Below are 115343 nucleotides of genomic sequence, written 5' to 3'. Positions count from 1 at the left end.
ACGCCACGATGAAACCGATGCTAAGCACCAGTACGATGGGGTCGCCGAGGGAAAACCGCGAAGTACCCTCGCTTGTATTGGCAGGGTGGTTCATTAAGAACACCTATGTTTAATGAGGGGGTGGGTAAGCAGAGCCTTGAGCTTAACTAAACCGTGCGTGAGTAGGCGTAACGCCTAAAAGCATCCGATTTTCGAAACAAAAAAAAGCGCCATTCAATGAATGGCGCGAGGACAGGAAACTGTGGGTAGTATATCTTTCCTATAGACCAAAGTCTAATGATGAGGGGTAAATTGCATAAAAATGGTGCGAAAAATAAGCGAGATGCACCATTATGAATAGATTAATGGCAGTCATAGCTACTTAAAATGTTGTGTAACTATTTGATAGTAAATGAAAAAAAGCGGCTGTGTTTAGGGGCGCGCGTTACCAGTGATAGAGCAGTGATGCGCTGGTGGTGCTGTCAGTGCGTTCGCTGGCATCTTCAGGCGGCTGCGAGTTGTGCTTGATTTCATGGGACAGGCGTAGCGAAAGTCGTGAATTTAGCCGAGCTGTTAGTGCGGTTAATGAACGCGCTGTAGTGTTCTGACGGGTATATTCCACCGACATTTCTTGAACGATATCCGCATAATCTGAGAAGCCAAATTGATAGTCGAGTGCTGTATAAGCAACTGCCAATTGCTCATTATCAGCGCCGCGTAATCGGTCATTACGATAGCCAGGGCCTGCTTCTAACGACAGTGAATGTTGTTCACCAGCCAGCAATTGCCGCCCATAACCACCAATGGCAGAAAGCTGCTGGTCGTAGCCAGCAAAGCGGTCTTTTTCCCAGCGGGCAAAGCCAAACAGATAGTGGGGCCCGCTAAAGTCAAAACGCTCTCTGCCTGCCACTAAATATTGCTCAGCGCTGGTTTCTCCGTTTTTACTCACATTGCGGACTTCACCGCGCAGCGAATGAGTGAAATCTCCCGTCAGCCAAGTCAGGCGTGTCTTTCCAATCAATGTTTGGCTATTGGTGTTGCCGGAAAGATGGGTAAAACCAAGTTCGGCATCGCCGCTGAACACCGGCGTATCATCTTGTGGCGGTGGTGGGGCGTAAAACGGATAAGCGGCGGCGGAAGTTGCCCACAGCGACAAGCTAGCTAATAAGACATTTCTTAATAAACTCAACACGTAACTCCTCCGTGAGTATCAGTCTTTGTGAGCGGCTGCGATGTTGCAGGATGAGAGTTCGTCATGCACGCTTTAAAAGCGGTGAGTATATCGATAAAAACAAAATCAGTGGCTGCTAAATAAGCAAATAGTCGAAAAAGCGCAACGGCTAACGCCGCTTGGCGCTGCATGCCATAATGACGCTGTCGCGCCTAGTGAGTTCCTTTATGACCGCCCCACGCCCACGTACGTTGGCCGAATTACAGCGCTGGCGCCGTACTCGTGCCAAACGCCGCTGGTACAAGCGAAGTTTTCGCCTGCAAGTCATGCTGCTGGTTGGCTTTCTGCTGGCGGGTATGTTGCTAGCGCAAGGCACCTACCTGAACCACCGTAAAGCAGAAATTATCACCCACCAAATGGGCGAGCGGGCATTGGCAGTGGCCAAGACCGTCGCGGGCATGCCGCAAATTGTTAATGCTTTCTCGACACCCGACCCGTCGCTGATTATCCAGCCGCTTGCTGAACGCGTTCGCCACGAGACCGGTGCCCGTTATGTGGTGGTGGGGAATGCCCAGTCGATACGTTACTCGCATCCCGTGCCGGAACGTATTGGCCAGCCAATGGTGGGCGGGGATAACGATCAGGCGTTGATTTACGGTCAGTCATACGTATCGGAAGCTACCGGAACGTTAGGCACCGCCATGCGCGGTAAAACGCCCATCTGGGATGAAGAGGGCAACATCATCGGGGTGGTTTCGGTGGGCTTCATGCTAGAACGAGTTGATATGGATGTCGCCCGTTATACCAGCTTGGGGTGGGCGCTGGTGGCGCTGATGATTTTGCTAGGGTTCGCCGGGGCCTATTGGCTGTCGCAGCATCTTAAAAAAATCATCCTTGGTTTAGAGCCTTATGAAATAGCCCGCTTGGCCATGGAAAAAGAGGCCATCCTGCAATCTATCCACGAAGGTATCCTGGCGGTTAATCGCGATGGTCAGATCACCTTAGTGAATCAGCAGGCACGCCGTTTTCTAGGGCTATCGGATGAGCAGGTTTTGCTAGGGCAGCCAATCCGTGAGGTGGTGCCCAACTCGCGCTTAAGCGAGGTGTTAAAGCACGGCGAGCAGGAGTTTGACCAGGAAATGTGGCTGGGCGACCATCCTGTGGTGGCCAACCGCGTGCCCATTTTGCACGAAGGTGAGATCGAAGGTGCCGTGGCGACATTTCGTAGTCGCCGCGAAATTATTGATCTTTCCCAGGCACTTACCCAGGCAAGCCGTGATGTGGATATGCTGCGTGCCCAGGCCCACGAGTTTTCCAACAAGCTTTACACCATTTCTGGTCTCCTGCAGCTGAACCGTGTTGATGAGGCGCTAGCGCTGATTCATCACGAAACCGAACGTGCCCAGGCGCAAATGAGCTTTTTAATGCGCCACGTAGCTGACGCAGTACTCAGCGGCATCTTGCTGGGTAAATTGACGCGAGCTCGGGAGTTGGGGGTTGCACTGGAAATTGATGAGCAGAGCTCGCTCTCTTGCCCTCTGACGGTCACTGGGCAAGAGGTCATGATGAGCGTTGTGGGCAACTTATTAGATAACGCCTGTCATGCGGCGCTTAATGGCCCAAACAGTGACACCCCGAAAGTTCGCCTGTTCTTTACGGATCTGGGCGAGCAGCTGTTGATTGAGGTAGAGGATAACGGCTCAGGTGTGCCCGGCGAGCATGCGGAATCGATCTTTCAAGATGGGTTTTCTACTAAAACCGGTAAACATCGTGGCATTGGGTTAGCACTGGTCGCGCGGTTGTGTCGTCAGCATGGCGGCGAGGTGACATTAGAAGAGAGCGAGTTAGGCGGCGCGTGCTTTATTGCCGTGCTGGATCGTTCGCTTTGCGACCAAGTCGCCACAACGCCTTAAATCATAATAACGACGCCAGGAAGAGGAAACGCTATGTCTGCGACGCAGTACGGTATTTTGGTCGTCGAAGACGATTTTCGCATTGCCGATATCCACAAGGCTTTTATTGAGCAGAGCGACGGCTTTTATGTGGTGGGGTTAGCACGTAACGGCAACGAGGCAAAAGCCCTGATGGCCCAGCATGCTGATGCTGTTCAACTCATCTTATTAGATGCTTACTTGCCTGATGTGGAGGGGCTGGAGCTGCTATGGGCCATTCGCCGCGACTATGTGCATGTGGATATCGTCATGGTGACAGCCGCCCGCGAAGTAGAAACCATCAGCGAAGCGTTGCGTGGTGGCGTCTTTGATTATCTGATTAAACCGATTGAAGCGACGCGTATGACGCAAATGTTGACACGTTTTCGCCGCGAGCGTGAGGCATTGGCGAATCGGGCTGAAATGAGTCAAGACGAGCTGGATCAGGTGCTCGCGCGCTTGCAACCAGGTGAGCCTTCGCGGCTAGCGGCACGCACGCTACCTAAAGGCATCGACCGCTTGACCCTGCGCTGTGTGGTGGAGTCGCTGGCAGCCGAGCATGATTCCCAAACGGCGATGCAGGTAGCGCAGGCAATGGGCGCAAGCCGTTCAACAGCGCGGCGTTATTTGGAGTTTTTAGTGGCTGAACAAGCGGTTAATGCAGAAATTGGCTATGGCGATGTGGGTCGCCCTGAGCGACGCTATCGGCTGCTTGAGTCTTCCTCAACATGGCTGGAATCACTGTAAACGAGCCGTTCTAACCGGCCGTGAACAAAATGAACAAAACGCACAAAAAGCACTTTTTGCCATTAATGGTCATAAGCTTGTCGCGAGGAGTAGCGGTCTTCTAATGTGAAGGGTGTAACCACACAAAGATACGTAGATAACAACCATCTATAACACAGCTAATATAACAACATAGCTAATGTGGAGAACGCCCATGACCATGCTTCCCCTAAAGCGCTTTGCCGTGCTTGCTTTACCGATGGCAGCCTTTGCCATGACAACGTCCGCCAGCGCCCAAGAGTGGACACCGAGCCGTTCGATTGAGTTTGTTGCACCGGCTAATCCTGGTGGCGGTTGGGATACGCTAGTGCGCACCATGTCCCGCGTTATTCAGCAAGAAGAGCTGGCCGACGAAAGCTTTGCAGCCATTAACGTGCCTGGCGGCGGCGGTGCCGTTGCCTGGGCTCAGGTAGCCCGTGATAACGGCAATCCGCATAAACTTTTCGCTACCAGTCCGCCGATGATTTTAGTCCCCCTGGCAGGCGCATCGCGTTACGACCACACCGACTTCACCCCGATTGCACGTATCAATACCGACTATTCGATTATTTTGGTGGCGGCAGATTCCGAGTACCAAAACCTGGATGATCTTTTTGCAGCGCTCAAAGAGAATCCTAGTTTAAGCGTGGGCGGTGGTAGTGCGCCGGGCTCGATGGATCACATCTCGGTTGCTGGCCTTGCTTCCGCGGCGGGTATGGAAGCCTCCTCGGTCAACTACATCCCCTTCTCAGGTGGTGGCGATGCCATGACTAACCTGATGGGTGGCCATATCGAGGCAGTCATTGGTGGTGCCGGTGAAGCGGTAGGTCAGCTGGGTGAAGGTAGCCAGCTACGCGCGCTGGGCGTTTCTTCCGAAGAGCGTCTGGGCGGTGGACTGGCCGATGTACCCACTTACCAAGAGCAGGGTTACGACTACACCTTCGATATTTGGCGTGGCGTAATGGGCGCGCCGGAAATGCCTGAAGAGGCGGTTGAGTACTACGAGACGCTCTTCGCCGAAATGCTCGAAACGGATGCATGGCGCGAAGCAAGCGACCAGCTGGGCTGGATTGATGCCTACCAGGATAGCGACGGCTTCGCGACCTTCCTGGATGAGCAGCAAGAGCAGTTCAGCAGCGTGTTGACCGACCTGGGGCTGATGCGCCAGTAAGCGCTCGTCCCAAAGGCTCCCCCGGTGGCAGCGTGCCACCGGGATCTTCCGTCTGATACCGCAAGGGTCTTGCTGTTCAGCAATGACGTCTTCGGAGAGCTTTCCCATGACTCGATTCAATACCAACCAATGGCTAGCGCTTGTGTTGGCGTTAGTGGCGGCTGCCTATCTGGCAATGGCCTGGCAAATCCCCAACTTTCCGCTGCCCCGCCCAGTGGATTCTGACCTATTTCCAAAAGTGTTAGGTGTGTCTCTGCTATTACTGTCGGCGTGCTTGTTTTTTGAGCGTCCAGGTCCTATTGCGGGTGCCGATCAGATTGATCAAGCCGAAACCCAGGGGCCGTTGTTGCTAACGCCTTGGGCACGGGTGATCGTCACCGCCATCGCCATTGCGGCCTACGCGTTCCTGCTCGTGCCGTTAGGCTTTGTGCTGGCTTCGACGCTGCTGTGTGTTGGCCTAACCGCTTACTACGGCTACCGCCGCCATGGGATCAATCTGGCAACATCGCTTGGGGTGGTGTTGGCGCTGTATTTGACCATGACGCGGGTAATGGATGTTTACCTACCCACTGGCGTGCTGCCGTTTTAACCAGGCCGCGCTTGCCCACTGTTAGCGGGTTTAAAAGAGAGACACTCCCATGGATGCCTTTAACAATCTAATGTACGGCTTTGGCATCGCGCTTGAGCCTATTAATATCGCTTACGTCTTTGCCGGCGTCTTTGCTGGCACCATTATCGGCATGTTGCCCGGCCTTGGGCCGATCAGCGCGTTGGCGCTGATGATCCCGATTACCTTCGCTATGGAGCCCTCTTCAGGGCTGATCTTGATGGCTGGGGTGTATTACGGCGCTATTTTTGGCGGCTCCACCTCGTCTATTTTGCTGAACGCCCCCGGCGTGGCGGGAACGGTTGCGACCTCTTTTGACGGCTATCCGATGGCCAAGCAAGGGTTGGCAGGTAAGGCGCTGGCGATTGCCGCTTACTCCTCCTTTGTTGGCGGTACCATCTCCGTTGTTTTCTTGATGTTGATTGCGCCGCTGCTCTCCAAAGTCGCGGTAAGTTTTGGCCCTGCTGAATACTTTGCGTTGATGGTGCTGGGCTTAACCGCGGTTGTGTCGTTATCCGATAAGTCGCTGGTTAAAGGCTTAATTGCCGCTGTTATTGGGGTGATGATCTCGATCATCGGGATTGATATGCAAACCGGCACCGAGCGCTTTACCTTTGGCTCTATCCACCTGCTCGACGGTATCGACTTTCTGGTCGTGGCGCTGGGTATCTTCGCGTTAGCCGAAGTGTTCTACATGTTGCTGCGCGGAGGTGGTGGTAAAGAAGCGCCGCGTAACGCGATCGGGTCGTTGAAATTGACCCGCAGTGAAGTCAAGCAGATAGCAGGCCCTGTTAGCCGCAGTTCAGTGTTGGGCTTCTTTACCGGCGTTCTGCCGGGCGCAGGCGCGACCATCGGTTCGTTTCTTGGCTATAGCATGGAAAAACGCATTGCCAAAGACGGCGATACGTTTGGTAAAGGCAACATCAAAGGCGTTGCTGCGCCAGAAGCGGCAAATAATGCGGCGTGTACCGGTTCGTTTGTACCGCTGTTAACCTTGGGTGTGCCGGGGTCTGGCACCACCGCCGTACTGCTTGGCGCACTGCTGGTGATGGGGGTTAATCCTGGTCCGATGATGCTTGAGCAGCGCCCGGATGTGTTCTGGGGCGTGGTCGCCAGTATGTACATCGGCAATATCTTCCTGCTGGTGCTTAACCTGCCGCTGATTCCGCTGATCGCCAAGATTCTGGATCTGCCCAAACCGTTGCTGCTATCACTGATTTTGATCTTCTGCATGATCGGTGTTTACGGTATGAGCTTCAGCGTGTTCGACTTATTGCTGCTGCTTGGTTTTGGCTTGGTTGGTTTGGGAATGCGCTTGTTCGGCTTCCCCGCCGCGCCGCTGATTCTGGCGCTCATTCTAGGCAACATCATGGAAGAGTCCATGCGTCGCGCGCTGCAGATCTCCGGTGGGGATTGGACGACCTTTATCGACAAGCCGATTTCGCTGTCGTTACTGGTCATCGCGGTGCTGTCGCTTGGTTTACCGCTGCTGAAAAAGCGCCGCACTAAGCGTTTGAATACTGCTGAATAGAACATAGGCATGCGTGTAAAGCGTCCTAGGATCTCCTAGGGCGCTTTTTTTTGTGCAAGAAATGGGCGGGACTCATAGGCGTATGCAACAGAAAGCGCACTATTGGTGCGAGGTGTCGTTGTGGTGCATAAACAGCGTGCATTTTTTGCATGTTGGCGCGCCACGATAGTGCGGCCGGTGAAGACGGGATAACTTTTTTTAAAACTAACCTTTTGATTTTAAGCTTTTTAGTGTTTCTTTTTGTAGTGTGGCGCAAACCTTGCAGAAGCTAGGAGCTAGTGGATGCACCAAGCCCCGTAATGACCGTTCCTACGTTACATAACGGGAGTCCTTGGCCGCGAAGCTCAAATAACGAGCCCCGTTATAAGGGGCGCAAGGAGGTTCAAGTGACCACATTGCAGCGCAAGACACACCCTCGTACCGTTGGCCGTTTCGCTACTGCCTTAATGACCGCCGCCGTTATGGGGGCCAGTACACAAGCCATGGCCCAGGATGACGATCCGATCAAGGTCGGTATCCTTCACTCACTTTCAGGCACCATGGCTATCAGTGAGACGGTTCTTAAAGACACCGTTGAGATGCTTATTGAGCAGCAAAACGACGCGGGTGGCTTGCTGGGTCGCCAACTTGAAGCGGTTGTTGTCGACCCTGCCTCTAACTGGCCGCTATTTGCCGAGCGTGCTAGAGAGCTATTGGCGCAAGAAGAGGTCGACGTGATCTTCGGCAACTGGACCTCCGTTTCCCGTAAGGCGGTACTGCCGGTAGTGGAAGAGCTTAACGGCCTGTTGTTCTACCCGGTGCAGTATGAAGGTGAAGAGTCCTCGGAAAACGTCTTTTATACCGGTGCCGCCCCCAATCAGCAGGCGATTCCTGCGGTTGAGTATCTGATTAATGAAGTCGGCATCGAGCGCTTTGCGCTGGTCGGTACCGACTACGTCTATCCGCGCACCACCAACCGTATCCTCGAAGCGTTCCTCAAAGATGAGCATGGCATCGCTGATGAAGACATCATGATCAACTACACACCGTTCGGCCATTCAGACTGGCAGAATATCGTGGCAGAAATACGCCGCTTTGGTGAAGAGGGTAAACCTACGGCGGTTATCTCGACGATTAACGGCGATGCCAATGTGCCGTTTTACACCGAACTCTCTAACCAAGGCATCGATGCTGCCGATATCCCGGTCATCGCCTTCTCTGTGGGTGAGCAAGAGCTCACCGGCATCGATACGGGGCCGTTAGTCGGCCACTTGGCGGCCTGGAACTACTTCATGAGTGTCGATACCGATGACAACTACGACTTTATCGACGCCTGGATCGACTATACCGGCGACGAAGAGGCCGTCACCAACGACCCCATGGAAGCGCACTACATTGGTTTTAACATGTGGGCCGAAGCGGTGCGTAAAGCAGGCACTACTGACGTGGATGCGGTAAAAGACGCGATTATCGGTGTCGCCGTGCCTAACCTTTCCGGCGGCTATGCGGCGATGATGCCCAACCATCACATCACCAAGCCGGTGCTGATTGGTGAAGTTCAAGACAATGGCCAGTTCGATATCGTCTGGCAAACGCCTTCTACCGTAGCGGGCGATGCATGGTCTGACTACTTGCCTGGCTCACGTGACTTGATTGCCGATTGGCGCAAGCCCATGGAGTGCGGCAACTTCAACGTGGTGAACGGCTCGTGTGGTGGCAGCACCGCAGCAGAAGAGGCCGAAGCGGCCCTCGCTGAGTAAGTAAAGCGATATATAGCAGGGAAATGACCGCTGTTAACGCTGTGGTGTAAGGACAGGTTGAAGCGAGGGTCTTTCGCCATGGCCGGAAAATGCTCCTGGCTATTCCGGCATTTCCGCCATCCATGGCGGTCAGATGGCGAAAGTAGCGCCCATGGATGGGTTCACAGCGCCCTCGCGGAAACTTGTTCTTGGCACCGTTATCTTCAGTTCCCCCCTTTTTGTTAACCAAAGGAAGAACCCCATGAGGCGTTTCTTTTCCTTAGGGTTGCTGTGTCTGCTGTTGTTAAGCGTCACAGTCACCGCCCAGGCACAAACAAGCGCCACCGTTGAGGCTGATGACGCAGCGGCGCTTGAGCTACTAAACGCGCTGGACGTGCGTTCCTATTCCGCCAAAGGCGAAGCGATCAACGCTATTTTGCAAAGCGATGATGAGCGTGCGCGTGATTGGCTGCAGTCCTTGTTGGATGGTCGCTTGCAGCGCACTGACGACGGTCGTTTTGTGGTGGTGCTCGATAATCAAGGTCGCGATTGGCCAGTTGCAGATGCGCTGACCAATGAACCGCTGGGGGAGATGTCCCGCCGCGACCTGGATCGTATTGGCATTAATAACAATTTACGCAACCAGCTACGCAGCGCTATTGCCGTAGTGGATTTGTATTCGCCAAACGTTGAGCGTCGGCGTACTTCAGCCAGCCGACTACTAGGCGAGGTCGATGAAGAGCTGGCCGAACCGCTCAGTGAACTGATCGCTGAGGAAGAAGATGCCGAGGTAGCGCGCAGGCTTACCCAGGCGCTGGCGATTTACCAAGTTGAAAGCGGCGAGCTTGAAGGCGTTGAAACGCTGCGAGGCAGTTTGCATCCACGTGTTCGAGTAGCGCTTAGTCGGGCAGCGAATAGCGATGACCCTATTATTGCCGATGCCGCCAATGAAGCGCTGAGCAGCATTGAGCAGAATCTCAAAATTAACCGTGGCCTGGAAACGCTCTACTTCGGGCTTTCGCTTGGCTCAGTACTGGTGTTGGCGGCGATTGGCCTAGCCATTACCTTTGGCGTGATGGGCGTTATCAATATGGCCCATGGTGAGCTAATCATGCTCGGCGCTTATACCACCTGGATGATGCAGCAACTTTTGCCCGGCCAACCGGGGCTGGCGCTAATTCTGTCGATCCCCGCGGGCTTTATGGTGGCCGCGCTGGTGGGCATTGCCATTGAGCGAGGCGTTATCCAGTTCCTGAAGGGCCGTCCGTTGGAAACGTTGCTGGCGACGTTCGGTATCAGCCTGATTTTACAACAGCTGGTGCGAACGGTGATTTCACCGCTAAACCGTACGGTCATAACGCCCGAATGGATGAGCGGTTCATTAGTGATTAACGATGCACTGTCGCTAACTCTTAACCGTATGTTTGTACTCGGTTTTGCACTGGTAGTGTTTGCCGCGCTGATGCTGATTATGCGCCGCACGCGGCTAGGGCTTGAAGTGCGTGCAGTGACCCAAAACCGCGCCATGGCACGCTCCATGGGTATCCGCGCCACGCGGGTCGATATTATGACCTTCGCATTAGGGTCTGGCGTCGCTGGTTTGGCAGGCGTTGCGTTATCACAACTGACCAACGTCGGCCCCAACCTGGGCCAGAACTACATTATTGATTCCTTTATGGTCGTCGTTTTCGGCGGCGTGGGAAATCTATGGGGCACTCTGGTGGCTGGGCTTTCCCTGGGCATTATCAACCAAGTGTTGGAACCCTGGGCGGGCGCCGTGCTGGCCAAGATTATTGTCCTGGTATTCATCATTCTGTTTATTCAAAAACGCCCGCGTGGACTCTTCCCGCAGAAGGGCCGGGCTGCGGAGGGCTAAGCGATGTCATCAACGATCTCATTAATGACGCAATCATCTTCACGCCAGTTTTGGCTAGCCCGCCCGTTTAGCGAACGGGCCACGCAGATTTTTCTTGGCGTGCTGTTTGCCGCCCTGCTGCTGGTTACGGTGCTCCATTTAGCGTTGCCCCAAGGCCACCCGCTGCACGTTAATGCTTATACCGTGAATCTGTTCGGTAAGTACTTAAGCTACGCGCTGCTGGCAGTGGCGGTGGACTTGGTATGGGGCTATTTGGGTATTCTGAGCCTGGGCCACGGGGCATTTTTTGCCATTGGCGGTTACGCCATGGGCATGTACCTGATGCGCCAAATCGGTGATCGCGGTACTTACGGCGACCCGGTACTGCCGGATTTTATGGTGTTTCTCAACTGGGACAGCCTGCCCTGGTACTGGCTCGGTTTTGATATGGCCTGGTTTGCGTTCGCCATGGTGCTGTTAGCCCCTGGGTTATTGGCACTGGTATTCGGCTTTTTAGCATTTCGCTCGCGGGTTACTGGGGTGTATCTGTCGATTATTACCCAGGCGCTGACCTTTGCCCTGATGCTGGCATTCTTCCGCAATGAAATGGGCTTTGGTGGCAACAACGGCTTAACTGATTTCCGTGAGCTGCTGGGCTACAACCTGCGCAGCAACGACACTCGCTTAGGGCTGTTTATTGCCACTGGTGTTGCGCTGGCGCTGGGCTACATCCTGTGTCGAGCGATTGTTACCAGCAAGCTAGGCCGAGTGTGCGTGGCAACCCGGGATGCCGAGGCCCGCACGCGGTTTATTGGCTATCGGGTCGAACGCTTCCAGCTGTTTGTATTCGTGGTTTCCGCCATGCTGGCAGGCTTGGCTGGCGCGCTTTATGTCCCTCAGGTAGGGATTATCAACCCCAGTGAGTTCTCACCGATTTTCTCGATTGAAATTGTGCTGTGGGTGGCTCTGGGTGGCCGCGCCACGCTTTATGGAGCAGTTATCGGGGCGATCTTAGTCAACTACGCCAAAACCATCTTCACCGGCGTGATGCCGGATGCATGGCTGTTTGCCCTGGGCGCGATGTTTGTCTTGGTCACGGTGTTGCTACCTAAAGGCGTGGCGGGATTATTGCTCCACCTAAAACGCCGCAAAAAATCCGCTACCTTGCCGAAGGAGGCTACCGCATGAGCTTGTTGCAATCGCTAACCACGCGGGATCGGGTATTTGATTTTATGGCTCCTCAGGCATCACCGGTAGATGTGCGTCATGGCCCGATTCTGTATATGGAAGATGTCACGGTGAGCTTCGATGGCTTCAAGGCTATCAATAACTTAAACCTGACTATTGATGACGGTGAACTGCGCTGCATTATCGGCCCCAACGGGGCCGGTAAAACCACCATGATGGACATCATTACTGGCAAAACGCGCCCCAACGCAGGCAGCGTGTGGTTTGGTAGCCGTCATAACCTGCTGCAAATGAATGAGCCGGATATCGCCAGCTTAGGGATTGGTCGTAAGTTCCAAAAGCCCACGGTATTTGAAGCGCTGAGCGTGTTTGAAAACCTGGAGTTGGCGATGGCCGCCGACAAGCGTATTTTCCCCACGCTGACTGCCCGCATGAGCGGTGAAATTAAAGACCGTATCAATGAGGTGCTTGAAACGATTGGCCTGACCGAGCTGCGTTACCAGCCAGCAGGGATTCTTTCCCACGGCCAAAAGCAGTGGCTGGAAATTGGCATGCTGCTAATGCAGCGCCCGCGTTTACTGCTGGTAGATGAACCCGTTGCCGGGATGACGGAACAGGAGATGGAGCGCACCGCTGAGCTGCTGACGGGCCTGGCGGGTAAGCAGTCGGTGGTTGTGGTCGAGCATGACATGGGCTTTGTACGCTCCATTGCCCGTAAAGTGACCGTATTGCACCAAGGCAGCGTGCTGGCGGAAGGCAGTATGGATCAAGTTTCAAGCGACCCTAACGTGGTTGAGGTGTATCTGGGTGCGGACGACGAGGAGGCTGCCTAATGCTGGCGATTGAAAAACTTAACCAGTTCTACGGGGAAAGCCACACCTTGTGGGATTTAGACCTCGACGTGCCTGAAGGCCAGTGCACTTGCGTGATGGGCCGCAACGGGGTGGGTAAAACCACCTTAATGAAAGCCATTATGGGCGAAGTGGCCGTAAAGAGCGGCCAACTGCGCTATCAGGGGGAGGGTAGCGACATTGAGCTGACCAAAAAAGCGGTGGAAGCGCGCTCTCGCTTGGGTATTGGCTTTGTCCCCCAGGGACGGCAGATTTTTCCGCTGCTCACCGTGGAAGAGAATCTACGCACCGGCTTGGCAGCGCGCAGTGATGGGCTGAAAAAAATCCCCGAGCGTATCTATGAACTGTTCCCTGTTTTAAAAGAGATGAAGCACCGCCGTGGCGGTGACTTATCCGGTGGGCAACAGCAGCAGCTCGCCATCGGTCGCGCGCTGGTAATAGAGCCCAAGCTGCTGATTTTGGATGAACCCGGGGAGGGCATTCAGCCCAATATTGTGGCGCAAATCGGCCAGGTGATTCGCCAGTTGATTAAAGAGGATGGCTTAACGGTACTGCTGGTTGAGCAGAAGCTACCTTTTGCCCGCAAATACGCCGACCGCTTTGTGATTATGGATCGTGGCCGTCCGGTGGCCAAAGGCGAGATCGCCGAGCTTTCTAACGAACTGATCAAGCAGCACCTGACCGTTTAAGTTATCCACACCTACGCCCGTTTGGCTGGCGCAGGTGGGGTGTGCATATTGACAAGCCTAGTTGTGAAAAAACAACGGGTGCCAGGACAAGCGCATCGCTTGTTTCAGCCATCTAGAAGTCTAAAGAGGCCGAAAACATAAAGGTGCGGGGGGCTCCTAGTGCAAGGCTTGAGAGTTGTGGCATGGCCCAGTACGCCTTATCGGTTACATTGTCGATAGTGGCGCGCAGCGTCAACGGGTAGCCGGAAAGGTGAGTAGTGTAGCGTGCACCAACGTCGTAAATGGTGTGTCCAGGAACCGACAAGGAATTGTCACTATTAATATACTGCTCTGACATTGCGGTGGCATTAGCGGTCAGTGTCAGCCCTGGTGCTGCGGATAGATCCCATTCAGCGCCTAGCTTGGCTTGAAGGTCGGGCACGCCAGTGGCCTGACTACCCTGGTTTTCATCGCTAGCGGCGCGGGTGACTTTAGGGTCTACATAGGCAATCCCACCCATTAAGCGGAGGTTGCTAAGCGGGCTGCCGAAGAAGTTCCACTCCGCTCCTCGGTTGCGCTGCTCACCGCCAAACGAGAAGATATTAGTTTCCAGGTCGGTGTAACTGCTGGGCCGCTTGATTTCATAAAGGCTAAGTGTGTGTGAGAAATCGCCTAGGTCAAACTTCACCCCAATCTCGTTTTGTTTGGTCTTATAAGGTTCAAATACCTCACCAGCATTGGCAGCACTCATAGGTGCCGTGGCCCCCTGACTGAGCCCCTCGATATAGTTGGCGTAGAGTGATACCTGGTCGGTTGCTCTGAAAAGTAGCGCTGCAGCGGGGGTGACCGCGCTTTCATCATAGCGGGAGATGCGTGCGCCGCTCGTCACGCTGTAGGCGTCGCTCACTACCTCTTGGCGTCGGGCGCCGAGGGTCAGTTGTAGGCGATCATCGGCAAATGAAATCGTGTCCGCCAGACCATAGCTGTTCAAGCGTAGCTCTGTATGCATGATATGTGGGGTGATAAATTCGGCAGCGGCGCCCCACTGCGGATCGTATAGATTAGTGACCCAGTCTGCACCGGGAACGGTTCTGCGCCCGTAGTCATGTTGCTCATGCTCGTAATGAGTGGCATTGACGCTAATGGCATGGCTGACGGCGCCGGTTTGGAAATGACCGCGAACCCCAACTTCCGCTGATGTTTTTTCGACATCGAAGGCGAGCTGACCAATGCTTGTACGATAGTTACCTTGATCATCAAGCACCAAGGATGACATGGCGCCATTGTAGGTGTAGTTCGTTTCGCTTCGACCCACTGATGCGTACCCCATGATTTCATCGGTAAAGTCGAATTCGCCACGCACGATGGCTCCCTTGTCGCGCGTGTTGGCAAAGGCCCAGTCAGGGTTGATCAGTGTATCGGAGTCGGGAGGTGTCGGTACTGCCAGGCCTGGCGTCAGGTTGACCCCTCGTGTTGGCCCATCGATGTGGTCGTCCGCACTGTACAAGTCAGCTGATAGGCGTGCTCGCTCACCGCGCCAGTCCAGTCCCAGAGCCCCCATTTGAACGCTTGGCTTCTGGTTATTCACAGCACCCTCGCCGTCGCGGTATACACCGTTAAAGCGAATGCCAAACTGCTGGTTGTCTCCCACACGTCGGCCAACATCAAGGTGTCCGCCAAACTGCGCGTCGGACATGTACGTGGTGGTGAAGCGCGTCAGCGGCTCATCGCCAGCTCGCTTAGGAACCAGATTAATGGCACCACCAACGGAACCACCTGGTGGCATCCCGTTGAGTAGCGCCGAAGGCCCTTTGAGCACTTCAATACGCTCGAACATCTCGGGGGACGTGCGGTAGTAGGGAGCCATCCCGGCAAGGCTATCAAATGTCGTATCAGTGGTGCTGGAATTGAATCCGCGGATCGAGTAATTCTCGCTCCAGGCACTGGTGACGCCGTTGCTGAATACGCTCGGATCGGTAGCCGCAATGACATCGGCAATATTTTGGGCTTGTTGATCCTGGATAAAGCGATCCGTATAGCTGATGGCATTGAACGGCGTTTCCATAAAGTCCCTGTTGCCCAGAAAACCGGCTCGATTGCTATAGGTCACCTGGCCACCTGCGTACGTATCGTTTACTGACGTTGCTTCACCGTGTACGGTGACCGGCGCCAAGGCCACGGCATTACGCGTCTCGCTCTGCTCGGTGGCCTCGGCAGTCTGTGCAAGTGCCTGTGAAGAAAGCAGCATAAGAGCGCTCGCACTCAGGGCTAACGGAAATGTGCTCCTGACGAGCAGTGGAGGGCTTAAACAGGCAGCGAGACGCAGTGGTGTTCTCGCCCATTCCAGTTGTGCTTTAGGGTGGTGAAGTAAGGCCATGTCGGTCTCCTTTTATATCAGACAGGCGGAGCTACGCCGCTCCAGTCGAGCCGTCGTTGGAACGCTCGATACAGCAGTCGGCTAAATCTTTTTTGAAGTACTTTGGTTGGTTAAGTCGCTAGTCGCGATACCCATCGATAATGTCATCCGCGATGATCTCTAGGGCGCTCACGCTGGCGGCGGTGACATACCAAGCTTCGGGGTCGACATAGATCACCCGGTTATTTCGCCAAGCGCTGGTTTGGCGTATCAGGGGATTTGCCATGCTACTGGCATCCATGGCGGGCCGGTGCTCCATTACGGCAGTACGATCCACGACATAAATGATGTCGGGGTCGGCCTGTTGAATGAATTCACTGGAGACAGGCTGGCCGTGCATGCTGGTATCGATGCCGGGAGCCGCAGGTTCAACGCCTAGCTCGGTGAAGATGAAACCGTAGCGCGACTGCACTCCGAAGGAGTTGAAAGCGCCATTGTTATGCAGCAGGATAAGTGCTCTCTCTGGTCGGCCCTGAGTAACACGCCTAACTTTCTCGACTGTATTGTCCAGCTCGGCCGTGCGTTGACGGGCCAGCGCCTCCTTGCCAAAGATCTCCCCAAGATCGATGAGATGGTCTTTGATAACGTCAATGTGGTTGCTCTGGCTGTTACGGTAATCCACGTCGAAGTGGAGCGTCGGCGCGATTTGAGTTAATTCGTGATAATGGTTGGCCTGTAACGATGTCATGAGAATTAGATCAGGGTTGGCTCGATGCACCCGCTCAAGGTTGGGGCGCACGATAGAGCCCAGATCTTCAACCGCCGGATTGTGTCGATACTCCTTGAGAAAATGGGGAATAAAGTCCTTCGGCATGCCCACCACTGGAACGTCCAACTGATCCAAAAAGTCGACTTCATTCATGTCGAGCGCTGCGACTCGATGTGGGCGGTGGTCGATCACAGTGCTTCCCAGCGCGTGCTGAATCGTTAGCGGTGTCATGGCCTCCTGTGTGGGCATGTCGTTGGCCTGATCGCACCCTTGCATCAATGCCATCGTAGCGAGAAGGAGAAGGTGTGCCAGGCGGCTACTGTTGAGATATCGCGTCATACCAGGTTTCCTGAGGGCTTGAAGTAATTGCATAGATAGCCGCGCTCGTCACGGGCGACGTCGAAGTTCAGTCCATAAAGCTCACTCAAGCGCTGCTCGGTGATGACGTCGGTGACGTTGCCATCGCAATGCACTGCCCCACCCTTCATGGCGACAATGTAATCGGAGTAGTTGGCGGCAAAGTTGATGTCATGGACGACCAGAATGACCGTTCGTCCATATTCGTCGCAGAGTCGGCGAAGGGCCTGCATGATCTGAACGGCATGCTTGATATCGAGGTTGTTCAGAGGCTCGTCGAGCAGCAGGTAATCGGTTTGCTGTGCAATGGTCATGGCCAGGAACGCCATCTGACGCTGGCCGCCGCTGAGCTCATTCAGATAAGCTCCGCGTAGAGCCGTCAGCGATAGAAACGACAGGGCATCATCGATCACTTGATGATCGTGCTGAGTGAGTGTGCCGTGGGTGTAAGGAAAGCGACCAAAGGCGACCAACTCCTCGACGGTCAGGCGCAAGTTGAATTCAGGCGTTTGTCTCAGCGTGGCCACCCGTTTGGCATACTCGCCGATGCGAATGTTCTCTACCGGGGAGCCGTCAAGCCGAATGACTCCTTGAGAAGGCTTTAGCAGTCTTGCGATCATCATCAGCAGGGTCGTTTTGCCTGCCCCGTTTGGGCCCACCAGTGACGTCAATTGACCCGTCGGGAAGCGGAGATTGATAGCCGATAGCACTGTGCGGCTAGCATAGGTTTTATGAAGGTCTTGAACCGTAATCATGCCGTGCCCCGCGTCCGCACCATCAGCGACAGGAAGTAAGCCCCACATACGAGGTTGACGAGAATGCTGACGGTGGTTTTGTAGTTAAAGAGATGTTCGACCAGCAGTTGGGCGAGGAGGAAAGTGGCGATGGCGATGGCGCATCCTAAAGGCAGTGTGACTCGATGCCGGTAGGTGCCTGCCAGCGCGTAGGCAGTATTGGCCACGAAAATGCCCATGAATGCCGTGGGGCCAAGCAGGCTAGTCGAGATGGCTACCAGCGCGGCAATCAAGAAAAGCTGGCGTTGTACGCGACGTCGATAGTCGATGCCGAGCGAGATGGCCTGCTCCCGGCCTAGCAACAGCACGTCGAGCACCGGAAGGGCCTTGTAGCCCACCAGACAGATCGTGACCACGATGGGGGTAGCGTAGAGCAGTTGTGCAGCGCTGGCTTTGCCGAAAGTGGCTTGGCTGTACCCCAGCAGAATGGAAAATTCGCCCGGGCTCATCTTGAGCTGAATGAACTGCGTAAGGGTGGTAATGACCATTGTCAGCACCAGTCCGACTAGCAGCAGGAAATAGACGTTGTCTCTACCATCGCGAAACAGCCAGCGATGCAGCACCCAGGAGTAGCCAAGCATCAGCAGCATAGAGAGTATGACGTTGCCGTGCTCGCCGAGTACCACCAGACTGCGGGTGCCCAGCATCAGCATCAACAGAGCCTGAAACAGCAGATAGATGGACTCGTAGCCCATGATGGCGGGCGTTAATATCCGGTTGCCGGTAAGACTTTGAAACGCAATGGACGACCAAGCGACGCAGATGCCGCCGATCACCATAGTGGCCAAGCGTTCCAGTCGTTTCGGAATGACATAGTCGAAGTCGAGTCCTGAGCGCACGAAGATAAAAGCGAGCGCTAGAACGATCACGGCTGCCCAAACGGTGTGGAGAGTCTTGGCTGTCATCGTTGTGCTCTCCCGATAATCAAGATCAGAAACAGCACTCCCCCGACGCAAGCCGTTGTTAAGCCGATGGGCACTTCAAAGGGGTAAATCAGCAGCCGACTCACAATGTCGCAGGCCAGCAGCAAGGTTGCCCCCGACAGTGCTACTACTGGCAGTGTGCGAGTCAGGTTATCGCCGTAGTAGAGCGCCACCAAATTGGGAATCACTAAGCCGACAAAGGGAATGGCGCCCACAGCGATGACCGTGACCGAGACCGTGATGGCCACCAGCATCAATCCTAGTATGGCGATGGCAAGATAATTCATGCCTAGGCTCACCGCCGCCGCCTCACCCATGCCCAGTACCGTGAAGCGATGGGCGTAGAGGTAGGTAAGCATCACGACCGGCAGAATGAGGTAGATGATTTCGTAATGGCCTTGCACGATCTTTGAAAAGTCGCCCAGTAACCAGCCCTGCATGCTTTGCAAGATGTTATGGCGGTAGGCGTAGAACTCGGTAAGGGCGCTTAGCATGCCGCCGTACATCAAACCGATGACGGGAATCAGCACGCTGTTGGTGAACTTGATGCGGCGAACGATAGTGATAAATACGACATTTGCAGCGAAGCAAAAGAGCAGCGCGGCAAGCATTCGTAATCCAGCGCCAGCTGCAGGCATTAGGGTTAGCGATACGAGAATGCCCAGTTTAGCTGCATCAAGCCCGCCCGAGGTGGCTGGCTCCACGAACTTGTTACGCACGATGTGCTGCAGAATCACGCCGCAAATCGACAGACCTACACCAGTCAAAATAACGGTGATGAGACGCGGCAGTCGGCTGGCTGTGAGCGTCAACCAGGCATCATCCGACAGAGTGATTAGTTGGTGCCAGCTCAACTGCTGCGCGCCTATCAGTAACGATACTCCGCAAAGCAATACAAACAGACAAGGCAGATACCCACGCATCAGGTGTCTTCTCTCCCTTCTGCATTCGGTGTAATGCGCCATGTTTTAGCGGCCTGGCGCTGGCCAAGAAAGGTGGCGTAATGCCCTTTGTGGACGAGTAGTTCAGCGGGTGTACCCTGCTCCACGACGCGACCGTTATCCAGTACGATGATCTGGTCGGCCATGGCCACGGTAGATAGCTGATGAGCGATCACTAATAGCGTACGTTGACCACGCAGCCGTGCCAGTGTCTGAGTAATGATGGCCTGGTGCTGTGGATCCAGTGCGGCCGTCGCTTCGTCTACCAGCAAGATGGGAGCATCTTTGATCAGTGCTCGAGCGATCGCGATGCGCTGACGTTCTCCACCGGAAAGGCGGACACCTGCTTCGCCCACCGGCGTGTTTAGCCCCTGGGGTAAGCGTTCGAGTATCTCTGTGACGCCCGCAAGATTTGCCGCTTCCATTAGCTCGGCATCGCTGGCTTCGGGGCGGCCAAAGCGTATGTTGTCGGCTATGCTGCCAGCAAACAGATGGCTCTCCTGGAGGATCTGGCTAACATAGCCTGCCAACTGAGCACTGGACATGTCGCGCACGTCGACACCGCCAATGAAAACGCGGCCCTGGTCGACATCGAAAAAACGTGCCACAAGGCGTGCGATAGTGGTCTTGCCCGAGCCCGATTCGCCGATCAATGCCGTCATGCTGCCGGGCTTGACCGACAGACTCACTCCGTTGAGCACATTGGGCGCATCTGCGGCATAGCGAAAATGTACTGCGTGAAGTTCGATAGAGGTATCACGCGGCGGCTGAGGCGTGGTTGTCTCGGGTAAGGGCGATGCGTCGAAAACAGTTTTTATTGTCTCCAACTGCCCTTTGGCGCTGCGTAGAACGTCGCTATGCTGGGCCACATCAAGCAACGGCTCGATAAACCGGCTGATCAGCAACAGCGCCACAATAACACTGGTGACGTCAGGTGCCTTCAGCGGCTCACCCAGCAGCGTATTGATCCACACCATGATGGTGATCAGCAGGGCAGCAAATACCGCCTGCACTGCCCATGTATTGAGTAGCGCCGATAAAGCCGAAAGGCAGGCTAGCCTTGTGCCGGAATGGTGCTGCTTCTCCAGTGCGTTCTCCAGAAAGCGCGTACTCTGGCCTTCGCCGCTGAAGGCGCGTAATACCGCCTGCGCATTGGCGAATTCGACTACCCGCTGGCTGGTTTCGGAGAAGTTCTGCTGGAAGGCCCGGTCGGCGTGACGGGTGAGCTTGGAAGTGAGCCATAACACGCTCACCAGTGGCGCTAATGCTATCAGTGCTGCGATACCGAGCGGCGTGTGCAGCGCTAACAGAGCGATTAGGATGACCAGTGGCACGACCAGGCCGGTGATCACCGGTGTGAAAACGTGGGCGGGAAGCTGGGCTACCGCCATTATACCTTGAGTCACTACATGGTTAAGACGCGCAGTATTGGTGCTGGTAAACCAGCCAACGGGCAGGCGAGCTACATGGCTGCCTAGACGGTGACGCCCAGACTGTAGGACGGCGACGCCCACACGAACGCCCGCCTTCTCTACATGTGATCGCACTAACCAGCACGCGAGAATACCCAGCAGCAGTATGGCCAACCATACACTGGCGTTGGACGAATCTCCGGACATCAAATAGGTGATGATGGGGATAAATGTCAGGATTGTGAGGCCGCTAAGCAAACCATAGCCAATAGCTAGCCCGAGATAACGACGTAAGAGCACGACGTTCTCGCCGAGCAGATGAGTCAGTATTTTCAGCACGTTGATACCTCTGATTCCAGCGTTGAGGTGGCGTTGCTCAAGGCCCAAAGGCGGGCATATAGGCCATGTTGAGTGAGAAGGTGATCGTGGTTGCCCTGCTCGACGATCATGCCGTCATCGAGTACCAGGATCTGATCGGCGTATCGGATCGTATCGAGTCGATGGGAGATGACGATCAGCGTGCGTCCGCGGGTTAGCCGAGCTAGCGCTTCCTGAATGACCAGTTCGCTACTCGCGTCGACTGCCGCCGTTGCCTCATCCAGCACCAGTAGAGGAGGATCAAGCAAAATGGCGCGGGCAATGCTCACACGCTGCTGTTCACCACCAGACAGTTGGGTGGCGTCGTCAACGACAGCGTCATAGCCACCGGGTAATGCGAGGATGCGCTCGTGAATATTCGCCGCGCGAGCCGCGTCCTCAATCTCTTGCTGGCTGGCGGAAGGACGGCCCAAGGCAATGTTGTCGCGGATGCTGGCATGGATAAGGCGGACGTCCTGCAGGACAAAACCGATATATTGGTAAAGTGTCGCCGTTGAGAGCTGGCGCAGATCCACACCGCCTAAGGTGATGCGCCCCTGGGTGGGATCAAAGAAGCGCAATAGCAGTCGTGCCAAAGTCGACTTGCCCGCTCCAGATGGCCCGACAATCGCAGTGACACTTCCTGCGGCAAAGGTGACGTCGAGATTCGAGAGCCCACGATGTCCGTTATCATAGGCGTAACTCACGTTGTCGAAACGAATTTCGTTGTTTGCTGGCAGTGGCTGCTGGTCAGAGAGAGGCGCTTGCAAGATAGGCGTTTCAAGTAGCGCCATGACGCGTTGCGCAGCGCCGGTTGCACTGCCCAGGTCGTGCAGCAGGGTATGCAGAAGCAGCAAAGGAGCACAGATCCCTGGCGCCACCAGAATGAACGGCACCAAGTCGACGGGAGTCGTCCAGCCGTTGACGACAGAAATTGTTCCGCACAGCAGAGTCAGTCCCAATATCGTCACCGGCGTTACCATCGCATGAACATGAGCCATGGAGGCGACCAACGGGCGGGTAAAGCGATCAAATGCATCGGCAAAGCTATTCACTGCGTCCTGATAACCGCGATAGGCCTGTCCGGTGGTGCCGAACGCTTTCACGTCGGGGATGCCGCTAATGAACTCATTGATGGCACTGTTCATGTGCTCAAGCCGTATCACGAATTCTCCCATGTTGGCTTTGCTGGATTGCATGAGCCGATGCAGAAACAGAAAGAAGCCGGGCAGGGGCAACAGGGTTATCACCGCGATTCGCCAATCCATCGCAAGCAGATAAATCACTGAGATCGACAGAGCCCCAAGCGCGCGCCCGACGGCGGTATAGAAGTGCGCGGTTAGGCTGTGCAGCGTCGCAATGTCATCCTGCATCGCTTGCTTGACCTGCCCGGAGGTTTGGCCGGTAAACCAGCCAAGCGGTGCCTGGGCCAAGCGGCTGAGCACGGCCTGACGTAGATGATGTGTCAGACGGTTATCCGCCAGATGCGCGATCAGCTCGCCGAGGAACATGCTTCCCATGCCGATGAAGACGCTGACGATACTGGCTGTTACCACCCACGCGATGTCGCGTTTGCTGCTCGCAGATAACTCCCAGGCTTGGTCTGAAGCGGTGGCGAGGATCTGCGCGATGTGCGCCATGCCGGCTAGCGGTATCATCGTGAAGATTGTGCCGATGCCCGCCAGGGTGGCGGCTATTAAGAGCCGTGTGCGGATGGGGGCCAGTATTCGGCTGATGGGACCTTGGCCAGTCGGCGTGGTTTGCGTGTTCATGAATCGTTGCTACTCGGTCATGGGGCGTTTAAGTGATTACTCTCAGAGCTATCAAGTCGAAAGAACCGGAATTGCCACTGGATATAAACGCGAATTAATCGCGTTTGTGAGATTAATTGAAAATTAGTTTAGCGTCTATAAACTAATTAAAATAGTTGCATGCTGATAAACTAATTGACCCTAGCGGAAGGGGCATGGCTTGATAAAGGACGCTATTAAAAGGAGTGTGTTATGGCAGCGCGACCAGCATCTAAAGTACGCGGGCGGCCACCCACCATTACGCGTGAGCGTATTGCGAATGCGGGTGTCGAGATTGGCCTACCCAATATCACCTTTGTGGGAGTAGCCGCCGCGTTGGGCGTTAGCCATATGGCGCTTTACAAGCACGTCGCTAATCTTAAAGCGCTGAAGGTGGTGGTAGCCGAAGAGATCTTTCGGCGCTGGAGAATTCCGCGTGCTCGTCGAGATGAGCCCGAAGAGCTGCAGGCGTATCTGTTCACTTTTGCTATGTCGATAGCTGAGTTTGTCAAAGTACACCCAGGGCTGACGCCCTACGTGATCCGTCGTCTGGCGGCGACCCAGCCGATGATTGAAAAAATCCATGAGCACCAAGCGCATATTGCCGAGGTCTATGAGATTTCCCAGTTACAAGCGCGTTGGCTTCTGGCGACGGTAGCCTTTCACTGCTTTGCCGTAGCGGACACGATTTACTCGGTGATGGGGCAGGAGCCTGTTGAGGCAATAGATCATGCCGTAGAAGAGGCCGAACTGGAGGCCGAACTGGAGCAAGGTATTCAGGCGCTCATTGCTGGAGCTATCGCCATGCTGGATGATCATCCGCAGGGGCAGGAGTGAATGATCTCCTGGCCTTCGCCAGCGTGAATCGTGGCCGTCCGGTGGCCAAAGGCGAGATCGCTGAGCTTTCCAACGAACTGATCAAACAGCATTTGACCGTTTAAGTTATCCACACCCGGTTCAAAGTCGTGGGTCGGGCTGGAAGGGCAGCGCCTTTGCCGTCGTGATGACTTGATCAAACAGGGGGTGCCCAGGGTTGAGCATGTAGTTGAACTCTCTTGGCACGACCACGCTAGGAATTGCCAGGGCTAAACTGTGGCCGGAGTCCAACCAGCCGTCGCCAAGCTCGGCAGTTTCTGCTGGCGCAGGCGCTTCCCGCCAGTTATCCGGGAGATCGGCTTCTCCAACACCCAGAATGCTATCGGTCGGTAGTGTCAGGCGCAGTAGCGCATAGGCATTGAGCAACTGATAGCTTTCCAGATGCACCATGATTTCAAGCAGCGCCAGCGACTCAGCGCTTGCCACATACACACAGGCCTTACCCGGGCTGTTCCAGCGCCCGCCATAAAGGCGTGCGCCTTCGCCATCGAAAGCGTTGTCCTGATACTTGCGCTTGATCAAGCGGTAAGCGTTGACCTCATTCACGTAGCAACCCCATGCTCCAGTCGCCCAATCAGGTTCAGCACCGTTTGATACTCGGCAGAGGTTGCGCTCATTTCGATGGGCCTGCGCCCGCCCAGGCCAGTATTGGGTTTGAGCAGCCAGGTGCGGGCACCCTCGACGTCGCCTTCAAACAGGTCTAGCGCCGCCTTGAAGAGTTCGGCAAAGCGATATAGCCGGTCGCTTTCCGCCATCTTAAAGCGCCCCGACTTAGCACGGCGGCTCAGCGTGGCCGGGGGAATATCGACGTAGCCTGCCAGCGCCTTCTGTTCGATACCTGACGCCTTAGCCAGTCTGGGGTAGACCCTATACTCAACGCCTTGATGCAAAAGCTCATGCAGCTTGCGGCCTCTGGCAGGCAGGCCGATCTGGTGCCAGAAACCTGATGCCAAGGCTTTGGGTGGCTGGTATTGAGTGAAGTGCATATCCATGGTATTTCTCATTTGATATTTCAATGAACTATCAAATGGTATACGCCTCGCCTGCCCAGACGTCAAGTGAGATGGAAGGCATCGCCTCTAATCTCTTTAGCGCAACGAACTTGGCGCTTCTGGTGTTTCGCGGGCGCGGCGGCGTTTCATGGTCTGGGTGATCACGCCGTAGCGGGGGCCAGCGAGGAAGGCGAGGATTAGGAAAACGCCGGTCATTATCGCCATCATGCCGCCAATGGAGACGTTGAAATACACGGCGAGGTAGTAGCCAGAAATGCTTGAAGCGATCGAAATTAGCGCACCGATGATAAACATCATCCATAGCCGATCGGTCAGCAAATAGGCGGCGGAAGCGGGCACAATGGCAAAGGCGATAAACAGTACTGCCCCCACGGCATCAAAGGCCGCTACGGCGGTTGAGCTAGTTAGCATTAGCAGCACATAGAAAAGAATCGAAGGCATAAAGCCGAACGTTTTGGCCAGCGCTGGATCGAAGGTGGCTAGTTTCAGCTCCTTATAAAAGAGCCCGATAAACGCGTAGTTGAGCAGTGTCATCACGCTCATCGATACCAGCGCCTTGGGGATGGGCAGACCGAAGATGTCGAGAGTATCCAACCAGACAAAGCCGATTTCACCGAGCAGCACAGTATGCGTGTCGATATGCACATCGTTGGCGTAGACATTGAGTAACAGCACACCGATGGAGAAGAGCGCGGGGAAAACCAGACCGATAGCGGCATCCTGCTTTACCCGCTTGGTGTTGGCCAGTGCCTCGGTAAGTAATACGGTTAATAGCCCGGTTAATGCGGCGCCTATTAGCTGTACAGGCCCACTCTGCTGTTTGGTCAGCAGCCAGACAATCACAATGCCAAATACAATTGAGTGACTAATCGCATCAGTGAGCATGCTATTGCCGCGCAGCACAAGGAAGGTACCCACCGCCGAGGAGGCAATGCCAACCATGGCACCTACCAGAATAATGGGCAGCGCCGTGTTGGTTAGTAATTCAGCAATCATGTCACGACCTCTTCGAAGGTGGCGACCACCTGTTTGGCTGCCTTTTCTCCCCGCGATGTTAGCGCCCATCCGGCGCCGCCGTCAGAGGAGCGTATAAGGTAGCCTTGGCGCTTAAGTTTACTCAGCACCATGCGCGCGCCAAATGTTGCGCGGTAGTGTCGGGAGGCGCTGGGATGCTTGTAAAGCGTGTAGAGTAACTGCTGCTTCTGCAGCGCTTCTTTTTGGCGGTAATGCTTGATGAAGCCCCACAGCAGGCCTCGGCCGGGAGCAAGCGCCAGCGAGATGATGACAATAGCCGTTGCGGTGAGAATCACCAGCGGGCCGGTCGCCAGACCACGGGATAGGGTACTAATGGTTGCCCCCGAGACCCCACTGACAATACCGATGCCAGCGGCAATAACCAGCATCCCCCCCAGATGACGGCTCCACTGCCGGGCCGCAGCGGCTGGCGCCACGATCATGGCGGCCATTAATATCACGCCAACCATTTGCAAGCCGACCACCACGGCGAGCGCCACCATAGCGGTAAGCGCGGCTTCGATGGCGTTGACGGGCATGCCGAGCGAGCGGGCGTACTGCCCATCAAAAGTGACCAGCTTGGCTTGTTTCCAGAAGATGGCGAGCAGCGTGAGTGTGAAGAGGGTGATGCTGCCCATTACCCACAGATCCGAGCGTAGCGTAGCAGCGGCCTGGCCGAACAGAAAGGCTTCTAGCCCCCCTTGGGAGGCGTTATTGGTACCCTGGATATAGGTCAGCAGCACGATGCCAATGGCAAAGAAAATGCTTAGGCAAATGCCGAGAGCGGCATCGGTTTTCAAGCGGCTTTTGCGGGTCAGCAGCAGCATCGTCAGCGCGGCTAACGAGCCAGTGGCCAGTGAGCCAATGATAACGCCGCCCATATCCCGACTGCCGGTGATGATAAAGCTTAAACACACGCCGGGCAGCGCCGCGTGGGAGATGGCGTCACCGAGCAAGCTCTGGCGGCGTAACACCGCAAAGCAGCCCAGTGGGCCGCTGATCAGACCCAGTAGCGAGGCACCAATCACCACGTTTTGAAAGGTGTAGTCAGAAAGAAGATCAAGCCACTGCATGGGTTATTTTACCTTCGAAGCAGTGAACATCAGGGCGTCGCTATCGTTCAGCAGGGCAATCTGGCCACCATACGCCTGACGTAGATAATCAATATTAAACACGTCGTCAGCCTTGCCGCTGGCAATCACACGGACGTTAAGCAGCAACAGCCAGTCGAAGTAATTACGTACGGTTTGCAGGTCATGGTGGACAACAATCAGCGTTTTACCCGCATCACGCAAACGGCGCAGAATGTCGATGATGGCTCGCTCGGTGGTGGCATCAACCCCGGCCATGGGCTCATCGAGAAAGTACACATCGGCCTGTTGCACCAGTGCGCGGGCCAGAAACACTCGCTGCTGTTGGCCGCCGGAAAGCTGACTGATCTGGCGGTCGGCGTAGGCGCTCATTCCCACCATCTCCAGGGCTTCCAGTGACTCGTTACGCTCTTTACGCCCTGGGCGCCGGAGCCAGCCCAGGCGACCGTAAAGCCCCATGGTGACCACATCCAGCGCGGTGGTCGGGAAGTCCCAGTCGACGCTGGAGCGCTGCGGCACATAGCCAACGCGCCTGCGCTGTGAGGCGTAGGGGCGGCCATGCACCATGACCTCGCCAGAAAGTGATGGTACAAGCTCCAGCAGGCTCTTGATCAGCGTGCTCTTACCCGCCCCGTTAGGGCCGACAATGCCTGCCATCACGCCGGTAGGAATCTCTAGGTTAATATCCCAGAGAACGGGCTGATTATGATAGCTGACGGTCAGGTTCTGAATGCTGAGCGCCGTGTCGGTTGTTGCGGGTGTCGCCATTGTTGCAGTGCCTTATTGAATGATTAGTGAGCGAGCTTCCACTCGGTAGCCCAATCGTTCATTGCTTCGGGAAGCGGTGCCAGGGTACCGCCAAGCGCTTCGACGATATGCTGGGTGTTGCGGTAGATCATGCCCATATAAGTGCCATCGACCGTGTCTGGGTCGCCCATGGCATCGGAGTAGAGTTCACCGCCAATTTCGACAACCTGGCCCCGCTGTTGGGCGGCATCAATAACGGCTTGAACCGTGCGCGGATTAATAGTGCTCTCGATGAAAAGGGCCGGAACCGCGCGATCCACCACAATATCTGTCATGTTGCGAATATCAGCAATACCCGTTTCCGTTTCTGTGCTAATGCCCTGTATGCCTTCCACGTCGATATCGTAGGCGCGGCCAAAGTAACCAAAGGCATCGTGAGCGGTGACCAGAATGCGTTGCTCATCGGGAATGCTGGCGATACTGTCTGTCACCCATTCGTGTAGGGCAAGCAGTTGAGTCTGATAGCGCTCGGTATTGGCATCAAACGTCGCGGCGCAGTCGGGGCGTGCTTCACTCAGCGCGGCATTGAGCGTGGGCAGTGTTTGTGCCCATAAAGAAACGTCCATCCACAGATGAGGATCAATGCCGTACACATCCTGTGAGGTAATCAATGATGCAGGGTCAATCGAGGCAGGGGCGACGGCAAGCGTAGGTGTGCGCTCGGAGAACCTTTCCAGTACGTCGCCTAGCTGACCTTCCAGCGAATAGCCCGAGTAGAAAATCTGTTCTGCGTTTCGCAGCGTTGCCACATCGCTAGCGCTTGCCTGATACAAATGAGGGTCTACGCCTGGGCCCATCATGGCTTCCACATTAACGCATTCGCCGCCTACTTCCTGCGCCACATCGGCGATCATACCAATCGTTGCCACCACGTTTAAGGGGGGGGTATCGGCAGTTGCCAGCGCACTTAAAGGCAGCGTTGTTAATAGGATCACTGCATGCTTTGTTGCCATTATTTAGCTCCAGACTCTACATGGGATAGAGGATGATTAAAGCAGCGTTGCTTCGTGCAAGTTTATTTCTTTTGGGAAAAAAGTATAGCCTTGGCTAAGTTTGTGGCGCAATTAACCCAATGTCAAGCGGATAAACGGCGTTGAAATGAGCTGAGAGGTGAGCTTGGATGATGGCGGGAATAAACATCAGGCGCATGGGAAAATGGTGCATTGGTGGAAAAGCACCATTTTCCCAGCTCCTCATTAATTAGCGCATAGAATTGATGATAAGGAACGATTTGTTGAGCAAGGCTTAGGCAGTTTGACTAGCTAAACGCCGTTCCTGTAAGCGTTGAACGACAAACCAGTCAACGATAAGCATAAAGATCAAGGAAGCGCCGACGAGCGGAAAAATAACTCCCCCGATCACCAGCATGACAGTCAGGCCACGAAACACCCGTTTATCGCTCGGTAGTGGTGGGACTCCCATCGCGCCCGAGGGGCGTCGTTTCCACCACATCACCGCCGCTGACACTGCCAGCAGAATAATGGCGAGGCAGACCGTCAAGAACAAGAGTTGATTGAATAATCCAAACTGCTGACCCATATGCACGTTAATACCAAATTCCAACCAGCGGCCCAAGGGTCCATAGTCGGCATAGCTCATGTCGATCAAGCGCTCGCCAGTGTACTGATCAAGGTGCACCACGCGCTGTTGGCTAAGGTCATTGGGATAGACCGAGCCGGTGTACACACCGGTTGCCGTAGTCGGCAGGCTGACAGCATAGCCATTATGTAATCCCAGTTCATTGAAAATGGCGACAGCACCGTCAAGGCCGATGCTCTCTGCCTGACCTGGCTGCTGTGAGGATTCTGGGAGTTGTGCCTGTTCGAGTGACCAATTGGTTGGGCTTTGTTCGTTTAAACGTGCCTCCGACATGGGCACTTCAACGCGCACCCCGGCGGGGTAGCCAAAATTGTTACCGTTGGCCCACTGGTTAACCTGCCCGCCCCATACGCCCGACCAGGGCATGCCCGTGATTGCCAGAAAGACGATAAAGGCGCCGACAAATAGCCCGGTAACCGCATGCAAATCGCGCCAGAATACCCGGCTTTTCGGCTTGCCACGTACGCTAACCACGCCGCCTGCGCCTTTACGCCGTGGCCACCACAGGTAGATGCCGGTGAGCACCAGTAGAATTGACCAGCCGCCAGCTATTTCAATCAGTTTGCGCGCCGTCGGGCCAAAGTATTTCAAGCTGTGTAAATAGCGAACGGTCCACATCACGGTGCCACGGTCATCCAGTGCTCCCAGTACATTAGCCGTGTAAGGGTTAACGTAAACCGCTAATCGCTCGCCCTCCGCTGTGTTAATCGTGATCTCCGCGGAGCTATCCGGCGTCGCGGGGTCGGTGAATTTTACGGCGGTGCCGGGATGAGCCGTCAGCGCTGCACTTACCAGCGCAGAGGGAGGCAGCGTGGCCTCTTGAACGGCCACGCGCTCAACATCAGCGTGTATCAGCGCGTCCAGCTCGTCTTTGAATAAATACAGCCCGCCAGTGATCGCCAGACTAATCATAAACGGCAGCACCAAAAGGCCAGCGTAAAAATGCCAGCGCCAAACGGCGCGATAAAGATCGAAGGTTTTGCGTTTACCTTCTTGTGAGGAGGACGCGATCGTCATGTAGTGTCTCCAGACCACCAGGCAACGAGCCTGCTGGTTTAATGAGTCAGGGGAAACAGGTGCTCTACTGAGCACCTGAGTGAATCAGAAGCTGAAGTCGGCCCGTGCCCACACCATCCGGCCAGGCTCGTTAATACCGCGATCCAGATCAGCGGGGTAGCCAAAAGCGGCGTTACCGGCTAGGTTCAGGTGCTCGGTGTAAGTGGTGTCGAAAACGTTATCCACACCCACACTCAAGGTTAGGTGGTTGCTTGCGTGATACGCGCCATTAAGCGAGAACACCCCGAAACCTGAGGATGATTCCAGGTCTTGGCCGACGACATTGCCTTTTTCGAGCGCAGTGCGGTTTTGTGCCGCGACGCCACGCCATAGGCCGCCCACGGAGTAAGCGTCGCGTGCATAGGTCAAGCCAACATTAGCTTCCAGCGGTGGGATTTGAGGTAAGGCTTCATTGTCGTCGGCATTACGTCCCCAGGCATAGGCCAGGGAGGCATTGCCCACCCAGTTGTCGGTTATTTGATAGCTGGCACCCACTTCGGCACCTGCAATCTGGGCATCAATGTTATCGATTTGAGTAGTGCCCATGCCCGCTGTGTTGTAATCAAACAGAATAAAATCGTTTACATATCCTGCATATCCGGACACCCACGCGCTCAAGCGCTGGTCGTTGTACTGAGCACCGATATCCAACTGGGTGGTTTTTTCGGCTTGAACGCCATCGAAGGCATTCAAGCTGCCGGCCGGGCCTGCTTTGTTGGAACTTAGCTCCCAATAGTCAGGAAAGCGTTCCACATGCCCAACACCGGCATACCAAGTGATTGGTGCTGAGGCTAAATCTTGCTCGTAGCGGACAAAGGCACTGGGCAGAGTGTCACGGCGGGTAAGGCCTGCGGTAGCCGTATCCAGGCTCTCGTCACTGACGCGATAGCGGTCTACCCGGGCACCACCAATCAGGCGGTCACGTTCACCTATATACCGGGTGACCTCGCTGAAGGCGCCGAACTGGGTCTGCTCGTAATCGGGTTGCCAGCGCTCTCCATCCAGGTTGCGGTGTACCTGATGTTCAACGTCGACGCCAGCGATCCAGGTGGTGTTTTCCCACTCCCAGGTGGACGCAGCGCGCGCACTTCGAGTACGGCGATCAACCCGCATGGCCATGCCGTTACTCATATCCATGCCGCCGCCCATGTCCATGCCACCGCCCATGTCCATGCCGCTGCCCATATCCATGCCGCCACCCATGCTCATGCTGCCCGGTGAACGAAGGGTAAAGTTATCCATAATATGGTCGGCGTAGGCATAGTTGGCCTGCATTTCCAGACGTTTCCAGTGCTCGCCTAAATTCTCGCGCTGAAAACGTATGCCCACGGTTTCGCGCAGAAACTTACTGCCATCCATGCCCCGTCCGGCATAGCGCGCTTCACCGTCTCCTCGGCCAGCGGTGACTTCAAGCCAAGTGTCGTCGTCGGGTGTCCAGCCTATGGCCACGTCGCCGTTCCATTTATCCCACTGAGAGGGCACAGCGTTGCCGTCGCCATCTTTATAGTCGTTGGCCTCTGATTGGTTGCCAGTAATGCGCAGATAGCCCGCTTGATTACCCACTGCGGCATCAATGCGGCGATCAAAGCGACCATAGGTGCCCAGCATGACGCTGCCATCTACACGTACGCCCGCTTCATCGAACTCTTCTGGGCCGCGGTCAAAGCGCACCGTTGCCGCTGAGGCACCTGGCCCCCATAGCACCGACTGTGGCCCTTTGGTGACGGTGAGGCTATCGTAATTTTCAGGTGAGATATAAGACGTCGGCGCATCCATGCGCGCCGGGCAAGCGCCTAGCATTTGGCTGCCATTGGTCAGCACCCGTAGACGCGAGCCAAACATGCCACGGAAAACCGGGTCACCGTTGGTGCCGCCGTTACGAATGGCAGAGAACCCCGGAATGGTCTGAAGGTAGTCGGCACCGTCGCTGGCAGGGGCCGGTTGGCGCGGTATGCGTGGGTCAGTTTCCACCGTAAGTGGCGAGCTTAGCGGTACAGCGGTGACGACCATGGTGTTGAGCGCATGATGATGGTCGTGGTGAGCGGCAGGCGACTGTGCCCATGTGCTTTGAACAGCCACGCTCGATGCCGCGGCGATGCTTAATGTTAGTGCGTGTCGTTGAAAACGGTTTTTTAAACGGGCAGGCGTAACGACGCCATGCCCAGTAGCTAGATGCGACATGATGATCCCTTTTTTTGATGTAGACAGCCACTCGCCTGAAGCGAGCTTCAGGCTGAAAGGGCTGACGATGTGGCGTTATACACGTCGCAAAAAGGGCGGAGCTCGCGTTAGCGCGTGGGGGTAGTTATCACAGGAGCGCATCGCCTGTGTCGGTTGCGTCAGCAGTTGCCCATGCGTGATAAACGCTTGCTGGCTGATCGCGGGAAGAACGGTTGGTGTCGTTGGAAACTGTTGCCAGACGGCGCAGTAGCCACATTGGTGAAACCAGTTAAATATCGGCTCTACCGCTTCAGCATGGCCTGAAGAGTGGTGATGTTGACTTGCTTGCGGGGCCGCGTGCTGATGATGGTTTCCATTCTGGTGACTTGATGAATGGCTAGAGGAGTGGTCAGTGCCGTGGTTAGCGTGATGTTGCCCACCCGCTTGATACTGCGAAATTAGCGGCCCGCCCAGTAGGAGATGCATCGCCACAAACGCCATATAAAGCGCTATGCGATACCAAAGAGTCCCTACTGAACGTGATAAGTGCATTTGCTCGATACGCTATTTGGGCCGTGTTATGTTGTTTCATATAGAGTGCTTGGCAATTTTAGCTGAAATTTCCTTATGAAAATGTGAGGGCGGTGCGGTCAATTGACACGTAGGGGCTATTGGCGTCGGATAAAACGAGTGCTAAATCAATTCATAGCTCCGACGTTGTGTATTAGTAATGCAAGATCGATACACTGCGCACTAGCGCTGTCACCTGCTTACCTACAGCGAGTTTCATTTCATCTGAGGACTTGCGAGTTAAGCGTGATCTAAGGTGAATAGAACCAAGGCTCAACAGCAGCTCCACCGAGTGTGGGCTGGTGGGCAACGTTTCCATTTTTTTAATAGTAGCCGCGAGCTGATTACGGTAGCTGGTGTCCTTTGTCGGTGAGAGTGCCAAGGCAATATCCCGTGCAAAGATACGTACGCGCAAACGGCTGCCGACAGGCGCTGATATACCCGGTATTATTAATTGGTGACACTTATCAAGCGCAAGATGGGTTAGCTGGTATACATCGTCATGTTCGACAACTCGACCTTCGATAATCGAGGCGGCATCGAACCCTCCCAGCTCCTCGGTTAAATCAAAGCGCTGCAAAAGACCATGTAATGGATCGCTAGCAATAACGCGCCCCTCTTTCATCAGTACGAGATGATCAGCAATTGCCGAGATCTCTTCGGGGTCGTGGCTGACGTAAATCACCGGGATTTGAACCTGGCGAGTCAGTCGCGCAATGAAGCGCAACAGCTCTTGCTTACGTGGCCCATCCAATCCGGAGAGTGGCTCATCCATTAGCAGTAGCTGAGGATCGCTCAGTAGTGCCCTGCCTATGGCGACTCGGCGTGCTTCGCCGCCCGAAAGGGTACCCGGTATCCGCTCAAGTAAATGTCCGATGCCAAGCAATTCGACAATCTCATCGAAGCGGTGAGTTGCTCGTTTAGGCATGCCGTAGGTGAGGTTGCCTCGCACTCGGTAATGAGGAAAAAGACGCGCCTCCTGGAACACAACGCCAATGCGCCGTTGATGGGCGGGTACATTCTGGCGCTGTTGGGTGTCTAGTAGCACCTGGTCGCCGAGCTGCAGTTTGCCTACGTCGGGTGTGTCCAAGCCTGCAATAATGCGCAGTAGGCTGGTTTTGCCGCTTCCTGATATGCCAAAAATACCGGTCACACCGCTAGCGGGCAGCGTGAGCGATGCTTGCAGCTGGAAGTTGCCAAGGCGTTGTTCAACAGAGAGCGATAGCGATGAATGGGCAGAGGCGTCGGGAGACGTTGGGTTAGTAGGCATCACGTTCCTGTAAACGCTGTTGGGTGCGGCGCGCTAGCCATTCAGAGGCAATTAACGAGAGCAGGGCAATAATGATGGCGAGAAAACATAGCCTTGCCGCAGCGGCTTCCTGACCGGGTGTCTGAATTAGCGTATAGAGTGCTAGGGGTAAGGTGCGCGTTTCGCCAGGGATATTAGAGGCGAAAGTGATAGTGGCACCGAACTCGGAAAGCGCGCGAGCAAAAGCCAGCACGGTACCTGTTAGCAGGCCGGGGATCGCCAGCGGCAATGTGATGGTGGTGAATACCCGCCAGCGACTAGCGCCTAGCGTGCTGGCAGCCGCTTCGAGTTTGGGGTCAACGGCCTCAAGGGATAAACGCAGGGCCCTCACCAGTAATGGAAACGCCATTACGCCGCTAGCAACGGCTGCCCCTTGCCAAGTAAATGGCAATGATACGCCTAAGTTGCTGTAAAGCCATTGACCAAACACCCCTTGCCTGCCCAAGCCAATTAACAGTAGATACCCCACAACCACGGGCGGCAGAACCAGTGGCAAGTGTATCAAACCATTGACCAATGCTTTCCCGCGAAAATGATAGCGGGCTAGCCACCAAGCGACGGCAATGCCTGGGGGCAATATCCATGCAACCGCCGCTAAGCCGATCAGTAAGCTTAGGCGAATAGCCTCCCACTCCGCTGGAGAAAGCGTCACGGTGCACTGATGCTTGTGTCAAAGCCATGCTCGGCAAAGATAGCGAGGGCTTCTTCACTGGTTAACCACGCCTGTAGCGCCACGGCAGCAGCGTTTTGCTCTGCATCAATCAGGGCGATGGGGTACGTAATGGGGTCGTGGCTGGCGGCTGGGAATAACCCAAGTACCCTGACGGCCTTGCTGGCAAAAGCATCCGTTTGATACACCACACCGATGGGTGTTTCTTCACGCTCTACCAGCGCTAATGCAGCGCGCACATCATTGCCACGGGCTAGGCGCGGCGCTAGAGCTTCCCATTCGCCCAGTGTCTCCAGTGCTTGCTGGGTATAGATACCGGCCGGTACATGGTCTGGGTCTCCCACGGACAGTCGGTCGCGCTCGCCTAATAGCGTTTCAATAGCGATGCCTTCCCCTGGGGTGAACTGCATTGGCACGCTATCGCTGGCACTAACAAGCGCCAATCGATTTTGCAGTAAATCTCTACGTTGCTGCACATTGATATGCTGATCTTCAAGCCAATCCATCCACGTCACATTTGCGGAAAGAAATAGCTGCGCGGGACTGCCGCTGGCGATTTGTCGAGCAAGGGTAGACGACGAAGCATAAATCGCGGTCACATCAACGTCATTATGCGTTTCATAAACCGCAATGGCATCGTTTAGTGCATCGGTCAGCGACGCAGCGGCTGCAACGTGCACATTGTCGCTCGCGAGCGCTGATGCTGTCGGAAGGCTAAATAGAATAACGCTGGCAAGCAGGCGATTGTTCACACCGAAGTTAAGCATCGTTTTATTCCGCTATTTCCACATGGATATAGCGGAGATTAGCGAATACTCAGCGCGTGTTCAATGACAAATAACGCGTGGCTGGATGGCGATCAATCATTGTCGCGCTCGGCACCATCAGAAGGTGACAGAAGCGCTAGCAGTGCTTTGGCATCGTCAGGCGTTGCCATCACAAACTGCTTTTCCAGTGCTCGATAGTGGGTAAGTACTTGTTTACCCGTCTCGGTTAGGTGTGCTCCCCCCCGTGCATTTCCACCGGAACTTGTTACCACCAGCGGTGATAAAAAGTAGCCGTTCATAGTTTCGAGCAGTTGCCAGGCTTTTTTATAACTCATGTTCAGCGCGCGGCCCGCCGCGGAAATTGAGCCGGTTTGATCAATCATTTCCAACAGGTCAGCCTTGCCAGGGCCAATCACCACATCGTGGTTTAACGCTAAGCGCAGCTGGAAGGTAGGGGAAGGGTGATGGGTGCGTGTCATTGTTGAACTCTGCTGATGACTATGTGCGTATCAGTTTAGCAACGATATAGCCCCCAACGCTTACCATTTAGTGGTTAGCAAAGAAGAGTGCGCAGCTTAGCTTAACGAGGCTTGGGCCTTCTTCTAACGGCGTTGAAGGTTGCTCAGATTTGGTGCGCTTATCCGTTTTTGTGTTCTCTTTTGGTGCTTAAAGCCGTTGGTAGCTAACAATCTCAAAGCTTAAGTTATTGTGTCGACAAAGAAACGTGGTTTTTCACCATTTTGGCGCACTCCTTGCATTTCAAGTTGAAATATTGACCAACTGGAAGCGATAGCGCCATGACTCTGTGTGAACTTGCGACACCTGCCGCTAGCTCAGGCCATCGCTTTGATGGCGAGCGCCACTGGGCGGCATCGCTGGCGCTGCGTTTTGCTAACCGTGAGGGCACAACCCGATTGGTGCAGGCTCGTCACCAAGGGCCGCTACGAGTACAGCGGCCGTTTTACCCAGAAGGCAGCACGGAAGCTTGCCATGTGTACGTGCTGCATCCACCCGGTGGTTTAGTCAGTGGCGATGCCCTGACGATTCGCGCCCACATCGAGGGTGATGCTCATGCGCTGCTCACCACGCCTGCGGCTAACAAGCTTTATAAAGCTGACAGTCAGGGCGTTGCCTGGAACCAACAGACTGAGCTTAACGTGGAAGATGGCGGCATCCTTGAGTGGCTTCCTCAAGAAACGATCGCCTTTGATGGCTCCAAAGGCGCTCAGCGAACGCATATTGCGTTGCATGGCAGTGCCCGTTGCTTGGGCTGGGAAATCATGGCGCTGGGCCGCCCCGCCAGTGAACTTCCCTATGTAACAGGTCGCATTGAGCAGCACTTTCGTTTAACCCTAGATGGCAAGCCGCTGTGGCTTGAACGCCAACCGTTGGATCCTGCACATCCGCGTTTTAACGGGCGCTGGGGGCAGGGGGGCGCCACGGTGCAAGCCACGCTATGGGCGGTGGGCTTAGAAGATGCCGGTGTGGCGATTGATGAGCTACGCGAAGCGCTGCCGGACAACCCGCGTTGGGCGGTTACCGTTCGCCAGGGCGTGCTGTTATTACGTTATCTCGGAAACTCACGCAATGAAGCCTGGACGCTGTGTGAGCAGGCGTGGCATGTTCTGCGCCCGCACTGGATCGCGCGTGTCGCCCACACACCGCGCATTTGGTTAACCTAAACGTTGTGCAGCAGGTGCTAAATAAGTTATTTGTACTAATGCAAATGAAAACCTTTTGCATTAAAATGGTGGTCTGTGACCTGCACCGAGATGCACCATGCTGCTCAACGTCTTATCCTCTTCCTATTGGCTGCTGATCTTACGCATCCTGGCCGCGACGCTTGGCGGCTATATCGTTGCTGCACTGTTTTCGGTGGCAGCGCTTGGCTTACCGTTTGATACCATGATGTCTCTGCGTATCGGCATGATGGGAAGCTTTATTATTTGGGCGGGCGTGGCGATCTGGTCGTTTATCACGCCGAGTTTGATACGTCTTTGGGGAGCTATCGGTCTAGCCATTGGCGGCCTTCTAGTGGTGGCTAACTATGGCGTCCACTAAGCGCAGCGTGAGGCGTAATATGGCCCAGCTGCACACATGGTGCGGCTTGTTGGCTGCTTGGCTGCTATTTGCCGTTTTTCTGACGGGCACTCTGAGTTACTTCAAAGAGAGTATCTCGTTGTGGATGCAGCCCGAACTTCCGAGTGTCGCCACGAATGCTGAGTGGGACAATCGACGCCTAGCGGATTACTGGCAGCACTATCTTACTGAACATGCTTCCTCAGCGAGAAGCTGGCAGATCACCTTCCCTAATGAGCGCGAGGCGGTTTCGACAGCCGTCTGGTTTGGGCAGGATGGGAGAGAGCGATCGATACTTGACCCAACCACTCTGACGTTGGTTACCCCGCGAGAAACGCGTGGGGGGGATTTTTTCTATCGATTCCATTTCCAATTGCATCATCTGCCCGCCATCTATGGCCGCTGGATCATTGGTATCGCCACCATGATGATGTTCGTGGCAATCATTAGCGGCGTGATAACCCATAAAAAAATCCTGCGCGACTTTTTTGCTTTCCGGCCCCAAAAGGGCGCGCGCAGTTGGCTTGATGCGCACAATGCATTTTCGGTGTTAGCGCTACCTTTTCAGTTAATGATTACCTACACCGGCTTGATAACACTCATGTCGCTGTATATGCCTTGGGGAGTAGAGCGCGCGTTTCCCGATGCTGACGCGCGTCGCCAAGCGACCAGTGAGCTGCATGCCTTTCCACTCTCCGGCCCGGCTACGGGGCAGCCTGCAGCGTTATATGCCCTTAGCGAAATGGTCGGTGATGCTGAGGCGCATTGGCAGAAGCCAGTGCAGTCCTTAAGGGTTAGCCACCCAGGTGATGCAGGTGCGCGTGCCGTGGTTTGGCAAAGTACCCACGAGGCGTTATCCGCGCACCGCCCACAACGTATCTATGCGGCCAGTTCGGGCGCGTTGTTAGCAGAGACTCAGCCGCAACGCATTGATGAACAAGCACACGGCATTATGGTGGGGTTACATGCCGGCCGTTTTGCCGACTGGGGCATGCGCTGGACCTATTTTGCGTTAGGGGCTGCTGGGTGTGGCATGGTGGCAACCGGGCTACTGCTGTGGACGTCAAAGCGTAAGCATAAGAAGGGCGGCGTGGTGGGGATGTGGTGTGTCGAGCGGCTTAATATAGCCACGTTGGCCGGCATGCCGATTGCCGTATTGGCCTTTTTCGCCAGCAATCGACTTTTACCGGTGGCGCTTAGTGGGCGCGCCCAATGGGAAATCCATTTTTTCTTTGCCGCCTGGCTGCTGGCGCTGCTACACGCTGTTTTAAGACGCTCGACCTCGCAGGCGTGGCGGGAGCAGTTAACTCTGATCGTTATCTTGTTACTGTGCCTACCAATGCTGAATCTCTTGGCCCCTTCCTATCGTGTTCTAGGTGAGCTTGCCGCAGGTAATTGGCAGCGTGTTAGCGTTGACCTGATGTGCTTGGTCAGCGCGCTGATCATCGTCTGGCAAATGAAACGAGCTGCTAAAAAAGCGAGCACCCGTGTGCAGCCCATTCAGGTGGCGTCATGATGCTCACCACGACTCTGGCACTCTGTACGCTGGGTTTTGCATTAATTGCGCTGTCGGATAGCCGCCACCGACGCCGTTGTGGTCTTAAGCCTGCTCAACAAAAACCTTGGTTCTGGGCGGGCAGTGCGATACTCGGTTGGCCGCTTTGGTTGGCAATGGAAACCTGGAGCACAGGGCTGGCAATAACGCTATGGCTGGGCTGTCTAAGCATCTCGGCGGGAGTGGTATTTCTTGGTCTGGCGATGTTTGAGCGCTTTCGCCAGCAGCGGTAATTCCCCCCGCCGCTGGCGATTTAATAAATAAACCAAATAGATGCCGCCCAGCCCGGCTGTTAAAACCCCGACGGGTAACGCCCCAGAAGGCAATAAGTACTGAGCCGCTAAGTCTGCCGCTAATAGCAGCAGCGCTCCGACCACACCTGCCGCTAAGGGGAGCGGCCCAGGTTTTCGCCACAGGCGTAACGCCAACTGGGGGGCGGCAAGGGACACAAACGCAATCGGCCCTACCGTCGCGACCGCGCCACCTGCTAGAAAAGCCCCCATTAAGGCACTTAATAAGCGTGAGGCTGCCAGATTAACGCCGAGGCTTTTGGCGACGGGGTCGCCAAGCGCCATCAGACGCAGCCGGGGGGCTATCAGCACAATACCGGGCAGTAACAGCAAACACAGGCCAAGCATTGGCCAAAGATCGTGCCACTGGCGTCCTGCTACGCTACCGCTAAGCCAAATCATCGCGTCTCGCGCTTGCTCTTGGCCCAGCCAGGTCAAATTTAGCTGCACACCTGCTAGGGCTAAGGCATTGATAGCGATGCCAGCAATAATCATTGAAGAGGGGTGGCGAAAACCACGCCCAGAGCCGCTATAGACCGCCAGCGTGCCGATGATCGCACCTAGTGCGGCTCCTGTCGTGGTAGACATAATGCCCATCAACCAGCTGCTTGCCAGCAGTGCTCCCAGGCTAGCGCTGGTGGTAAGGCCGATAATATCGGGACTACCTAATGGGTTGCGGGTGATGCCTTGAAACAGGGCGCCCGATACACCCAGCGCAAAGCCAGCACACAGCGCGACGAATGCCCGTGGTAAGCGCAGCGTAAACGCCTGCCACTGTTCAAACGGTGTCGCATTACCTTGGATAAGGTGCCCAAGCGCTTCCTTGCTAAGCCCTTGGCTTCCCAGCATGAGAGAACCCAGTAATAGCCCTAAAGCGATGATGCTGGCCAACACGTAGGGGGCTAAAGCTCGGGATGGCAAAAGACAGGGTGACAACTGACGGGAGGCTGGCAGTAACGTATTAAAGCGTTTCATTATCACTCACACACCGCGCTGGTTAATGCGCACAGCGACTAACAGAAATGGCGCGCCTAGCAGCGCTGTCAGAATCCCTGTCATGATTTCAGAAGGGCTTAGCAAAAGGCGTGCGAGCAGGTCTGCAAGTATCATCATCAGGGGGCCCATCACTAGCGCGATGGCAAGTTGCCAATAAACGTAATGGCCGGCAATTTTTTTGGCCAATAACGGCACGGCTAAGCCCACGAAGGCGATAGGGCCTACCGTGGCGGTTGAAATCGCCGCTAGCAACGCGCTACCGCTAAGCACCGCCAGCCTTAAACAACCCGCATTCAGCCCCAGCGCTTTGGTCACGCCGTCACCCATTTGCAGGACGTGCAAAAAGCGCGGGAGGATAAACGACAGGCCTAGCCCGACCGCTATCCAGCCTAATAGCCGCTGGGCTTCACCTAGCGTATGCCCATTGATGGACCCAACGATCCAGAAGCGATAGTTGGCAAATAAGGCGGGGTGAGTAAGGGTGATGGCTTGTACGTAGGCAAATAGAACGGCGTTAAGCGCTGCCCCTAACAGCAGCAGATGTGATGGGTCATGCTGGCGATAAGCGCTCTGAACGCCGACTAAAACAGCCACGCAAAGCGCGCCAGGTAGCGCTAACCAAAAAGCGCCTGCAGGCAACGAACCAAGCACCAAACCAGCGGTGACGAGAGAGGCGGCTGCGCCTGCATTGATGCCCAGAAGCCCAGGCTCGGCAAGCGGGTTGCGAGTTAAATTTTGTAGCAGTGTACCGGCGACAGCAAGTGCCGCGCCGGTGGCGATGGCGAGCAGTGTGCGTGACAGGCGTGCTTCCACTAAGTCGTTGGCGTAGCTAGTGTCTAGCGCTTGAAGTGCCCGCCATACTTGATAAGGGGAGAGGTGTTCTGCTCCGACCGAGAGGTTGACCCAGCCAAACAGCAGTACCGCCCCCATTAGCCCAACCAGCCAGCGTGTTCGTTGCCGTAAAGAGGGAAATAGGCCGTTCTCCATACCCGCTCCAGCATTCATCGCTGTTCTGCTGCCTCGGCAAGGCGTGGCAAGAGCCGCTCGATCATCCATTGAGTCGCTAGTGGCGAACCGGCAGAACTAGCCACGATTAATGGCTGATCGGTTAGCGCCAGATAGCGGCCATGTGAAATGGCTGGCAAAGACGCAAAAAGCGGTAGCTCAGCGACTCTATCGCGCTGCTCTGCGCTGTGATACCAAGAGACCACTAAATCGACATCTTCGAGCATGGGCAGATGTTCAAACCCTAGGTAGTGGGCAAAGTGATTGCCGCTGGGTGATAAGCCTTCAACCGTTGGTGACAAGTGAAGCCCAAGGCCTGTCAGTGTGCCAACACGAGGGTCGTCTGCTAAGTACACAGAGACATTTCCGGAGGCTGGGTCGGGCCGCACATAGGCAAAAGTGGTGTCTGCAAGGCTTGGATAAGACTCGCCTGCAGTCCTCAGCGATGTGTCGAGATGACGTATTAAGGCAGCGCCTTGTTCCGGCACGCCAAGCGCTTGTGCAATACGTTCAATCTGCTCATCAACAGAAGTGAGGTAAGGGCGCTCTGGGTAAGCGACAATGGGCACCAGTGGCGACAACAGATCATAAATAGCGTCTGGAACACCACTGGAAGGCGCCAGAATGACATCCGGCTCCAGCGCGAGCAGTGCTTCAACATCCAGCTCGGGGTATTGGGTAATCGTCGTGGGGAGCGGCGCTGCTTGTGCTTCTAGAGCGTCTCGTACCCATGGCCAATAGCCGTCTTCATCGCCGCCCCACTCCGCACGGCTGACCCCGACCGGCACCACGCCAAGTGAAATGGCAATATCATCAGCACCAACGCCAAGGGTGACGACGCGCTGAGGTGGCTCGTCAATGGTGGCTGTTCCCAGTGGGCTTGGGATGGCAACGGGAAACAGAGAGGTATCAGCCACTGCCCCCGTCATGGGGGCAGCCGCAATTAACAGGGTGATGAATGAGCGTAACAGCATCAGCTTCTCACCAATCCCAGTTGATTGACATGACGGCACTACGCGGTTCGCCAAGCCAATACTGGCTGTAGAAACCAATTTGCTCGTAGTAGTCCTTGTCAAACACGTTGTTGATGTTCAGCTGCGCGCTTAATTGATCGTTGAAACGGTAGCGTGCCATCAGATCAGCAACGGCGTAAGCATCTTGCCCAACCTTAACCTGGCCATTGGGGCTAGATGTGTTCCGCCAAATATCGCTTTGCCAACGTGCCCCGCCGCCCAATGTTAAGCCACTCCATGCACCCGGCAGTTGGTAAGTGGTAAACAGTTTGACCTGTTGGCGCGGATGGGTCGTGTTGGTCCGCTCACCGTCGGAATTTTCTGCATTGGCTAGCGCGTAGCTGGCGCTCACATTCCAGCCAGAGGCCACTTCGCCAATCAATTCGACTTCAACGCCATTGACCTGATTACCATCAACGCTGCGGTGGGCGGACGTACCCGGCTGGCCAATCACATCAACGCCAGGAATAGCTTCGGCCACACCGTTTTGCTCTGTTCTAAACAGTGCAATACTGCTATCCAAGTGGCCGTTCAGAAGGGTTGCCTTAGCACCCAGCTCATAGCTGCGGCCCTGAATAGGATCAAGCAGAGAGCCATCCTCACGGCGGGCATTCTGAGACTGGAAAATCTCGGTATAACTCGCGTAAACAGAGGCGTAGTCATTAATATCGTAAATAATGCCCGCATAAGGCGTTATTTCGTTGCTGTATCGGTATTGCCGATCAGATCCATAATAAGTCTGATCCAATTCCCAGTCGCTCAGGCGTGCACCAAGAATAAGATTAAGCGGATCACTCAACGAAAAGCGCGACACCATAAAGCCGCCGCTTTGCGTTACCTGCATATTATCTGAGCTGTTGAATTGCCCCCACTGAGGCTTGGCCACCACACTGTCTCGCCAATTAAGGTAACTACCCGCGGAAGGCGGCGTGCCAACCGGGGTGGCCAGTTTTATCTCAAAGTCATCTTCGTTATGCATCCAGCCAAAGCCCAACTCGTGTTGGCGGCCAAATAAGCTGAAATCACCTTCGGCCGTCACGTTAACGGTTTGTTGAGTGCGGTTGCCGCGGTAATTTAAGAAGGAGCTGGACATACCAAGGCCTGTCTCCCTGTCTGGGAAACCGCCGCGATAAAGGTACTCTAGGCCATAGTTACCATCGTTATGGCTGACCGCGGCGCGTAACGTCCAGCCGTTATCCAGTTGGTGGCTAAGATCAGCGAACACGCGAGTGGTCTCGTTGTAAAACGTTGACCAGTCGGTGTTGTTAGATGCGCTGCGGTCAAAGTCCGTGCGGCTGCCGTCAGCATAAAAAGCCGGGACACTGGCCCCCGCGCCGAGCGTCTCGTTGTGCTGATATTCAACCCCTACGGTTAATTGAGTAGCGGGGGTAAGCTCGCTACTGATAACACCGTAAAGTGTCTCATGGTCATCTTCGAGATGAGAGATAAAGCTATCGTTTTGGCCTTTGGCCACGACAAAACGGGCCCCGGTCGTACCATCGCTGCTTAACGGTACAGACACATCCGCCGTGGCGCGGCGACGATCCCAGCGGCCGATGCCTGCGGAAACAGACGCAGCCGTTTCGGACAACGGGCGTTTGCGAATAAAGTTAACGCTTGCCGAAGGTTCGCCAGCGCCGGTCAATAAACCGGTTGCCCCGCGCACTACTTCAACACGGTCATAAATCGCCGCATCCCAGTCGGTATCGCCAAAATTCCAGAAACCGCTGAGCGGAATGCTGAGTCCGTCAAACTGCACGCTACGGATTGAAAAACCACGTGCGGCATAGCTAATCCGGTTACTGTCAGCTCGGCTTGGCGAAACGCCAGGCACTTGAGCTAAAACATCACCGCCTGACTGTGCCGCACGGTCGTCGATCTGCTGGCGAGTAATAACACTTGTTGATTGGGGCGTCTCGCGTGGTGTTAATGACAGCCCGACCGCACTGCGGCTAGCGGGCACTGTGTAGCGTTGAGTGCCTTCACTGCTGGTGCTGAGGCGCTCACCGGTCACTAGCAAATTGTCCAATGTTTCGTCAGGAGCTTCAGCAAAGGCAAGCAAAGGGTAGGCAAGAATAAGAGCAGTGCATGTTGATCGATATAACAATGGCATGGAGCGGTTTTCCAAAGTGGATGTTGCTAGTAGTTAATATTTCATAATGAGAATTATTCCATTTATGCTGGGCGGGCGGTTATGCCCGCCGCGCAATTGATTATGCGCAAACGTCAGCCGTATCGTTTTAGGAGCGTTTAAGGGAACTTTCCGTCAAAGCACCCGGCGAGATACCGTAGTTTTTCTTGAAGGCAGTAATAAAGTTGCTGGCATGACGGTAGCCGCTTAAATGTGCCGCTTGTTGAACGCTGTGGCCGCTCAGCAGCAGCTCACGCGCTAGCGCAAGCCGACGCTTGCGCAAATAGTCGATTGGCGCTAGGCCGTAAGCCAGCTTGAAATGCCGCATTAACGTACTTGGGCTCATAGCCGCGCGATCCGCTAAGCGTTGCAGCGTGTGGTCAAGCGACGGCTCTTCATCCAGCCAGCGGCGTATTAGCGCCAAGCGCTGTCGGTACAGTGCGCCACTGTCAGCCGTATATGGCGAACGGCCGTCCAGCCCCTGGGCGATGATTTGCAGTGCTAACCCTTGAAAGCGCATGCGCTGTGACTCAGCGCTACTGGAAGTACCGCATGCTTCATCGATGGTGAGCTGTAACCCAGGGCTGAGTTGCCAGACATGGAGGGATGACGATGAGATGTGAGCACCATACCAAGCCTGCATCGCTGGTGCGTCGAGCGACAGACATAGCGTGCGAAGCCGTTGATTAGCAGGATGAAAAGCGCTGAGCGTTAAACCTGTGTCCAGCCTTAGCCAGCAAGCTTCCCCGGCCGTTATCCAACGCTTTTGGCCATCAATATCAAAATGTGCGCAGCCCTCTAACATCACCACAATCAGCAGATCGGTATTGCCCTTAGAGAACGATTGATAAGGTCGCAGCACATCCAAATCGGAAATAAAAAGCTCCACCCCCGCCGCTAGGCTAACTTCCTCTACACGCCCTTGGGCGATCGATGTTTTCGGCGTGCAGGCAGCGTTGGAAGTGATGGGAAAGCAGTAATCGATACTGTATCGGCGTCCGTAGCCTAAAAAATGATCAACGGTATAGCGGGTGCTAATGGTCACGTGGTGTGTCTCAACCTGGTGTAGAAACAAAGGTTCAACAAACAGCCTTATTTAAAAGACGCGCACAAATAGTAATGTGTTTTATTATTATTTGATAGTTAATGCTAAGTGGAGCGTTTTAATTGCACTTCTTTGGTGCGAAAGAAGGGGCTGGCTAATTAGCATGGTGCAGTTTTGGTGCGAATAAGAGAAAGTCGATATTTTTCAAACCATTGAATAATAATAACTATTTTTTCTATTCACCATTTTGGTACGGCGGTTGCGCTGCATTGCTTCAAATAGGCGTGCTCGGTTTCGATAGTCTGGGAGTGTTGTTCCGAATCCTGCACCGTCGTTTCTGTTAAGCGCAGCCACTGATTGAGCCAATGGAGCCGCTATGGAACTGACCCCGCGAGACAAAGATAAGCTGCTGCTGTTTTCTGCCGCCCAGCTTGCCGAGCGTCGCAAAGCACGTGGCCTAAAGCTTAACTACCCCGAAGCCGTCGCGCTGATCAGCTTTGAAATTATCGAAGGTGCCCGTGACGGCAGAAGTGTCGCCGACTTAATGAGCTACGGCCGTGAAATCCTTAGCCGTGATGACGTCATGGATGGCGTAGCGGAAATGGTGGATGAGGTGCAGGTAGAAGCCACCTTTCCGGACGGCACCAAGCTCGTGACCGTACATACCCCCATTGTGTGAAGGGTGAATAGTGAGGTGTGAGGTGTGAGGAGTTGGTATGCCCCCATTTTTGTAGACACTTGGGCTTAACTGTTCGCAGCATAGGCGCTGGGAGTGAGACCTCCTAGCGCCATGTGCCTTCTCATTTTTGGATAGAACTCATCAATATAGTATCGGACCTCATCGCCCATATCGCTTCGTTCTATAGTGCCTAGCGGCTTTGTCCATTCCTTCTTGAGCAAGGCAAAAAAGCTTTCTGCACAGGCATTATCCCAACAATTTCCTCGGCGAGACATGCTTATTGTGACCTCACGGCCGTTAAGCCACGCCATCACCTCTTCGCTGCGATACTGTGTGCCTTGGTCAGAATGAAAAAGCAATTCCTTTCCGACCGGCTGAGAATGCTTCCAGGCTGACTCCAGCGCGTTTAACACCAGCTGTGAACTGTTGACTGCCCCCTGCGCATAACCAACGATTTGACGGGTACCAAGGTCCATGACCGCCACCAGATAGAGCCATCCTTCCTTACAGCGAATCTGGGTAATATCCGAGACCCAAACCTTGTTCGGCTCGCCAACTGAAAATCGCCGATTCAGTAAGTTAGGCAAAACGGGTAATGTCGACACAGCGCGCCGATACCCGGGTTTCAAGGCGGTACAGGAACGATAGCCTGCTTCTTGAAGGAGGCGTTGAACCTGATTCTTCCCGCAGCGGTACCCTTCATCTTGAGCTTCAATCCATAGCTTCCGATAACCGGGCACACTGTTCATTTTCTTGGCACGCTCTAGCAAAAAAGACGTGATGCTTTGATGGCGCTTTTGCATTTTTCCAGGACACCGTTGGCGACCTTTCCATCGGTAGTAACCTGAGCGAGAGACACCGAGTACTTCACAAGTTATTGAGAGCGGCCACCGCAACTGGCGATGGATCTCAATAAAAGCAAATTTTACTTGCCGTGCTTGATAAAGTACTCGTCCGCCTTTTTTAAAATTTCAGTCTCCAGCTGGGATCTTCTTAGCTGCTTTTTTAATCTCTTGATTTCATTTTCAAGCTCCTGAACGCTTTTTTCAGGGCCATCATTGGCAATTTTCTTGTCAGACGATGTGTGATCCATGGTCAACTCCTTGCGCCAACGACTTAATGTATTTGGATGTATACATAGTTTGGCAGCAAGCGTTGTCTGCGTCTGCGGTGAAGAGAGTGACGTTTGCACGGCTTCACGTTTAAACTCATCGGAATACCTGGGGCTACGCTTATATTTCATAACACCTTCTCTCTGAAAAAGGTGTCTACTTTTTCAGGGGCATTCCAAGTTCCCCCACCTTACGACTTACCTCTCCCACTCTCAGCACCGCGACGCAGGAGCAAGCAGATGATTCCCGGTGAGTATCAGTTAAAAGACGGTGATATTGAGCTATGCGTGGGCCGCGAGCGGATTAGCGTCGAAGTGGCCAATACCGGCGACCGCCCTATTCAGATCGGCTCTCACTACCACTTCGCTGAAGCCAACCCCGCGCTGGTATTTGATCGCAGCAAATCCCGTGGTTTTCGCTTAGACGTGGCAGCGGGCACCGCGATTCGCTTTGAGCCAGGCCAGACCCGCGAGGTTACGCTAATTCCCTTCGTTGGTAAGCGCGAAATTTACGGCTTCCGCGGCGATGTGATGGGTGCGCTCGATGGAGATAAACAATGAAACCGGTTAACACAATCAGCCGGCAAGCCTACGCCGATATGTATGGACCCACGGTAGGCGACCGCGTGCGCCTGGGCGATACCGAACTGTGGATCGAAGTGGAGCAAGACGCTACCCACTACGGCGATGAGGTGAAGTTCGGCGGTGGTAAGGTCATCCGCGACGGCATGGGGCAAAGCCAGCGTAACGACGCCACGGTGATGGATACGGTGATTACCAACGCGCTGATTTTAGACTGGTGGGGCATTGTTAAAGCCGATGTCGGCCTGCAAAACGGGCGCATTGCCGCGATTGGCAAGGCAGGCAACCCCGACACCCAGCCCGATGTAGATATAGTGATTGGCCCCGGCACTGAAATTATCTCAGGCGAAGGCAAGATTCTTACCACTGGAGGCATCGACGCGCATATTCACTTTATTTGCCCCCAACAGGTAGAAGAAGCGCTGATGAGCGGCGTGACCACCATGCTGGGCGGCGGCACCGGTCCGGCGACTGGCTCCAACGCCACCACTTGCACGCCTGGCGCGTGGCACATTGGCAAAATGCTGCAAGCGGTGGACGACCTGCCGATGAATATTGGCCTGTTAGGCAAAGGCAACGCCAGCTTGCCGGAAGCGTTGGAAGCGCAGCTGGAAGCCGGGGCCATGGGGCTTAAACTCCACGAAGACTGGGGCACCACGCCTGCGTCCATTGATAACTGCCTCAGTGTGGCAGAGAAGTATGATGTGCAGATCGCGATCCACACCGACACACTCAACGAATCCGGCTTTGTGGAAGACACCCTGGCGGCGTTTAAAGAGCGCGGCATTCACACCTATCACACCGAAGGGGCAGGCGGCGGTCACGCGCCGGATATCCTGACCGCCTGCTCAAAAGAGTATGTGCTGCCGTCTTCCACTAATCCGACGCGGCCTTATACGGTTAACACCATCGACGAACACCTGGATATGTTGATGGTTTGCCACCACTTGGACCCCAACATTCCTGAAGATGTGGCCTTTGCCGACTCACGTATTCGCCGTGAAACGATCGCCGCCGAAGATATTCTCCACGACTTGGGCGTGATCTCGATGATTGCCTCGGATTCCCAAGCCATGGGGCGAGTGGGCGAAGTGGTCTGCCGTACCTGGCAAACGGCTCATAAAATGAGAGTGCAGCGCGGTTTATTGCCCGAAGATGAAGCCCTGGGTGCGGATAACCTGCGCGCCAAGCGTTATATCGCCAAATACACCATTAACCCTGCGATTACCCATGGCATTGCCCATGAGGTGGGCTCCATCGAAGTTGGCAAACTGGCTGATTTAGTGCTCTGGAAGCCGGCATTTTTCGGCGTAAAACCCTCGCTGATTTTAAAAGGCGGCATGATTGCGGCGGCGCCCATGGGCGACCCCAATGCGTCTATTCCTACCCCTCAGCCGGTGCATTATCGCTTTATGTTTGGGGCGTTTGGAAAGGCCGCCAGCCAAACGCGGCTCAACTTCGTGAGCCAAGCGGCGATTGACGCAGGCATTAAAGAGCGTCTGGGCCTGCAGAGCACGCTTTCCGCCTGTAAAAACGTACGCGGCGTGCGCAAAAAAGATATGAAGCTCAACGACGCCTGCCCAGAGCTTACCGTTGACCCACAAACCTATGAAGTGCGCTGCGATGGCGAGCTACTCACCTGCGAGCCAGCGACCGAGCTACCACTGGCGCAGCGGTATCATTTGTTTTGATTGAGTTGTTATCCAGGGCGCCGGGGGTAGGCCGTAGAGAGGGTCTTTTGCCATGGCCGGAAAATGTTCCCTACATTTCCGGCATTTCCTCCATCCATGGAGGTCAGGTGGCAAAAGTAGCGTACAGGGAGGTATTCACAGCGCCCTCTCGTAGGCCTACCCCCGCCACAGCCGCATAGATAGCGAAAGGACGGTAGTCATGTTGAAACTGATAGAACGTTTAGGGCCGATAGACGAAAGCACCGCCAGCGACACGCTGACGCTGCCCTTTGAGCTGCGCATTCGCGGGCGCCTAAAAGCCCAAAGCGATAGCGGCCGCGAGCTGGGGCTGTTTCTAGACCGTGGCCCAGTGCTGCGCGATGGCGAAGGCTTAAAAGCTGAAAGTGGCGACGTGGTGCGCATACGTGCCGCCATCGAACCGGTGGTGACCGCGCGAGTAAGCACCGGCTTACCCCTGGCGCGGCTGGCGTACCACCTTGGCAACCGCCATGTACAGCTGGCGCTGGGCGAAGACGACAAGGGTGGCTGGGTGCGTTTCCCACCCGACCATGTGTTAGAAGAACTGGCGGAACTACTGGGGGCTGAGCTTGAGCACCACAACGCCACCTTCGATCCAGAACCAGGGGCCTATAACCAAGTAGGTGGCGGCGGGCACTCTCACGGACATTCTCACGGGCATTCTCACGGGCATTCTCATGGTCATGGGCACTCCCACGACCACGCTCATGACCACGACCATTCACACGCGCATGAGCATCATCATGCCCACTGAGCATGCCGCACCAGAAAGCCATGACTTAGCCCTGCTAGGGCTAATGCAGCTGGTCAGCCCAGCGCTACCCATCGGTGCCTTTGCGTTTTCCCAAGGGCTGGAAAGCGCCTTTGAGCTGGGCTGGGTAAGTGATGAACAAAGCCTTTCTGAGTGGCTTTCTGGCGTACTGGAAGATGGCCTAACCCGCTGTGAACTGCCGCTGATCGCGCGCTTTTACACCGCCCTTGAGCAGCATGACAGCGATGCAATCGCTCAGTGGGACGAGTGGTTGGCGGCCACCCGCGAAACCGCTGAATTAGCCGCTGAGGATAGCCGCTTGGGCGCTTCACTCAAACGTCTGCTGGGCAGCCTGGACTTATTACCCCGCCTGGATGAGCGAAGTGAAGGCTGTCTGCCGCCTTTATTACCTGCCCATGCAGGCTATGTGACGCTATTTAGCTACGCCGCTTTTATGCGCCGTGTGCCCCCGCGCCAAGCGCTATTAGGGTTTGGCTGGGCGTGGCTGGAAAACCAACTGGCAGTGGCCTGCAAAGCACTACCCCTGGGCCATACCGCCGCCCAGCGGGTGATTGAACAGCTGCGCGGGGAACTGGTGGCGGCCGTCGACCAAGCTCTGTTGCTAGAAGATGATGACCTTGGCCCGATACTGCCCGGCGTGGCGCTGGCCAGCGCTCTTCACGAAACACAATATTCACGCTTGTTTAGAAGTTAAATGCTTATGAGTAGGAGATAACAATGACGCACTGTTTACGTGTAGGTGTGGGTGGCCCGGTGGGTTCCGGCAAAACGGCACTGCTTAAGCAGCTTTGTTCGGCGCTACGGGATTACTACGATATCGCCGTCGTGACCAACGACATATATACCCGTGAAGACGCCGACTTTCTGCTCAAACACGATGCGCTGCCTGCCGACCGCATTCTGGGTGTGGAAACCGGCGGCTGCCCGCATACCGCCATTCGCGAAGATGCCTCGATGAACCTAGCGGCCATCGACGAGCTACATGCCCGTCACCCTAAACTAGAGCTGGTACTGGTGGAATCCGGTGGCGACAACCTCTCTGCAACGTTCAGCCCCGAGCTTTCCGATCTCACGCTGTACGTGATTGACGTTTCCGCAGGCGATAAGATCCCCCGTAAAGGCGGGCCAGGCATTACCAAGTCAGACCTGCTGATTATCAACAAAATCGATATTGCCGAGCAGGTTCATGCATCGCTTGAGGTGATGGAGCGGGATTCGAAGAAAATGCGCGGCGAGCGCCCCTTTGTGTTTACCAATCTTTACGACGGGGTAGGCCTTGAAGAGATCATCCGCTTTATTCTCGACAAAGGCATGCTGGATGAGCGTCGACCCCAGGCAGCAACGGCATAGCCGGTAGAAAAAGTTGCTGCAATAAAATAACAAGTACTCGCTAGCAGTGGCTTGCCAAGTGGCAAGCCACTATGTCGAGCGGGTTTGTCGCTCAGCCAATAACAACGCAGCGCGCCGTGCCAACGGTGACAGTTCATCATCCTCACGTTCCAGTGAGGCCACTAGGCGCTGTTTCATTGGTCTTGCCCAGAAGGTTTCCAGGTGTCGACAGATGGCTGTTGCCGCCGTTTCTTCGTCGTGGCCGCTGCGCAAGTTCACGGCGATTTGGTTAATCATGTGAATCAGGTTTTTATCGTTATGCGTCGACATTGAGTGTCTCCTCAGCCGTGGGCAATCGCCATTGTAATGGGGCGGTGGTAGATCAAGTGGCGACCAGGTCGCGCAAAGCCCGCCAGTAGTAGGCCTGACGCTTGGGCCTGTTCCACGGCCAGCGCGGTGGCCGCCGAGACAGCCACCAGTGCGCCGATGCCCGTGCTAGCGCACTTATGAACCATCTCGTAGCTGGCGCGGCTGGTGACTAGCGCGAACCCTTCTTCTAGAGGGGCTGCCTCGCGGGCGAGCGCGCCGATCAGTTTGTCCAGCGCGTTGTGGCGGCCGACATCCTCGCGTAGCCGTAGGATGCGACCCTGAGTATCGCACCAAGCGGCACCGTGGCTAGCGCCAGTGGCTGCTTGCAGTGGCTGCTGGGTGGCCAGCTCCTGCAGGGAGCGCTGAATGGCAGCATCGCTAAGCGACGGTGCCACGACCGAGGGGATCGGACGAATAGCCTGTTCCAGGGCTTCGGTGCCGCACAGACCGCAGCCGGTACGCCCTGTCAGGCTGCGCCGCCGCTGCTTGAGCTCAGCCATCCGTTGGCTGGCAATGGTGAGGTGAACGGTGAGGCCCTGAGGCGCTTCGTGGATATCGAGGTCATAGCACTCGGTGATATTGGCCAGGATACCTTCGGAAAGGCTAAAGCCGAGGGCAAAATCCTCAAGGTCGGCGGGGCTTGCCATCATCACCGCATGGGAGATGCCGTTGTAGACCAGTGCTACTGGCCTTTCTAAGGCCAGTAGATCCTCCTGGGTATCGGTGTACCAGCCGTTAGCGCCACGACGCACCTCCACCGGCTGGCGCGCTACCGCGTTGCGTGAATGGTGGGTGCTCATGGCGCCTCCTGATGAGCGTTGGCTAGGTGGTCACGCTGGATCAGGTCGAAAGTGTTAAAGCGCTGCTGCCAAGCGGAGGGTTGGCTGACTTTTTCCACCTGCACCGCTGTGACCTTATATTCCGGACAGTTGGTGGCCCAGTCCGAGTTATCCGTCGTGATGACGTTAGCGCCGCTGCCGGGGTGGTGGAAGGTGGTATACACCACCCCTGGCTGCATGCGCTCGCTGAGCCGTGCGCGTAGCACCGTCTGCCCCGAACGGCTGGTAATGCCCAGCCAGTCACCGTCGCGTACGCCGCGAAGCTCGGCATCAGAGGGATGCAGTTCCAACACGTCTTCATCGTGCCAGCGCTGGTTGTCGGTACGCCGGGTCTGGGCGCCCACGTTGTATTGGCTGAGAATCCGCCCGGTGGTGAGCAGTAGTGGGAAGCGGCGGTTAGCGCGCTCTTCAGTGGCTACGTACTCGGTAATCGCAAAGCGCCCCAGGCCAATGGGGAAGTCAACCTCGTGCATGGTCGGCATGCCCAGCGGGTACTCGGCGTTGCAGGGCCACTGCAGGCTGCCGCGCTCCTCCAGCTTGGCGTAGCTGACGCCCGCAAAGCTTGGCGTTAACTGGGCGATTTCGTCCATGATTTCGGACGGATGGGTGTAGTGCATCGGGTAGCCCAGCGCATTGGCCAGATCCTGAGTGATTTCCCAGTCTTCCTTGCCAGCCAGCGCAGGCATCACTTTGCGTACCCGGTTGATGCGCCGCTCGGCGTTGGTGAAGGTGCCGTTTTTTTCCAGAAAGCTTGAACCGGGCAGTAGTACGTGGGCGAACTTGGCCGTTTCGTTGAGGAAAATATCTTGCACGATCAGGCAGTCCAGCGAGCGTAGTGCCGCCTCAACATGCTGGGTGTTGGGATCGGATTGGGCGATGTCTTCGCCTTGCACGTAAAGCGCTTTAAAGGTGCCTTCGATGGCGGCGTCGAACATATTGGGAATGCGCAGTCCCGGCTCGTCGTCGAGCTTAACGCCCCACACGGACTCAAAGCGGCCGCGGGCGATGGGGTCGGCCACGTGCTGGTAGCCCGGCAGCTCGTGGGGGAAGGAGCCCATGTCGCAGGAGCCCTGCACATTGTTCTGGCCGCGCAACGGGTTCACGCCCACGCCCTCGCGGCCAATGTTACCGGTGGCCATCGCTAAGTTGGCAATGCCCATCACCATGGTGGAGCCCTGACTGTGCTCGGTCACCCCCAAGCCGTAGTAGATCGCGCCATTAGCTGCTTTAGCATAGGTGCGCGCCGCTTGGCGTACGGCCTCGGCGGGCACGCCGGTAATCGCTTCGGTGGCCTCCGGGGAGTGGCGTGGCTCACTGATAAAGGTGCGCCAGCTGTGATAGGCCTCGGTATCGCAGCGCTTGGCCACGAATGCCTGGTCTTCAAGACCTTCGGTGACCACCACGTGCCCCAACGCGTTGATCAGCGCCACATTAGTACCTGGGCGCAGCGGCAGATGTTGGGCCTCGCTCATGTGCGGGGTCTTTAAAAGGTCGATGCGGCGAGGGTCGGCGACGATCAGCTTCGCGCCTTGACGCAATCGTTTGCGCATCAGCGAACCAAACACTGGGTGGGCGTCGGTGGGGTTGGCGCCAATCACGATAATCGCATCGGCCTGCATGACTGAGTCAAAGGTCTGGGTGCCGGCGGATTCGCCCAGCGTGGTCTTCAAGCCGTAGCCAGTGGGCGAGTGGCAGACCCGCGCGCAGGTATCGGTGTTGTTGTTGCCGAACGCGGCGCGAATCAGCTTCTGCACCAGATAGGTCTCTTCGTTGGTACAGCGCGATGAGGTGATGCCGCCGATGCTCTCGCGGCCGTGCTCGGCCTGAATCGCTTTCAAACGGCTGGCGGCAAAGCCGATTGCCTCTTCCCAGCTGGCCTCGCGCCAGGGTTGGTCGATGCTATCGCGGATCATCGGTGTGGTCAGGCGATCCGGGTGGGTGGCGTAGCCAAAGGCGAAGCGGCCCTTGACACAAGAGTGACCATGGTTAGCGTCGCCGCCCTTGTAGGGCACCATGCGTACCAACTGGTCACCCTTCATTTGCGCTTCGAATGAGCAGCCCACACCGCAGTAAGCACACGTGGTCACGACGCTGTGCTCGGGAACACCGTGGTCGATGACGCTCTTTTCCATCAGCGTGGCTGTCGGGCAAGCCTGAACGCAGGCACCGCAGGAAACACAGTCTGAATCCATGAACGAATCCGCCTGTCCCGCTGACACCTTGGATTCAAATCCGCGGCCATCGATGGTCAGAGCAAAGGTGCCCTGAACCTCTTCGCAGGCGCGCACACAGCGCGAGCAAACGATGCATTTGCTAGGATCGAAACTGAAGTAAGGGTTGGTTTCGTCTTTGACGGCTTCAAGGTGGTTCTCGCCTTCGAACCCGTAGCGCACTTCGCGCAGCCCGACACTACCGGCCATATCCTGCAGTTCGCAGTCACCGTTGGCGGGACAGGTCAGGCAGTCCAGCGGGTGGTCCGAGATGTATAACTCCATCACATTACGCCGCAGCTTGGCCAGACGTTCGTTCTGGGTGGTCACCTTCATACCTTCAACCACCGGTGTGGTACAGGCCGCGGGCATGCCTCGCCGCCCCTCTACTTGTACCGCGCACAACCGGCAGGAGCCGAATGGCTCCAGGCTGTCAGTAGCGCAGAGCTTGGGGATATTAATATCCGCCAGGGCCGCGGCGCGTAGTACCGAGGTGCCCTCCGGCACGCTGATGGTCACGCCGTCGATATTGAGGCTCACCGAGGCAGCATCAGCAGCAAAGGCAGGGAAAGGCGTACCGAGGTCTTTGGTGACCTCAGCGCTGCTAGAGTGCTGACGGGGGTCGAAATGTTTGATCATGAGTTATCTCCGTTCGCCGCCCGCTGAAAATCATCAGGAAAATGCGCTAGGGCGCTTTGCACTGGAAAGGGCGTCATACCCCCCATGGCGCAGAGCGAGCCATCCACCATCGTTTCGCAGAGGTCATGGAGCAGGGCGAGGTTGGCCTCGCGGTTTTGGTTGGCGCGGATACGATCAATTACCTCCACGCCACGGGTTGAGCCAATACGGCAAGGTGTACATTTGCCGCAGGACTCCACCTTGCAGAATTCCATCGAGAAGCGCGCCTGTTCAGCCATGTCGACGCTTTCGTCAAACATCACTACGCCACCGTGGCCCAGTACGGCGCTGTCAGCAGCAAAGGCTTCGTAGTCCAGCGGTAAGTCCCACTGAGATTCCGGCAGGTAAGCGCCTAGCGGGCCACCCACTTGCACGGCGCGTAATGGTTTGCCGCTTAGCGTGCCACCACCGAACGTCTCCATCAGGGTGCGCAGGGTGGTGCCAAACGCCAGCTCTACCAGCCCGCCGTGCTTAACGTTGCCCGCCAGTTGCAGTGCCAGCGTGCCTCGTGAGCGCCCCATGCCATGGGTGGCGTAGGCCTCGGCGCCTTCGGCAAGAATGAAGGGTACGGCAGCCAGCGAGAGCACGTTGTTGACTACGGTGGGGCGGCCAAATAGCCCTTCAATGGCGGGCAGTGGTGGCTTGAAACGCACCAGGCCGCGCTTGCCCTCTAGGCTTTCGAGTAGGGAGGTCTCTTCACCGCAGATATACGCGCCAGCGCCCAGGCGTACTTCCAGGTGAAAGTCGCGGCCGCTACCCAGCAGGTTATCACCCAGATAACCGGCTTGTTCGGCGCGGGCAATCGCCTCGTCAAGAATCTCCTTGGCGAGCGGATATTCAGAACGCAGGTAGATATAGCCCTGGGTCGCCTCCACCGCGAGCCCGGCAATCGCCATGCCCTCGATCAGCATGTAAGGGTCGCACTCCATTACCAGCCGGTCGGCGAAGGTACCGGAATCGCCCTCGTCGGCATTGCAGACGATATATTTCTGATCGGCGGGGGTGTCGAGCACCGTTTGCCACTTGATACCGGTCGGGAAGGCGGCCCCGCCGCGCCCGCGCAGGCCGGAAGCTTTGACTTCCTCGACGATGTCCTGGGGCTCGCGCTGCAGCGCTGCCTCCAGGCCGCAAAAACCGCTGTGGGCGCGATAATCCTCAATCGACAGCGGGTCAGTAATACCGATACGCGCGAAGGTCAGGCGCTGTTGACCGGCGAGGTAGTCAATCTCCTCCGTGGGGCCCAGCGCCAGGGGATGGCTGACGTTACCCTCTAACAGGCCGCTGTCGAGCAGCGCCGAGACGTCGTTGACGGTGACGGGACCATAGGCGAACCGCCCAATAGGCGTCTCAACTTCCACCAGCGGCTCAAGCCAAGCAAGCCCGCGGGAGCCATTACGCACCAGGGAAATTGACTGGCCTCGGGCAGCTAGCTCTTTTTCCAATCGGTTGGCGACGGCATCAGCGCCCAGGGACAGTGCGGTGGTATCGCGAGGAACGAATATGCGGATGCTCATGCGATTATCTCCAGCGGCCGGGTTTGCAGCTCATCCAACAGTGCATCAAAGACCTCTGGGGTTACCCGCCCGCGCACGCCGTCGTCCACACGGATGGACGGCCCGCAGGCGCAGTTGCCCAGGCAGTACACCGCCTCAAGGGTGATTTCACGGTCGCTGGTCGTCTGATGGTAATCGACCCCTAGGCGCGTCTTAGCATGAGCTTCGAGCTGGCGTGCGCCCACCGCCTGGCAGGCCTCTGCGCGGCAGATCTGAACCACGTGGCGGCCTGGCGGCGCGGTGCGAAAGTGGTGATAGAAGCTGATGACACCGTGTACTTCGGCGCGGGTTTGATTGAGCGCTTCAGCGATGATGGGGACTGCTGCCTCGGGGATAAACCCGAAACGATCTTGGAGGGCGTGGAGGATCGGCAGTAGGGCGCCGGGCTTGTGCTTCAGGGCATCGACTTCGGCCTGAATAGCCTGTGGCGCCCACTCCTGGGAATGGTTCATGGTGCCTGCCTCGCGACTGCTTATTATGTTTTAAATATGCACTACTTTTCATATTTAAAAAGGCGTGCATCACGGTTAGGACAAAGCTAGCATCAAGTTATCAACTTAAAAATATGAAAAGTAGTGCCTATGAAAAGAATCAAGGTAACGCCCACCTGGTGCTTTAGCGATGACGATGGGCATCGGCTCGATACCAACCTTTTGCGCCTGCTGGGGGCAGTGCATCGTCATGGCAAGTTGACTCTTGCCGCCGAGGAAGCAGGGATCTCTTATCGTCACGCGTGGAATTTACTGCGCCAGGGTGGGGAGTTTTTTGGTGTCTCTCTTGTTGAACTTGAGCGTGGGCGCGGGGCGCGGTTATCGCCGCTGGGTGAGAAGCTGCTATGGGCCGAACAGCGCGCCACTGCTCGGTTGAGCCCACAACTTGATAGCCTGGGATCTGAGCTTAATCTTGCTATTCAACAGCATCAGGAAGGTATTCAACCCGTTCTGCGCCTGCATGCCAGCCACGGTTTTGCGATAGAGCTATTGCCACAGCATCTGGGGGAGCTCCAGCTTGATCTGCAGTACTGCAGCCCTTTGGAAGCGCTAGCAGCGCTTAACCGCAATAGCTGCGATCTGGCGGGCTGCCACCTGCCTCGGGGTAACGTGGGTGAGAAGGCGCGACGCAAATACCGTCGTCTGCTCAAGCCCCGCAATCATCGACTAATGGGGTTTATCGCACGTCAACAGGGATTAATGGTGGCGCCGGGTAACCCGCTGGGAATTGATGGCGTTGCCGCTCTGGCCAACAGGCCGGTACGGTTTATAAACCGTCAGGCATCGTCGGGTACCCGGGAGCTGTTAGACAACCTGCTGGCCGAAGCTGGTATTTCAGCAGCCAACGTGGATGGTTATGAGATTGAGGAGTATACCCACTCAGCGGTGGCGGCCTATGTCGCTGCGGGAATGGCGGATACCGGCTTTGGTGTAGCGGCTGCCGCGCAACGGTTTGGGCTTGATTTTGTGCCGTTAGCCACTGAGGACTACGTATTGGCCTGTCACTATCACTCCTTAAAGGAGCCAAAGTTCGATGACTTCTTGCGGGTGTTACGCAGTGCTTCCTTTCAAGAAGCGGTGAATCGTTTACCGGGCTATAGCCCCCATCAATGCGGTAGTGTTATTGAAATTCCTGATTTCTTATGACGTTGGAGAAGGTGGTTCCACGCTTACCACACCGTGTTAGAGGCGGAAGCTGGAAGCTGATGATGGTGACAATCTTGCCCACCATAAAAAACTGCGCTGCCCCAATAGGGGGCAGCGCAGTCAACAATAGGTGGCTAGCGGCTTGCTAAAACGGGCCATCCTTGGCCACCACACCCCTACAGTGGACGGGTAGGCCGAAGATAACCTTAACGCAGGTTATGAAAGCGCAATTTTGAGCGTTAATTTGCTGTTCATAAACAAAAAGTATGCGCAGTGGTTAAAGTTGACACCGGTTAGGTCGATAAAAAACGCATAAAACTATTAAAAATTCTTCCGATGACCTACTGAGAAACACTTATGGCTACTCCTCCTTCTTCGACCCCGCAAAAACGAAGCCTTAGCTTACAGGCTAAAGTGTTGATGCTTGTCCTACTGCCAATTTTCATAGTGACCGCAGGGTTAGTCGCGTTTAACGCCTATGAACGCACTCAAAACACCCGCGAGACGCTGGCGAATCAGCGTGAGGTGCTGATTGAAGAGCGTCGCAATGCAGTGCGCGACATTGTGCAAATGGCAACGTCCGCTATTTCTCCTATTTATGAGCAAGCAGGTGTCAATGACGAGGAAGCCAAACAGCAGGTAGCCGAGATCGTGCGCGCCATGCGCTTTGAAGGTAATAACTACGTTTTTATCTACGACTTCGATGGTAACAATATCGTGACGGCCCCTGCGCCAGAGCGTGAAGGTACCAACATGATGGACGTACGAACCCCAGACGGAAATTACCTTATTCGCGATATTCTTCAGGTTGCCAAGAACGGTGGCGGTTTTCATAGCTACTTATGGGAATACCCTAGCACCCGTGCAATTGAGCCGAAACACTCGTATGTCGATAGCCTGGAAAAATGGGGCTGGATGATCGGTGCCGGGGTTTATGTCACCGATGTTGATGCGGTTGTTGCAGAACTGGCGGCGACCGCTAACGCGGATCTACGCCAGTCTATCCTGTTCGCTATTTTGTTGGGTGCCGCCTTGTTTCTAGCAGTGGCGCTGCTCGCATTTGGCTTTGTGCGCCGTACCGTTGGGCCGATTAAACGCACCGCCAGCGCTATGCACGATATCGCCCAAGGCCGTGGCGACCTTACCCGCCGCCTAGCGGTAGAAAGTAATGACGAAGTGGGTAACCTAGCGATTCAGTTCAATGCCTTTGTCGAGCGCATGCAGGAAACCCTGCGTGATGTGCGCCGTAGCACCATGAGTGTTTATCATTCGGCGGGGGAAATCTCCCATAGCTCCGAGGAACTGGCCACCCGTACCGAGCAGGCTGCTGCCAACCTGCAGGAAACGTCGGCTTCCATGGAAGAAATTACCTCGACCGTGAATCACAGTGCGGATAATGCCCAGCAGGCCAATCAGCTGGTGCAGTCCACTGCTGAAGTAGCCCAACATGGTGAAGAAGCCATGGGGCAGGTCGAGCGGACGATGCACGATATCAACGACTCAGCGACGCGCATCAGCGAAATCATCACCATGATTGACGCTATCGCTTTCCAAACCAACATTCTGGCGCTTAACGCCTCTGTGGAAGCCGCTCGGGCGGGTGAGCATGGCCGCGGTTTTGCGGTCGTCGCGCAAGAAGTACGCACACTGGCTAGCCGCTCTAGCAATGCCTCAAAAGAGATTCGCACGCTGATTGATAGCTCCGTTAAGCACACTCACACCGGTGCCGAGCTGGTACGTAAGGCGGGCGCGACAATGCATGACATTGTTGAAAGTGTTTCTAAGGTGACCGATGTAATCGGTGAGATTACGGCGGGTGCCAAGGAGCAAAGTAGCGGTATTGGCCAGATCAACACCGCCGTCGCGGAAATGGATACCATGACTCAGCAAAACGCGGCCATGGTGCAAGAATCCACCACGGCAGCGGCCAACATGCGCCGTCATGCCGAGCACCTTAATGAGCTGATCAACACCTTCGTGCTTGGCGACGATGAGCCACAAGCCTCATCGGCACGGCCAGTGTTAAACCAACCGCGTCAGTCTCTGCCTTCTGGCGCGCCAAGTGCACGTCAGGAACTCAAGCGACCCGCGCTCTCCTCTAAGCCAGCACCCGTTAACGCTGGCGAAGACGACTGGGAAGAGTTTTAAGCCTAACGCTATGCTCCTGCTGGCTGAAAACACACGTTGTTAAAAACCAGCAGTAGCAAGCAGGTGAAGTAGAAAAGGGGCTGCCACATGGCAAGCCCCTTTTTCATTAACGCTTATTTCAACGCAATTCAGCTCAGCGTTAACGTCTTGCTAACCACCTGTTAAGAACATCAGGGTCGGTACATAAACCACCAATAGCAGCGCCTCAATCAAGCCTAAAAGATACGGGATAATTGCCCGAGTGATGCGCTCCAGCGGTAGCGACGTCGATAGGGGACTGATGCGAATCGCATTTAAACTATAGGCTCTCTTTAGCTAGAGAGGGCCTATAGTTCAGCAGCATCGTTTAGTGAATTGAGGTTGTTCTAAAAGGTAGTGACCCACAAAATGATGTTAGGAAATAGCGTAAATACTCCTATGGCGCCAAGTAAAATAAGCCAGTAAGGCAAGGAGGCCTTTGCTGCAGATGTTAAATTAACTTCATTTTTAGAGATGGATGATAGGACAAAGAGATTGAGTCCTACGGGCGGCGTTATCATACCGATCTCTATAAGTAGCGTGACAATAATACCGAACCAGATGGGGTCGAACCCTAAGCTTGTGATCATCGGGAAGGTGATAGGAAGTGTCATGAGTAGCAGTGATATTCCATCAAAGAAACATCCTAGCACGATATAGACGATGACGATCATCAGCAGTATGCCATACGGGCCTAGCCCAAAGCTGCCAATCGTTTCGACTGCAGTACGAGGAATACCCAGTAGGCTGACGGCTTGAGAAAGGATCACTGTACCAATCAAAATCATACCGATAGCGGTAAACATGATTGAGGCATGCTTAAACGCCTGCCATAGTCTTTTGAAGGTTAAATCGCCCCATGTTAAACCTAAAACGATACTGGCCACTACGCCCAAAGCCGCCGACTCTGTAGGCGTCGCAATTCCCAGATAAATGGTCCCCAGTACAAAGAAAATAAGTACGGGAAGAGGCCATATCTCCTTGAGTCCAGTTATTACGTGTTTGAAGGTCACTTGCTCTTTAAACGTAGGGGTTACTGGCTCGCCAATTTTAGAGCGGATCATAATCCATGTGGAAAAAGCGGCAGCAATGAGTAAGCCTGGTAGCATGCCAGCGATAAAGAGTTGGCCAATAGAGACGTTTTGCGTCGCTCCGTAGATGATCAATGCCAAACTGGGGGGAATGAGAAGCCCAAGTGTGCCCCCTGCAGCTAACGTGCCCACCACTACACTTGGCTTATACCCACGTTTTGTCAGTTCAGGATAGCCAACTGCGCCTATGGCTGCTGCGGTAGAGGTGCTTGACCCGCTAACCGCACCAAACAGGGTGCAGACAGCGATGTTGGTATGGAGCAATTGCCCTGGAACACGCGCGAACAGAGGGGTTAGACCGTTATAGACGCGTTTTGACACGCCGCTTGCGAGAAGTATTTCACCTAAAAATATGAAAAGAGGAACGGCGCTTAGCGTAAAATCCGTTAGCATGTTCCAAGTTGCGTTAATCGCCAAGGGGGTGGCGCCGTTAGCTTGAAAGTGGAGCAGGAGCAGCCCCGTAAGCCCCAGCGCAGCCCCTAGAATCGCGCCACTGGTTAAAAATAGAACTAGCGCCCCGCTCAAGAGTAACCAACTCATATCGCATCCTCCGCTGAAGCAACATCTGTCGAGGGCTGTTTAAAGCCATGGCTGAGCTGAATCAAGAGGCACAGCACCATGGAAAAAGGCATGATGGCCATCCACGGCCATAAGAGAATGCTACTGATATCCGTACGTGAATTGAGCGAGAACGAGAAGTTCATGAAATTCCAGGATTCAAAGGCGAAGATGGCACAGAACGTAAGTAATACGACGACGCCTATAAAGTCCATTATCCTCGCGATACCTGCTGGCATCAGATTGACGAGTATTTCTATGCGTATGTGGCGGCCCTTATTGAGTACATAAGGTAGACAAAGGAAGGTCAATGTTAAGAACAGCAGCCCCGCCAGCTCATCTGAAAACCGCAAAGGACGACCACCCAGATAGCGCATCAATGTGCTGACGAATATGAGTGCCGTCATTGCTATACCGCTCATGACGCCCAATAGAAAGGAGGCGTAGGCTGTATAGTTCAGTACAGTGTTGATTCTTCTTATCATCACGGCTAGCTCCAAAAAGAAAGAGCCAATAGGTATTGGCTCTCGATTGGTTTATGTATCCCTTACTCTTCGGAGATCGCTTGGGTGACTGTCTCGTAGTAGCGTATGCCATCCTCGCCTGCGTTTTCCGCCATGGCTTGCCACGCTTGCCAAGCTGCGTCTACAAAGGTTTCAACGTCATCGTCGGAGAAATCGGGAAGCATGGTGATTCCCAATTCTTTGCGCTCTTGACGTGCCTGCGCTTCGCGCTCTGGATCAACCGCAGTGGCGCGGGTCTCGTTCCAAACCTCTTCACCGGCTTCTTCCAGCGCCTGACGTTGGTTGTCGTTGAGGCGGGATAGCGCTTGTTCACTGATACCAAAAAGCCATGGGGAGGCTGCCCAAGGGTGTAAGTAAGACTCATACTCGGTGACTTCTTGAAGCGAAACGGTAGGGGCCACGGTAGATAAGTAATAGGCACAATCTACAACGCCTGTTTGAAGTGCCATATACATATCATTTTGCGGAATGACTTGAGCTGAAATGCCCAATAATTCAAAAGTATCCACAAGGTGTCTGGACCAGACGCGGACTTTCTTATCCTGTAGATCTGCCAAAGTGTGTACCGGCTCTTTGCAGTGCAAACCTACATCGAAAATAGGAGCAACGACGCCACCAACGATTTGAATATCCCAAGCTGAGAAGCCGTCTTCATAAAGCTCCCTGATGACATCAAGAATTTCATCATGTTGGGAAGATTCCGTAATAGCGCCCTGAGCATATACAGATGCCAAGGCAGGCGCATCACGTGTGTAATATTCACCATACAGTAGTGCCATATCGACCATGCCCTGCTGCAATACTCTCAGCATGTCAGCTTCTTTAAGACCTAAAGCGCCTGCATGGTAGACTTCGATATCGAGCTCGCCATCTGACTTTTCACTCACTAAGCTAGCGAGTCTGTTGATCTGCTCTGCTTCAGGGCGAGATTGTGAAAGTCCGCTATGGAATTTCAACGAGATGTTCTCTGCCTGGACACTCCCCATGGTTGTTAAGGACAAAAGAGTTGCAGCGCCCAGAGTAACTTTTTTGCTTTTAGGATTATTCATAAGTTTATTTCTCAGAGGAGAGGGGGTGGGGTTTCATCTTGAATCAGTTACTACATTCGAAAAGGTTTTCTTTGCGACACCAAGGAACTAAATAGCGACATTTGATAAGCTTTTAAAAGAACATGGCGATGGGTATATTCTTGTTATTTGACGAAGTAAGGCGATTAAATTTGTGTAGGTTGTTCAACTTGACACAAGGCTGGACAGGTTTTACATAGTTGAGTTTGAAGTTTTGTAGCATTGAGGGAATGATGCTGATTTTTTTTGATTTATTTATCTGTGGTACAATTTTTGCAAAAAAATAACAATGGCTCAAAAAATTGAGGTTCATCATGAAGGATAAATTCTCAAGCATATTGAAAAATAAAAACATGCCTTATATTTCTTCGGGCGACTATTTAGAAAAGCCTAAAATAAAAAAAAGAGTAGCTTTTATACTGCTAGAGAATTTTTCAATGATGGCTTTCACTGGCGCTGTGGATGCACTCGTTACAACGAATTTAATGAAGTCTACTACGATGTATGAAGTATTGGTGGTGGGTAGCGAGGCATCGGCAGCTGTTTCTGATTTAGGTATTGAAGTGGCCGCGGATTATTCATTAGACAAGTTTGATGCGACAAGCCTAAACATTGATGTGTTGATTGTATGTGGCGGCCTGCGTGTACTTCCTAAAACAACCCTCCTCTTGCGCAGCAAACTGAGACATGCTGACAACAAAGACAGAATGTTAGGAGGGTTATGGAACGGTGCCTACTTCCTTGCAGAGGCGGGATTATTGAGCGGCTACCAGTGCGCTTATCATCCTGATGGCCGCGCGATGATGGCAGAGCAGTTTTGGGATGTATCGGTATCTAGCCGTAGCTTTATTGTGGATCGTAATCGTATCAGCTGTGCGGGGGCGAGTAGCTCATTGAGCATGATGCTTGAAGTAGTAAGAACTGACTGTGGCAATGAGGTGGTCAGTGCAGTTGAAGAGATGCTTCGCTGTGATAAGGGCTTAGACTCTCCAGATATTTCAACGATAGGTGTCGATCAAAACCTCACTCTGCCAGAAAAATTGAAAATATCGCTGCAATTGATGAAAAATAATATTGAAGAGCCTTTGTCCATATCCGAAATAGCGAATTGGGTCAATATTTCGAGACGCCAGCTAGAACGTATGTTTGGTAATTACGTTAATGCTAGCCCTTCTCGATACTATATGGAGCTTCGACTAACGCGTGCGCGTCAGCTTCTTCAGCAAACTAACAAGCCCGTTGCTGAAGTGGCAGTTGCTACTGGTTTTGTGAGTATCTCTCATTTTCGCAACTGTTTTTTTCAGCTCTTTGAAGTAACACCAGGACAGTTTAGAAAGTCGTGCCAAGCTGGCGAACATTCGATGTGAGCTTCTTGTGTGAATTCACGATGAGTGTACTGAGACTAAATAAGCGTTACTTTAAAAAGAGAGCCAAAAAGGCTCTCTTTAAACAGTGCAAACGCTGATTTAGCCACCCGACCAGCCCAGCAGGATCGGTACATAAACCACCAATAGCAGCACCCCAATCAAGCCTAAAAGATACGGGATAATTGCTCGAGTGATACGCTCCAGAGGTAGTTGAGTCACTGACGAAGCCACATAAAGGTTGATCGCCACTGGCGGGGTAATCATGCCAATTGACAGCCCCACCACAATAATCAAACCAAAGTGGATCGGGTCGATGCCCAACTGCAGTACCAGCGGCAGCAGCACCGGGGTAAGAATAATCAAAGCACTAGCGGTTTCGATAAACACCCCCGTGAGCAGAATTATGGCCACCACCAGTAGCATAATTACGTAGGGGTTGGTGGAAAGCGACAGGACCGCCTGGGCAATCGCGCCGGGTACCTGCCAGCTTGAAAGTGTCCAGCTGAGTACTGCCGACATGGCAATCACCAGCATAATCACCGCGGTGGTCATCGCCGAACGAATCAGCAGCTTATAGACTTGGGGCAGGGTTAAATCCCGATACACAAACAGTGATACCAGCAGCGCGTAGTTGACCGCCACCACCGCCGCTTCCGAAGGCGTGAAAATGCCCGAGAAGATACCGCCCAAAATAATGATCGGCGTCATCAGCCCCCAGCTAGCTGCTTTTAGCGTGCGCCAAATGGTAGGCAGCGACAACGGTGTACCTTTGGGATACTGACGCTTATAGGCTTGAGTGATGGCAATGGCCATCAGCCCCAGCCCCATTGCTAGCCCCGGCAAAAAGCCGTTCAAAAACAGCTTCGATACCGATTGCTGAGCAATTACCGCGTAGATGATCATCGGTACCGAAGGAGGAATCACAACGCCAATCGTGCCGCTGGCAGCAATTAAGCTGGCCGCCGAGGCCGGGTCGTAACCTTTACGCTTAAGCTCTGGCACTAGGCTTGAACCCACCGCCGCGGTGGTGGCCGCTCCAGAGCCGGAGATAGCCGCGAAGAACATGCCTGCCATTACCGATACCACCGAAAGCCCGCCGCGCATAAAGCCGACTAACGAATCGGCAAAGCTCACCAATCGTTCGCTGACCTTACCTTGGGCCATCAAATCCCCGGCCAGAATAAACATCGGGATAGCGACCAGGGCAAACGAGTTAATGCCCTGGAACATCTGCTGGGTGACCACCATCAGTGGCACGCCCGACTGGTACAGCGCATAAAGCGTGCTTGCCCCAATCGCAAAGGCAATTGGCACACCCAGCAGCATAAACAGGAAGAATAGACCGAACAGTACCAGCGTCATAGTGGCTCCTCCGGAGCGGCGACCGTCGGCTCACCGTTCACCAGTACGTCAATCATATCCACCAGGGCGTACCACGCCATGATGGCGGCGGTAAGCGGAATGACTGCATAGATGTAGGTCATCGAAAGCCGCAGCGAGGCGGATTTCTGAAAGCTTTGCACCTGCATATAGCGGTAGCCAATCACGATTAGCGCGATCATAAACGCCAGCACCACCGCCAGTGCAGCCAAGCGCGCTAGCTTGCGCAAGGGCAGGGGAAGCGCATCTACGGCAAAGGTCACGGCGATATGCCGCCCGCGTTGGAAGGCTAAGGTACTGGCTAAAAACGTAATCCACACCAGCAGAAAGCGCGCGACTTCTTCCGTCCAGCCAACGGCGCTGAACAGCACCCGCGACACAATCTGCAGAGTGATCACACCAATTAATGCTGCCATGCCTGCAAAGACCACGGGCTGGATGATGGCATCCAGCCCGCGTTCGCTACGTTTCAATAGTGTTAAAAGTGGCTGTGCAAACGCCATCACTGATTTAGCGCCTCCTGAATGCGCGGTAGATAATCACCAAACTGCTCGCCATACTTCTCATACACTGGCGCCACGGCGGTCTGGAAGGCTTCAATATCTGGAGTTTCGTTGATCTCCATGCCCGCCTCGCGAAGCTCAGCCAGTTGTTCAGCTTCCATGATAGCATTCTGCTCTCTTGCGTATGCAGATGCTTGCTTGGCGACATCCAGCACAATGGGCTGAAGCTCTGCCTGGAGGCCGTTCCAGGCGGGAAGGCTCATAATAAACGTTGCTGGCGCATAAATATGCCGAGTCATCGTTAGGTAGTCCTGGGTTTCCGCAAGGTTGAAGGCATGAATAGCGTTAACGGGGTTCTCCTGGCCATCAATAGTGCCTTGCTGCAAGGCGGTTAATGCCTCTGTCCAGGCCATGGGTACAGCGTTGGCACCGAGCCCGCGGAATGTATCAACATAAACCTCGTTTTCGATGACCCGCAGCCTCAGGCCTTGAAGGTCTTCAGGGACATTGATTGCATGCTGGCTATTAGTGATATTCCTAAAGCCACGTTCAGCGTATGCCAATCCCTTCAGGTTCACATCCTGTAATTTGCCTAGGATTTCCTGGCCGATTTCACCATCCAGCACAGTATAGGCCGCTTCGGAGCTGGGAAAGAGAAATGGAAGCTCGAAAACGGAGAACTCATCAACGAAGTTAGCCACTGGCCCGTTGGTGATAATGCCCATATCCACAGTGCCGATTTGCATACCTTCTAATAAGGTGCGCTCATCGCCCAGCGAGGCATTCGGATAAATTTCCACGCTAACCGCGCCATCGGTACGCTCGCTAATTAGCTGTTGGAAGCGCTCAGCAGCAATATGGTAAGTATCTTCCGTATTCACCACATGGGCTAGGCGCAGCGTAGCAGGGGCTATCTCTTCCGCTTGTCCAGCGAGGGGCAAACTGAGTAGACCTACACCAATAAGGGGAAGAGTTAGCTGTTTAAGTTGGCGTGCCGATTTAGTCACAGCGTTCAGCGTAAAGCAGGCAAGGTTAGTCACATTATCTCCTAAGAATTAGTGATTTTAATTATATTGAGGTGTGGTTTTATTATCATGTTAACGCTCATCTATATCACATTAATTATAGGGGGCAAATTACTTATTTTTATTCCATTATTCGTTTTGATAATTCTAAAAATCTTTATATAACTTGCACTTGAGTGATTTGTAGGTTGGCGATAATCTGCAAGAGGTTACTTTTAATTGCGCACTTTTGAATGAAGCACTACAGGGTTTTTAAACGCCAAGTGCTTAAACCAATGGTGTGGTCAGCTAAATCAGGAATAAGAAATGGATAAGTTGCTGAACGACCTTGTTGCAATCGTCGGCCCTTCGGGGGTACTGCTTGGTGATGATGTCTCGCAGCGTAGCGTAGATTGGTTTACAGGGGCGCCTTGTCGCGCTAAGGCGATTGTTAGGCCGCGCAGCACAGAACAGCTGAGCCGTGTCATGGCTTTGTGTTATCAGGCCGACCAGTCTGTGGTGACACACGGGGGCATGACTGGCATTGTGCATGGCGGGGTGGCAAGCCCAGACGAAATCGTCGTGTCACTGGAGTTGATGAATCAAATAGAGGAGATCGACCCGGTTGGTTCCACAGTTCTAGCTCAGGCTGGCGTGACCCTGCAGCGCGTACAGGAAGCAGCGCAAGAGATCGATATGCAGTTCCCACTTGACTTGGGGGCAAGAGGCTCTTGCACCATTGGTGGCAACATCGCCACCAATGCGGGTGGTATACGGGTAATACGCTACGGCATGATGCGCCAGCAGGTACTGGGACTAGAGGCGGTACTTAGCGACGGCACCGTAGTGAGCTCATTGAATAAAATGCTGAAAAACAATGCAGGATACGATCTGAAGCAGCTGTTTATTGGCAGTGAAGGTACGTTGGGAATCGTGACCCGTGCAGTACTACGGTTACAACCCCACATGCCCAGCGAGCAAACGGCATTAGTGGCGGTGCCCTCTTTCGATGCGTTGACTCAACTGCTGAATCTTGTCTCTCGTGAGCTAGCCAATAGCCTCAGTGCCTTTGAAGCGCTGTGGAATAATCACTATAAACTGATGACCACCGAAAGCGGTAAGCATGCGCCTGTACTAGCGGATAACTCACCTTTCTACGCCATTATTGAAACGTTGGGGCTGGATGAGGCCGAGGACGCCGAGCGTTTTTCCCAAGTGCTGCAAAAGGCACTAGAGGCCGACTTGATCACCGATGCGGCCTTGGCGAGCTCCCAAGCCCAGCGTCAGGCGATCTGGGCCATAAGAGAAGATATCGAAGTGCTGGTGAACGAGCTGAAACCGATGTTCTCCTACGATGTCAGCCTGCCGATTCCCAGCATGCAAGCGTATGTCGATATTTTAGAAGAGAACCTTGAAGCCCAGTGGCCTCAATCAGGCAAAATAGTGGTATTTGGCCACCTTGGTGATGGCAACTTACACATTATGATCACGGTACGTGACGATGGCCCGGACAGCCGACGCCAGGTTGAACAGCTTGTCTATTCGCCTCTAAAAGCGTTTGGCGGCTCCATTTCTGCAGAACACGGCATTGGTCTTGAAAAAAAGGACTATCTGTCAGTTTCCCGTACCAGTGAGGAGATTGCCTTAATGAAACGCCTAAAAACCGCGCTGGATCCCAAAGGTCTATTGAACCCCGGCAAAGTGATAGCGCTGGACTAGCGTTTGCCTGAATGGTCAGTAAGTATCGCCAGCTTCTAGGGAGCGGGTGTTATCAGCTCCCTAATTAGCGATCTTAACCAGTGTATGCCTGAGTCGTGATCCTTCCTTTCATCCCAGCATAGGCATACTTTAAAGGGCGCTACATCTAGGGGCAGGGCGTAGAACTTCAGGCTATTGTTGCGACAAATCACCTTGGCGGCACTCTCAGTCACCACACAGAGTAAATTCGTCGAGACCAGTATCTCTTGGAGAGGAGTGATGTAGGGTGTTTTGGCGACGATTTTGCGTTCTAACCCCAGTATTCTCAGCTTCTCATTGATTAACAATGGGCTGTCTTCGCGGTGAGACAATGCGATTTGTGGGGCGTTTAAAAAAGCGTCAAGCGTGATCGTGTCGTTGTCTCCGTATAGGGAAGCATCACCAACACAGCCAATCACATCATCAAACAGGTATTCGTGATAGGAGGTGAGTGGCAAGCTTTCCAACTGCACCATGGCGAGGTCGATATCATGGGCTTGTATGGCGTGCTGGGCATCTTCGGCACTGGCTATGCGGGTAGACAACATATTGAAGCATAAGTCGGGTGCATGAGTTAAACAGTGCTGAATGAGCTTAGGTTGTAACTGCTGGCTCACATAGTCCACTAGGCTGACACGAAACTCGCGTTTCGATGTGGCCGGTGAGAACTCACTATTGCTATACACAGCCTGATCGAAGTAGAACAACCCTTTGGCCACCGCGGCATCCATCTGCCGGGCAAGCGGAGTTGGCTGCATGCCGTCCAACGTTTTAATAAACAGCGGGTCATCCATCAGCAGGCGCAACTTCTTCAGCGAATGGCTGACGGCTGGCTGGCTTAGGCAGAGTGCTTCTGCGGTAAGCGTTAAGCTCCTTTTCCAATAAAGCGTATGAAACACCAATAGTAAATTGAGATTTATCTTATGTAGTCTCGTTGCCAACTTTATATTGGTTGGTTCAGTCATCAGGCGTCTCTAATTGGCAAAGGCTGTTCACGCAGTATATTGACACTACGCAAACAGCTATCGGTCACTTCAATAAGACCAACCTCACGCTACGGGAAGCCGGGCAGGTAGCAAAGACCGTTTACTTAAGTGCCTCCTGAATGCGCGGCAGGTAGTCACCAAACTGCTCGCCGTACTTCTCGTACACCGGCACAACAGCAGCTTGGAAGGCTTCCATATCCGGCGTTTCGTTGATTTCCATACCGGCTTCGCGCAGCGCCGCCAGTTGGTCGGCTTCCATATCCGCATTCACTTGGCGCTCATGTTCGGCGGCTTCTTGGGCGGCTTCTTTCAGTACGGTTTGTGCCTGTTCTGGCAGTTGGTTCCAAACGGGCATGCCCATTACAAAAATGGCCGGGGCGTACGTATGGCGGGAAAGGGTCATGTAGTTCTGGGTTTCATCCAGCTTGAACGAATGGATAACGTTCACCGGATTTTCCTGGCCGTCGATGGTGCCTTGCTGCATGGCGGTCAGCGCTTCTGTCCACGCCATGGGAATAGCGTTGGCGCCCAGCTCGCGGAAGGTGTCGGTGTACACCGGGTTTTCCATCACACGAATGCGTAGCCCATCCAGATCTTCCGGCGAATTCACCGCGCGTTCGCTGTTGGTCAGGTTGCGGAAGCCGCGCTCTGCGTAGGCCAAACCTTTCAGGTTCACGTCAGACAGCTTATCCAGCAACTCCTGGCCGATAGGACCATCGAGCACCCCATAAGCGGCTTCTGGTGAAGGAAATAGGAACGGCAGTTCAAATACTGCCATCTCTTCCACAAAGTTGGCCACCGGGCCGTTGGTAATCAGCCCCATATCCACGGTGCCGATCTGCATACCTTCCAGCAACGTGCGCTCGTCACCCAGTGATGCATTGGGGTAGATCTCGATATTGACCTTGCCATCGGTGCGTTCTTCCACCAGTTCTTCAAACTTGGTCGCGGCGATATGGAAACCATCTTGCTCGTTGACCACGTGGGCCAAACGCAGGGTAACGGGATCCATATCAGCAAAATCAGCGGCATTCGCGGCGCTTACCAGCGCCAGTGAAATGCCCAGTGCCAGCGTGTTACGTGCAAAAGTTTTCATTATGTTGTGTTCCCAGTTTCACTAAAGATAGGAAGTGCTCCCAAAGCATGCACCACACTGCGGAAAACGGTCAATCAAAGCGCCTGTAAAACCGCTGACTAGCTGGACACAGCGCGCCCACACGGGTACGATACGCACCCAAAGCGCCCGTAGCTCAGTTGGATAGAGTGTCGGCCTCCGAAGCCGAAGGTCGTAGGTTCAATTCCTGCCGGGCGCGCCAAACATATCAAGGGCTTACGTTAACACGTAAGCCCTTTTGTTTTGGCCAGTCAGCAGCTATAACCACACTAGTAACCACAAGGCGCAATCCCAAAATCGATTTGCTTAGGCTCATTTTTCTGTCCAACTGACGAACGATGCACTAAAACCAACTGCTGGGGGATTATATTCCTCAGCAGTCGTTGATTGTTTAGCTTCAATCCGCTCCTTGCTATATGGCTATGCTCGCAACAGAGGGCTATTGATCGCGCTCACGCATACGTTCTTCAATCCACAGTTCGATTTCTGAGTTTGCCCAGGCTACCGCGCGCTTAGAGATATTAACGCTTTTGGGAAACTGCCCGTTGTCTATCCTGGATTCATAGAATAACCGCAGCACTTTGGACACCACGGTGGAGGCAGGAGGGTCAGCGCCGGTACCCTTCTCGGCTCACCGACCAAAGTGAAGCAGAGCATGGGATACCGACAGCTGACCCAGACCCAACGATACCAGATCCACGCCCGCTATGACTTGGGCGTGAGCCAGCGTCAAATCGGCAGAGAGCTAGGAATCCACAGCAGCACGGTCAGCCGTGAGCTGCGTCGTAACGCCACTTCTGGTGGCTACGACCCCGAGCAGGCCCAGTCCCTCAGTGATCACCGCCGCCGCACCGCCTGGAAGTGGACGAAGCGCTTGCCCAGCCTGATCACCGCCGTTGCCGACCGGCTGCGAGAGGAGTGGAGTCCGGAGCAGATCAGCGGCTTCATGGCACCGTTGGCCGGCATAGGCGTCAGTCACCAGTGGATCTACTCCTTGATCTGGGATGACAGAGCGCAAGGTGGCGATCTATGGCGGCACCTCCGCCAACCGAAGCGTCGCAGCAAGCATCGGGCTCAGGCCAAGAGCGCTGGGCTTGGCAAGATCCCCAGCCGCGTGGGCATTGAGCATCGCCCGGCAGAGGTCGATGCCAGGCTCGTCATCGGGCACTGGGAAGGCGACACCGTCATTCAGGGGCATAAGCAATCGGGGCTGGTGACGCTGGTAGAGCGCCGTAGCGGCTATCTGCTGGCGGCGAGGTTGCCCAGGGTCTCAGCGGAGCTGACGCAAGCGGCCATGATCCGGCTGTTGAAGCCTCGCCGGGGTGCTGTGAAGACCATCACCCTAGACAACGGCTCGGAGTTCGCCGGCCACATAGCCGTAGGCAAGGCGGTGACCGCAAAGACCTACTTTTGCGATCCCTACTGCTCTGGCCAGCGTGGGAGCAACGAGAATACCAATGGCTTGATACGGCAGTACTTCCCCAAGGGAACAGACTTCCGCCAGGTCACCGATGCCGAGCTGCGCAAGGTGGTCGAGAAACTAAACGACCGCCCTCGAAAGCGACTCGGTTACCGGACACCGGCACAGGTGTTTCTGGGGGAGTACTCAGGAGCCCTGGACACAGCAGGTGCTGCACTTATTGCTTGAATTCAGGTATCAGCCGGTAGAGCGTGGTGGCGCTAATGCCACAGCGTTTGAGAACCTCTTGACGTTTGATCAGTCGTTCCATATTTGCCTCCATTGTCTGACGTATTAAAAATGTTGTGCTCATTTGATAAGGGGCGTTTTATGGGCTAATGCCCTCATTTTGGAAAAATTATATTTCTGGCGATTTGAACAAGGGAGTAAGAGGTGCCTTTTGATCATTTAAAGATATGTTTTTTATAGCTTTTTCTTTTTTTATTGGGTTCTCAACGACTGCTCCGTTATGGTCAAAAATGCCGCTATCAATCCAGCTAAAAAGAGTTGGCTCTAGGTCAGCTCGCTCAACTGCTAGCTCCCATATTTTTTTGCGCTCCAATACGGGCATCGCAGCTAGTTGTTGAGCATCTAGCCGCATAATTTTTTCCACGAGCTCGTTTTCCTGCTGCTGCTCGCGAGCTGCCTCTCTCTGCTCTGCTCGTTTTTTTGCTAGACGAGCCTCACGCTCCTGCTCGGCACGGTCATACCTAAATTTTTGTGCAATTCTTTTTATTTCAGATATTTCTGAAGAAGAAATCCCTTCTGTGATTTCTGAAAGTTTCTGTTTTGTTTTGTGATGAGAGGCAGTTTCACATTTTAAATTTTCTTCAGCTCTCCGAGCCGTTTCTGCCATTTCGCAGGCGCGTCGCTTTTCTATTTCATAAAGAGATGCTTTTGCAACGGCGGGCTGATAGTGCTCATGAATCAACGTGGTAATACGCTCGACATATTCCTCGTCAGACTCTTTGTTGATTAAGAACCCCTTTTTATTTAGATCCTTAAGAGATATATCGATGTTTTTGGAAAGTCCCTTTATTAGTGCTTGATGGAACGTCTTAGTCGTGACGTGAGTTGCTGCTGAATGGCGTAAGCCACGCTGCAAGTCGTGCTTTGTGCCAACATGCTCGGCGAATTCTGTTTGAAGTGTGCGTAATTTCTTACGGCTGCCAATAAAGTGAGATGCGCTTAGAGAAGTTCTAGCAGGTACTGCGTACATACGATAACCGCGGATGATTTTGCCGTTCTCTTTTCCAGTAATCACATTTCGCTGCCGTTTGTAAGCGGGGTGGTTTACTAGCGGAACTGTATAAATGACAAGATGGGGGGTGTGCTCATCAAGTTGTACATTTACGCCAACAATATTCTTCTCTCCATGTTTGCCTTCGAAGAATTCAAGCGCGTCTTTGAAATACTCTTTCCACTTAAGATTCCCCCCGTTTTCAATAAACGCATGGTGGTTAGCTGAAACAATATATTCGATTAATAGCACAGAGTTACTTCTGAAATTATCAGCAAGTGCTATGCGTTCTTCTGTTGCTGCTCGGAGCTGCGCTGGTGATGATGCTGGTCGCCAGTCCTCATTAAGATGAGTCCGTGTTTTGTCAGCATGCGGCACCTCAGTGGTGCGCCACGTGTGTCCTGCACTCGCCCCAGCTTTACTCCATGATGTGAGCTTGATCGATCTCAAAATCACGGTTTGCTTTTGGCTGCTCGGTAATACTCGTTGTGCCATCTTGTTGCCTCTTATCAAAGTGCTTATCACTTAATAAGGGGCAGTGGCAGCGCTTGTGCCCTGAATAAATGAAATTTTTTTAAAAAATCAAAAATAGCTCACACATAGCTTGCGGTACGGCACCGTGTGGGCTGCCGTGATAAAGTTCATAGCCAATGAAACTAACGAGAGTTAACGGTAGATGGCGTCGACACTTGACTCAATAAAGCTCCAAGCGATGGGGTTCATGACCCGTTCGGGCGGTGTTCACTTATCCCGAACTATGATGCTGGCCGAGCTCACGACGCTGCTGGAATGGGCGGGCACAGAAGCCTCACGCGATCAGTACCAGGCGGCGATTTGTGAGCAAAACTGCCTCGCCAAGCCCTCTGGGCGCTCGCGTCAGCTAACCGCTAGGCACCTAACAGAGCTATACGGTCTTGATCCTGCAAACCCTATTTTCGCGGGGCTTCTGTATTTTTGGTGCCGTGATGTCGAGGCCCGTCCGCTGCTAGCATTATTATCTGCCACTGCACGGGATAGCTTACTGCGCGGAGCCATGTCCGAGATTCTCCAGCAGCCTCCAGGCACAACCATTACGCGAGATTGGACCGAACAGCACATCGAGGCTTGCTGGCCTGAACGTTTCAGTCCTGCTACGAGGAGATCAGCTGCTCAGAATATCAATGGCACCCTCACAAAGTCAGGGCATCTACGGGGGCATGTAAAGAAAGTACGCACACCTGTTGAACCTGCGACAGGAGCTGTCGCGTATGCGCTATATATTGCTTGGCTGCAAGGTGGAAGAGGCGAGCTATTGCTACAAAGTCCCTATTGCAAGCTGCTGGACTGTGACACGGACCACTTCTTAGCATTAGCTGCCAGCGCATCGTCGCGCGGCTGGATGGTGATGCGCCGGGTAGATAGCGTGATTGATGTCGACTTTCCTGCGCTCGCTCCTGTGGTTAATAGTGCCATGTCAGAGATCCAAGCCAATACCGCTCAGGAAGAGATGCTATGAGCAAAATAAAGCGCCTGACAGATTCTTATGGCCAATTTATCTCACTGCCGTGGCGTGATGATACGGCCGCTGCTCAGCGGGTGATTTTTTGCGTTTATCCCGAAACGGAAGAGCTGCGCCTACAAGCCAACCTAGATGAGTTTGAGCTGGTTACCCGGAAAAATGGACATGAATGGGTAACCTTTGACCTCACCGACACGTTTGCCCTATGGATGGCGGAACAGAAGTACGCCACCTCTTACTTTAAATCTCCTACGAAGCTGACAACCGTTATCCACCGCTACTTGGATTGGCTTGAACAGCGCTTCATGCGGCAGCTGAGCGAGCACTCCGTTGATGATAATCATGTCGTCGCAGTCCATGGCGTGGGAAGTTTATTTGGTTTACTGAAAGTGAAGGAGGTTGTCGATCGCCTAGCCCCTCACATCACAGGCCGGTTGGTTGTTCTGTTTCCCGGCAGCTTTGAAAATAATAATTACCGCCTATTAGATGGTTATGACGGCTGGAATTACCTCGCAACGCCAATTACACCTGACGGCGTGCGCTAAGCCTGATATACAGTATATCTACATTTACTTAAGCAAGCCTGTTTCAAACGCACACTCCCACCGCCGAGGAAAGGACGCATGCGCAATCGCGATATTTACGCCAAGGACCCTGCAGAACAACGTTTAGTCAACGAGGGCGTTGCGTACGTTAATGACGACACTAGTAGTCGTGCACAAACCGTTTTGCGCTACGAGCTAGAGACGTTTGTTTGCGATGGTCAATACGCGAAAGGCATGCATGACATCCTAGACACCTACCTGAGAAACTTGAGCAGTGGCGCTTCTCAGCAGCCTGGTGTGTGGATCAGTGGCTTCTTTGGTTCGGGTAAGTCCCACATGGCGAAGATGCTTCGTAACCTGTGGGAAGACGTGACATTTGATGACGGCGCTACTGCTCGCGGTATTGCCCATTTACCCCAAGAGATACAAGACCTTTTCAAAGAGCTTTCTACCCAAGGTAAGCGCCATGGTGGCCTATTTGCAGCTTCCGGTACATTAGGCGCGAGCTCCCGCGATCAAAGCGTCCGGTTAGCGCTGCTATCGGTCATTTTTCGCGCGGCAGGTTTACCTCAGCAGTATCCGGTGGCGCGTTTTGTCATGTGGCTACGGGATGAAGGCATTTTAGAGCAGGTGCGTGAAGATCTAGCGGCTAAAGGAGACGATTGGCAAGAAGAGCTGGATAACTTCTACGTCGCAGAGTCGCTACATGAGGCGCTAGTAAAGGCGAAGCCTAAAACGTTTAGCAGCGTGGAAGTGTGCGCAGAAACACTAGGCAACCTTTTTCCGCCTACCAGTGATATCAGCAGTGACGACATGCTTAAGGCGATTCGTCAGGCATTAAGTGAAGAGGGCAAATTACCTCTTACGTTAGTTGTGCTAGACGAAGTACAGCAGTACATCGGCACGGATGGGCAGCGCTCAATTGAAGTGCAAGAAGCAGTGGAAGCTTGCTGCAAAGGCTTAGGTAGCCGATTGATGTTTATTGGCACCGGCCAAACCGCTATTACCGGTACCAGCAACCTAGCACGTTTACAGGGGCGCTTTACCAGTCGAATTGAGCTTTCCGATGCCGACGTCGATGCCGTTATTAGGCAGGTGTTGCTCGCCAAGAAACCTGAAGCAAAAACATCCGTTCAGCAGGTAATGGACAATAATGTTGGCGAGATTTCGCGCCACCTATCCGAGTCTTCTATTGCCCACAAACAGGACGATACCCAGCATTTCGCTCAGGATTACCCTATTCTGCCGGTACGCAGGCGTTTCTGGGATGCAGCGCTACGTGTACTCGACCAAACTGGTACCGACAGCCAGCTTCGCGGCCAGCTAAGCCTTATCCATGCGGCGATAAAAACGAATTTAGACGAACCACTCGGTAATATTATCGCGGCAGATTACCTCTACTTTAATCTCTCGGACAAGCTACTGCAGTTCCGTATGCTGCCTCGCCGTTTGCACGATGCAACACAGCGCTGGAGAAGTGGTAATGAAACAGAGCGCCTGATGGCACGTGCCTGCGCGATTGTGTTTCTGATTAATAAAGTAGCCAGCACGAACACCGATCTGGGCCTGCACCCCACGCTCAATAATATTGCCGACCTGTTAGTCGATGACCTAAAAGCAGGCAGCAGCTCACTGCGCAGCCAATTGCCTGGGCTACTGGATGGTTGTGAGTTCATCATCAAAGTGGGGGATGAATATCGCATTCAAACCGAGGAGAGTGCTGCCTGGAACGACGCTTTTCTTAGCCATAAGAGCACGCTGGGTAATGCTACGCATCAAATTGAAACTGAGCGCGATGATCTCATACGTAAGCACTTTGCACAGCAGGTAGGCAACCTCACGCTGACCCACGGTAACGCTAAAGTGCCGCGGCCGCTGTCGCCAATATTTGATATGGCTCTGCCCAACGATGCGAACGAAAAACTCTATGTATGGGTACGTAATGGTTGGTCGGATGATGTTAGCCAGCTACGTGCCGATGCTCGCCAAGCTGGGTCAGAGTCCCCCACACTGTTTGTCTTTATCCCTAAGCGTTCCGCTGACGAATTACGCAATCAGTTGATTGAGTTTAGAGCGGCGACGGCAACACTGGAAACTCGAGGTACACCAGGTACCCCTAAGGGGCAAGAAGCACGCGGGGCAATGCAAACCACGCAAAATAGTGCCCAGCGCCGCATTAAAGAGCTGTTAGACGATGCCTTCAACGGTGCCCAGGTGTTTCAGGGCGGTGGCAATGAAATTATCGGAGCCACGCTACGCGACGCTATTTTAGAAGGTGCTGAGAACGCGTTAGCGCGTCTGCACCCCAAGTTTCACCTGGCGGATCATGCCAATTGGGACAAAGTGTATGCCAAAGCGAAGCAGGGCGCGCCTGATGCGCTGGGTGCTATTGGCTACGACGGCGAGCCTCAGGTGCACCCTGTGTGTAAGGCGATTCTCAGCTACTTATCCAACGGGAAAAAGGGCAGCGAGATACGCGACCATTTTGAGCATGGTGACTTTGGCTGGCCACAAGACGCCATTGATGGTGCGCTACAAGTATTGTTGGTCGCTGGCCAAATTCGAGCAGCAGATAATACCGCCCCTCAAGACCTGGATAGGCGAGCCATTGGTAAAACGGACTTCCGTATTGAAGCCACCACGCTTTCAGCTGGTGAGCGCATCAGAATCCGCAAAGTGATGCAGAAGCTTGGTGTACACCCCAAATCAGGCGAGGAGTCTGCTAAAGCCCCTGAGTTTGTGGCAGAGCTGCAAGCACTAGCAGATAAAGCAGGGGGCGAAGCCCCATTGCCAGAAAAGCCTAATGTGGATGCGCTCGATGCCGTTCGCTTAAGTAGCGGTAACGACCAGTTGAAGGCTATCGTCACCAACCAAGATGAGTTGATTAATGCCATTGAAAGCTGGCAGGCCACGGCTGAGAAAATTACGCAACGCCGGCCAGCATGGGGAACGCTTAAACAGCTTGCTGATTACGCGAGAGGGCTCCAAGCGGCTGAACCCTTGCTCGTTCAGGTGGAGCAAATTAAAGCGCACCGCTCCTTATTAGACGACCCTGACCCCGTGCAGCCGTTGCTAGCGAGCCTGACCCAACAATTCCGAGAAGTATTCAACGACCTCCAGCAGCGCTATGAGCGTGAGCACGCCACTGGTATGCAACGGTTAGAAGCAGACGATAACTGGCAACAGCTGTCACCAGATGAACGCCATGATTTGCTTGCTACTAAACGCCTGACAGCGGCCGACGCACCTGCCATTAGCCTCGGCTCAACAGCGGAGGTGCTTGCCACCTTAAGCCATGTACGACCTGATGCCTTAGCGGATCGCATTGCTGCGCTTTCTAGCCGGTTTGACGACGTGCTGGTTAAAGCTGCCGAGGCGATGGAACCAGAAATTCAGTTTGTTGAATTGCCCCGCCGTACGTTGAAGAGTGAAGACGATATCGAAGCCTGGCTTGAGGATGCCCGCCGAGAGTTACGCGATGCCCTCCAGAATGGACCGGTCATCACCCAGTAGGAGCGCAAGGGCATGAGAACACAACGCGACGTCGAAGCGCTGCTAGACGAACTAAACCACTGTATTGCTGACGACCTAGAAGACCAGGATCTCGATTTTAAACAGTGGGATACCAGCAGTCGTGATAAGGCGGTACAGAAGGTTGTGCAAATGGCGGTTTGTATGACCAATGGCGGTGGCGGAACCGTTGTATTTGGGGTGGCAGACAAAGCCAAAGGCCGCGAAAGCGCTGTCCTGGGTGTATCGCCGGAAATTGACGTCAATCTTTTAAAGCGAGCCGTTTATGATCAAACGGACCCGCACATCATGCCGGTGTTTGAAGAGCTACATGTACCTGAAGGCACTGGCCGAGTGCTCATTATGCAGGTGCATCCTGGCATGCCGCCCCATACCGATACCAAAGGCGGCGGAACCGTGAGGGTTGGCAAGGACTGTCAGCCACTTACCGGCACAATGCGCCGCAAAATCGGCGTCGAAACCGGTGAAACCGACTACACCGCCGAGGCCATTGGTCGCGTTGATGAAAGTCTGCTTTCCCCGGTAGCGATGGAGGCACTACGCACCCTAGCGCAGCGCGAACGAGCGCCCGAAGAGTTGCTGCGCCGACCAGATATAGAACTGCTAGATACGCTGGGATTGATACGCAATGGTCAGATGACAAGGGCCGCCATTCTATTGGCGGGTACTGAGGCGGCATTACGCGAGCATGTACCGGGGCATCTGTGGACCTTTCTGCAAATGCAATCCGATACCGTCTATGGCGTGCGTGAAGACCGGGTAAGTGCCATTCCTCTCTCTGTTCAGCGTATTGAAGACCTGTTGGTGCCCTTTAATCCTATTACCACCGTGGAACAGGGCATGTTCCACTTCGAATACCGTACTTGGCCAGAAATAGCCGTGCGCGAGGCATTGATGAATGCCTTTTGCCACCTAGATCTACGCATTGCTGGCCCGGTGATGGTCAAGCTTTACCCGCAGCGGCTGGAAATTAGCAATAACGGTGGGTTTATTGCGGGTATTAGAGAGAACAACATCCTTCACCACCAGCCAGCGGCACGGAACCCCTTGCTTGTAGATGCTTTAGTTAAACTGCGCTTGGTAAACCGGACAAACCTCGGCGTTAGCCGTATGTATTCCGCCATGCTGATGGAAGGTAAAGAACCGCCAGTAATCCGTGAAATCGGTGATTCTATCGCGGTGATTTTTCACCAGCGTCAGATTAACGCCGTATTCCGGCAGTTTGTCGCCGAAGAAAGTCAAAGCGGGCGATCCCTGGGGGTCGATCAGTTGCTGCTGCTGCAATACCTCCTTCAGCACGCTGAAATGGACACCGCCACGGCAGCCGGCCTTTGCCAGCGCAGCGAAGCTGAGACACGTGAACTGCTTGCGCGCATGGAGCAGCAAGGCTACGTAGAGCACGGCGGCAGTGGCCGTGGTGCCTACTGGAGTCTCTACCCGGCACTGTACACGCGGTTGGTGGCCGACGGTAATACGGATAAACGCCGCCGTATCGATTGGGAGGCCGCCAAAACACGGGTATTGAGTGTCCTCAAAGACCGTGCCCAGCGTGGTGAAGAGGGCCTGCAAAACGCCGAAATCCGCCACATGACACGTTATACCCGCAACCAGGTAGGGCAGCTGATGCAAGAGCTGACAAGCGAGACTGGGCAGGTGGAGCAAAAAGGACGTGGCGCCGGCTCTCGCTACTATTGGATACCACCCGCATCTTAATGCACGGGTAATTGCCCTTCGGGCATTCTCCGTGCATTTAATCGAAGAATTGCACGTGAATTGCACGCTAGTGCAATTCTAGGCAACGCAACATTTTTCGGCACACGCCTGCCGACAGTGACAGGGAAGAAGCATCATTATGCAGCCACTCGATAAAACACTCCGTAATCAGCTCTATCGCACCGTTCGTCAAGCACGCCCAGTGGCCGAGCAGGCCGCCGAGGCCGCACTAGAGCAGCTGGGTGTAGGCGAGGAAAGTGCCCCTAGCTATTTAAACGACGGCCAGCGTGCCCTGCGCCGCCGTTTGCGCGCCCACGCCCGCAGCCTCGGCGACCCGCTACAGGAAGGTGCCCAGTCCATTACCCGGTTAATTAGTGAAATTGCCTATGAGCACTGGCACCGCATGCTATTTGCCCGCTTTCTGGCCGAGAACGAGCTGCTGATGTACGACGGCGTGGCCGTCACCTTGGAGGAGTGTGAGGAGCTGGCGGAAGAGGAAGGGCATGCCAGTGGCTGGGCCTTAGCCGCCCAACTGGCCAGTACCATGCTGCCCCAAGTGTTCCGCGTCGATAGCCCGGTGTTCGAAATTACCCTGGCCGCCGAGTATAAGCGCGAGCTGGAAGAGCTGTTAGCTGGGCTGGCCGTGGAAGTCTTTCATGCCAGCGATAGCCTCGGCTGGGTCTACCAGTTTTGGCAAACCGACAATAAGGAGCGCATCAACCGCTCTGAGGTGAAGATCGGTGCCGACGAACTGCCTGCGGTGACTCAGCTCTTTACTGAACCTTACATGGTCAGCTTTCTGCTGGATAACAGCTTGGGTGCCTGGTGGGTCGCCCGCCGCCTGTCGGAAACCGACTTGGCCAATGCCGAAAGTGAGCAAGAGCTGCGCAACAAGGCCAGCCTGCCGGGCTTACCGCTGGAGTACCTGCGCTTCGTCAAGGACGAGGAAACTGGACACTGGACCCCCGCCGCCGGCACCTTCGACGGCTGGCCGGAAAGCCTCGCCGAGCTAAAAACGCTAGACCCTTGCTGTGGCAGTGGCCACTTCCTGGTCGCTGCGCTGTTGATGCTGGTACCCATGCGCATGGAGCTGGAGGGCCTTAGTGCCCGCGACGCTGTGGATGCGGTACTGCGCGACAACCTAAACGGCTTGGAAATCGACCAGCGCTGTGTGGAGTTGGCCGCCTTTGCCTTGGCGATAACAGCCTGGCGCTACCCCAGTGCTGGCGGCTATCGACCGTTGCCCGAGCTTCACCTGGCCTGCTCCGGCCTATCCATCAGCGTGGCCAAGGAGGAGTGGAAGGCATTAGGGCTGGGTAAGAAAAACCTCACCATCGCCCTGGACTGGCTCTACGACAGCTTCAAGGATGCCCCCATCCTTGGCAGCCTGCTCGACCCCACCCGCACCAGCGCCGCCAAGGTTGCCCAGTGGAGCGAGCTTTCCGAGGCGCTCAATCAGGCACTCGCACAGGAGGGGAGTGAGGAACAGCATGAAACTGCGGTGACTGCTCAGGGACTGGCTAAAGCGGCTACCCTTTTGGGAGATCGCTACCACTGGGTAATTACTAATGTACCTTTTAAAGAGACAAAGCAACTTGGCAATACGGCACAGTCATTTATTGCTGAGCATTTTTCCTTAGGACAAGCAAACTTAGCTACAGCTTTTCTATTAAGAATTTATGGCTTTCTAAATTCTTGTGGAACAGCATCCTTAGTTACACCTCATGAATGGCTTTTCCTGGGATCTCATAAGAAGGTTAGGCAGTATTTGCTGCATAACTCAAAATGGCGGTTCCTTGCAGATCTAGGTGAGCACGCATTCGAAAGCTCTCAAGCGGCAGGAGCATTTACCGCGCTTTTGTCGTACTCCAGAGAACCACTTGGGCTTGGCTCCAGTAGTGAGTACTATGCAATTGACGCCCTGCATGAAAAGGGGCCTCATGCGAAAAAAGTGCACTTGCAAAAGATGATTGGGAAGAATTTGTTGCAAGAAAAACAGCTTTCTAATCCTGATTTCAGAATCGGGGTGCACGAATCCTCAGAGCTTCCTCTATTGATGGAAAAATCCGGCTCGTATGTTGGTCTCCAAAATGGTGACACGCCAAGGTATGTTTTTCAGTTTTGGGAAATAGGCCTTATAAAAGAAAATAATGCATGGTCCTTATACCAGCTTCCGTGTGAGTCAACACAACACTACACTGGGAGAGATGGACTGATTAGGTGGGAAAATGGTCTTGGGGAACTTTATAACTCTCCTTTGGCCAGGATACAAGGCACAGAAGCGTGGAATAAAAAAGGTGTTGCGATACGACAAACTAGAACACTGCCTGCCACACTATATAGCGGTGATATTTACGACCAATCAAGTGCTGTCATTTCCCCAAAAGACAAAAGCGACTTGGAGGCAGTTTTTGCATTTTGTGAAAGCCAGTCGTTTCATGACGAAGTCCGGAAAATAGACAAAAAGAAGAATGTCACTAATGCCACCCTTGTAAAGATACCTTTTGATATAGATTTTTGGAAAATCATAGCTAAAGAAAAGTATCCCCACGGGTTGCCAGCCCCTTACTCTAACAATCCTATTCAATGGATCTTCCACGGCCACCCCTGCGGCTCGGTAATCTGGGACGAAGAGACAAAATGGACCTCCCATGGCTCGTTGCGCATCGATGATACTGTGCTACAGGTCGCCGTGGCCCGCCTACTCGGCTACCGCTGGCCGGCGGAGCTGGACCCGGAGATGGAGCTGGCCGAGGAGCAGCGCGAGTGGGTCGAGCGCTGCGAGGCGCTGCTGGGCCATGCAGACCGAGACGGCATTGTCTGCCTGCCCGCCGTTCGCGGCGAACGCCGCGCAGTGGACCGCCTGGAGGCGCTTCTGGCCGACGCCTACGGCGACCAGTGGTCCGCCACCACCCGTGGCAAGCTGCTCGAAAGCGTCGACCATGCTGGCAAGGACCTAGAGAGCTGGCTGAGCGATAAGTTCTTTACTCAGCACTGTAAGCTATTCCAGAACCGCCCCTTTATTTGGCACATCTGGGACGGCCTCAAAGACGGCTTTTCGGCGCTGGTGAACTACCACAAGCTTGACTACAAAAACTTGGAAGCACTTACCTACAACTATCTGGGCGACTGGATCAAAGACCAGAAGGATCAGCGTGAAAAAGGCATCGACGGTGCTGAGGAAAAGATTGCCGCTGCTTTAGCCCTACAGACAAGATTAGCACTGATTCTCGAAGGCGAAGAACCCTACGATATCTTCGTGCGCTGGAAGCCTATAGAAGAACAGCCCATCGGCTGGCATCCCGACCTCAACGACGGCGTACGCCTCAATATCCGCCCCTTCCTGTCAGTGCATGACGTTAAAAAGAAAGACGCTGGTATATTGGTGCACAAGCCCAATATCCACTGGAAGAAAGACCGTGGCAAAGACGTGGAATCCGCCCCCTGGTACAACCTCGGCCCCCAGCTTAGCGGTGCCAAGGGCGACCGGATCAACGATTACCACCTCACGTTGGCGGCGAAGAAAGCGGCTCGTGGGAATTCTGGGGGGGATTGACAATGTCTGCAACGTATACGGGGGCAAAGTTCTGGAAGTGCGCGCTTCAGGTCAACCCTTACCGTTATACGGAAACCTTCCGCAGCCAGTCTCATGGCCTTTCAGAAGAAGCGTATAACCAGCAGTTGGTTGATATCTGCCTGGAAGAAGGGATCAAAGTGCTTGGCATTGCGGATCACGGCAGTGTCGAGGATATCGAATCTATTCGCCGTGCGGCTGAGCCACATGGCATCGTGGTATTTCCTGGCTTCGAAATTGCTTCCAGCGAGCAGGCACACTTTGTGTGTCTGTTTCAGGAAAATACGGATCTGCGCGATCTTCATGGGCAGATGACAGTTGGGTTTGGTATTAATACGCAAAAGCCAGGAGCACCCGTCAACCGGACCTCGCAGCAGATCCTGCAAAAAGTAGAGGACTTAGGCGGCTTCGCCTATGCGGCGCATGTCACGAGTGACGATGGTGTCCTCAAGCAACGGCTACATAACGTTTGGAGATTACAGGAGCTGTCCGCTGCTCAGATACCTGGATCGGTTGAAGGCCTCAAACCTGCTGAAGATGGTTTTTTTTATAAAGTTGCCAGAAATAAAGACGAAAATTATAAGAGAGAAACGCCTCTCGCCATTATCAATGCGCGCGACGTTGAGACGCCTGAAACCTTGCGCCATCTAAGTGCATCATGCCTGATAAAAATGACCACGCCTTGCTTTGCCTCATTCAAGCAAGCGTTTTGTGATTCTGAATCTCGTATACGGCTTAATTCGGATGCACCTCAGCATCACGCGTCAGCTATCGAAACCATCAAGGTAGTGGGGGGGTATCTAGACGGTTTAAACGTCGCGCTATCTGATCATTTGAACGCAGTGATTGGTGGGCGTGGTACGGGTAAATCCACACTTATCGAGTGCATTCGTTTTGTACTTGGCATTCGGCCACTGGGCAGGCATGCTCAGCGGCAGCACGATGCGACTATTGAGGAAAACCTGGGCAAGGAAAAAGCGCAGGTCTTCTTAACTGTGCGCTCGGCCAGTATGCATGGCAGGCGATTTACCGTGTCACGTCGGTTTGGCGATAACCCTGTTGTTAAAGATGAAAATGGCGATATCGTACCGTTTTCACCCAATGAACTGATGCCGCGCTTTGAGTGTTTTGGTCAGAATGAAATTTATGAGATAACCCAAGAACCCAGTGACCAACGTCAATTGCTCTCCCGCTTTCTTCAGGCATCCCATAGCGACTACGATGCCAAGCTCGATGGCATCAGGAAAAAGTTGTCGGAAAATCGCGAAGCCATCCTTCGGGCAATTCAACAAAAGGCAGAGGTCGAGGCTGACGTTGAGCAATTGCCTAAGCTTGAGGCAAAGGCCGCTCACTATAAGGAGCTCGGGCTGGAGGAGAAACTGCAATCAGTGCCTTTGCTGGAAAAAGAGCGTCAACTGAATAAACGCGCGCAAGAAGGCGTTCAACGCGTCAATGGTGCTATTCAGTACTTACGCGACTCTCTACCAGATAGCTCCTTTTTAAGCGATCAAGCATTAGCCCACTTGCCCAATGCCGCACTGTTACTTCAGCAGCGCGTTATGTTGGATGCATTGCGTACCAGTGTTGAGAAGCTAATCGGTGAAACCACCCAGGCAGTAGAACGATCACAAGGTGAACAGCAGGCGATAGAAACACAGCTATTAGAGCAGGTGCGACAGCAGGAAGAACAACTGGAAAAACACTTCAAAAAAATACCAGGGAGCCAAGGGAAGTCTGGACAAGAAATCGGCAATGACTATAAAAGTATTCTGCAGGCAATTGAGCGCATACAGCCCAGGAAAACCAAGCTTCATCAGCGCCAGGAACAACTGGAGGCGTTATGGAGTGAACGCCGAAGCCTTTTAGCTGAGCTGGGCGACACGCTGAGCGAGCGTGCTGCGTCTCTCCAGCAGGCGTTGAGGCGATTACAAAGGAAGCTCAAGGGTAAGCTGAGTCTTGGCATGGAGATAGAAGGCGATCGACAGCCGTTGGTAGACTTTCTTAGAAATTGCAATCTCGAAAATATCGGTGAAAAGCGCTTAGCATGGGTATTGGAGGCCAAGGCATCGCCGGTGCTATTAGCGCATACCATTCGTCAGGGCCGTGATGAGCTGCTTAAAACGGAATGGGGAATAACGCCAACGGTTGCGGACGCGCTTGTGAGACTATCTGAGAATCAACTTCTAGCGCTCGAAGAGCTGTCGCTTCCTGATAGAGTGACGATCGAACTAAACGTGGCTCATGACGATGCTCAAGAGCAGTACCGGCCGCTAGAACGTCTGTCTACGGGGCAGCAGTGTACGGCGATTCTACATTTGCTTCTGCTGGATAATCAGGACCCGCTTATTCTTGACCAGCCTGAAGACAACCTTGATAACGCCTTTATTGCAGAGCGCATCGTCGCGGAACTACGCAAGGCAAAGCTTGATCGTCAGTTCCTTTTTGCCACCCATAACGCCAACATACCTGTTTTCGGTGATGCAGAGTGGATCGGCGTTTTTGAAGCAGGCGATGATCAAGCGACGATCCCTGAGCACCATCAAGGCGCCATCGATATGGAAGAGGTTCAGAAGCTGGCCGCCGATATCCTTGAAGGTGGTAAGAAAGCCTTTGAGCAGCGCCGCATGAAATACAACTTTTGAGGTGACCAGGGTGCTGAAGACAGAGCTACTGAAAATTATCGCTAAAAGCGAAAACCCTGTCGTTGAATTTAAATGTGATTCCCCTTGCCCCGAGCAGCTGGCAAAAGTAGTGGTGGTGAAAGCCAATCTCAAGGTATCAATATAGAAATGAATCTTCTGAACCAGCTCAAGCAAGCTATCCGCAATACGTCTGCTCACAACCCTGATGTTCAAGCTGCGCCAGCCTGCATCTTATGGCCAGATCGCGAGCGGCTGTGGGAGCCTGTTATCAACCAAATTCAGTCTGTGCTGCCTGAACTATTGGTGTTAGGGGAGTATGCGCCTGAAGAGCGGCGAGGCCCGGCCATTTGGTTGCGATGCGCTATCGCCGGTACCGTTGAGGGCGTTGTCGCCAATGAAGGTAGGCCGCCTATTTTGTATTTACCCGGTGTTGGGCGGCAGGATTTGCGGGCCATTAGCGAGTGCCCAGACGCCTTGAAGCCCTTAGCAGAGCTGCAGTATCGAGGTGTGTTGTGGTCTCAGGTTAATGCGAAGGATTGGACGCCGCGTGCTTTTCTCACCACAGAACAGGGTGGGCTTGGCTTGGATATCGCACGCGATGCGGCAACTCGCCAGGCGTTACACGCGGCATTGCCCCGATTGCTTAAAGAGTCACTGAGTAACTTACAAGGGCGACATTTAGACGGGGATGACTTCAATACGCTTTTAATAGGCGGTGATCCTGTTCTTGATGTATTGGGATGGCTAAGCCAGCCAGATGCTATAAAAGCAAGTGGGTCTAGCCCTGAGTGGCACGCCTTTTGCCAGGTATGCCACTCTCAGTATGGCGTCCACCCAGAACGTCAGACGCCATTGGAAGCCCTTACCTGCTTAACCCAGCGCGAAGGTGCTTGGAGCACGGTATGGGCACGATTCTGTGAAGCACCACATCGCTATCCTCAGCTGGTAGAGCAGCTTCGACAGCAGGCGCCACCTGACCTTGGGCTGTTTCCAGAAGTTGAGGATATGCAGGTGTGGCCTCAGTTAAATCAGCAAGAAGAAGATAAGCTTTACCATGCTTTATGTGAGCTAGGGAACCTGCCTGCGCCGCAAGCAAGGACGCGACTTGATGCCTTAGAAAAAGATCATGGAGGGCGGCGTGATTGGGTGTGGGCAGAGCTAGGGGAAAGCCCTTTAGCGATGGCGTTAGCACCGCTTAGCTTCTTAGCCAAAACAACCCAGCGTAGCTTGGCAGGAGGCCAAGCAGACGATATGCATCAGGCCTACGTTCAAGAAGGTTGGAAAGCAGATGATGCGGTTCTGAAAGCACTGGCCGAAGTCACTGGCCAACGAGAGCAAGAGGCGGTGTTTACCGCTATTCGCTCGATCTATCTGAGTTGGGCCGATGACGCTGCCCGGCATTTACAATCCGTTTGGCGGCCAGGTGATGACGGCTTAAAACGCGATGAGCCCTCTCCTCATGCACGTGAAGGGGAGTGTGTTCTGTTTGTTGATGGGTTGCGCCTAGACTGCGGTAAGCGGCTTGCCAAAAGACTCATCCAGCGCGGCTTGAACGTTGTAGAGCATTCAACGTGGGCGGCACTACCTAGCGTGACCGGCACGGGCAAATATGCGGTGGCTCCCATCTTTGGTAGCAGTGCTATTAAAGAAGAACCGGAGAGCTATCAATTCACACCGATTACGCCACATCTTTTCAAGAAGTTACTTCGAGATAACGGGTGGCAAGTATTGGAACGCCGCCAAGTAGAACAGCTGCATAAAGAAACCCTAGATACCTCTCAATCCGCCTGGTGTGAGTTTGGAGACATCGATCATGTTGGCCATGAAAGTGGCTGGAAACTCGCGCAGCGTGTAGATGCTATGCTGGCCGAGGTAGCGGAGCGCATTCAAGCCTTACTTGCCCAAGGGTGGGCGCAAGTGAGGGTAGTGACGGACCATGGCTGGTTGCTAATGCCTGGTGAGTTACCAAAAACAGAGCTTCCTGCTAGCCTGGTGGACTCTAAGTGGGGGCGCTGTGCCTCGGTAAAACCAGGGGCTAATACGGCGACAGCACGTTTTCCTTGGTACTGGAATGAACAGGTGCATTTTGCGCTAGCTGAGGGCATCTATTGCTTCAAAGCGGGCGAATCGTACACCCATGGTGGTTTGACGCTGCAAGAGTGCGTTACGCCGGAGCTGGTAGTTACCGGAACAGCGGAAATCACACCTCTTGTAGTGATCGACGAGTTAGTTTGGAAAGGGATGCGCTGCACCGTGCTCGTGGAAGGCGAAACTGATGGCTTAATGTTGGATCTACGCCGTCATGCGGCAGACCCCAGTACTAGCTTGGTGCTGTCTTCTAAGCCGTTTAAGGCAGGAGGAAAAGCATCGGTTGTGGTTGATGACGACGACCTAGAAGGTGAGGTTGCCCAAGTAGTGATCGTGAATGAAGCGGGACATGTGGTTGCACAATGCTTAACCACCATTGGTACTGATGACTGAAGGGAATTGCCATGGAGCTCGATGATCTGGATCGCAAGGCTGCCGAATTATTGGATGGTTTCTTGGTTCGCAAAGATCTGGTGCGTACGTTTGCTCGCCAGTTTCCTGTACCAACGTACGTGGTGGAATTCCTGCTCGGCCGCTACTGTGCAAGCACCGATCCGGAAGAGATTGAGGAAGGCCTGGAAGTAGTACAGCGGCAGCTCAAGTCACGCACCATCAAAGCTGGCGAGGAAGAACTGTTCAAAGCCCGCGCTCGTGAGAAAGGCGAAATCAAGGTTATCGACCTTATACAAGCGCGACTTGATACGAAAAATGACACCTATATGGCGAGCTTGCCAAGCTTGCGCCTCAACGATGTACGGATTCCTGACGAGCTGGTTAGCGAGCACGAGCGCATGCTGACTGGTGGCTTCTACGCGGAACTGACACTGGAGTACGACGCTAGCATCGCTCAGGAGCAAGGAGGCCGCCCTTTCGGAATCCGCGCCCTGCGAGAGATCCAGTTATCAAAACGTGATGTGCTCGACGAACTAGCCCGTGCACGTCGGCATTTTAGTACTGAGGAGTGGAAGGCCTTCTTGCTCCGTTCAACTGGTATTGAAGCGGCTGGGCTGAGCGAGCGCCAAAAAGATGCCATGCTGCTGCGTATGGTGCCCTTTGTGGAGCGCAACTATAACGTGGTGGAGCTTGGCCCCCGTGGTACCGGTAAGAGCCACTTGTTCCAGCAGGTATCGCCTTATGCCCACCTGATTTCCGGTGGTAAGGCCACCGTGGCCAAGATGTTCGTCAATAATGCTAACGGCCAGCGTGGCCTGGTGTGCCAGTATGATGTGGTCTGCTTCGATGAGGTATCCGGTATCTCGTTCGATAACAAGGACGGCGTCAATATCATGAAGGGCTACATGGAAAGTGGGGAGTTTTCCCGTGGTAAGGAGAGCATCCGTGCTGATGGCTCTATCGTGTTAGTCGGCAACTTTGATGTCGATGTTGAACATCAACAGCGCATCGGGCACCTGTTTGGACCCCTGCCTGAGGAGATGCGTCACGATACTGCCTTTATGGATCGCATTCATGCCTTTCTACCAGGCTGGGATGTACCCAAGGTTAGCAAGGAGCTCTTGACCGACCATTTTGGTTTAGTGAGTGATTTTCTTTCTGAATGTTGGAGCCAGTTGCGTAATCAAAGCCGTGTATCGCAATGGCAGGGGCGTGTCTTTTTTGGCGGAGCGCTATCTGGGCGTGACACTAACGCGGTTAATAAAACAGCAAGTGGTCTCTTGAAGTTGTTATATCCTGGAGATGACTTAACACCGAGTGAAGAAGATATAGAGTGGGCAATTCACATTGCGATGGAAGCACGCCGACGGGTAAAGGAACAGCAAAAACGTATCGGTGCCGCTGAATTTAGAAATACCCACTTTAGCTATACCATGGGGGAAGATGGTGTAGAGAAGTTTGTGGCCACTCCCGAACTGCAGAGTGATAACAGTATTGGTAATGACCCTTTAGAGCCAGGCCAGGTATGGTCTATTACTCCTGGTGGACAAACAGCAAATGGGCAAGAAGAGCATCCTGGCTTATTTCGTATTGAAGTAAACGAGGGGCCTGGCACTGGCGTTAAAATTCTTAATAAACCTGTGCCGCCTGCTTTTCGCGAAAGTGTGGGTTATGCCGAGCAAAATCTTTACACGCGCGCTGGGCAATTAGTAGGCGACAAAGAACCAAGGCAACATGAGTTTACTATTCAGCTCCGAGCATTTGATGCTGCTAAATCAGGCAGTAAGTTAGGTGTGGCTTCCCTAATAGCTATGAGCTCCGCGCTATTAAAAAGAAGCGTGAGAGGTGGGCTTATTGTAGTAGGAGAGATTAACCTTGGTGGGTCAATCGAGCCGATTCATAATCCCGTCACGTTAGTAGAGATCGCTGTTGAAAAAGGCGCGACAGCTATTCTTATGCCAGTGACTTCCCGAAAGATGCTGTTTGACTTATCTGATGAGATGGCCACCAAAGTCGATATTCAGTTCTACCTAGATGCAAGGGATGCGCTCTTGAAGTCGTTAGGCGAGTAGGAGGGGCCACAACACCCGTAACTCACTACGGGTGTTGTGTGGATAGGCAGAGTTCAATAAGCTACAAAGAACCTAGTCTAATGCGCGTGACCATGCCCTTCGCCGTCGATTAAAAAACATAGATCTTGGATTATGCCTGTTGCCCTATCAGAATGACTTATATCGCCTAGTGTGCGCATTACATCTTCATCCTCAAAATGAAGAAAAACTTTATCGGCTCCAACAGACTGGATTGTGTGAGCAACCATATTTCTAATCTGATCAGGATCATCGTCAAGCCAGTTGCAAACCAAGTCATTATCTTGATTATAGCCTAACATCAAATTGTTAATGGCCGTCATGGTTTTTTCTAACGCATCGCGCATTTTTTTCGAGGGAAGCCTTAAGCTTGGTACTGGGCCACTCAAGAGTAGCTCGAAAGATGATTGAGCCTGTAAAGAGTTTAAAACATGCTGTAGATGTGACCAAGCATTAAACCCTTTTTCACGTGCTACTTGGTCTAAAGCTTCACTATGTGAAACTCCTGTTTTACGCTTTAATCTTTTAGCAGCAAATTTTAGATTTGAAATTTCATCTTTACTAATGCGTGAATTTGAAGACACAACAATCTCCTATGCTTATGACTTCCCACCTTAATCATCAGCAAGATTGCTGTTGAAAAGAGTTTCTACTGACTGCAATTGCTTCGCCTTGGTGGGGGCAGGCATGCCAGTTGCCTTAAGAAAATGCTATTGAGCAGGACAGAGAAAGTCAAGCCCCTTTCGATGTGATTGTTTAGTGGTCATATTTAGGCGCGACTGCTAGACAGGTATCGGCCTGTGTTACTGAACGGTTGCAAGGCCAGGCCATACCGATTTGGCGGCTGCCAGGTTTTTAGGGTCGCTCAGCACCCGGCGGCATTGGGAGCGAGCAACATCTGACGTTGGCGCAGTCTGAAACAGATCATCTATGACCGCGGCTAGCTCCGCTGCGGCGACATGGCTCAGGGCGACACGCGCCAAGCCTTCAATGGTGTGGAGTTCGCGCCCAGCGGCTCGGAGGCTTGTCAACATGGCCTCCACTTCCTGCTCGGTGACATTTTTTCCAGCAAAAGCGCCCTGTGTCTTACCTACAGAACCTACAGAAGAACTTTCGTAGGTTCTGTAGGGTGGCTGGCCAACGTTTTTTTATTTTTTTCGTCAGGCGCGGTAGCATTATCACTCCCACTTGTTGCCTGAACGCGGTTTAACCAACGACCCATTATTCTTTCTCCTAATCTGGCAGATAGTCCGGGTGCCAGTAATAGTCAGTGCGCGGCCTGCCTGTGGTGGGGGGCTCTAACTCAGTGAGGTAGCCATGATCTACCAGAAGCGCCAGTGCTGCCCCTATGACCTCGGCATTATCCAGACCAGCCTTTTTGCGGAACAGTGCGCAGCTTGATCGGGTTACCAAGTTTATTACGTCGTTTTAGAATCAGCTTGTCCCCTTCCACGTCACGGTTCAGCGCGGCGCTGTATAGCTGCTCTGCATGGCTGCGCAGAAGGTCGGCCTATTCCAAGGCCTGATCGGTTGCGGCTGCACTGACTTCTCCTTCATCGCTTTGGATAACGGTAAAGGCGGGCTGGCGTGTGCTTAATGGCTGGGAGTGTGCCATTAAAGGTAGAAACAGATAGCCACTCGAGGATGTAATCGTAGAGACCCACCAATGGCTAAATTCTGTTCAGTTAATCAGCGATATTAGGGGCAAGGCTATTTGTTGCTGGCACAAATAGGCTCGCCAGGTCAGGCCAAACAGCTTTGGCGGCTGCCAGGGCTTTAGGGTCGCTCAGCACGTGGCGGCATTGGCTCCTTGCTACGTCGGCATCAGGGGCAGTTTCAAACAGGTCACCCAGCACGGCCACTAGTTCAGCAGCAGCGTCGCGGTTTAGCTTGAGCATGGTAATGCGCGCCAGCGGCTCTACCTCCCCTAGGTCACGGCCAACGGCTCGCAGGTTGGCTAGCATGATTTCCGCATCGTTAACGGTGGCTTTTTTTTCTTTAAAAGCGCCCTGTGCTTTACCTACAGAACCTACAGAAGGTCTTTCGTAGGTTTTGTAGTGTGGCTGGCCTATGCTTTTAGGTTTTTTTTCGTCATGGGTGATAGCAGTAACGCTTTCACTGGTTGCCTGCACTCGATTTAACCAACGGCCCATTATTTACCCTCCTGCTTTGGCAGATAATCTGGGTGCCAGTAGTAGTCGATACGCGGCCTGCCTGTGGTCGGCGTTTCAATCTCGGTGAGGTAGCCATGGTCTACCAGCAGCGCCAACGCCTCTCTTACGGCGTTGGCACTATCCAGACCGGGCCAGCCTTTTTGCTGAATGTCTCGCGGTTTGGTGGGGTGGTTGAGTTTTTCACGTCGCTTGATTATCAGCTTGGCCCCTTCCACATCACGGTTCAGCGCAGCGCTGTATAGCCGCTCTGCATGACTGCGCAAAAGATCGGCCCATTCCAAGGCCCGAGCGGTTGCGGCTGCACTCACTTCCCCCTCATCGTTTTGGATAACGGCAAACAGCAGCGCCAGACTGCCCACTGTCTTGGGCATCTTCAGCAGGTGTTCAGCCAATAGCGGCGCAACGTCATCAGATCGGCACTCCAGGTTGATCTCTGTTGCCCACTCTACGAACATCGCTTGGGCGTCTGGGGTAAAGTGCCAACAAGGGGGGTTGTCCTCTTCATCGGTTCCCAAACTCAAGCTATGAAGGCGATAAAAGACTTGGCTGTAATGCTCCTTGGCCTCAGGATCGGGTTTTCGGTCTATCCATTTCCAATGACGTACCGGGTCAGGCCACACGGCTAGCTGGAAACGCTGTATCAGGCCATCGTTTGCCGTTCCCTTAGTGGCGCTGCGTATAATTGGCGCTAGCTTGCTGGGTTGAATACCTCCCACGATATTCAGCGCGCATCGCTCAATGGCTACGGTGCCCCGGCCAATGCGGTCATAGGTAAACCGGCCATCACCATTGAAGGCTTCCAAATAGAATGCGCGGTCGCTTGCGTACTCTTCTTGCTGCATTTTTGCCAACCAACCGGCCAGCTCATCACGCAATATCGTTAGATGGCACTCTGCCGAGTTCATTAGCTCCCCGGCCTTTTCGACGGTTGCATCATTGATAGTCAGCCGCAGTGGCGCAGGTGGCGGTGCGATCTCATCTACTGACTCTAAGGTGGCCCGTGCGGCGTCCATGTTACCTTTGGCAGCAAAGCCCTTAGCTTTTTTCTTGGCTTCTGCTTTCGCCAGCTCCTGAAGCTCCTGTTCGGTTTCATAGTGGCGCAGCGCTTCTTCATGCTGACGCCTTGCAGCCGCTTCGATAGCGTCGATTGGAAACCGCATGGCACTCAGCGCCGGGCTTTTCATGGCGCTAGGGCCGCCCACTAGGGCCGCCCATAAAGTAGCAACCACCTCCCAGTCATCATGCTGTTTGGGCCTCAATCGCACCTTATGGCCTACCAGCCCCGCCAAAAGTGTTAGCGATGTAACAGCGCAATACTCAGGCGGGCATTGCAGCCGTTGCGCTGTGTCCATAATGTAGCCGCGTATTGGAAGGGGCAGCATTTCAGGATCAAACTTCGCCACGCCAGATAAGCTCTCAGGCAACGGCTTAGGTTTTGGAAACTGAAGCAGGTCGGCGCTCTTATCCAGCCATGATTCCAAAGTGTTAGACATCACAGCCCACCTCCTGTGCAGCGCTGCGCAGGCGACCGGCAGCAGTCGCCAGGCGTTCAAGATCGGGAGACTCCAGCCGTTCGCCTCGGTGCGTGGCTTCTGCTGCTAACAGGGTAATTAGCGCCTCTTTTGCTATAGCACTCAGCACATCACGTGGTACCCAACGTTCGCCAGGGCGCTTGCTGGCGTGGTAGTCGTCTCGGTCACGCTGCGGAAACAGGTCTTTCAACTCAATGTTCACGGCGAGCAATACGTCCGCCGTGGGGCACCCTGCAAAGCAATGCATCAGGATCGTGCCGTCTGGTGTTTCGCGGATCGACAGACTGGGCGAGCGGTCATCATGCGCAGGACAACAGGCGAGCCAACGCCCCGGCCCGTTTTCGCGTACTTTATCGAGCCGTGATAGCAGGGCGTATACATCCGGGCGCGTGGTATTTGCTTTCTGCTGCTGCGTCACTGCTCGGCTCTCGAGCTGGGCGGTTTTCAGTTTCATTTGTTAGCCCCGAGCTTAATACTCTCAATCCAGGCGTCTAGCTCTGTAATTTCGTAGCGCACAGCACGGCCAATTTTGATAGATTTCGGGGCGGGGTGACCGCCGAGCTGGCCGGTCCAGCGTGATTGCCGGAATGTGGCCGGACGGTAGCCTGTGTATTCAGCAGCCTGTTTTTCTGTGAGTAAGCGAGGTGGCATTTGCTGTTCTCCATATTGGAGCCAGCGACGAGGAAGTTGTGCAGTTGCACGCTCTGCTTGTCTACGCATGCATGCATAGATTAAGCTGAACACAGCGGTACATAGTTCCGCTTACTCTTTTATATGCAGCGCATCGCTCTACCAGTGTTGGCGCACTGGGTTTATGAAATAATGCGTTTGTGCATATGAGTATCTGCAATAGCGTTCCCGCCTCTGGCGGTGGTGGTCAGCATCTCGGTCGAAGTTTGGCGACCTGGTCCGAGCTGCTGGCCGTTTGCTTTGTCAGCTCTTATCTGCCGACGACTTGCATAATATTCCTCATATTTTACCTACTGTAAACCTGCGGCATTCTACAAATATTTTTATAATCAAATGCTTACGCTGAGTTTGGATTCTTTTTTAATGTTTCATATCATTTCATAGTGTTTCATAAAGCCCCATACGTATTGCCTGATTTCATTTCATTTATGAATTTAATGGATGTATTAGGGTTTTGTGTTGAGAAACTTTCATGATCTAGGCGTCATTCTCTTTCCTGTTCAATACTAACTGCCCCCACGCTTGCCATGCTTCGCGTTGCTCTCTGGCATAGTCGTGGCGCTGATAGGTTTCAATCAAACGATCTGTTGGGGCGTGGTTTAGCATTTGCTCGACAACATACGGTGCAGTGCCAAAATGTTTTAGCAGGCCCGTAGCGAATGAGCGGCGCAGGTCATGAACGCTGAAGCGTGGCATATCGGCAAGCGGTGCGTTCATGTTCTGTTTTGCCAGTTTGCGGCCCTGAAGTCGTGCAATAGCGGTAGTCAGGCTGGCGTCGCCAATCGGCTGGCCACTGGCTCGCTGGCTCTCAAACACGTAATTCAGATTTCCCGTTACAGCTTGCTGCTCCCGTAGTAGGTCAACGGCTGAACTGGAAAGGTAAACGGTATGCTCCCGGCGCGATTTGGTGGTTATGGCTGGCAGTGTCCAACTAGCACTATCTAAGTCGATATCTTGCCATTTGGCTTTTAGTAGCTCCCCCCGTCGTTGCCCAGTCAGAATTAGCAGCTTGAGGGCAGCGGCGGCGCTAGCGTCTAGGTTGGCGTTCTCTATCGCATCCCAGAGGCGCTCGATCTCTGCAAGGCTCAATACACGGTCACGCGGAGCTGACTTTGTAGCGCCTAGTTGGCCTGGCTGAATTCCTTGAGCGGGGTTGGTGTCGATCTGCCCATGCGCCTCTGCATACGCCAGCATTGCCCGCAGCAGGGTTAAGCACTTGCTCGCTTGGTTTCTTGATTGCGTCCCCGCTATTTTGGAAATGGTACTTTTCACCGTGCGGGCATCAACGTTTTTGACCAGCAGCGTACCTACACGCTCTTTTAGGTAATGGCCCCAACGCCAGCACGCTTGCTCTACAACAAGCGGTGAAGGCGTGCGCTTAGTCCGTACCGTGGGGGTCTTTGCGTAGCTCTGAAGCCATAGCTCGAAAAGCTCTGCCATTGTCCAGGCTGACTCATTGCGCGCCTTTTCATCGCGCTGTGCGTGTTTTGGGTTAATGCCTTGAGTGTGAAGTGTTACAGCTTCACCGTGACTTTCTCTAGCGTCCTGCAAGCCTACGCTTGGATAGCGGCCAAGGCTGTAGGTGTCTTGTTTGCCATTGAAGCGGTAACGGTAATACCAAGCTTTTGAACCGGTGGGCTGTACACGAATAGCCAGGCCGCCACCATGGGGTGACAGCACGCTTTCCCAATAAACGGTGCCTTTGGGCTTGAGTGCTTTTAGCTGGCGGTCAGTGGTTATCACGGCAGACTCCTTTTCATTACCACTCTGGTAACTGCATTTTGAGTCTATAACCACAGGTATCAATAGACAAGCATAAACAAAAAAATCATCTAAAGCCTTTATTTATAGGGTTTTTATTTGTCTATTGGGGTGGGTGAGGGTAAATGAGTTTAGTCCTCCGAAGCCGAAGGTCGCAGGTTCGATTCCTGCCGGGCGCGCCAAAACATCTCAAGGGCTTACGTTAACGCGTAGGCTCTTTTGTTTTGGCTGTGTCAAATCTATCTCATCCGTTTGCCAAATCCGCCAGCACATGTGCGTAACCCTGATATTTATCTGATGACCTTTAGCTGTAATCTAACGCAAGTTGTGGCGCAGGTTATTCAGTATATTCCCACCTATTGCGCTGTTGTTGAACCAACGCGATCGCTGTGCTGCTGAAGCCTTCGCGGTCAAAATGTTTACTCTTGCGCGCGAACGTTGAAGAAGCTACCCGCTCTTTTTATATGCAATATCGCGTTCGCCACTATATTAAAGCCCGTTCCATCGCAGCCGATAATAATGACTAGGATTAAACTGCATCCTGCCAAAGTTAGCCATCACTACAATAAATCAGATAACTACCAGGTGACTCAATGCTGGAAAAACTCCACAAGATCAATGTGAAATATACCTTGGCGTTTATCCTGGTGGCCTTGTCGCTGCTAGGCGTTGTGGTGGTCGATAGCCTGCTTGTTCAGTCGATGCGCGAACGCATGACAGCGTTTAGTGGCTCCTTTAATCCGGCGGTATCAGCGGTGCTCAATGCGGACCGTGACCTATATCAGGCCCGGGTGGCTGAACTTGAAGTGTTGCGTGAGGCGCCGGGCAGTGATGGGGCGAGCGCTCAGTACGATGATTACCGTGAAAATGCTGAGCAAGCCTATGATCGAATGCATAACTTCCTCACACTGCTGGATGCATATCCGCAGGTGAGCGAGGGCCTTGAACCGTTCGAGGATCGCTATATGGCATGGGAGGCGGCGTCCCAGGCCGTCTTCGACCTACATGCGGAAGGTGAGCTTGATGCCGCTGAAGAGCAGTTGGAGAGAGATTCGTTAGCGGCCTTTAATGACTTGCGTGAGCTTTACAACGTTGCCGGAGAAAGCGCCGACGCGCGTGGCTTAGCTCTGGAGCAAGAAACACTGGCGGCAGTCGCCGTGCAGCAACGCTGGGTGATGGGCTTCACGGCATTCGTGTTATTGGCCACGCTGGTGATCGCCTTGATGGGGCCGAACCTGATGTCCCGAGCCATTCGTCAAGTCAGCAGGCGCATTCGCGATATTACCCAAGGCGAGGGTGATCTTACCGCACGCATTGATAGCAAGCGACGTGATGAGATTGGCGAACTGGCCCGTGAGTTTGATGGTTTTATTGCGCGTATGGATACCAGCTTTCAGGCGGTTCGCGATGGGGCCTACAATGTCAATATAGCGTCTGGTGAAATTGCTTCAGGTAGCGAGGATCTCGCGTCACGCACCGAGGAGCAGGCTTCTGCTCTGCAAGAAACGGCGTCCAGCATGGAAGAGATGTCTTCCATCGTGCGTCAGAACAGCGAGTCGGCCAATAATGCCGATAAGCTTTCCAGTCAGGCCGCTGAAAAAGCCGAGAAGGGTGTTAAAGAGGTTCAGCACTCGGTTGAGTTGATGCGCGAGCTCGAGACCAGTTCGCGCCAGGTGGGTGAGATTGTTGAAGTCATCGACTCGATTGCCTTCCAGACCAATATTCTGGCGCTTAATGCCTCGGTCGAGGCGGCGCGTGCAGGTGATCATGGCCGTGGCTTCGCGGTAGTGGCTAGCGAAGTGCGCAAGCTCGCCAGTCGCAGCGCGGATTCATCCAATAAAATTCGTGAAATGATTACGGATATTAGTGAGCGTATCGCTAGCGTAGCCGAGCAATCGGTGCGAAGCAGTGAGGGAATACAGAATACGGTGCAGGCTATACGCCAAGTGTCGGGGCTGATGAATGAGATTTCGCTCGCCGTGAGCGAGCAGGAGTCAGGCATCCAGCAAGTGGGTGTAGCGTTGACGCAAATGGATACTGCCACTCAGCAGAATGTCACGATGGTATCGCAAACCAGTAGATCGGCGGCGTCGCTTCAGGAGGAAGCCAACCGACTCACTCGTCTAGTAGATACGTTCAAACTTAGCGGTGAAAAGTCGGTGGCCGCGTCTTCGTCGCTCCCCAAACAGACCTCTCAGTTCACGCCGCAGCGCAACCTGAAGTTACCGTGCTGAAGAAACAGTCTTGACCAGAGCCATCCATACAAAGCCTAAGCCACTGGGAGTGATTCATCGCTCCCCCAGTCTGCCCAAGAACCGTCGTACAGCGATAGCTGATGGTATCCCGCCAGTTCGGCGGCCAGTAGAATGATGCAGGCGGTGATGCCCGAGCCACAGGAAAACACCAGTTGGGGTTCATTGTTAGATTGGAGAGACGGAGCAAGCGTTATAAAGATTGCCTTCAGCTCGCTAACAGGTTTAAAACAATTTCCCTCTAGCACCTCTGTAAACGGCAGATTATGAGAATTGGGGATATGCCCACTGCGCACCCCAGGGCGGGGTTCAGGTACCTGTGCCAGGAAGCGTGAACGTGATCGGGCATCAACAACGGTTACTCGGCTATCGTCCAGATATTGCAAAACGTACGCTGAGTTTCGCACTCGGCTGTGATCAAGGTTGGCGACGAAGTTGCCTGGCTTGGTTGTCGTTTCCGTGATGGTAGAAACAACGTCCCGCTGCTCGGCTAGCCACTGTGGCAATCCTCCATCCAGAACAAAAACGTGTTTAACACCCATTGATCGGAAAATCCACCAAGCCCGAGGCGCCGAATAGATACCTTGATTATCGTACAGTACGACGAGGCTTTCGGCCGTAATGCCCAGCTTTTGAGCTTCCTCAGTGACTTGCTCCTCTGTTGGAAAGGCGTGGGTCTGAGAAGAGCCGGTGTCACAAAGCACGCCTTCAAGATCGATCTGGCGGCTACCCGGTATCCACACCGGGCGATCATAGACGATAGGCTCTTTGCCAATCACCGTCGCCATGCTCGCATCGATCAGCACTAACCGTTCGTTATCTAGGTTGTCTTGCAGCCATTGGGTCGTCACAAGGGGGGATGACATGATGTTCTCCGATCAGGGATTGGCAGTTTGTGTGATTCTAGCGATAAGCAGCTGTGCGCTACAGCGTCTCCACCTCAAACGCCACTATCTGCCGTTGAGCGCTTGAAAATTCCACGCCAATTAAGTGAATTGGCTTGCCAGTCCTACTTATCGTAAATATATAGCCCTTCCAACAGTCAGCCCAGGGTATCCAGCAGCATACTGAAACCGATGGGGTAAGCCTTGGCGACATTGGAGCAGCTTTTTAGTGTTCATGGGTAGAAATGCCTCCTAATTGTCCGGCGTGTGCCCGTATGGTTTCCAACATGGTGGTTGCCGCAGCAGAGGGTGAACCTCGGGATGGTGTAATGATTCCCAGCGAACGGGGCACATAAGGATCAGTTAAAGGACGCCACTCTATACCTTCTGCAGAAATCTGACGGAAACTGAGCGAAGGAAGTGCAGCAACCCCGAGGCCTGCGGCGACCATTCGTCCAGCTGTACCTATTTGGCTCACTTCACACATCAAATCCATTTCCAAACTCAGTTCGTTCAACACGTTCTCAATTGCAGCGCGCGTACTCGAAAGACGGCTCAACCCAATAATGGGGTAGTGCAGTAGCGTCTCCCAAGGAACGGTTTCCAACGCCAACAAGGGGTGCCCAACCGGACATACCGCTACAAAGTAATCTTCTACGAGTGATTCAAAATGGGTCGCTTCTGCGAGTAGCGGTTGTACCGATAGCCCAATATCTGCCCGCTGGTCACTCACCAAGTCATCCACCTGGGAAGCCAACACATCGTGAACACTAATAGCAATATTGGGAAAGCGTTGACGGTAGTCGGCTAGCACGGTCGGTAAAAATCCCGCCGCTAATGTCGGCAACGCTGCTAACGTTATTTTGCCTCTCTGTTTGTTGAACAGCTCTCCAAGGTCGCCCAGAGCTTCATCCCAATCGCTAATCAGTCGTCTAGCGGTGGGCAGAAAAAACTTTCCTTCTGGGGTGAGCTGCACGCCGCGAGGAGAGCGGTTGAACAGCACGCCACCGACACACTCTTCTAACTTACGAATGGCAATGCTTAACGCTGGCTGTGACATGTAGAGGCGCTCGGAAGCCTCAACGAAGCTGCCGAACTCGGCGATCGCTACAAAAGCTTTTAACTGACGTATAGAAGGCTGCATAAATAAAGTAAAAGTCTCGTTCGTATAATTATATTAGACAAATACTAGCAGGCTCTCTCATTCTTAATAAGTCAAATGACGTACATCTTCTGGAACCAACAACCCACAATACCCAGAGAGAGCAATGACTATGTACTCGCTAAAAACGCCGCTCTTAACCGCTATCCTCAGTGCTGGCTTGATCGTTGGCACTGCGGCCCAAGCAGAAGAACAGCTTTTAATTGGCTCTACCTCCACATCCTCTAGCCAATACGGCTATTTCGTCGCTGTTGGGCAAATTATTAATCAGCATGTGGATGGTGTGCGCACCTCGGTGGTAGAGACTGGTGCCACGGTCGACAACTTGCGCCGCATTTTAAGAAACCAGGTCGATATGGGCCTCGTCACCACCAACGTGGGCTATCACGCCTATGCGGGTGAAGGTGAGTTTGAAGGTCGCCCTGTGGATAACCGCCTTCTTTGGGTCTACTCCCAAGCACCACAAAATGTTGTGATGCGCGAAGATTCTGGCGTTACGAGCATGGCAGAACTAGACGGGGCGCGCCTTAACCCTGGTATTACCGGCTCTGCCACCGAAGCCACGACGATTGCCGTTATGGAGACGCTTGGGCTCACCCCTGAGTATGTGCGCGGGTCTACTACGGATGTGGTTGCCGGTGTAAAAGATAACCGTATGGCGGGATACGTTAAATCTGGCGTGGGTGAAAAGCTGGATGGTTCCTCCATGGATATTGCGACGTTTACGCCGATCCAAGTGCTGTCGCTTAGCGATGAACAGGCTGAAATTCTGAATGAACAAATGCCTGATATTTCCGTGGTCAATATTCCTGAGGGAGCGGCCGATGGCATGCCCGCCTACACAACCTGGAGCTTTGGCTTAGCGATGCATGCAAGCCCAGAGCTTGATGAAGAAACGGCTTACCAAATTGTTAAAGCCGTGATGGAGAATCCCGAGCCGCAAGTCAGTGCGCTAGCTAACCTTGCCGATGTTGATATCGCCGAGCTCACCCTAAACAGTGGAACGGTGCCCTTTCATCCAGGTGCCGCACGCTATTTTGAAGAGCAGGGATACGAGATTCCTGAACATCTGACGCCGTCAGAATAAGGCGAGGAGCTCGATTCCATGCGCAATAAACTGCTCATGCTGGTCGCCCTGTTTTTGGGCGGCTTCATTTTCTACACCTCAGCGACCGGGCCTTTTGAAAGCTTGGTTCACCGCAGTCTCTTTCTTGCGCTGGTTATCGGGCTGGGGTTACTCACTTATCCATTGGGCGCTGGTAAAACTTGGCGCCCCTTCGGGATAGTCATTGATTGTTTATTAGCCTTGGGAGCAATAACTGCCTGCCTGTTTATTACTTTCAACGCTAACAGCATTCTGACTACCTTACCCTGGGCAACGACGCAGGATATGGTGTTCACTGCCATTTTAGTGGTGTCCATTTTGGAAGTTGCCCGACGGGCTATTGGATGGGTATTTCCACTACTAGTGGCAATGGGTATCGCCTATGCTCTGCTGGGAGACCGACTTTCAGGACCGCTCAGCCATCGAGGTTTTGATGCCAGTTTCGTGACGGAAACGCTGTTTCTCGGTGATTTAGGCGTATGGGGGATGCTACTCGGCGTCGCCGCTACCACCATTGCCGCGTTTGTACTCTTTGGAAGCCTGCTGCTCCACACAGGTGGTGGCCAAACCTTTATTGATCTTTCAATGCGAATCGGCGGGCGTAGCCAAGGTGGGGCCGCCAAAATTGCGACGGTGGCTTCCAGCCTGTTCGCTATGGTCAGCGGAAGCGCGGTAGCCAACGTCGCCACCACTGGCAACTTCACCATTCCTATGATGAAACGGCTCAAATACCCACCGGCCTTTGCTGGCGGCGTTGAAGCTGTTGCCTCCACTGGGGGGCAGATCGCGCCGCCGATTTTAGGCGCGGCGGCGTTTATCATGGCGGAGATACTTGGTGTCAGCTACGTCACGATTGCCCTAGCTGCCGTATTACCCGCGTTCCTTTTCTATGTGGCTGTCTTTTTTACGCTGCACTTAGTAGCTGTGAGAAGCGAACTTCCTTTAGTACCTGAAAGCGAGCTTCCCGCATGGCCAGATGTACTCCAATTTAAGCGTCTAACCCCTATTGTTGCCGCGTTGGGTGGCTTGTTTGGTGGCGTTCTTAATGGCTACTCCATCCAATTCGCAGCTTTCCTGGGCATTACCTTTCTGTTGATCAGTTATCTTTTCTTTGCTTTGTTGAACCGAACGCCGCCCCGTCAAATCGTACGTTCGCTAGTGACAGGCCTGGAGGATGCCGGCAAGGGCATGGTCATCATTGGCGTTTTGCTAGCAGGGGCACAGATTTTGGTGGCAATGCTCAACCTAACGGGTATTGGCGTCACGCTTTCGACGCTAGTAGTCAGTGTCGCTGGTGAGCAGGTTCTCCTGGTGGCGCTAATTGTCGCGGTCATCTGCCTCATTATGGGCATGGGCATTCCTACCACCGCTGCTTATGTGCTGGTCGCTGCCGTACTGGCGCCTGCGCTAACCCGCATCGGGATCGAGCCGCTGGTTGCCCACCTATTCGTCTTCTATTTTGCGACCATCTCGGTCATCACTCCGCCCGTGTGCATTGCGGTTTTTGTTGCCGCTGGCATCGCTAAGGCTGGCTGGTTACAGGTCGCGGGGCACGCGATCCGTCTGGGGGCAACTACCTACATTATCCCTTTCCTGATCCTGGCGTACCCCGCGCTTATCGGTTTAGGCGATGCTTGGGACATTACCTTAGCCGCCGCTCGTGCCATGGCCTTTGTCTTGGCTTTCGCCGGCATATTGGGGGGCGCTCGGCTCTTCGGTAACCGATGGCTGGATAGTACGCTATTGGCAACCACCGGGCTATTGGCGCTGGTGCCGAATATCGCACTTGGGTTAGTGGGCATTGCGAGTCTGACGGGACTCTATCTATGGGCGTGGCAATCCTCTCGGCGTATTGCACTTCAAGGAGTGGAGCTATGAGTCATCAAGGAGTGAGCATGACGAATATTGTGATGATTGGTTGTGGCATTATCGGCATTAGTTGGACCGCCTACTTTCTTTCTCGCGGTTTACATGTCACCGCTTTTGACCCGGATGCCACCGCCCGCGCCAACTTTACTCAGCGCGTGGCTGAGGATATGCGTGCCCTTGGCGTCGATGCCCGCATGCCCGTGGTAGCGCAAACACTGGCAGAGGCCTTACAGGGCGCAGAGCTAGTCGTCGAAAATGCGCCTGAATCCGTAGCGCTCAAGCAACAGCTATTAGCAGATATTCAACGGGCAGCGCCATCGCAAGCGTTGGTAGTGAGCAGTACCTCCTCTTTAAAGCACTCTGATATCACCCAGGGCGCACCTGCTCCTGAGCGCATTATTATCGCTCACCCCTTCAACCCACCCCACCTCGTCCCTCTGGTTGAACTGTACGGGCCAGATACTGAGCTGGTGCAGCGATTGGTCGATTTTTATCGAAGTATCGGTAAGCAACCGGTGATGCTCCGTAAAGAGATGATCGGCCATATTGCGAATCGTCTCTCTTCGGCATTGTGGCGGGAAGCGCTTTATCTATTACAGGAAGGCGTGGCCAGCGTGGAAGACATCGACCTGGCTGTGACGGCAGGGCCTGGATTGCGTTGGGCCATTCAAGGGCCGTTCCTGACCTATCATCTGGGCGGTGGCCAAGGGGGCATTCGCCACTACTTGGAACATCTCGGCCCTAGTCAAGAGTATCGCTGGGCGAGCTTAGGGCAACCGACCATGAACGACGAACTTTACGCGCAAGTGATCCAAGGGGTTGAGTCGGCTACTCATGGGCAATCACTGCCTGGCCTGTTCTCTGAACGAGACCGGCAATTGACAGCTATTCAGCAAGCGCTAACGACTAACGTAAAACAGGAGGAGGCCCGATGAGCGTCTCACCTTGTTTGCTAATGGTCGCCCCCAATGGGGCTCGGCGTGTCTATCAAGACCATCCTGCTATCCCCCTGACCCCGGAAGAGCTCGCACGCGATGTACAAGAGTGTCTAGCGGCTGGCGCCTCAGCCATGCATGTGCATGTGCGTGAAACCGACGGACGCCATTTACTTGATGCGGGTGCCTATCAAGATGCCATTAGCGCCATTCAGGAAGCCGTAGGAGACCAACTACTCCTTCAGGTCACCAGCGAAGCCGGTGGGCGTTATTCGCCTTCAGAGCAGAGACGTGTCATTGAGGCGTTACAGCCAGACTCCGTTTCTATCGCGGTGCGTGAATGGTTCGGCGATGCTTATGAGGTTCGAGCCAGTGGCGAGCTGTGCCGTTACCTGGCCAGTCGCGGCACACATATTCAATACATCGTTTATTCGCCTGAAGACCTTACCTACTTCAATCAGTTAAGAGAGAAAGGTGATGTGCCTAATGCCCCGGCTTTCTTACTCTTCGTACTTGGGCGCTATACGGATCCACCCATTGCCGACCCAAGCCGTCTACCGAGCTTTTTACACGCATTAGTGGCTGGCGACCACTGGGCGGTCTGTGCGTTTGGGCCGACCGAAGGTGACTGCTTAGCGCTGGCGGCCCAGCAAGGTGGCCATGCCCGCGTCGGCTTTGAAAATAATCTATGGCGAGCGGATGGCCAACTCGCGACCAACAATGCCGAGCTAGTCGCCGCGACTAAAGCCCGTATTGAAGCAACGGGACGTCGGGTGATGAGCGCATCCGAAGCACGTCGTTTTCTTGCACTTACCACCGCTGCTAACACGGGGGTGACCTTATGACGGTCGTGGTAGGTTGTGGTGCGGGCTTCTCTGGTGACCGTACCGATGCGGCTAGGCCGCTGGTCGATGCCCTCATGTCTTATGATGCCCCTCGTGCGCTGATGTTTGAAACACTCGGGGAGCGCACGCTGGCGGCTGCTCAGTTACGCCGGATCAAAAACCCTGACAGCGGCGATGAGCCGCTGCTGGAAGAGTTTTTATCGCCTGTTCTGAGTGACTGTCTGGCTCACCACATTACGATTTTGGGTAACTTTGGCGCGGCTAACCCAGATGCCGCGCGTCGTCGCATTCAGCAGTTGGCTAAGCGCTTAGGCCACTCTCAAGCGTGCTTGGCCACTATTCAAGGCGATGACGTAAGAGATCGCCTGCATGAGCTCGACTGGCTAGCTTGGGAAGGCGAAAAGCGCGCAATTTCAACCTTAGAGCAAGTTGTTGCCGCTAATGTCTATCTCGGTGCAGATGCCCTGATAGAGGCGATGACCCAAGGGGCTCAAGTCGTGATCACAGGACGCGTGGCCGACCCTTCACTGGCGCTTGCTCCTATCTGCTACCACCACGACTGGGCAAGCGATGATTGGGACAGACGGGCAGCAGGGGCATTAGCAGGTCATTTAATCGAGTGCGGCACGCAAGTGACGGGTGGCTACTTTGCTGACCCCGGCGTGAAAGACGTGCCCGGCATGGCTTCGCTGGGGTATCCACTTGTCGAAGTTGAGCGTAATGGGCGACTCGTTGTGACTAAACCCCCAGGCACAGGGGGTTTGGTCACTGAGCAAACAGTAAAAGAACAGCTGTTATATGAAATACACAACCCCAGCGCCTACATCACACCGGATGTGGTTATTGATCTTGAGCATGTTCGCATAAAGCAACTGGCCAAAGACCGTGTTGAAGTTACCGGGGTACGTGGCAAACCCTCGCCAGCGCGGTTAAAAACCACCGTTAGCTTCCTCGCAGGCTATCAAGGTGAAGCTGAAATCTCTTATGCGGGCCCGAATGCTTTCGCCAGAGCACAACTAGCCAGAGAGACGCTGCGTCAGCGTTTATCATTACGCTGCCCAGCCGATCTGCGCGCCCGTTACGACTTAATTGGTGTTTCTAGCGTTTTTGATGGCGATGCCCACCTAAACACTCAACACAGAGATGCAACAGCGAGCGACATTCGCCTTCGCCTCGCGGTAGAGCATGCTGAAAAATGCGTAGTGGAGCGGGCAACACAGGAGTTATTAGCACTTTATTGCTGCGGGCCAGCGGGCGGTGGCGGTATACGTCGGCACCATACTCAGCGATTAAAAACCGCCTCTTATCTAGTACCAAGGCAGCAAGCTGCTCCTGTTGTCACACTGCATAAAGGAGAAGGTGATGAGTGAGCTATTGCACCGTTACGCCCATGCCCGGGCAGGTGATAAAGGTGACCGACTAAGCTTAGCGGTTTTTGTGTATCAGGAGGCTCACTATTCCTGGCTCATCGAACAACTCTCGGCATCAAACGTTGCCGCGCTATTTGAGCACCGGGGCGTTAGTCACGTAACCCGCTACTTACTACCACATCTCAATGGAATGAACTTAGTCCTGGATGATGCGCTACAAGGGGGAGTCAATGGCGCACTCAACTTAGATGGTCACGGAAAAACGTTGTCGGCCTTACTGTTATCTATGAAAGTGGCGCCACCCCCAACTTAACTGCACTAATGAAAGTCAGTAGGCGTTCTTATTGTTAGATCATGACTCTTGAACTTGTAGGGTCGAGGAGATTCTAGATGGTGCAGCCTCTGATCAGCCCATCAGAAGCTGACTGGCTAGGCCACCCCCTACCAGCAGTAAGCCAAACAGGATGAACCCCAGTATAAAAGGGCGGATACCCAACTCCTTGAGCTTTTCGATTCGGGTTTCAAACCCCAGTGCGGCCATGGCCATGGTCAACGCAACCTGACCAGCCAGAACAAGTATCTGATGGAGGCTGGTGGGCAGGTGGGTAACACTGTTGAACACAATCATGGCGATGAAGCCGAAGGCAAACCAAGGGATTACCGGCTTGCCCGCACCTGATCCTGAGTCACGGGCCTGCTGACGAAGCCACCATTGCCCGACGAGCAATAGGAAGGGCAACAGCAGTATCACGCGAACCATTTTGACAATAACAGCACTGGCCAATGCCTCGGGACCCACCGCATCAGCAGCGGCCACGACCTGGGCGACTTCGTGGACAGTCGCGCCGATATAGACGCCAAAGAGACCTTCGTTCATTCCTGCAAGCGGGTATAAAAGAGGGTAGACAAGCATTCCCAGCGTGCCGAAGAGCACGACAGTGGCGACGGCTATGGATGAGGCCGCAGGCCGCGAACGAATGACCGTTTCGGTGGCGAGTACCGCCGCTGCACCGCAGATGGCACTGCCTGCACTTGTTAATAGTGTTGTTTCACGATCCATACCCAGTATGCGGGTGCCGATCTGATAGCCGATGATAAGCACACTGCAGATCACCACCAGATCCAACAGCAACACCTTAAAACCAAGGGCGAAGACTTGTTGCAGGGTTAATGACAGGCCAAACAGTACAATGCCGCCCCGCAGCAGCCAGCGGGTGGCGAATGTTAATCCTGGTTGAGTACTTGGAAGGCGGTGTGCAAGAGGCAGGTTACCCACAACCAAGCCTAACAGTAAGGCGAATACCAATGGACTAATACCTTTGGAAGCGAGTCCGGGGAGGTTAGCCAAGCCAAAGCCTGCCAAGGTTAGGGTGCTACACAGAATCAGACCTTGCCACATAATGCTTTCTCTTGTTGGTGCGTATGTGGCTAGCATAGGGGCAAAAATGCTGTATGGTTATCAACATATAACCATATGGCTGTTCGGTAAAAACGATATATGACCCCTCATGTGACTTTTCGCCAGTTGCAGGTTTTTGTCGCTGTTGCTCGTGACGGCACGGTTATTGCCGCTGCTGATCACTTGAAGCTGTCTCAATCGACGATTAGCCAATCGCTCTCAGATCTTGAGCGTCATCTGGGGGTCGAGCTCTTCGAGCGGCTAGGCCGACGTTTACAGCTCAATAGTATGGGAAGCTACCTGTTACCCCGTGCCGAACGCCTTCTGGAAGGTATGGCCGATTTTGTTGCTGTCGCTGAGGATCCTGAAAGCCAATTGCAGGGCACGCTTAATATATCGGCCAGCGCTACCACGGGTACCTATCTGCTGCCCCCTCTGGCCGGATACTTCAGCAATCAGAACCCGAGGGTGGATCTTCGGCTACGATTGCGTAATACCGGAGAGGTGATTACGGATCTGCTGCGCTTTGATGCTGATTTGGGGCTGATCGAAGGGCAGTGTCACGAATCGCGCCTGACGAGTGAAACATGGTGCGAAGACCAGCTTGTGATTGTCTGTTCCCCACAGCATCCCCTGGCCAGCAAGGAGTGGCTGGATGACGCTGATATCAGAGCTGCCGCCTGGATACTGCGCGAACCTGGATCAGGCACGCGTGAAGTATTTGAGGCCGCTGTGTTACATCATGTAGAACGTTTGCAGGTGCGCATGGAACTCAGTCAGCATGAAGCCATCAAGCAAGCAGTGAAAGCTGGTCTCGGTTTGGGCTGCCTCTCTCATCGCAGTGTGGAAGGGGAGCTTGAAAGAGGAGAATTGGTTTCGCTGAACAGTGGGTTAAAGCTCACCAGGATTTTTTCATTGGTGTGGCATCCAGAGCGTTATCGGAGCCCTTTGTGGCAGGCGTTTAAGGTTTTTTTGATCGATAATCATGGCAATCCTCCGCAGCCAGGCAGACCACAATAACTGGGTTCGAAATGTACAGCTAAGATGTGTTGTGCACAGAGTCTATCGGTGACACTGCTTTTCACGCTCAGGCTGCCAGTAAATGGCATCAATTCGGCTCTATGGTTTGGTATTGTTGGGTAGTGGCTATTTTCTATGATGCCGCCTATTTTGAGACCACGGTTGAGGCCGATGAAGCGCACCTGCTTACTTTTTCATTATAAGTTAAGGTTCTATTCCGTTAACTCGCTCAATGATCTCGGTTGCTCCGCTAATATCAGGTAAGTACTCCCCTTGGGCCACTCGTTGGAGAATTGCCTCTTCCTGTTGTTGCAGCATAATGGCCTTTGAGGCAATCGTAACGGCTTTTTGAGCAGGTACTACTAGAGCTCCACTCTCATCGGCGAGGATAATATCACCAGGGTGAATAACGAGCCCTCCGAGAGTGACTGGCATATTCATAGTGCCTCCCAACCCCGCCAATTTAGTTGTTAAGGCTGAAATGCCTCGGCACCAAACCGGAAATCCTAGCTCTTGAATAGTTTGTGCATCCGTCGCCATTCCGTCGATGATGACTCCTCCCACACCTAGCTTTTTGGCTACGTGAGTCATCACCCCGCCCCAACATGCGTGTCGGTCGTCGCCTTGTCTGTCAATGACTAAGATGTCTCCAGGGCGTACTAATCGCATCGCGTGATTAAGTAGCGTGCCGTCTGTGGGTGGGAGAGAGAGGGTCACAGCAGTTCCTACCACCCGCGTCTGGGCGAGCAGTGAGTGAATCGCTGGATCGATGAATCCATTTTCTCTGAAATGGCCAATAGTGGCCGTTTCACACTCGAGTAGTTGCTGACTGATATGGGGATCAATCGGTGTTGGCATCTGTGCGATGTGATACATGAATATCTCCTAGTGGTCAGATCAAGCTGGGTAAAAACGTGATAAGAGAAGGCAAGAAGAACAGTACTAGCATGCCGAAGAGGAAGCAGATGACGATCGGCCAAGCTGCGGCAAAGATCGTTTGCATAGGTACTGAGGGTGCGCCGCCTTTCACTGCAAATAAGTTATAGCCGAAAGGGGGCGTTAGGCTGCCGACCGAGATATTTATTAAAAATAGGGTCCAGAACCAGATGGGGTCGAAGCCATATAGCTTGACCAATGGTGCATAAATGGGAATGACGACCATCATGAATGCAATCTGGTCGATGAACATGCACGCAACGAGCGGCACTAGCATCAGTAGTAACAACATCCACATGGGATCAAGTTCTAGGCTAGTGGCCAGCCCTACTAGACCTGAAGTCGCACCAGCGAAAGAGAGTAATTGGCTGAACAGTTTCGAACAGGCCAGGATAGCGATGATCATGGCGCTGATGCCCAACGAAGAGAGTATCGCCTGCTGTGCCATTTTGAGTGTGAAACGACGGTAGTAAACCGCTACCAACATGGCACCAAGCACGCCAGTGGCTGCAGACTCCGAAGGCGTGGCAACCCCTAACATGATTAGCCCGAGCACCGAGAAAATGATGATACTGAACGGCGCCATATTCAGTAGCGCTTTACTACGTGCTCGCCACGTTCCGCCTCCACCTTCGTCGGCGTTAGGTGCTAAGGAGGGATTGAGTATCAATTTTACTACTACGTAGCCGACAAACAGCCCTGCCAGAAGGATGCCCGGGATAATGCCAGCGATGAGCAGTCGCGCGATCGAGATATCGACCATGGAGCCGATGATGATGACCAGCAGGCTTGGGGGAATAATCGGTGCCAAACTGGCTCCCCCCAGAATTAGGCCGATAGAAAGCCTATCATCATAGCCACGCTGCTGCATTGTTGGTAACGCCGAGCGGCTCAGCATGGCGGTCACGGCTAGGGCTGATCCTGACAAAGCCCCAAACAGGGTGGCAAGTACAATGACAAAGAAATATAGGCGACCTTTTATACGGCCCATTAGTGTGTCCAGGGCATCAAAAATGACGTCTATCGAACCCGACCGGAACAGCAATTCTCCCATCAGTACGAACAGTACGATGGTAGTGAGAGTTTCTGAGGTGACAGTACTGTATACGCTGTTGGCGAACATGCCGAAGCCTGCACTGCCCATAAGCCAGAAAGTACCCAGGACGTTGACGGTAAGAAAGGCGATAAAAATCGGCACGCCCAGAGCGAATAAACCCATTAGCAATGTGAGGGCAATGCCTAGCGAAATATACCATTCCATGCTTAAGCCTCCTGTCGCTCGTTATCATCATGAGAGGGCCCCGCAAACAATGCATGGCGCAGGAAGTACAAGGCGGTATTGATAAAGGCATAGCAGATGAAGCTTGAAACCCAGTATTTAGGAATATCAAGACCCAATGCGGTTGTAGTTCCTCCATCAAATTGGCGGAGTGTTTCCTTAACGATGATCCAGGCGGTGACAATACAAACACTTCCTGATATTAGTGCGAT

At 53.9% G+C, this 115343-nt stretch carries 98 protein-coding genes, 1 tRNA gene and 1 pseudogene (2 of these 100 running past the window's edge); 43 read left to right on the top strand and 57 right to left on the bottom strand.

Going from position 1 to position 115343, the window contains the following annotated elements; all coding sequences use genetic code 11:
* Both NDQ72_19395 and NDQ72_19390 read right to left on the bottom strand, forming a co-directional pair.
* Nucleotides 1–94, bottom strand: the start of a protein-coding gene (locus NDQ72_19395; protein WKD28175.1) for a BCCT family transporter. The gene continues 1460 nt to the left of window position 1, outside the view; the window shows 94 of its 1554 coding nt (coding positions 1–94); its start codon is at nucleotides 92–94; its stop codon lies off the left edge, out of view.
* A 330-nt stretch (nucleotides 95–424) separates the two neighbouring features.
* Nucleotides 425–1168 carry a DUF481 domain-containing protein gene (locus tag NDQ72_19390; protein WKD28174.1) on the bottom strand — a complete coding sequence of 248 codons (744 nt, stop codon included), beginning with the start codon at nucleotides 1166–1168 and terminating at the stop codon, nucleotides 425–427.
* Between the two features lie 209 nt (nucleotides 1169–1377).
* Between NDQ72_19390 and NDQ72_19385 the strand changes: the two genes are divergently transcribed.
* The 10 genes from NDQ72_19385 (at nucleotide 1378) to urtE (ending at nucleotide 13456) form a co-directional block, all read left to right on the top strand.
* Nucleotides 1378–3063, top strand: coding sequence for a sensor histidine kinase (locus NDQ72_19385; GenBank protein WKD28173.1), 1686 nt, complete (start codon nucleotides 1378–1380; stop codon nucleotides 3061–3063).
* A 33-nt stretch (nucleotides 3064–3096) separates the two neighbouring features.
* Nucleotides 3097–3828 carry a response regulator gene (locus NDQ72_19380; protein WKD28172.1) on the top strand — a complete coding sequence of 244 codons (732 nt, stop codon included), beginning with the start codon at nucleotides 3097–3099 and terminating at the stop codon, nucleotides 3826–3828.
* 193 nt (nucleotides 3829–4021) lie between these two features.
* On the top strand, nucleotides 4022–5017 hold the full coding sequence (locus NDQ72_19375; GenBank protein ID WKD28171.1) for a tripartite tricarboxylate transporter substrate binding protein: 996 nt from the start codon (nucleotides 4022–4024) through the stop codon (nucleotides 5015–5017).
* A 106-nt stretch (nucleotides 5018–5123) separates the two neighbouring features.
* Nucleotides 5124–5606, top strand: coding sequence for a tripartite tricarboxylate transporter TctB family protein (locus NDQ72_19370; protein WKD28170.1), 483 nt, complete (start codon nucleotides 5124–5126; stop codon nucleotides 5604–5606).
* A gap of 49 nt (nucleotides 5607–5655) precedes the next feature.
* Nucleotides 5656–7155 carry a tripartite tricarboxylate transporter permease gene (locus NDQ72_19365; GenBank protein WKD28169.1) on the top strand — a complete coding sequence of 500 codons (1500 nt, stop codon included), beginning with the start codon at nucleotides 5656–5658 and terminating at the stop codon, nucleotides 7153–7155.
* Nucleotides 7156–7541: 386 nt separating this feature from the next.
* Nucleotides 7542–8894 carry an urea ABC transporter substrate-binding protein gene (urtA, locus tag NDQ72_19360; GenBank protein ID WKD28168.1) on the top strand — a complete coding sequence of 451 codons (1353 nt, stop codon included), beginning with the start codon at nucleotides 7542–7544 and terminating at the stop codon, nucleotides 8892–8894.
* Nucleotides 8895–9135: 241 nt separating this feature from the next.
* Nucleotides 9136–10749, top strand: coding sequence for an urea ABC transporter permease subunit UrtB (gene urtB, locus NDQ72_19355; GenBank protein ID WKD28167.1), 1614 nt, complete (start codon nucleotides 9136–9138; stop codon nucleotides 10747–10749).
* A 24-nt stretch (nucleotides 10750–10773) separates the two neighbouring features.
* The gene (urtC, locus tag NDQ72_19350) at nucleotides 10774–11916 is read left to right on the top strand and encodes an urea ABC transporter permease subunit UrtC (protein WKD28166.1); all 1143 of its coding nucleotides are present in this window, start codon (nucleotides 10774–10776) and stop codon (nucleotides 11914–11916) included.
* Nucleotides 11913–12749, top strand: coding sequence for an urea ABC transporter ATP-binding protein UrtD (gene urtD / locus NDQ72_19345; GenBank protein ID WKD28165.1), 837 nt, complete (start codon nucleotides 11913–11915; stop codon nucleotides 12747–12749). Before urtC ends, urtD begins: the two co-directional genes overlap by 4 nt.
* The gene (gene urtE / locus NDQ72_19340; protein WKD28164.1) at nucleotides 12749–13456 is read left to right on the top strand and encodes an urea ABC transporter ATP-binding subunit UrtE; all 708 of its coding nucleotides are present in this window, start codon (nucleotides 12749–12751) and stop codon (nucleotides 13454–13456) included. The genes urtD and urtE overlap by 1 nt, the downstream gene beginning before the upstream one ends.
* A gap of 112 nt (nucleotides 13457–13568) precedes the next feature.
* Here the strand turns inward: urtE and NDQ72_19335 are convergent.
* From NDQ72_19335 to NDQ72_19305, 7 genes and pseudogenes are all read right to left on the bottom strand, one after another.
* A pseudogene (locus NDQ72_19335) lies at nucleotides 13569–15569 on the bottom strand (TonB-dependent siderophore receptor).
* 361 nt (nucleotides 15570–15930) lie between these two features.
* On the bottom strand, nucleotides 15931–16899 hold the full coding sequence (locus NDQ72_19330) for a siderophore ABC transporter substrate-binding protein (protein ID WKD28163.1): 969 nt from the start codon (nucleotides 16897–16899) through the stop codon (nucleotides 15931–15933).
* The gene (locus NDQ72_19325) at nucleotides 16896–17672 is read right to left on the bottom strand and encodes an ATP-binding cassette domain-containing protein (GenBank protein ID WKD28162.1); all 777 of its coding nucleotides are present in this window, start codon (nucleotides 17670–17672) and stop codon (nucleotides 16896–16898) included. Before NDQ72_19325 ends, NDQ72_19330 begins: the two co-directional genes overlap by 4 nt.
* A complete protein-coding gene (locus NDQ72_19320) occupies nucleotides 17669–18616 on the bottom strand; it encodes an iron chelate uptake ABC transporter family permease subunit (GenBank protein ID WKD28161.1) in 948 nt (315 codons plus the stop codon). The genes NDQ72_19325 and NDQ72_19320 overlap by 4 nt, the downstream gene beginning before the upstream one ends.
* Nucleotides 18613–19557, bottom strand: a complete 945-nt coding sequence (locus NDQ72_19315) for an iron chelate uptake ABC transporter family permease subunit (protein WKD28160.1) — start codon at nucleotides 19555–19557, stop codon at nucleotides 18613–18615. Before NDQ72_19315 ends, NDQ72_19320 begins: the two co-directional genes overlap by 4 nt.
* Nucleotides 19557–21326: an ABC transporter ATP-binding protein/permease gene (locus NDQ72_19310; GenBank protein WKD28159.1), complete on the bottom strand. Its 1770-nt coding sequence runs from the start codon at nucleotides 21324–21326 to the stop codon at nucleotides 19557–19559. Before NDQ72_19310 ends, NDQ72_19315 begins: the two co-directional genes overlap by 1 nt.
* On the bottom strand, nucleotides 21320–23116 hold the full coding sequence (locus NDQ72_19305; GenBank protein WKD28158.1) for an ABC transporter ATP-binding protein/permease: 1797 nt from the start codon (nucleotides 23114–23116) through the stop codon (nucleotides 21320–21322). The genes NDQ72_19310 and NDQ72_19305 overlap by 7 nt, the downstream gene beginning before the upstream one ends.
* A 231-nt stretch (nucleotides 23117–23347) precedes the next feature.
* Between NDQ72_19305 and NDQ72_19300 the strand changes: the two genes are divergently transcribed.
* Nucleotides 23348–23971, top strand: a complete 624-nt coding sequence (locus tag NDQ72_19300) for a TetR/AcrR family transcriptional regulator (protein ID WKD28157.1) — start codon at nucleotides 23348–23350, stop codon at nucleotides 23969–23971.
* A 120-nt stretch (nucleotides 23972–24091) separates the two neighbouring features.
* On the opposite strand, the gene NDQ72_19295 is transcribed toward NDQ72_19300, so the two are convergent.
* The 13 genes from NDQ72_19295 to NDQ72_19235 all read right to left on the bottom strand — a co-directional run bounded on the left by NDQ72_19295 (nucleotide 24092) and on the right by NDQ72_19235 (nucleotide 36545).
* Nucleotides 24092–24556 (bottom strand): RES family NAD+ phosphorylase, encoded by a 465-nt coding sequence (locus NDQ72_19295; GenBank protein ID WKD28156.1) that lies wholly within the window; start codon nucleotides 24554–24556, stop codon nucleotides 24092–24094.
* Nucleotides 24553–25002, bottom strand: coding sequence for a DUF2384 domain-containing protein (locus tag NDQ72_19290; GenBank protein ID WKD28155.1), 450 nt, complete (start codon nucleotides 25000–25002; stop codon nucleotides 24553–24555). The genes NDQ72_19295 and NDQ72_19290 overlap by 4 nt, the downstream gene beginning before the upstream one ends.
* 96 nt (nucleotides 25003–25098) lie before the next feature.
* A complete protein-coding gene (locus tag NDQ72_19285; protein WKD28154.1) occupies nucleotides 25099–26019 on the bottom strand; it encodes a metal ABC transporter permease in 921 nt (306 codons plus the stop codon).
* Nucleotides 26016–27110, bottom strand: coding sequence for a metal ABC transporter permease (locus tag NDQ72_19280; protein WKD28153.1), 1095 nt, complete (start codon nucleotides 27108–27110; stop codon nucleotides 26016–26018). The genes NDQ72_19285 and NDQ72_19280 overlap by 4 nt, the downstream gene beginning before the upstream one ends.
* Nucleotides 27111–27113: 3 nt before the next feature.
* Entirely contained in the window at nucleotides 27114–27896 is a 783-nt protein-coding gene (locus tag NDQ72_19275; protein ID WKD28152.1) for an ABC transporter ATP-binding protein, read from the bottom strand.
* Nucleotides 27897–27919: 23 nt separating this feature from the next.
* Nucleotides 27920–28888: a zinc ABC transporter substrate-binding protein gene (locus NDQ72_19270; protein WKD28151.1), complete on the bottom strand. Its 969-nt coding sequence runs from the start codon at nucleotides 28886–28888 to the stop codon at nucleotides 27920–27922.
* A 292-nt stretch (nucleotides 28889–29180) separates the two neighbouring features.
* Nucleotides 29181–30551, bottom strand: coding sequence for a PepSY domain-containing protein (locus NDQ72_19265; protein WKD28150.1), 1371 nt, complete (start codon nucleotides 30549–30551; stop codon nucleotides 29181–29183).
* Between the two features lie 84 nt (nucleotides 30552–30635).
* Nucleotides 30636–32771 (bottom strand): TonB-dependent copper receptor, encoded by a 2136-nt coding sequence (locus tag NDQ72_19260; GenBank protein ID WKD28149.1) that lies wholly within the window; start codon nucleotides 32769–32771, stop codon nucleotides 30636–30638.
* Nucleotides 32772–32846: 75 nt separating this feature from the next.
* Entirely contained in the window at nucleotides 32847–33236 is a 390-nt protein-coding gene (locus NDQ72_19255; GenBank protein WKD28148.1) for a hypothetical protein, read from the bottom strand.
* Between the two features lie 238 nt (nucleotides 33237–33474).
* On the bottom strand, nucleotides 33475–34590 hold the full coding sequence (gene modC, locus NDQ72_19250) for a molybdenum ABC transporter ATP-binding protein (protein WKD28147.1): 1116 nt from the start codon (nucleotides 34588–34590) through the stop codon (nucleotides 33475–33477).
* A complete protein-coding gene (modB, locus tag NDQ72_19245; GenBank protein WKD28146.1) occupies nucleotides 34580–35281 on the bottom strand; it encodes a molybdate ABC transporter permease subunit in 702 nt (233 codons plus the stop codon). The genes modC and modB overlap by 11 nt, the downstream gene beginning before the upstream one ends.
* Nucleotides 35278–36066, bottom strand: coding sequence for a molybdate ABC transporter substrate-binding protein (gene modA, locus NDQ72_19240; protein ID WKD28145.1), 789 nt, complete (start codon nucleotides 36064–36066; stop codon nucleotides 35278–35280). The genes modB and modA overlap by 4 nt, the downstream gene beginning before the upstream one ends.
* 92 nt (nucleotides 36067–36158) lie before the next feature.
* Nucleotides 36159–36545: a LysR family transcriptional regulator gene (locus NDQ72_19235; protein ID WKD28144.1), complete on the bottom strand. Its 387-nt coding sequence runs from the start codon at nucleotides 36543–36545 to the stop codon at nucleotides 36159–36161.
* Nucleotides 36546–36863: 318 nt separating this feature from the next.
* Here NDQ72_19235 and NDQ72_19230 point away from each other — a divergent pair, with 318 nt between their 5' ends.
* The 4 genes from NDQ72_19230 (at nucleotide 36864) to NDQ72_19215 (ending at nucleotide 39933) form a co-directional block, all read left to right on the top strand.
* Entirely contained in the window at nucleotides 36864–37748 is an 885-nt protein-coding gene (locus NDQ72_19230; protein WKD28143.1) for an urease accessory protein UreD, read from the top strand.
* Between the two features lie 97 nt (nucleotides 37749–37845).
* Entirely contained in the window at nucleotides 37846–38127 is a 282-nt protein-coding gene (locus NDQ72_19225; GenBank protein WKD28142.1) for a hypothetical protein, read from the top strand.
* A 19-nt stretch (nucleotides 38128–38146) separates the two neighbouring features.
* Nucleotides 38147–39661 carry a PepSY domain-containing protein gene (locus NDQ72_19220; GenBank protein WKD28141.1) on the top strand — a complete coding sequence of 505 codons (1515 nt, stop codon included), beginning with the start codon at nucleotides 38147–38149 and terminating at the stop codon, nucleotides 39659–39661.
* Nucleotides 39658–39933 carry a DUF3325 domain-containing protein gene (locus NDQ72_19215; protein ID WKD28140.1) on the top strand — a complete coding sequence of 92 codons (276 nt, stop codon included), beginning with the start codon at nucleotides 39658–39660 and terminating at the stop codon, nucleotides 39931–39933. The genes NDQ72_19220 and NDQ72_19215 overlap by 4 nt, the downstream gene beginning before the upstream one ends.
* Here NDQ72_19215 and NDQ72_19210 read toward each other — a convergent pair.
* The 5 genes from NDQ72_19210 to NDQ72_19190 form a co-directional block, all read right to left on the bottom strand.
* Nucleotides 39865–40965: an iron chelate uptake ABC transporter family permease subunit gene (locus NDQ72_19210; protein ID WKD28139.1), complete on the bottom strand. Its 1101-nt coding sequence runs from the start codon at nucleotides 40963–40965 to the stop codon at nucleotides 39865–39867. The two genes, NDQ72_19215 and NDQ72_19210, sit on opposite strands and share 69 nt — an antisense overlap.
* 6 nt (nucleotides 40966–40971) lie before the next feature.
* Entirely contained in the window at nucleotides 40972–42042 is a 1071-nt protein-coding gene (locus tag NDQ72_19205; GenBank protein WKD28138.1) for an iron ABC transporter permease, read from the bottom strand.
* Entirely contained in the window at nucleotides 41988–42965 is a 978-nt protein-coding gene (locus NDQ72_19200) for an iron-siderophore ABC transporter substrate-binding protein (protein ID WKD28137.1), read from the bottom strand. Before NDQ72_19200 ends, NDQ72_19205 begins: the two co-directional genes overlap by 55 nt.
* 7 nt (nucleotides 42966–42972) lie before the next feature.
* Nucleotides 42973–45117, bottom strand: coding sequence for a TonB-dependent siderophore receptor (locus NDQ72_19195; protein WKD28136.1), 2145 nt, complete (start codon nucleotides 45115–45117; stop codon nucleotides 42973–42975).
* 127 nt (nucleotides 45118–45244) lie between these two features.
* On the bottom strand, nucleotides 45245–46180 hold the full coding sequence (locus tag NDQ72_19190; GenBank protein ID WKD28135.1) for an AraC family transcriptional regulator: 936 nt from the start codon (nucleotides 46178–46180) through the stop codon (nucleotides 45245–45247).
* A gap of 376 nt (nucleotides 46181–46556) precedes the next feature.
* Here NDQ72_19190 and NDQ72_19185 point away from each other — a divergent pair, with 376 nt between their 5' ends.
* Nucleotides 46557–46859, top strand: coding sequence for an urease subunit gamma (locus tag NDQ72_19185; GenBank protein ID WKD28134.1), 303 nt, complete (start codon nucleotides 46557–46559; stop codon nucleotides 46857–46859).
* A 65-nt stretch (nucleotides 46860–46924) separates the two neighbouring features.
* Here NDQ72_19185 and NDQ72_19180 read toward each other — a convergent pair.
* Nucleotides 46925–48102, bottom strand: a protein-coding gene (locus NDQ72_19180) for an IS3 family transposase (protein WKD28133.1) whose coding sequence is annotated in 2 segments (ribosomal slippage) — nucleotides 46925–47811 and nucleotides 47811–48102 — 1179 coding nt in all. Because the reading frame shifts where the segments join, the coding sequence is not laid out codon by codon here.
* Between the two features lie 108 nt (nucleotides 48103–48210).
* On the opposite strand from NDQ72_19180, the gene NDQ72_19175 reads away from it, so the two are divergent.
* From NDQ72_19175 to ureG, 5 genes are all read left to right on the top strand, one after another.
* Nucleotides 48211–48531: an urease subunit beta gene (locus NDQ72_19175; GenBank protein WKD28132.1), complete on the top strand. Its 321-nt coding sequence runs from the start codon at nucleotides 48211–48213 to the stop codon at nucleotides 48529–48531.
* Nucleotides 48528–50243, top strand: coding sequence for an urease subunit alpha (gene ureC / locus NDQ72_19170; GenBank protein ID WKD28131.1), 1716 nt, complete (start codon nucleotides 48528–48530; stop codon nucleotides 50241–50243). The genes NDQ72_19175 and ureC overlap by 4 nt, the downstream gene beginning before the upstream one ends.
* Nucleotides 50244–50442: 199 nt before the next feature.
* Nucleotides 50443–51015 carry an urease accessory protein UreE gene (locus NDQ72_19165; protein WKD28130.1) on the top strand — a complete coding sequence of 191 codons (573 nt, stop codon included), beginning with the start codon at nucleotides 50443–50445 and terminating at the stop codon, nucleotides 51013–51015.
* Nucleotides 51005–51727 carry an urease accessory protein UreF gene (locus tag NDQ72_19160; GenBank protein WKD30447.1) on the top strand — a complete coding sequence of 241 codons (723 nt, stop codon included), beginning with the start codon at nucleotides 51005–51007 and terminating at the stop codon, nucleotides 51725–51727. The genes NDQ72_19165 and NDQ72_19160 overlap by 11 nt, the downstream gene beginning before the upstream one ends.
* A gap of 23 nt (nucleotides 51728–51750) precedes the next feature.
* On the top strand, nucleotides 51751–52383 hold the full coding sequence (gene ureG / locus NDQ72_19155; GenBank protein WKD28129.1) for an urease accessory protein UreG: 633 nt from the start codon (nucleotides 51751–51753) through the stop codon (nucleotides 52381–52383).
* Nucleotides 52384–52452: 69 nt separating this feature from the next.
* Here the strand turns inward: ureG and NDQ72_19150 are convergent, their stop codons facing one another.
* The 5 genes from NDQ72_19150 to NDQ72_19130 are packed head-to-tail and all read right to left on the bottom strand — an operon-like array spanning nucleotide 52453 to nucleotide 58463.
* Entirely contained in the window at nucleotides 52453–52692 is a 240-nt protein-coding gene (locus tag NDQ72_19150) for a formate dehydrogenase subunit delta (GenBank protein WKD28128.1), read from the bottom strand.
* A gap of 11 nt (nucleotides 52693–52703) precedes the next feature.
* Nucleotides 52704–53531, bottom strand: coding sequence for a formate dehydrogenase accessory sulfurtransferase FdhD (fdhD, locus tag NDQ72_19145; GenBank protein WKD28127.1), 828 nt, complete (start codon nucleotides 53529–53531; stop codon nucleotides 52704–52706).
* Nucleotides 53528–56419: a formate dehydrogenase subunit alpha gene (fdhF, locus tag NDQ72_19140; protein ID WKD28126.1), complete on the bottom strand. Its 2892-nt coding sequence runs from the start codon at nucleotides 56417–56419 to the stop codon at nucleotides 53528–53530. The genes fdhD and fdhF overlap by 4 nt, the downstream gene beginning before the upstream one ends.
* Nucleotides 56416–57972: a formate dehydrogenase gene (locus NDQ72_19135; protein ID WKD28125.1), complete on the bottom strand. Its 1557-nt coding sequence runs from the start codon at nucleotides 57970–57972 to the stop codon at nucleotides 56416–56418. The genes fdhF and NDQ72_19135 overlap by 4 nt, the downstream gene beginning before the upstream one ends.
* The gene (locus tag NDQ72_19130; GenBank protein ID WKD28124.1) at nucleotides 57969–58463 is read right to left on the bottom strand and encodes a formate dehydrogenase subunit gamma; all 495 of its coding nucleotides are present in this window, start codon (nucleotides 58461–58463) and stop codon (nucleotides 57969–57971) included. The genes NDQ72_19135 and NDQ72_19130 overlap by 4 nt, the downstream gene beginning before the upstream one ends.
* 129 nt (nucleotides 58464–58592) lie before the next feature.
* Here NDQ72_19130 and NDQ72_19125 point away from each other — a divergent pair, with 129 nt between their 5' ends.
* Both NDQ72_19125 and NDQ72_19120 read left to right on the top strand, forming a co-directional pair.
* Complete coding sequence (locus tag NDQ72_19125) at nucleotides 58593–59648, top strand: helix-turn-helix transcriptional regulator (protein ID WKD28123.1); 1056 nt, start codon at nucleotides 58593–58595, stop codon at nucleotides 59646–59648.
* Between the two features lie 357 nt (nucleotides 59649–60005).
* Nucleotides 60006–61796 carry a methyl-accepting chemotaxis protein gene (locus NDQ72_19120; protein WKD28122.1) on the top strand — a complete coding sequence of 597 codons (1791 nt, stop codon included), beginning with the start codon at nucleotides 60006–60008 and terminating at the stop codon, nucleotides 61794–61796.
* Between the two features lie 365 nt (nucleotides 61797–62161).
* On the opposite strand, the gene NDQ72_19115 is transcribed toward NDQ72_19120, so the two are convergent.
* The 3 genes from NDQ72_19115 to dctP form a co-directional block, all read right to left on the bottom strand.
* Nucleotides 62162–63445: a TRAP transporter large permease gene (locus NDQ72_19115; protein WKD28121.1), complete on the bottom strand. Its 1284-nt coding sequence runs from the start codon at nucleotides 63443–63445 to the stop codon at nucleotides 62162–62164.
* Nucleotides 63442–63948 (bottom strand): TRAP transporter small permease, encoded by a 507-nt coding sequence (locus tag NDQ72_19110; GenBank protein WKD30446.1) that lies wholly within the window; start codon nucleotides 63946–63948, stop codon nucleotides 63442–63444. Before NDQ72_19110 ends, NDQ72_19115 begins: the two co-directional genes overlap by 4 nt.
* A 62-nt stretch (nucleotides 63949–64010) precedes the next feature.
* Entirely contained in the window at nucleotides 64011–65036 is a 1026-nt protein-coding gene (dctP, locus tag NDQ72_19105) for a TRAP transporter substrate-binding protein DctP (GenBank protein WKD28120.1), read from the bottom strand.
* 332 nt (nucleotides 65037–65368) lie between these two features.
* On the opposite strand from dctP, the gene NDQ72_19100 reads away from it, so the two are divergent.
* A complete protein-coding gene (locus NDQ72_19100) occupies nucleotides 65369–66421 on the top strand; it encodes a GlxA family transcriptional regulator (protein WKD28119.1) in 1053 nt (350 codons plus the stop codon).
* A gap of 99 nt (nucleotides 66422–66520) precedes the next feature.
* Here the strand turns inward: NDQ72_19100 and NDQ72_19095 are convergent, their stop codons facing one another.
* The 3 genes from NDQ72_19095 to NDQ72_19085 are packed head-to-tail and all read right to left on the bottom strand — an operon-like array spanning nucleotide 66521 to nucleotide 69344.
* Complete coding sequence (locus NDQ72_19095) at nucleotides 66521–67783, bottom strand: TRAP transporter large permease (protein ID WKD28118.1); 1263 nt, start codon at nucleotides 67781–67783, stop codon at nucleotides 66521–66523.
* Complete coding sequence (locus tag NDQ72_19090) at nucleotides 67780–68304, bottom strand: TRAP transporter small permease (GenBank protein WKD30445.1); 525 nt, start codon at nucleotides 68302–68304, stop codon at nucleotides 67780–67782. The genes NDQ72_19095 and NDQ72_19090 overlap by 4 nt, the downstream gene beginning before the upstream one ends.
* On the bottom strand, nucleotides 68304–69344 hold the full coding sequence (locus NDQ72_19085) for a TRAP transporter substrate-binding protein (GenBank protein WKD28117.1): 1041 nt from the start codon (nucleotides 69342–69344) through the stop codon (nucleotides 68304–68306). Before NDQ72_19085 ends, NDQ72_19090 begins: the two co-directional genes overlap by 1 nt.
* A 291-nt stretch (nucleotides 69345–69635) precedes the next feature.
* Here NDQ72_19085 and NDQ72_19080 point away from each other — a divergent pair, with 291 nt between their 5' ends.
* Nucleotides 69636–71027: an FAD-binding oxidoreductase gene (locus tag NDQ72_19080; protein ID WKD28116.1), complete on the top strand. Its 1392-nt coding sequence runs from the start codon at nucleotides 69636–69638 to the stop codon at nucleotides 71025–71027.
* A 35-nt stretch (nucleotides 71028–71062) separates the two neighbouring features.
* On the opposite strand, the gene NDQ72_19075 is transcribed toward NDQ72_19080, so the two are convergent.
* Nucleotides 71063–72010: a LysR family transcriptional regulator gene (locus tag NDQ72_19075; protein WKD28115.1), complete on the bottom strand. Its 948-nt coding sequence runs from the start codon at nucleotides 72008–72010 to the stop codon at nucleotides 71063–71065.
* Nucleotides 72011–72131: 121 nt separating this feature from the next.
* A complete protein-coding gene (locus tag NDQ72_19070; GenBank protein WKD28114.1) occupies nucleotides 72132–73127 on the bottom strand; it encodes a TRAP transporter substrate-binding protein in 996 nt (331 codons plus the stop codon).
* A 143-nt stretch (nucleotides 73128–73270) separates the two neighbouring features.
* Between NDQ72_19070 and NDQ72_19065 the strand changes: the two genes are divergently transcribed.
* Nucleotides 73271–73347, top strand: a tRNA-Arg gene (locus NDQ72_19065).
* 237 nt (nucleotides 73348–73584) lie between these two features.
* On the opposite strand, the gene NDQ72_19060 is transcribed toward NDQ72_19065, so the two are convergent.
* Nucleotides 73585–73725 carry an AlpA family phage regulatory protein gene (locus NDQ72_19060; GenBank protein WKD28113.1) on the bottom strand — a complete coding sequence of 47 codons (141 nt, stop codon included), beginning with the start codon at nucleotides 73723–73725 and terminating at the stop codon, nucleotides 73585–73587.
* 75 nt (nucleotides 73726–73800) lie between these two features.
* On the opposite strand from NDQ72_19060, the gene NDQ72_19055 reads away from it, so the two are divergent.
* Nucleotides 73801–74793, top strand: a complete 993-nt coding sequence (locus NDQ72_19055; GenBank protein WKD28112.1) for an IS30 family transposase — start codon at nucleotides 73801–73803, stop codon at nucleotides 74791–74793.
* Nucleotides 74794–74962: 169 nt separating this feature from the next.
* On the opposite strand, the gene NDQ72_19050 is transcribed toward NDQ72_19055, so the two are convergent.
* A complete protein-coding gene (locus NDQ72_19050; protein WKD28111.1) occupies nucleotides 74963–76339 on the bottom strand; it encodes a plasmid recombination protein in 1377 nt (458 codons plus the stop codon).
* Nucleotides 76340–76520: 181 nt separating this feature from the next.
* Between NDQ72_19050 and NDQ72_19045 the strand changes: the two genes are divergently transcribed.
* The 8 genes from NDQ72_19045 to brxL all read left to right on the top strand — a co-directional run bounded on the left by NDQ72_19045 (nucleotide 76521) and on the right by brxL (nucleotide 93900).
* Nucleotides 76521–77339: a hypothetical protein gene (locus NDQ72_19045; GenBank protein ID WKD28110.1), complete on the top strand. Its 819-nt coding sequence runs from the start codon at nucleotides 76521–76523 to the stop codon at nucleotides 77337–77339.
* Nucleotides 77336–77887, top strand: a complete 552-nt coding sequence (locus NDQ72_19040; GenBank protein WKD28109.1) for a DUF1788 domain-containing protein — start codon at nucleotides 77336–77338, stop codon at nucleotides 77885–77887. Before NDQ72_19045 ends, NDQ72_19040 begins: the two co-directional genes overlap by 4 nt.
* Before the next feature lie 78 nt (nucleotides 77888–77965).
* Entirely contained in the window at nucleotides 77966–81400 is a 3435-nt protein-coding gene (brxC, locus tag NDQ72_19035) for a BREX system P-loop protein BrxC (GenBank protein ID WKD28108.1), read from the top strand.
* Between the two features lie 12 nt (nucleotides 81401–81412).
* A complete protein-coding gene (locus tag NDQ72_19030) occupies nucleotides 81413–83131 on the top strand; it encodes a putative DNA binding domain-containing protein (GenBank protein WKD28107.1) in 1719 nt (572 codons plus the stop codon).
* 139 nt (nucleotides 83132–83270) lie between these two features.
* The gene (locus tag NDQ72_19025) at nucleotides 83271–86687 is read left to right on the top strand and encodes a BREX-1 system adenine-specific DNA-methyltransferase PglX (GenBank protein WKD28106.1); all 3417 of its coding nucleotides are present in this window, start codon (nucleotides 83271–83273) and stop codon (nucleotides 86685–86687) included.
* A gap of 2 nt (nucleotides 86688–86689) precedes the next feature.
* Nucleotides 86690–89347: an AAA family ATPase gene (locus NDQ72_19020; protein ID WKD28105.1), complete on the top strand. Its 2658-nt coding sequence runs from the start codon at nucleotides 86690–86692 to the stop codon at nucleotides 89345–89347.
* A gap of 84 nt (nucleotides 89348–89431) precedes the next feature.
* On the top strand, nucleotides 89432–91828 hold the full coding sequence (pglZ, locus tag NDQ72_19015; protein ID WKD28104.1) for a BREX-1 system phosphatase PglZ type B: 2397 nt from the start codon (nucleotides 89432–89434) through the stop codon (nucleotides 91826–91828).
* Between the two features lie 11 nt (nucleotides 91829–91839).
* Nucleotides 91840–93900, top strand: coding sequence for a BREX system Lon protease-like protein BrxL (gene brxL, locus NDQ72_19010; protein WKD28103.1), 2061 nt, complete (start codon nucleotides 91840–91842; stop codon nucleotides 93898–93900).
* Nucleotides 93901–93977: 77 nt separating this feature from the next.
* Here brxL and NDQ72_19005 read toward each other — a convergent pair whose 3' ends face one another.
* From NDQ72_19005 to NDQ72_18970, 8 genes are all read right to left on the bottom strand, one after another.
* Complete coding sequence (locus NDQ72_19005) at nucleotides 93978–94502, bottom strand: hypothetical protein (GenBank protein WKD28102.1); 525 nt, start codon at nucleotides 94500–94502, stop codon at nucleotides 93978–93980.
* A 219-nt stretch (nucleotides 94503–94721) separates the two neighbouring features.
* Nucleotides 94722–94952: a hypothetical protein gene (locus NDQ72_19000; GenBank protein WKD28101.1), complete on the bottom strand. Its 231-nt coding sequence runs from the start codon at nucleotides 94950–94952 to the stop codon at nucleotides 94722–94724.
* 199 nt (nucleotides 94953–95151) lie between these two features.
* Nucleotides 95152–95331: a hypothetical protein gene (locus NDQ72_18995; protein ID WKD28100.1), complete on the bottom strand. Its 180-nt coding sequence runs from the start codon at nucleotides 95329–95331 to the stop codon at nucleotides 95152–95154.
* Between the two features lie 272 nt (nucleotides 95332–95603).
* Entirely contained in the window at nucleotides 95604–96071 is a 468-nt protein-coding gene (locus NDQ72_18990) for a hypothetical protein (GenBank protein ID WKD28099.1), read from the bottom strand.
* Nucleotides 96071–97585 (bottom strand): YfjI family protein, encoded by a 1515-nt coding sequence (locus NDQ72_18985; protein ID WKD28098.1) that lies wholly within the window; start codon nucleotides 97583–97585, stop codon nucleotides 96071–96073. Before NDQ72_18985 ends, NDQ72_18990 begins: the two co-directional genes overlap by 1 nt.
* On the bottom strand, nucleotides 97578–98078 hold the full coding sequence (locus NDQ72_18980) for a hypothetical protein (GenBank protein ID WKD28097.1): 501 nt from the start codon (nucleotides 98076–98078) through the stop codon (nucleotides 97578–97580). Before NDQ72_18980 ends, NDQ72_18985 begins: the two co-directional genes overlap by 8 nt.
* Nucleotides 98075–98275 (bottom strand): helix-turn-helix domain-containing protein, encoded by a 201-nt coding sequence (locus NDQ72_18975; protein WKD28096.1) that lies wholly within the window; start codon nucleotides 98273–98275, stop codon nucleotides 98075–98077. Before NDQ72_18975 ends, NDQ72_18980 begins: the two co-directional genes overlap by 4 nt.
* Before the next feature lie 516 nt (nucleotides 98276–98791).
* Complete coding sequence (locus NDQ72_18970; protein ID WKD28095.1) at nucleotides 98792–100057, bottom strand: tyrosine-type recombinase/integrase; 1266 nt, start codon at nucleotides 100055–100057, stop codon at nucleotides 98792–98794.
* A 611-nt stretch (nucleotides 100058–100668) separates the two neighbouring features.
* Here NDQ72_18970 and NDQ72_18965 point away from each other — a divergent pair.
* Nucleotides 100669–102309: a methyl-accepting chemotaxis protein gene (locus NDQ72_18965; GenBank protein WKD28094.1), complete on the top strand. Its 1641-nt coding sequence runs from the start codon at nucleotides 100669–100671 to the stop codon at nucleotides 102307–102309.
* 35 nt (nucleotides 102310–102344) lie between these two features.
* Here the strand turns inward: NDQ72_18965 and NDQ72_18960 are convergent, their stop codons facing one another.
* Together NDQ72_18960 and NDQ72_18955 are read right to left on the bottom strand one after the other, a co-directional pair.
* Nucleotides 102345–103193, bottom strand: coding sequence for a sulfurtransferase (locus NDQ72_18960; GenBank protein WKD28093.1), 849 nt, complete (start codon nucleotides 103191–103193; stop codon nucleotides 102345–102347).
* A gap of 244 nt (nucleotides 103194–103437) precedes the next feature.
* Nucleotides 103438–104355 carry a LysR family transcriptional regulator gene (locus NDQ72_18955; GenBank protein ID WKD28092.1) on the bottom strand — a complete coding sequence of 306 codons (918 nt, stop codon included), beginning with the start codon at nucleotides 104353–104355 and terminating at the stop codon, nucleotides 103438–103440.
* Nucleotides 104356–104485: 130 nt separating this feature from the next.
* On the opposite strand from NDQ72_18955, the gene NDQ72_18950 reads away from it, so the two are divergent.
* Genes NDQ72_18950 through NDQ72_18925 form a run of 6 tightly spaced genes read left to right on the top strand, consistent with a single transcriptional unit; the run spans nucleotide 104486 to nucleotide 110810 of the window.
* Nucleotides 104486–105460 (top strand): TAXI family TRAP transporter solute-binding subunit, encoded by a 975-nt coding sequence (locus tag NDQ72_18950; protein ID WKD28091.1) that lies wholly within the window; start codon nucleotides 104486–104488, stop codon nucleotides 105458–105460.
* Nucleotides 105461–105478: 18 nt separating this feature from the next.
* Complete coding sequence (locus NDQ72_18945) at nucleotides 105479–107356, top strand: TRAP transporter fused permease subunit (protein WKD28090.1); 1878 nt, start codon at nucleotides 105479–105481, stop codon at nucleotides 107354–107356.
* Nucleotides 107353–108282 carry a 3-hydroxyacyl-CoA dehydrogenase NAD-binding domain-containing protein gene (locus NDQ72_18940; protein ID WKD28089.1) on the top strand — a complete coding sequence of 310 codons (930 nt, stop codon included), beginning with the start codon at nucleotides 107353–107355 and terminating at the stop codon, nucleotides 108280–108282. Before NDQ72_18945 ends, NDQ72_18940 begins: the two co-directional genes overlap by 4 nt.
* Nucleotides 108279–109127 carry a 3-keto-5-aminohexanoate cleavage protein gene (locus NDQ72_18935; GenBank protein ID WKD28088.1) on the top strand — a complete coding sequence of 283 codons (849 nt, stop codon included), beginning with the start codon at nucleotides 108279–108281 and terminating at the stop codon, nucleotides 109125–109127. Before NDQ72_18940 ends, NDQ72_18935 begins: the two co-directional genes overlap by 4 nt.
* Nucleotides 109124–110497, top strand: a complete 1374-nt coding sequence (locus NDQ72_18930; GenBank protein ID WKD28087.1) for a DUF1446 domain-containing protein — start codon at nucleotides 109124–109126, stop codon at nucleotides 110495–110497. Before NDQ72_18935 ends, NDQ72_18930 begins: the two co-directional genes overlap by 4 nt.
* On the top strand, nucleotides 110490–110810 hold the full coding sequence (locus NDQ72_18925) for a hypothetical protein (GenBank protein ID WKD28086.1): 321 nt from the start codon (nucleotides 110490–110492) through the stop codon (nucleotides 110808–110810). Before NDQ72_18930 ends, NDQ72_18925 begins: the two co-directional genes overlap by 8 nt.
* Before the next feature lie 93 nt (nucleotides 110811–110903).
* Here the strand turns inward: NDQ72_18925 and NDQ72_18920 are convergent, their stop codons facing one another.
* The gene (locus NDQ72_18920; GenBank protein ID WKD28085.1) at nucleotides 110904–111896 is read right to left on the bottom strand and encodes a putative sulfate exporter family transporter; all 993 of its coding nucleotides are present in this window, start codon (nucleotides 111894–111896) and stop codon (nucleotides 110904–110906) included.
* 99 nt (nucleotides 111897–111995) lie between these two features.
* Between NDQ72_18920 and NDQ72_18915 the strand changes: the two genes are divergently transcribed.
* Nucleotides 111996–112916, top strand: a complete 921-nt coding sequence (locus NDQ72_18915) for a LysR substrate-binding domain-containing protein (GenBank protein ID WKD28084.1) — start codon at nucleotides 111996–111998, stop codon at nucleotides 112914–112916.
* Nucleotides 112917–113120: 204 nt separating this feature from the next.
* On the opposite strand, the gene NDQ72_18910 is transcribed toward NDQ72_18915, so the two are convergent.
* The 3 genes in view from NDQ72_18910 to NDQ72_18900 are tightly spaced (at most 16 nt apart) and all read right to left on the bottom strand, a layout consistent with a single transcriptional unit that may run on beyond the window.
* On the bottom strand, nucleotides 113121–113792 hold the full coding sequence (locus tag NDQ72_18910) for an RraA family protein (protein WKD28083.1): 672 nt from the start codon (nucleotides 113790–113792) through the stop codon (nucleotides 113121–113123).
* A 16-nt stretch (nucleotides 113793–113808) separates the two neighbouring features.
* Complete coding sequence (locus NDQ72_18905; GenBank protein WKD28082.1) at nucleotides 113809–115113, bottom strand: TRAP transporter large permease subunit; 1305 nt, start codon at nucleotides 115111–115113, stop codon at nucleotides 113809–113811.
* A 2-nt stretch (nucleotides 115114–115115) separates the two neighbouring features.
* Nucleotides 115116–115343, bottom strand: the final stretch of a protein-coding gene (locus NDQ72_18900; GenBank protein WKD28081.1) for a TRAP transporter small permease. It continues 282 nt past the right edge of the window; 228 of the gene's 510 nt are visible here — the last part of the coding sequence; its start codon lies beyond the right edge, outside the window; the stop codon is at nucleotides 115116–115118.

The organism is Halomonas sp. KG2 (genome assembly GCA_030440445.1).
In the GTDB taxonomy this organism is placed as follows: domain Bacteria; phylum Pseudomonadota; class Gammaproteobacteria; order Pseudomonadales; family Halomonadaceae; genus Vreelandella.
The sequence above is the reverse complement of the archived record's forward strand: the minus strand, read 5'-3'. Positions and strand labels throughout refer to the sequence as shown.

Bases quoted from the DNA above. Each gene is read 5' to 3' on its own strand.
- NDQ72_19325 (WKD28162.1), bottom strand. From the start codon at position 17,672: ATGATTACGGTTCAAGACCTTCATAAAACCTATGCTAGCCGCACAGTG.
- NDQ72_19290 (WKD28155.1), bottom strand. From the start codon at position 25,002: ATGGATATGCACTTCACTCAATACCAGCCACCCAAAGCCTTGGCATCA.
- NDQ72_19200 (WKD28137.1), bottom strand. From the start codon at position 42,965: ATGCTGTTACGCTCATTCATCACCCTGTTAATTGCGGCTGCCCCCATG.
- NDQ72_19370 (WKD28170.1), top strand. From the start codon at position 5,124: ATGACTCGATTCAATACCAACCAATGGCTAGCGCTTGTGTTGGCGTTA.
- NDQ72_18965 (WKD28094.1), top strand. From the start codon at position 100,669: ATGCTGGAAAAACTCCACAAGATCAATGTGAAATATACCTTGGCGTTT.
- NDQ72_19275 (WKD28152.1), bottom strand. From the start codon at position 27,896: ATGGCGACACCCGCAACAACCGACACGGCGCTCAGCATTCAGAACCTG.
- NDQ72_19220 (WKD28141.1), top strand. From the start codon at position 38,147: ATGGCCCAGCTGCACACATGGTGCGGCTTGTTGGCTGCTTGGCTGCTA.
- NDQ72_18985 (WKD28098.1), bottom strand. From the start codon at position 97,585: ATGTCTAACACTTTGGAATCATGGCTGGATAAGAGCGCCGACCTGCTT.
- NDQ72_19225 (WKD28142.1), top strand. From the start codon at position 37,846: ATGCTGCTCAACGTCTTATCCTCTTCCTATTGGCTGCTGATCTTACGC.
- modC (WKD28147.1), bottom strand. From the start codon at position 34,590: ATGCCTACTAACCCAACGTCTCCCGACGCCTCTGCCCATTCATCGCTA.
- NDQ72_18910 (WKD28083.1), bottom strand. From the start codon at position 113,792: ATGTATCACATCGCACAGATGCCAACACCGATTGATCCCCATATCAGT.
- NDQ72_18990 (WKD28099.1), bottom strand. From the start codon at position 96,071: ATGGGCCGTTGGTTAAATCGAGTGCAGGCAACCAGTGAAAGCGTTACT.
- NDQ72_19075 (WKD28115.1), bottom strand. From the start codon at position 72,010: ATGACTGAACCAACCAATATAAAGTTGGCAACGAGACTACATAAGATA.
- NDQ72_19000 (WKD28101.1), bottom strand. From the start codon at position 94,952: ATGTTGACAAGCCTCCGAGCCGCTGGGCGCGAACTCCACACCATTGAA.
- NDQ72_19255 (WKD28148.1), bottom strand. From the start codon at position 33,236: ATGCATCTCCTACTGGGCGGGCCGCTAATTTCGCAGTATCAAGCGGGT.
- NDQ72_19135 (WKD28125.1), bottom strand. From the start codon at position 57,972: ATGAGCATCCGCATATTCGTTCCTCGCGATACCACCGCACTGTCCCTG.
- NDQ72_19100 (WKD28119.1), top strand. From the start codon at position 65,369: ATGAAGGATAAATTCTCAAGCATATTGAAAAATAAAAACATGCCTTAT.
- fdhD (WKD28127.1), bottom strand. From the start codon at position 53,531: ATGAGCACCCACCATTCACGCAACGCGGTAGCGCGCCAGCCGGTGGAG.
- NDQ72_19030 (WKD28107.1), top strand. From the start codon at position 81,413: ATGAGAACACAACGCGACGTCGAAGCGCTGCTAGACGAACTAAACCAC.
- NDQ72_19205 (WKD28138.1), bottom strand. From the start codon at position 42,042: ATGGATGATCGAGCGGCTCTTGCCACGCCTTGCCGAGGCAGCAGAACA.
- NDQ72_19330 (WKD28163.1), bottom strand. From the start codon at position 16,899: ATGACGCGATATCTCAACAGTAGCCGCCTGGCACACCTTCTCCTTCTC.
- NDQ72_19210 (WKD28139.1), bottom strand. From the start codon at position 40,965: ATGAAACGCTTTAATACGTTACTGCCAGCCTCCCGTCAGTTGTCACCC.
- NDQ72_18945 (WKD28090.1), top strand. From the start codon at position 105,479: ATGCGCAATAAACTGCTCATGCTGGTCGCCCTGTTTTTGGGCGGCTTC.
- NDQ72_19385 (WKD28173.1), top strand. From the start codon at position 1,378: ATGACCGCCCCACGCCCACGTACGTTGGCCGAATTACAGCGCTGGCGC.
- NDQ72_19315 (WKD28160.1), bottom strand. From the start codon at position 19,557: ATGCGTGGGTATCTGCCTTGTCTGTTTGTATTGCTTTGCGGAGTATCG.
- modA (WKD28145.1), bottom strand. From the start codon at position 36,066: ATGCTTAACTTCGGTGTGAACAATCGCCTGCTTGCCAGCGTTATTCTA.
- NDQ72_18930 (WKD28087.1), top strand. From the start codon at position 109,124: ATGACGGTCGTGGTAGGTTGTGGTGCGGGCTTCTCTGGTGACCGTACC.
- NDQ72_19045 (WKD28110.1), top strand. From the start codon at position 76,521: ATGGCGTCGACACTTGACTCAATAAAGCTCCAAGCGATGGGGTTCATG.
- NDQ72_19230 (WKD28143.1), top strand. From the start codon at position 36,864: ATGACTCTGTGTGAACTTGCGACACCTGCCGCTAGCTCAGGCCATCGC.
- brxL (WKD28103.1), top strand. From the start codon at position 91,840: ATGGAGCTCGATGATCTGGATCGCAAGGCTGCCGAATTATTGGATGGT.
- NDQ72_19110 (WKD30446.1), bottom strand. From the start codon at position 63,948: ATGATAAGAAGAATCAACACTGTACTGAACTATACAGCCTACGCCTCC.
- NDQ72_19320 (WKD28161.1), bottom strand. From the start codon at position 18,616: ATGACAGCCAAGACTCTCCACACCGTTTGGGCAGCCGTGATCGTTCTA.
- NDQ72_19020 (WKD28105.1), top strand. From the start codon at position 86,690: ATGTCTGCAACGTATACGGGGGCAAAGTTCTGGAAGTGCGCGCTTCAG.
- NDQ72_19055 (WKD28112.1), top strand. From the start codon at position 73,801: ATGGGATACCGACAGCTGACCCAGACCCAACGATACCAGATCCACGCC.
- ureC (WKD28131.1), top strand. From the start codon at position 48,528: ATGAAACCGGTTAACACAATCAGCCGGCAAGCCTACGCCGATATGTAT.
- NDQ72_18955 (WKD28092.1), bottom strand. From the start codon at position 104,355: ATGCAGCCTTCTATACGTCAGTTAAAAGCTTTTGTAGCGATCGCCGAG.
- NDQ72_19150 (WKD28128.1), bottom strand. From the start codon at position 52,692: ATGTCGACGCATAACGATAAAAACCTGATTCACATGATTAACCAAATC.
- NDQ72_19165 (WKD28130.1), top strand. From the start codon at position 50,443: ATGTTGAAACTGATAGAACGTTTAGGGCCGATAGACGAAAGCACCGCC.
- NDQ72_18915 (WKD28084.1), top strand. From the start codon at position 111,996: ATGACCCCTCATGTGACTTTTCGCCAGTTGCAGGTTTTTGTCGCTGTT.
- NDQ72_19130 (WKD28124.1), bottom strand. From the start codon at position 58,463: ATGAACCATTCCCAGGAGTGGGCGCCACAGGCTATTCAGGCCGAAGTC.
- NDQ72_19215 (WKD28140.1), top strand. From the start codon at position 39,658: ATGATGCTCACCACGACTCTGGCACTCTGTACGCTGGGTTTTGCATTA.
- NDQ72_18975 (WKD28096.1), bottom strand. From the start codon at position 98,275: ATGCCACCTCGCTTACTCACAGAAAAACAGGCTGCTGAATACACAGGC.
- NDQ72_18935 (WKD28088.1), top strand. From the start codon at position 108,279: ATGAGCGTCTCACCTTGTTTGCTAATGGTCGCCCCCAATGGGGCTCGG.
- NDQ72_19115 (WKD28121.1), bottom strand. From the start codon at position 63,445: ATGAGTTGGTTACTCTTGAGCGGGGCGCTAGTTCTATTTTTAACCAGT.
- NDQ72_19280 (WKD28153.1), bottom strand. From the start codon at position 27,110: ATGCAGTGGCTTGATCTTCTTTCTGACTACACCTTTCAAAACGTGGTG.
- NDQ72_19260 (WKD28149.1), bottom strand. From the start codon at position 32,771: ATGTCGCATCTAGCTACTGGGCATGGCGTCGTTACGCCTGCCCGTTTA.
- NDQ72_19270 (WKD28151.1), bottom strand. From the start codon at position 28,888: ATGGCAACAAAGCATGCAGTGATCCTATTAACAACGCTGCCTTTAAGT.
- brxC (WKD28108.1), top strand. From the start codon at position 77,966: ATGCGCAATCGCGATATTTACGCCAAGGACCCTGCAGAACAACGTTTA.
- urtB (WKD28167.1), top strand. From the start codon at position 9,136: ATGAGGCGTTTCTTTTCCTTAGGGTTGCTGTGTCTGCTGTTGTTAAGC.
- NDQ72_19070 (WKD28114.1), bottom strand. From the start codon at position 73,127: ATGAAAACTTTTGCACGTAACACGCTGGCACTGGGCATTTCACTGGCG.
- NDQ72_19300 (WKD28157.1), top strand. From the start codon at position 23,348: ATGGCAGCGCGACCAGCATCTAAAGTACGCGGGCGGCCACCCACCATT.
- NDQ72_19120 (WKD28122.1), top strand. From the start codon at position 60,006: ATGGCTACTCCTCCTTCTTCGACCCCGCAAAAACGAAGCCTTAGCTTA.
- NDQ72_19185 (WKD28134.1), top strand. From the start codon at position 46,557: ATGGAACTGACCCCGCGAGACAAAGATAAGCTGCTGCTGTTTTCTGCC.
- NDQ72_19125 (WKD28123.1), top strand. From the start codon at position 58,593: ATGAAAAGAATCAAGGTAACGCCCACCTGGTGCTTTAGCGATGACGAT.
- NDQ72_19195 (WKD28136.1), bottom strand. From the start codon at position 45,117: ATGCCATTGTTATATCGATCAACATGCACTGCTCTTATTCTTGCCTAC.
- dctP (WKD28120.1), bottom strand. From the start codon at position 65,036: ATGAATAATCCTAAAAGCAAAAAAGTTACTCTGGGCGCTGCAACTCTT.
- NDQ72_18980 (WKD28097.1), bottom strand. From the start codon at position 98,078: ATGAAACTGAAAACCGCCCAGCTCGAGAGCCGAGCAGTGACGCAGCAG.
- urtC (WKD28166.1), top strand. From the start codon at position 10,774: ATGACGCAATCATCTTCACGCCAGTTTTGGCTAGCCCGCCCGTTTAGC.
- NDQ72_18940 (WKD28089.1), top strand. From the start codon at position 107,353: ATGAGTCATCAAGGAGTGAGCATGACGAATATTGTGATGATTGGTTGT.
- NDQ72_19095 (WKD28118.1), bottom strand. From the start codon at position 67,783: ATGACGCTGGTACTGTTCGGTCTATTCTTCCTGTTTATGCTGCTGGGT.
- NDQ72_19365 (WKD28169.1), top strand. From the start codon at position 5,656: ATGGATGCCTTTAACAATCTAATGTACGGCTTTGGCATCGCGCTTGAG.
- NDQ72_18925 (WKD28086.1), top strand. From the start codon at position 110,490: ATGAGTGAGCTATTGCACCGTTACGCCCATGCCCGGGCAGGTGATAAA.
- urtE (WKD28164.1), top strand. From the start codon at position 12,749: ATGCTGGCGATTGAAAAACTTAACCAGTTCTACGGGGAAAGCCACACC.
- NDQ72_18920 (WKD28085.1), bottom strand. From the start codon at position 111,896: ATGTGGCAAGGTCTGATTCTGTGTAGCACCCTAACCTTGGCAGGCTTT.
- fdhF (WKD28126.1), bottom strand. From the start codon at position 56,419: ATGATCAAACATTTCGACCCCCGTCAGCACTCTAGCAGCGCTGAGGTC.
- NDQ72_18950 (WKD28091.1), top strand. From the start codon at position 104,486: ATGTACTCGCTAAAAACGCCGCTCTTAACCGCTATCCTCAGTGCTGGC.
- urtD (WKD28165.1), top strand. From the start codon at position 11,913: ATGAGCTTGTTGCAATCGCTAACCACGCGGGATCGGGTATTTGATTTT.
- NDQ72_19025 (WKD28106.1), top strand. From the start codon at position 83,271: ATGCAGCCACTCGATAAAACACTCCGTAATCAGCTCTATCGCACCGTT.
- NDQ72_19305 (WKD28158.1), bottom strand. From the start codon at position 23,116: ATGAACACGCAAACCACGCCGACTGGCCAAGGTCCCATCAGCCGAATA.
- NDQ72_19265 (WKD28150.1), bottom strand. From the start codon at position 30,551: ATGACGATCGCGTCCTCCTCACAAGAAGGTAAACGCAAAACCTTCGAT.
- NDQ72_19040 (WKD28109.1), top strand. From the start codon at position 77,336: ATGAGCAAAATAAAGCGCCTGACAGATTCTTATGGCCAATTTATCTCA.
- NDQ72_19375 (WKD28171.1), top strand. From the start codon at position 4,022: ATGACCATGCTTCCCCTAAAGCGCTTTGCCGTGCTTGCTTTACCGATG.
- NDQ72_19090 (WKD30445.1), bottom strand. From the start codon at position 68,304: ATGGCGTTTGCACAGCCACTTTTAACACTATTGAAACGTAGCGAACGC.
- ureG (WKD28129.1), top strand. From the start codon at position 51,751: ATGACGCACTGTTTACGTGTAGGTGTGGGTGGCCCGGTGGGTTCCGGC.
- NDQ72_19235 (WKD28144.1), bottom strand. From the start codon at position 36,545: ATGACACGCACCCATCACCCTTCCCCTACCTTCCAGCTGCGCTTAGCG.
- NDQ72_19080 (WKD28116.1), top strand. From the start codon at position 69,636: ATGGATAAGTTGCTGAACGACCTTGTTGCAATCGTCGGCCCTTCGGGG.
- NDQ72_19050 (WKD28111.1), bottom strand. From the start codon at position 76,339: ATGGCACAACGAGTATTACCGAGCAGCCAAAAGCAAACCGTGATTTTG.
- NDQ72_18960 (WKD28093.1), bottom strand. From the start codon at position 103,193: ATGTCATCCCCCCTTGTGACGACCCAATGGCTGCAAGACAACCTAGAT.
- NDQ72_19380 (WKD28172.1), top strand. From the start codon at position 3,097: ATGTCTGCGACGCAGTACGGTATTTTGGTCGTCGAAGACGATTTTCGC.
- NDQ72_19160 (WKD30447.1), top strand. From the start codon at position 51,005: ATGCCCACTGAGCATGCCGCACCAGAAAGCCATGACTTAGCCCTGCTA.
- NDQ72_19175 (WKD28132.1), top strand. From the start codon at position 48,211: ATGATTCCCGGTGAGTATCAGTTAAAAGACGGTGATATTGAGCTATGC.
- NDQ72_19285 (WKD28154.1), bottom strand. From the start codon at position 26,019: ATGATTGCTGAATTACTAACCAACACGGCGCTGCCCATTATTCTGGTA.
- NDQ72_18905 (WKD28082.1), bottom strand. From the start codon at position 115,113: ATGGAATGGTATATTTCGCTAGGCATTGCCCTCACATTGCTAATGGGT.